Origin of the sequence: Pseudarthrobacter sp. Y6, assembly GCF_050156205.1 — a bacterium.
In the GTDB taxonomy this organism is placed as follows: Bacteria; Actinomycetota; Actinomycetes; order Actinomycetales; family Micrococcaceae; genus Arthrobacter.
This window is the reverse complement of sequence record NZ_CP189574.1, coordinates 4,078,484-4,187,689: the sequence shown is the minus strand read 5'-3', so window position 1 is coordinate 4,187,689 and position 109,206 is coordinate 4,078,484. Positions and strand designations below refer to the sequence as shown.

Here is a 109,206-nt window from a genome sequence, read left to right as displayed (position 1 = left end):
ACACCACAAACACGGACCACGCCCGGCACCCACTAGGCCGGGACGCTCTCTCACTTAATGCAGTGAATTTGGCCACGCTCTCCCACCACCCGCAGCAATGTCGCATGCGCGTGGATCGACTTCATGTCCGCGTTCCAGCCCGAATCCAACAGGGTCGTATCGTACGGGCCGACATCCCTCGGCCGGATGTAGGAAGAGCGCTGCTCCGACAGCTCCCAACTCAGCTCGAGACAGCTGGGCCGCTGGTGCACACCGGAGGCCGACCGGCCCCGATCGACCAGTTGGCCGGCGAGCTGCCGTCCGTCGAGATCACCCGCCCTATGCGCTGCTGCACGCCTTTCATAATGGGCGCGCGACGCACGACCGGCTCTGGCTGAGGTTGCTCTCGTCAGCTTGCCGGGTCGTACTGGAACTGCCGGACCTCTTGCGAGCAGCGGCAGGCGACGGCGATCTTCGTGGCCCACTCGAGTGCCGCCTCCCGCGAGGGCAGCTCGAGAACGGTGTAGCCGCCGTTGGGTACTTTATGGCCTGGGTACGTGCCCTCGGTGACGGTGCCGTCACCGGCCACTAGCACCGGGTCTACGTCCTCATCGATCCCGCCACCGAAGACGTACACGCCCGCCGCCTTGGCCTCGTCGATGACGGCATGCGAGGCTTCGACCACCGCCTCGAAGTCCTCCTTGGGGAACACCATGGCCTCACCGGGGAACGAGATCAGGTATTTTGTCATTCGAGGACTCCTCTGCGCCGGCGGCGCCATCCGTCGGCTCTTCTCTGCGGCACCGCTTTGGTGCCCAGACCGATTATGGCTCCACCGCCCGACATGTGGTCAAGATAGAGCGTCGCGGCCGACCCGCAGAACTTGCTCGAGCTGTCGCGGTAGCTGCGGTCCTGGTTCGAGACACCACAAAGTTCCGAATCAAACTCAGATTTTTGCCGGACCGGGCTACATAACGTTTCGCGGTGCGAAGAGAGGACTCCCGAGGACTGTGCAGGTAGGCACTGACCGGTTCCGACGAGCCATAGGATGTCTTGAACGGCAGCCCCCCTCGGGAAGCTGGGCGAGCCCCATGGAAGGGAAGGAGACAAGGGATGTTCTCACTCGGAATAGAAATAGAACCTGAACTGGTAGCCCGGCAGGCTGACTGGTTTGCACCGACGCGCCAGCCGTTTCTCGTCCCGAAGCACAGCGCGGACTCGATCGGCAGGGCACCGTTGAGTGGAGGACTCCCCCGCCGAACTCCGGGATACCTTCGAAATTTACAACGTTCCGGACGAGCTGGTCTGCGTCCTTGTTGGCGAAGAAGAGTTCAACGATCTGGGGCGCACGGCCCGGTCGGACCTGGCGCGAAGTCAGATCAGGCTAGGGCGGGAAGTCATCCCCTCCGTTCGCAGTGCCCCGGCGAACGTGCGGGCACTGGCGGGCACCTTTCCCCACGCCAGCGGCCCGAACTGCTTCGGGACCGTGATGGCGGCAGCTGATCGATCGGAAGCTGCTGACGTTTGGATGCTGCAGGAGCCTTTCGAGGAGTGGCTTTCCGCGGCCGCTGTCCCAGGCGGAAAAGACAACGACCCGGGTACCGTGCTCGTCTGGTGCTCTCCTAGCGGCTTGGCGCAGCATGCCGCTGTCACTATCGGGGGCGGATACGCGCTCCACAAACCCTCGCAAGGCTGGATGAGTCCGAGGAAAGTCCACACCGTTCAGGAAGTCATCGCAAGCGCTAGGCAGCCCGGTCGTCGACTAACCCGATACGCACTGACCGTCTCATGGGACCGCCTAGTCCGGGTGGCTGCATGACGGACGCAGAGGTCGAGACCGCCTACTCAAAGAGAGCTGCCGAGTACATCGCCAGCTTTGGGTCGGTCGAGTCCACGCATCCAGCGGATCGGAAGCTCGTGGCCGAGTGGGTCGCACCTCTGGTGGGGCCAGTGCTGGACGTAGGATGCGGGCCCGGCCATTGGACCAAGTTCCTCGCGGACCAAGGTGCCGCGGTCGAAGGAATCGATTTGGTGCCGGCGTTCATTGAGCAAGCAGAAGCATCCTTCCCCGGCATCCCATTCCGCGTCGCTTCCCTCACGAGTCTCGGAGTTCCCGAGGGATATGCATCCGGCATCCTGGCTTGGTACTCGCTAATCCACTTTGAACCCGACCAGGTTCCCTCCGTTCTCCGGGAACTGGCACGGCGCCTGACTCCTGGCGGACTTCTCCTGCTAGGTCTGTTTGAAGGAGACGAAATCGCGAGATTTCCACATGCGGTGACGCCTGCGTACTCCTGGCCCGTGGGAGACCTCAGCAGGATCCTTAGTGCAGCCGGCTTCGAAACCATCTCCTATCAGCGACGAACTGATCCTGGTCATCGGCCGCACGCCGCTATCAGTGCACGCCTGAGCCATTCATAAGAGACAGCAACCGGAGGAATGCGGGCAGGCGAAAGGTAAACCGAAACTACAACAGGGCTTGGGCTAACCTGTAACCGGAAAGGCGCTGGCCTGGGTCGAATCGGCCGTGGGCCAATCCTCGCGTGATGTGATCCAGTCAACAGAAACCCGTTCTGGCCGAATACTGCACCGGGACTCCGGTGGGCCCCTCAGATTCCCCGCCACGACGCGGATCCTGGGGGCATAGGGCCCCTTGTGGGGGTGGATTTGCGGTGGGGGTTGGGTGGGTGTATTGTTTTCTAAGTCGCCGCGAGGGGAACAGCGAAGAGCTGGTTACCGCGGGCGGCCAAACCCCCTAATTCAAGACCAAATGTTGGTTGTTCTTTTGAGCGCCTCGGTTTGGTGGGGATGTGTTTTCTGCTGGTGCGGGTCCTGGAATATGGATTTGCATCGGGGCGGGAAACCGGGTAAGTTTGAAAAGTTGCTCCGGAGCGATCCACGGCCGATGAATGGTTGTGGTGGTGCCGGGTGTGTCTGTTGTTTGAGAACTCAATAGTGTGCCAAGTTTGTTGATACCAATTGTTTTATTGATTGGTTGTTTTGGCCAGGTCCGCCACCCCGTGGTTGGGTCTGGTTTTTACAGCTGGTTTCAAATTTTGCAGCCATTTTATCCTGTTATTTCCGGGGTTGGTGGTTGTGTTCGTTTTTGTTTTACTTCAACGGAGAGTTTGATCCTGGCTCAGGATGAACGCTGGCGGCGTGCTTTAACACATGCAAGTCGAACGATGATGCCAGCTTGCTGGTGGATTAGTGGCGAACGGGTGAGTAACACGTGAGTAACCTGCCCTTTAACTCTGGGATAAGCCTGGGAAACTGGGTCTAATACCGGATATGACTCCTCATCGCATGGTGGGGGTGGAAAGCTTTATTGTGGTTTTGGATGGACTCGCGGCCTATCAGCTTGTTGGTGAGGTAATGGCTCACCAAGGCGACGACGGGTAGCCGGCCTGAGAGGGTGACCGGCCACACTGGGACTGAGACACGGCCCAGACTCCTACGGGAGGCAGCAGTGGGGAATATTGCACAATGGGCGAAAGCCTGATGCAGCGACGCCGCGTGAGGGATGACGGCCTTCGGGTTGTAAACCTCTTTCAGTAGGGAAGAAGCGAAAGTGACGGTACCTGCAGAAGAAGCGCCGGCTAACTACGTGCCAGCAGCCGCGGTAATACGTAGGGCGCAAGCGTTATCCGGAATTATTGGGCGTAAAGAGCTCGTAGGCGGTTTGTCGCGTCTGCCGTGAAAGTCCGGGGCTCAACTCCGGATCTGCGGTGGGTACGGGCAGACTAGAGTGATGTAGGGGAGACTGGAATTCCTGGTGTAGCGGTGAAATGCGCAGATATCAGGAGGAACACCGATGGCGAAGGCAGGTCTCTGGGCATTAACTGACGCTGAGGAGCGAAAGCATGGGGAGCGAACAGGATTAGATACCCTGGTAGTCCATGCCGTAAACGTTGGGCACTAGGTGTGGGGGACATTCCACGTTTTCCGCGCCGTAGCTAACGCATTAAGTGCCCCGCCTGGGGAGTACGGCCGCAAGGCTAAAACTCAAAGGAATTGACGGGGGCCCGCACAAGCGGCGGAGCATGCGGATTAATTCGATGCAACGCGAAGAACCTTACCAAGGCTTGACATGAACCGGAAATACCTGGAAACAGGTGCCCCGCTTGCGGTCGGTTTACAGGTGGTGCATGGTTGTCGTCAGCTCGTGTCGTGAGATGTTGGGTTAAGTCCCGCAACGAGCGCAACCCTCGTTCTATGTTGCCAGCGCGTTATGGCGGGGACTCATAGGAGACTGCCGGGGTCAACTCGGAGGAAGGTGGGGACGACGTCAAATCATCATGCCCCTTATGTCTTGGGCTTCACGCATGCTACAATGGCCGGTACAAAGGGTTGCGATACTGTGAGGTGGAGCTAATCCCAAAAAGCCGGTCTCAGTTCGGATTGGGGTCTGCAACTCGACCCCATGAAGTCGGAGTCGCTAGTAATCGCAGATCAGCAACGCTGCGGTGAATACGTTCCCGGGCCTTGTACACACCGCCCGTCAAGTCACGAAAGTTGGTAACACCCGAAGCCGGTGGCCTAACCCCTTGTGGGAGGGAGCTGTCGAAGGTGGGACTGGCGATTGGGACTAAGTCGTAACAAGGTAGCCGTACCGGAAGGTGCGGCTGGATCACCTCCTTTCTAAGGAGCACCTACAGATCAGCTGCCTCATGTATGTGGGGTGGGGGGTTTGTCAGGAGTATATGCCCGTTGCGCAGACGCTAGTTCTGCGGCGGGTGCTCAAGGGTGGAATATCAATGAATAGCGGCCGCTTGTTTTGCTCCTTGCCCAGTACGGATCCCCTCTTGAGGGTGTCCTGGAACGGTGTGGGTGTGGGGTGGGTGGTTTAGTGTTTGGCACACTGTTGGGTCCTGAGGCAACAGGGCCGGGGGATGGGGTCGTGGCTTTCGGGTTGCGGTTGTGTCTGTCGGGTTTGTTTGTTTCTGGTTTCCTGGCTGCATCGATCATGCGCGTTTGGCTCTTTTTGGGGCCTGTGTGTGGGGTGTGTGGTATGGGGTTGTTGTTTGAGAACTACATAGTGGACGCGAGCATCTTTTATAAGAAGCAATTTCCAAGAATATGAACCTGGATCTGTCTGCACCTTTGGGTGTGGGTGGTTTCCGTGGTTCTCTCGAAAATTAGCGTTTTTGATCTTTTGTGGTCAAGTTTTTAAGAGCACACGGTGGATGCCTTGGCATTAGGAGCCGAAGAAGGACGTAGGAATCTGCGATAAGCCTGGGGGAGTCGATAACCGGACTGTGATCCCAGGGTGTCCGAATGGGGAAACCCCGCCAGGGGCGCGAGCTGCCTGGTGACCCGCATCTGAACACATAGGGTGCGTGGAGGGAACGCGGGGAAGTGAAACATCTCAGTACCCGCAGGAAGAGAAAACAATAGTGATTCCGTCAGTAGTGGCGAGCGAACGCGGATCAGGCTAAACCGTTCCATGTGTGATAGCCGGCGGGCGTTGCATGGTCGGGGTTGTGGGACTTTCCGTACCAGTTCTGCCGGACTGGTGAGGTGTGATGTGCAGGCATAGGTGAACGGTCTTGAAAGGCCGGCCAGAGAGGGTGTGAGCCCCGTAACCGAAATGTTTTGTGCCGCCTGGAGAGTATCCCAAGTAGCACGGGGCCCGAGAAATCCCGTGTGAATCTGTCAGGACCACCTGATAAGCCTAAATACTCCCTAATGACCGATAGCGGACCAGTACCGTGAGGGAAAGGTGAAAAGTACCCCGGGAGGGGAGTGAAACAGTACCTGAAACCGTGTGCTTACAATCCGTCGGAGCATCTGCAGCTTGTCTGTATGGGTGTGACGGCGTGCCTTTTGAAGAATGAGCCTGCGAGTTAGTGTTACGTCGCGAGGTTAACCCGTGTGGGGAAGCCGTAGCGAAAGCGAGTCTGAATAGGGCGTTGCAGTGGCGTGATCTAGACCCGAAGCGAAGTGATCTACCCATGGCCAGGTTGAAGCGACGGTAAGACGTCGTGGAGGACCGAACCCACTTCAGTTGAAAATGGAGGGGATGAGCTGTGGGTAGGGGTGAAAGGCCAATCAAACTTCGTGATAGCTGGTTCTCCCCGAAATGCATTTAGGTGCAGCGTTGCGTGTTTCTTACCGGAGGTAGAGCTACTGGATGGCTAATGGGCCCTACAAGGTTACTGACGTCAGCCAAACTCCGAATGCCGGTAAGTGAGAGCGCAGCAGTGAGACTGTGGGGGATAAGCTTCATAGTCGAGAGGGAAACAGCCCAGACCACCAACTAAGGCCCCTAAGCGTGTGCTAAGTGGGAAAGGATGTGGAGTTGCGAAGACAACCAGGAGGTTGGCTTAGAAGCAGCCATCCTTAAAAGAGTGCGTAATAGCTCACTGGTCAAGTGATTCCGCGCCGACAATGTAGCGGGGCTCAAGTACACCGCCGAAGTTGTGGATTTCAGATAATTAGCTAAGCCGCCCCCTTTGTGGGGTTGGTTCAGGCGTCTGGAGTGGTAGGGGAGCGTCGTGTGGGCAGTGAAGTCGCGGTGTAAACCAGCGGTGGAGCCTACACGAGTGAGAATGCAGGCATGAGTAGCGAAAGACGGGTGAGAAACCCGTCCGCCGAATGATCAAGGGTTCCAGGGTCAAGCTAATCTGCCCTGGGTAAGTCGGGACCTAAGGCGAGGCCGACAGGCGTAGTCGATGGACAACGGGTTGATATTCCCGTACCGGCGAAAAACCGTCCATGTTGAACAGGGGATACTAACCGCCCGATACCTGCCCGATCGCCCTTGTGGTGTGAGGGTTTTGGTGGAGCGCGGGACCTGATCCTGGGAGGCAAGCGTATTAACAGGTGTGACGCAGGAAGGTAGCCAAGCCGGGCGATGGTTGTCCCGGTCTAAGGATGTAGGGCGAACGGTAGGCAAATCCGCCGTTCATGATGCCTGAGATCTGATGGGACCCCCTCACGGGGGGATTTGGTGATCCTATGCTGCCGAGAAAAGCATCGACGCGAGGTTTTAGCCGCCCGTACCCCAAACCGACACAGGTGATCAGGTAGAGAATACTAAGGCGATCGAGAGAATTATGGTTAAAGGAACTCGGCAAAATGCCCCCGTAACTTCGGGAGAAGGGGGGCCCCAACCTTGATGGACACTTGCTGTCCGGAGGGGATCGGGGCCGCAGAGACCAGGGGGAAGCGACTGTTTACTAAAAACACAGGTCCGTGCGAAGTCGCAAGACGATGTATACGGACTGACTCCTGCCCGGTGCTGGAAGGTTAAGAGGACCGGTTAGCCTTACGGCGAAGCTGAGAATTCAAGCCCCAGTAAACGGCGGTGGTAACTATAACCATCCTAAGGTAGCGAAATTCCTTGTCGGGTAAGTTCCGACCTGCACGAATGGAGTAACGACTTCCCCGCTGTCTCAACCATAAACTCGGCGAAATTGCAGTACGAGTAAAGATGCTCGTTACGCGCAGCAGGACGGAAAGACCCCGAGACCTTTACTATAGTTTGGTATTGGTGTTCGGAGTGGCTTGTGTAGGATAGGTGGGAGACGTTGAAGCCCGGACGCCAGTTCGGGTGGAGTCATCGTTGAAATACCACTCTGGTCACTTTGGACATCTAACTTCGGCCCGTAATCCGGGTCAGGGACAGTGCCTGATGGGTAGTTTAACTGGGGCGGTTGCCTCCTAAAAAGTAACGGAGGCGCCCAAAGGTTCCCTCAGCCTGGTTGGCAATCAGGTGTCGAGTGTAAGTGCACAAGGGAGCTTGACTGTGAGAGAGACATCTCGAGCAGGGACGAAAGTCGGGACTAGTGATCCGGCGGTACATTGTGGAATGGCCGTCGCTCAACGGATAAAAGGTACCTCGGGGATAACAGGCTGATCTTGCCCAAGAGTCCATATCGACGGCATGGTTTGGCACCTCGATGTCGGCTCGTCGCATCCTGGGGCTGGAGTAGGTCCCAAGGGTTGGGCTGTTCGCCCATTAAAGCGGTACGCGAGCTGGGTTTAGAACGTCGTGAGACAGTTCGGTCCCTATCCGCTGCGCGCGCAGGAAATTTGAGAAGGGCTGTCCTTAGTACGAGAGGACCGGGACGGACGAACCTCTGGTGTGTCAGTTGTACTGCCAAGTGCACCGCTGATTAGCTACGTTCGGATGGGATAACCGCTGAAAGCATCTAAGCGGGAAGCTCGCTTCGAGATGAGATTTCCATACACCTTGTGTGTGAGAGGCCCCCAGCCAGACCACTGGGTTGATAGGCCGGATGTGGAAGCGAGGACTAACGACTCGTGAAGCTGACCGGTACTAATAGGCCGATAACTTACACCACACACCACCCCCGTAAACCCATTTCAAAAGGGGTTTACACCACGGGGCGGTAAAAAGAAAACAAGACTGCTTGCGTCCACTATGTGGTTCCCAGACAACAAACCCGTCCACGGACGGCACGTTGCACAGGGAACAAAAACACAACACAATAACAACACCACACCTGCAACAACAATTGCAGGGCATGTTGTAACCAGATTTCCCACACACCCCCTTTTCGGGTGTGACGGGTCGAAGGGTTACGGCGGTCATAGCGTGGGGGAAACGCCCGGTCCCATTCCGAACCCGGAAGCTAAGACCCACAGCGCCGATGGTACTGCACCCGGGAGGGTGTGGGAGAGTAGGTCACCGCCGGAACATCATTACGGTCGAGAGCCTCCAGACACACGTCTGGAGGCTCTCCCACTTTAACCACCACACCACACCAAAAACACAGGACCAGGCCCGCACCCAACCGAAGACGCGGCACCCAACACACCCGCCGCTGTCGCACCCACCACACGCTCCGCCGTCGTGCACCACACAACCCGGCACCCGAAGTGACAGAGCGTCCGGCTGAACGTCGCACGAAGTGATAGAGCGTCCGCCGGAACACTACAGGAACTGCGAGAGCGTCCGCTGTGGGCGCAATTCCCCCGTAAATCCCCGGAAAACCGGTGATTTTGGTCAAAAAGTCGCGGAAACACGCGGAATTTGCGGTCCTCGCGGGCCCAAGCTGGTAAGTTTTCGAAGAGTGGCTTGCACGCATGCCGCGTTCAGGCTCCAGAAATCGTGACCGTCCAGGAGGACATCAATGGCTAAGAACCGTAGTGAACTTGTTTCAGAGGTAGCAGGTAAGGCAGGCACCAGCCAGGCAGCCGTCAACTCCGTCCTCGATGCGCTGTTCGAGGTTTTCGAGACTTCCGTCGCCGCCGGCGAGAAGATCACCATCCCGGGCTGGCTCGCAGTTGAGCGCACCGACCGTGCAGCCCGCACCGGCCGCAACCCGCAGACCGGCGAGACCATCCAGATCGCAGCAGGCCACAGCGTCAAGCTGACCGCCGGCTCCAAGCTGAAGGCTGCAGTCGCCAAGAAGAAGTAGTCTTCTTCAGCAACAGCAGCAAAGGAGCGGCAACCTCAGGGTTGCCGCTCCTTTGCTTTAATCCGATTCGCCGCGTGGGCGCCCGTAGCGGACAATGAATAGGTGCCTTCTGCAGCAAAATCCCGTCCCACAGCACCCCAGCCAGGCCCCGACAGGGGCGCCCCGGCCCGGGCTGGCGGCGCAGCCTTGGGGATTTCCCGGCCGTGGCAGCTCGCGGGCCTTGCAGCCCTCTTCCTGGGACTGACGGCGGCGCTCCTTTTCTCCGGCGCCTCTGCGGCTCGTGAGGTCTCTGACCCGGGAGCCCTGGTCCGCTGGGGGCTTCCCGTCAGCAAGGCCATCCACAACGTGGCACTGGCCACGGTGATCGGCGGACTGATCTTCGCCGTCGGCATCCTCCCTAGAACTGCTGGTCCCCGGTCCCGGACCCACAACGGCGACGCTCCGGAACATCCGGCGTTCGCCCGGGCCCTAGCCATTGCTGCCGCTGCGGGGGCTGCCTGGACGCTGTCAGCGGTGGCCGTACTGGTCCTCACCTACTCAGACGTTGCGGGCCAGGCCATCGGTGGGGACGCCGAGTTCACCCGCGCCCTGGTGTACTTTATGACGGACATCGAGACCGGCCGGGCATGGCTGACGGTGACCATCATCGCGGCCGTGGTGACCACCGCGCTGTTCGGCGTCAGATCCCTTGGTGGCCTTGCGCTCACGCTGTTCCTGGCGCTGGCGGGGCTGGTTCCCGCCGCGCTCATCGGCCACTCCTCAAGCTCGTCGGACCACGAAGGCGCCATCAACTCCCTGGCCCTGCACCTTGTGGGCGTCAGTGCGTGGGTTGGCGGCATCATCGTCCTGGCACTGCTGTCCGGAATCCTGACCGGCTCGAAGCCAGCGGCCGGGGCCGACATCACGGAGCCGACGCTGCGGCGGTTCTCCGCGCTGGCCGGCTTTGCGTTTGCGCTCGTCTTTGCCTCCGGCGTCATCAACGCCAGCATCCGCATCACCAACTGGGGTGACCTCCTTGGTTCCCCCTACGGCCAACTGATCCTTGCGAAGTCGGCGGCAACCCTGGTCCTTGGCGGGATCGGGTTGATGCACCGGCAATGGGTCATCCCCCAGCTCGGCCGCAAAGGCTCGGCGATATCTGCACGCCGCGTGCTGTGGCAGCTGGTGCTCGTGGAACTCCTCGTTATGGGAGCCACCTCGGGCGTTGCCGTGGCCCTGAGCCGGTCGGCACCGCCGCAGCCCACCACGTTTGCGCCGGACGCGTCTCCAGCGTTCATTCTTACCGGCTACGAGCTGCCGCCCGAACTGATTTCGGAGCGCTGGCTGACGGAGTGGCGCTTTGACTGGCTCTGGGTGGCCGTGGTGCTCTTCGGTCTGGTGGCCTACTTCCTGGGCGTCGCCAAGGTGCTTCGACGCGGCGACAAGTGGCAGTGGTTCCGCGCCGTGAACTGGGTGATCGGCCTCCTGGTGCTGACCTACATCACGTCAGGGCCGCCGTCGGTCTATGGCAGGATCCTCTTCTCCGCGCACATGGTGGACCACATGGCGCTGACCATGGTGGCACCCATCTTCCTGGTACTCGGCGCCCCGGTGACGCTGGCCCTGCGGGCGTTGCCTGCCCGCGGCGACGGCTCCCGTGGGACGCGCGAGTGGCTGCTCGTGTTGATCCACTCCAAGTTCTCCCAACTGGTCACGCACCCCCTCTTCGCGGCGGCCAATTTCGCGGGCTCCATCGTGCTGTTCTACTACTCGGACGCGTTCGGCTTTGCCATGCGGGACCACGTAGGCCACGAGCTCATGATCCTGCACTTCTCGCTCACGGGCTACATCTTCATCCTGAGCATGATCGGCACGGACCCGTTGCCACGCCGCGCACCGTATCCCATGCGCCTGCTCCTGCTGCTGGCAACCATGGGCTTCCACGCGTTCTTCGGCGTCGCGATCATGGGCGGCACCAGCCTGCTGTCGGCCGACTACTTCGGCAACCTTGGCCGCGCCTGGGGGCCATCCGCTCTCCTGGACCAGCAAATGGGCGGCGCGGTGGCCTGGGGCATCGGCGAAGTGCCCACCCTGCTGGTGGCTCTTGGCGTGGCCATCATGTGGTCCCGGTCCGATCAACGGGAGACCAAGCGCGTGGATCGGGCGGCGGACAGGAATAACGACGCCGATCTCACTGCTTACAACGATATGTTTGCCAAATTGGCTGAACGCGATGCCCGATTGGCTGAACGCAACTCAAAGCTGGAAGGACGCTGATGAGCGAAACCGTACGCACCCAACTCCGGGTCCGCGCCTCCGAACTGGTGGGCCGCAACTGGCTCAACACCGGCGGCAAATCGCTGGACCTCGAAGCCCTGCGCGGCAAAATCGTGCTGCTCGACTTCTGGACTTTCTGCTGCATCAACTGCCTGCACGTCCTCGATGAGCTGCGCCCGCTCGAGGAACAGTACTCCGACGTCCTGGTCACCGTGGGTGTCCACTCGCCCAAGTTTGAACACGAAGCAGATCCCGTGGCCCTGGCCGCCGCCGTGGAACGCTACGAGATCCACCACCCCGTCCTGGACGATCCCGAGCTGGACACATGGAAGGCTTACACGGCGCGCGCCTGGCCCACGCTGGTGGTCATCGACCCCGAGGGCTACATCGTGGCGCACCTGTCCGGCGAAGGCCACGCTGACGGCCTGGCCGTACTCATCCCCGAGCTGATCGCCGAGCACGAGGCCAAGGGCACGCTGCACCGTGGCTCCGGCCCGTACGTGGCGCCGGAAGCCACCTCGGGCACACTGCGCTTCCCCGGCAAGGCGCTGTTCCTGCCGGCCGGGCGAGGCTCCGCCGGACGCGGTTCAGGCGCGCAGGGAACGTCCGACGGCGGGACTTCCGCCGCCGCTGATACCGCCACCGACGGTTCCTGGCTGGTAACCGACACCGGCCATCACCGCTTGGTGGAACTGGGCACCGACTTCGATACCGTCCTGGCGACCTTCGGCTCCGGGACCAAGGGCCACGCTGACGGCCCGGCCGCCGCCGTCGACTCCGTGGAGCCGACCGCACGGTTCAACGAGCCGCAGGGCCTTGTGCTGCTTCCGGAAGAGGTGGCAGCGAAGGCGGGCTACGGCGTCGTCATTGCCGATTCAGTCAACCACCGCCTCAGGGGACTCTCGCTCACGGACGGCAAGGCCACGACGATTGTTGGCAACGGCGTGCAGCGCCTGCTGGAAACCGGCCCCGCGCGGGTGGACGAGGACGCTGCCGGTTTCACGGGCCAGCTCAGCGAACACCCGCTGGAAGTGTCCCTCAGCTCGCCGTGGGACGTCGTCTGGTCCGCCAAGCTCAACGCTGTGGTGATCGCCATGGCCGGCACGCATCAGATCTTCAGCTTCGACCCCCTCACCGGCGCCGTGGCAATTATTGCCGGCAACGGCCTGGAGGGCTTGCTGGACGGCCCCGCCCACGAAGCCTGGTTCGCGCAGCCCTCCGGCCTGGCCGAGGACGCCGACGGCAACATCTGGGTGGCGGACTCCGAAACCTCCGCCCTCCGCAAGCTGATCATTGACGACGTCGGCACGGTCACCCTGGAGACTGCCGTGGGCAAGGGCCTGTTCGACTTCGGTTTCCGCGACGGCCCCGCATCCGAGGCCCGCCTCCAGCACCCCCTCGGCGTCACCGTCCTGCCTGACGGCTCCATTGCCATCGCCGACACCTACAACGGTGCCGTGCGGCGCTACGACCCCGCCGCAGGGACCGTGTCCACGCTGGCCCGCGGACTCTCGGAACCCTCCGACGTGATTGTGGACCACACGCACGCCACGGGCTCCGAGCCGCTGCTGGTAGTGGTGGAGGCCAACAAGCACCAGCTGGTCTACGTGCCCATCCCCAAGGAAGCCCAGCAGGTGGACGAAGGCGCCTCGCAAACCCACCGGCCGAAGAGCCCGGTAGCCCCCGGGCTGCTCGAGCTGACCGTGCGTTTCACCGCGCCTACCGGGCAGAAGCTGGACGACCGCTGGGGCGATCCCACGCAGCTGAAGATCTCCTCCACCCCGCCGGAGCTGCTCGTGGCCGGCGGAGGAACCTCGGTGGGGCTGCTCCGCACGTTGGAGCTGGCTTCCGACATTCCGGAGGGCGTCCTGCACATCACCGCCCGCGCCGCGGCCTGTGACGGACCGGAGGATGCGGACGGCGAGATCCCGGACCACGCCGCCTGCCACCTGTACCAGCAGGACTGGGGCATCCCGGTTCTCCTGACGGACGACGGCGACACCGAGTTGGTCCTGGACCTGCGCGGAATGGACTGATCACCGCCGCCGCTACGGCTTTTGCCGCGCCGGCTTGCTGAGCCGGTGTGAGGAGGCTGCCTTCTGTGACCTGATGTCACGGGAGGCAGCCTTTTGCGCGCCGCGGAGCCGGCGGGGCCGGGGCTGGCGCTAGTAGCTCAGGAGCGGGGTGACTCTGATGGTGTCGCCGGCGACGTCCAGGCGGGTGGTGAAGCTGAAGTCCACCTCTTCGTTGAGCGGGAACCAGGCGCCGGTGAAGGAACTCTGCTGGACCGCCTCCACCTTGGCCTTCCCGTCGAGGGGAGCAACCACCCAGCGGCCGTCAAAGGGCTCGATTGATATCTCCGGGTACTCGGTGATGGTCCACTTGATGGTGCCGTCGTCCACGTTGTTCGTGCTGGCGAAGTAGAAGGGGCAGTCCGGCTGCAGCTTTTGCTGCTTCACGGCTTCGGCGGCGCAGGTGTCCAGAAACTCGTGTACTTTCGCGCCCACATCCTTCCGCAGCTGTTCGGTGGCCTCGGTCAGCAGGTTCAACGGAGCCGCCGGGACATCGCGGGATGTCACCGTGGCGCGTGTGGCGGGAGCAGCGAAGTATTCACCGTTCAGGGAGGCTTCGTATTCACCCGGATAGAACACGGCGAACGAATTTCTGCCTTGGGGCAAGTTCACCGGGACGCCGTTGAGGTTGGCTTCGCTGGCGTTCACCACCGTCAGGCCCACCGTGGGCAGCCGCGACGGCACAAACGCCCACGTATTAAAGAACAGCCATTCCGAGCCGGTCTTCTCCAGCAGGAACTCGGTGCGAAGCCTGCTGCCATCGATCGTGTACTGCACGGGCACCATGACCTGGTTGCCTGAGCGTTCCTCGGCATCGCCGATCGTGACGTTCGCCAGCCGGGAAGAGGCCGTCTGCAGCGCTGTGCCGTCGAGCAGGGCCGCGTTGCTGGGCGGCACCGTGGCCCGCAGCAGGCCCAGCGCCTTGCCGCCGTCGCCCTCGCGGAGGGCGTCCAGATATTCCCGGACAGGCTGCTGTGGACTTGCCACCGTATTGTTCACCACGTTGACCCCAACGATGGCCGCGGCCACGGCAAGCATGAGGCCAAGCAGCCACCCTGCTGCCATCCTCACCAACGCCTGACTCATCTGCACTTCCCTTACGTTACCCGCAAGCCCGCTGAACACAGGGGTTGGCGCCGCCCCGAGTAGCTGAGTGCGGCGGCTTTCCTGATGCCCGACGGCGGGAAGTCCCGGGCGGGACATCGTCCGGTTTTGCCTACCGGCGGCGCCGGGACGAGGTGCCGAAGACGCCGCGGAGCAGTTCCCGGCCGAGCTGGGTGCCCAGGGAACGGACCATGCTCTTCAGCCCGCCGCCCAGTGCCCCGCTGAGTGCTCCGGCAAGGTCGCCCACTATGCCGCCGCCGGCAGGGGCCGCAGGCTCCGGTGCACGCCGCGAGGGCGCATCAGTGCCCGCACCACGATCCGGCACCGGCGCGGGACGGCTGCTGGGGCGGCCCAGGATTTCCTCCTCGATCCTGCGGGCCTCGGCGTCGACGTCGGCCTGCCCCGAACCTGGCTGCCCGGAAGTCCCCGGAACCGGGGGCTGACCCGGCGCGGCTCCGCCGGTGGGCGCAGCGGCCTTGCCGGTGAGTTTCTCGTACGCGGAGACATTGTCCACTGCGGTCCCGTACTTGGCGAGCAAGGCGGACCCGCCCACGGTGCTCTTGATGAGCTCCTCGGCGCTGGGGCCCATGACGGATTCCGGGGCGCGCAGGCGGGTGTGGGCAACCGGCGTCGGGGCGCCTTTCTCATTCATGACGGTGATGACGGCCTCGCCGATCCCCGCGGACGTGAGGGTTTCCTCGAGGTCGTAGTCGCTGACCGGGAACGTGGATACGGTGGCTTTCAGGGACTTGGCGTCCTCGGGTGTGAAGGCGCGGAGGGCGTGCTGGATGCGGTTGGCCAGCTGGCCCAGGACATCGGCCGGAACGTCTTTGGGGGTCTGGGTGACGAAGAAGATCCCCACACCCTTGGAACGGATCAGCCGGACAGTGGTGGTGATGGCGTTCAGGAAAGCCTTGGATGCGCCGTTGAACAGCAGGTGGGCCTCATCAAGGAAGAACACCAGTTTGGGCTTGTCCAGGTCGCCGGCCTCGGGGAGGTCCTCGAACAGGTCCGCCAGCAGCCACATCAGGAAGGTCGAGAACAGCATCGGCTTGGTCTGCAGCGTGGGCAGCTCCAGGCAGGTGATAACGCCGCGCCCGTCCGGGGCGGTCCGGAGCAGCTCGGCCGTGTCGAACTCCGGCTCGCCGAAGAACCTTTCCAAGCCCTGCGCTTCCAGGTTCACCAATTCGCGCAGGATGACGCCGGCGGTGGCCTTGGACAGGCCGCCCAGTTCCTCCAGCTTGTCCTTGCCCTCGTCCGAGGTGAGGAACTGGATGACAGCACGGAGGTCCTTGAGGTCGATCAGCTCAAGGTTGTTTTTGTCCGCAAAGTGGAAGACCAGCTGCAGGCTGGATTCCTGGGTGTCGTTGAGCTCCATTACGCGCGAGAGCAGGATGGGGCCAAACGACGTGATGGTGGCACGGACGGGAATGCCGTTGCCGTCGCCGCCCAGGGCCAGAAACTCCACCGGGAACGTCTTGCCGGCCCAGGCCTGGCCGATGCTGTCGGTGCGCGCCTTCAGCTTCTCGCTGCCGGCGGCCGCCGTGGCCAGGCCGGAAAGATCGCCCTTGATGTCCGCGAGGAACACGGGAACTCCGGCAGCGGATAGCTGCTCGGCCATCATGTGCAGCGTGACGGTCTTGCCGGTGCCGGTGGCGCCGGCTACCAGGCCGTGCCTGTTCATCATGGCCAGCGGCAGGCGGACCCGGGCCTCCTTGTGGAGTTCGCCGTCGACAATGGCGGCACCCAGCTCGATGGTGGCGCCTTCCAGGGTGTAGCCCTTCTGGATGGTGGCGAGTTTTTCTGCAGTGGTTTTGGTGGCCATGCGGCTAGCTTAGCGGGGCCGCCGGGAGATTCTTGGTGAACTCGAGCGACCCGATGACCCCGCGTTGATGGCGTCGGTGACCAGCGCTGCGTCAGCTTCCGCATCTAACGCCAGTTTAATGCGGTTTGGTCCGGCACCAGGTTCTACGACTTGCTTGCTGCGCTCGCGGTAGAGCCCGACGACGGTGACTGCTGCGAGTGGGGTAACGAGGGTTAAAGGGGCGTCCTCGGCGGTCACAAAGCCGAGTAGTGGCCCGGCGGTTCCCCGGAAAAACGAGTACTCGGGCCAAAAAGACAGGTGCCCAGTACGCGTGTACAGGGGAAGGTGCCCAAAATACGGTTGAACTACGTTGCGACCACGGCTGGCCGCAGTGCCATGAGGGAGGGCATGACATGACATTTTCAGACGTCAGTAAAGACACGAGGCCGCGGAGGAAATCGCCTAAGCGGAGAGCCTTCAGGGCCGTAGCCGCCCTGGCCGCAGGAACCCTGCTGCTGGCAAGTGCAGGCGTGGCCTACGCGGATACCATCTACAACAATATTGATACAAGCATTGATTCGGTTTCGGAGGTCATGCCCCTGAACGTTGGAGGGGCCGTCGGAACTACAACGCTGGCGGTGGCACCCGCCAAGAATGACGGCAAGCCGGGCTGCAACCTGACAGGGTCGACTACCCTGACTTTGAACTTCCATTCCACCAACGCGAGCGTGGCCACCGTCTCACCAAGCATCGCAACGTTCACCTCGTGCGGCGATGAACACCTCCTGACCATCACCCCGGTAGGAGCAGGGTCGACCAGCGTCACGGCAACCCAGGTAACTAACGATACGGGCGGTACTTTCGATCTCGGCCCGGCGACGTTCACCGTGAACGTCGCGGCCCCCGCGCCGTCCAACACCGCCCCTGTCCTCACCATCAAGGGCACGGCAACCGGCGCCTCGTACGCCAAGGGGGCGGTCCCGGCGACACTCTGCAACGTGACGGACACCGAGGACGGGCCCAGCTCCTTCGCTGCCACCCTCAGCGGCATCACCGGCACTGATTCTGCGGGGGGCATCGGATCCCAGACCGCCACCTGCAGCTACACCGACAAGGGCGGTCTGACAGCCACAAGTTCCGTGACTTACAGCATCGTCGATGCCACGGCCCCGGAGATCAGCTACACACTCAGCCCCGCCACTCCGGATGGGCTCGCAGGCTGGTACCGGACGTCGGTGGATCTGACATGGACCGTCACCGAATCTGACTCGCCGTCCACTCTTGTCCTGCAGGGCTGTGAGAACACGACCATCACGCTGGACCAACTGCCAGGAGACTACAGCTGCTCCGCCACGAGCAGCGGCGGCCGCGCCGGCCCGGTCACGGTGTCCATCAAGAAGGACGGAATCGCGCCCTTGGTCGGCTACACCAGTGCATCCGGTACCTCGGGCAACAACGGCTGGTACACCTCCGACGTCAACGCCACGTTCACCGCAACGGATGCCACCTCCGGCCCTGCGTCGGCCACGCAGACGGTGACCTCCAGCGGCGAGGGGTCCGCCGTCGTCGTCCTGAGCCCGGAATTCACGGACAACGCGGGCAACACCACCGCTGCCGGCTCCGCGAGCCAGCCGTTCAAGATCGACAAGACGGCCCCCGCCGTCTCCTACACCGGTGCCAACCCGGCCGCTCCCAACGCCAATGGCTGGTACAACACCGACGTCGTGGCCACCTTCACCGGAACCGATGACACATCCGGCCCGCTGAGTGCAACGAAGACCGTGACCTCGTCAGGCGAGGGCGCGTCTGTGGTCGTGCAGAGCCCGGAATTCGAGGACGTAGCTGGCAACGTGACCCCTGCTGGAGCGGACCAGGGCACCTTCCAGATCGACAAGACTGCTCCGACGGCCAATTTCAGTGCAGTGGTGCCCACTGGCTACTTCGGCTCCACGGCGCCGGCGCCGACGTGCACCGCATCTGACAGCCTTTCCGGGCTTGACGGAACCTGCGTTGTCAGCGGCTACTCCGCAGGGGTGGGAAGCCACACCTTGACCGCCACCGCGACTGACAAAGCAGGCAACACAACTACGATCACCCAGAGTTACGACGTTCTCGCGTGGACGCTCAAAGGCTTCTACCAGCCGATCGACATGGGCGGCGTGATGAACACCGTCAAGGGCGGCAGCACTGTCCCGGCGAAGTTCGAGGTGTTCGCCGGCACCACCGAGATCACCGACCCCAGCCTCATGGCGTTCTCGATGGCAACGACCACGTGCTCGTTGCTTTCCCCTACCGATGACATCGAAACGACGGCAACCGGCAGCACGTCCCTGCGCTATGACACCACCGGCGGCCAGTTCATCTATAACTGGAAGACGCCCACCGGAGCGGGCACCTGCTACCAGCTCACCATGAAGGCGGCCGACGGCAGCACTATCAGTGCCAACTTCAAGCTGAAGTAGCCCGCACAGCAGCAACAACAGCAACCAGGTAAGGGTCCGGCCGCAAGGCCGGGCCCTTACCTGGTTGGGCGCGGCAGTCTCCCGGCGCCTCCTGTGGTGCAGTCCACCGCAGCCCGCAGAAATATCCCGGGCGCCGCCGTCGTTGTCCGAAGTGTGCCCGCCGCGACCCGGCAGGCCACCCTACGCAACGCATTGAAAGGCCGGCACCGACGTGACGCTTCCCCTCTCCATCCTTGATCTGGCGACCATCGGCAAAGGCCAGACGGCGGCGGAGAGTTTCGCAGGCAGTGTGGCCATGGCACAGCGGGCCGAGGAGCTGGGCTACCGGCGGATCTGGTACGCCGAGCACCACAACATGTCCGCCATCGCGTCGTCGGCCACCAGCGTGCTGATTGCCCACGTGGCCGCCCACACGAAGACCATCAGGCTGGGCGCCGGCGGAATCATGCTGCCCAACCACTCGCCGCTGACCATCGCCGAGCAGTTCGGCACCCTGGAGACGCTGCACCCGGGCCGGATCGACCTCGGCCTGGGCCGCGCCCCCGGCAGCGACCAGAACACCATGCACGCGCTGCGCCGGGACCCCATGTCCGCGGACACTTTCCCGCAGGATGTCCTGGAGCTGCAGGGCTACCTCACCGGTCCTACGCGGATCCAGGGCGTGGAGGCCACCCCCGGCAAGGGCACCAACGTCCCGCTGTACATCCTGGGTTCCTCGCTGTTCGGCGCCCGCCTTGCCGCTCAGTTGGGCCTGCCGTACGCCTTCGCGTCGCATTTCGCCCCCAACGCCCTGCAGGACGCCGTTGCCGTCTACCGCCGTGAATTCAAGTCCTCGGCCCAGCTGGACGCACCGCACGTGATCGCCGGCGTCAACGTCATTGCCGCCGATTCTGCTGCCGAAGCGCAGGCGGCTTTCCGGGCCACCCTGCGCGCCCGCGTCTCGCTGTTCTTCGGCGGCGGGCGCGAGGTCTCGGACGATGAAGCGGACACGATCCTGGACTCCCCACAGGGCCAGCACGTCTCGCAGATGATGACGTACTCGGCCATCGGAACCCCGGACGTGGTGCTCGACTACCTGGACGGGTTCGCCAAGCACGCCGACGCCGACGAACTTATCGTCGCGCACCAGAGCACCGGCACCGAGTCCAGGATCCGCTCCGTGGAGCTGCTGGCGGAGGTAGCCGGGCTGGCCCGGGTCTAGTCTCGACGCGACAACAAATGATACGAGCCCCCGCATACCCTTGACTTCGCTCAACTGAACCGGTTAAGTAGAGTCCACTGAACCGGTTCAGTGGCGTGAGTCACGGAACCCGAAACGTAAAGGGCCCCACATCATGGCAGTAACCATCAGCGACGTCGCCCACGCGGCCGGCGTCAGCAAAGGTGCTGTCTCTTATGCGCTCAACGGCCAGCCCGGCGTCAGCGACGCCACCCGGGGCCGGATCCTGCAGGTCGCGAAAGAGCTTGGCTGGAAGCCGAGCCTCCGCGCCAAGGGCCTGTCCTCCGCGAAGGCCTACGCCTTGGGACTGGTGGTGGCCCGCGATCCCAAGCTCCTCGGCACGGACCCCTTCTTCCCGGCCTTTATTGCGGGCATCGAAACCACCCTCGCCGAGCACGACTACACGCTGGTCCTGAGCGTTGCCACCGCCCCCGGCGCCGAGGAGCGGGCTTACCGCAAACTGGCCGACGGCGGCCGCGTGGACGGCGTGATCCTGACGGACGTGCGGCACAACGATTCGAGGATCGGCTTGCTGCGGGAGCTCAAGCTGCCGGCGGTGACGCTCAACAGGCCGGATTCGGACTCACCCTTCCCGGCGGTGTCCATGGATGACACGGACGGCATCACGGCCGCCGTCGAACATCTCCTCGCCCTGGGGCACGTCCGGATCGGCCATGTGGGCGGCGCCCAGGAATACATTCACGGCCGCAGCCGCCGCCAGGCCTGGGAGTCGGCCATGGCCGCTGCTGGCCTGGCAGCGGATCTGTTCGCAGAGGCTGATTTCACGGCTCCCGGGGGAGTGGCCGCCACCGCGGACCTGCTCCGCCGGCCGGACCGCCCTACCGCGATTGTCTACGCGAACGACCTGATGGCGACGTCCGGCCAGTCCTTCGCCCAGTCTCAGGGCCTGAGCGTTCCGGGAGATCTGTCCATCACCGGCTACGACAATGCAGAGTTCACCCAGTACCTCAACCCGCCCCTCACCACTATCGCCACTGACCCCATGCGCTGGGGCAGAGTTGCCGCGCAGGCCCTCCTGGACCAGCTCAACGGCACGCACTCCGGCCAGGATACGGACCTGCAGGCACCTTCCCTGCTGGTCCGCGCCTCCACCGGCCCCGCCCCATCCACAGCCACCAAGCACGCCACAAAGCAAGCAAAAAAGCACACGAACCAGTCGCAGATCCCCACCGGGACCAGTACCAAGGAGTCGCAATGAAGCGCTTTACCAAAGCCACGCGAATATTGTCAGTGGCCGCCCTGACCGTAATGGGGGCAGGCCTGGCTGCCTGCGGCAGCAGCGGAGGGGGCGGCGACGGCGGCTCCGCCACATCCGCCAAGGGCCCCATCAAGATCTGGTACTCCAACAACGAGTTCGAGGTTAAGTGGGGCAAGGCCATGGTGGAATCCTGGAACGCCGCGCACCCGGACGAGAAGATCGATGCGCAGGAGATCCCAGCCGGCAAGAGCTCCGAGGAGGTCATCGGCGCCGCCATTACGGCCGGAAACGCGCCCTGCCTGGTCTTTAACACCGCGCCGGTGGCCGTTCCCCAGTTCCAGAAGCAGGGCGGTTTGGTGGCCCTGGACGAATTCCCGGACGGGCTCCAGTACATCAAGGACCGCACCGGTGACCTGGCGGACCAGTACAAGTCCGCGGACGGCAAAATGTACCAGCTGCCCTGGAAGTCCAACCCCGTAGTCCTCTTCTACAACAAGGACACGTTTGCCAAGGCAGGGCTGGATCCGGCGAACCCGAAGCTGGGGACCCACCAGGAACTGCTGGACACCTCGCGGGCCCTGGTGTCCTCAGGTGCTGCCACCACTGCCATCTGGCCATCGCCGGCCAGTGACTTCTTCCAGGCCTGGTTCGACTTCTACTCCTTCTACGCAGCCAACTCGGACGGCACCCCGCTGGTGAAGGACGGCAAGGCCACGTTCGACAGTGAGCAGGCAAGCAGGTAGCCGCCATGTTCGAGACCCTCTACAAGGAGAACCTCGCCTCCAAGGAGGTCTACCAGGGCGATTCGTTCCTGGAGGGCAAGGCCGCCATGTCCCTGGCCGGTCCCTGGGCCATCGCGGCCTACAAGGACAAGGTGAACTGGGGTGCGGTCCCGGTCCCCGCTGCCGCGGCAAAGACTGATACCTCAACCTTCTCCGACGCCAAGAACGTGGCCATGTACTCCGCGTGCGAGAACCAGGGCACGGCCTGGGAAGTCCTGAAGTTTGCCACCAGCGAGGAGCAGGACGGCAAGCTGCTGACCGACACCGGCCAGATGCCCATGCGCAAGGATCTCCCCACGGTCTATGCGGACTACTTCGCCAAGAACCCGGCGTACACCCAGTTCGCCGAGCAGGCCTCTCGGACCGTGGAGGTCCCCAACGTCTCCAACTCGGTTGAAGTCTGGCAGACCTTCCGCACCGCCTACGCCAAGGCCGTGATCTTCGGGAACGAAAGCATCGGCACCGCGTTCAAGGGCGCGGCGGACAAGATCAACCAACTGGTAGCCCAGAAGTAGCGGTGACCCCCCAATGTCAGTCCGCTCTTCTGGTGGGAACCCCGTCACGGGGAAACCGGCTGGTGGAACGGCGGACCGGCGGCTGGTGCCCAGGAAGCGTAAGAACTTCCTGGGCCCCCAGCCGCTGGGCCTGCTGTTCAGCGCCCCCTATGTCATCTACATCCTGGCGGTCCTGGCGTTTCCCCTCGGTTACGCCGTCTACATTTCCTTCCACGATTTCTTCTTCACAGCACCACGGGTCAAGGTGGAGCGGCCTTTCGTGGGGTTCGAAAACTACATCACCGTCCTGTCCGACCCCGCAGTCCAGCGCTCCTTCCTGAACATCGGCGTCTTCCTTATCATCAACGTCCCGCTCACGGTGGGCCTTTCCCTGCTGCTGGCCAACGCCCTGAACCGCGTGACCCGGCTCAAGACGTTCTTCCGCCTCAGCTACTACGTCCCGTACGTGACGGCAAGTGTCGCCGTCGTGGGTGTCTGGCTGTTCCTGTTCCAGGGAAACGGGCTGTTGAACACGCTGCTGGGCCCCCTGGCCCCAGCCCCCTCCTGGCTGGTGAATTCGTGGCTGGCCATGCCCACCGTGGCACTGTACGTGACGTGGAAACAGTTGGGATTCTTTATCCTGCTGTATCTCGCTGCGCTGCAGAACATTCCCGATGAGCTGTACGAATCAGCGGCCGTGGACGGCGGCAACAAATGGGTCCAGTTCTGGAACATCACCGTGCCCGGCGTCCGGCCCGCCAGCGTCCTGGTCACGCTGCTGGCCACCATCACCGGCGCGAACCTCTTCACCGAGCCGTACCTGCTCACCGGCGGCGGCGGTCCGGACGGGGCATCGGCCTCCCCGGTGTTCATCATGTACCAACGGGGCATCCTGCAGGGGAACCCCGACGTCGCAGCCGCGCTGGGCGTGGTGCTGGTGATCGGCGTCCTGCTGATCGCCCTGATCCAGAAACGCCTGGTGGGCGGGAAGGAGGACTGAGAATGTCCGTCACCAACGCACAAAACGCCAAGAACGACGACGACGCCAGCCGGCTCCCGGAACAAGCGGAACCCGTCCTTCGTCCCGACTCGGGCGTCGAAAAGCGCCGCAACCTGGGCGTGGGCAGCTTCATCCTGCTGGGCGTGGGCGCCTTCGTTTTCCTCTTCCCGTTCTATTACATGCTCATCGGTTCGTTGCAGACTTCCCCGGACACGTCGATTTTCGGCGCGTTTCCCAATCCGGCCAACATCACCGGCGCGAACTATGTACAAATCAACGAGTCCATCAACCTGTTCCGCGGCCTCCTTAACTCCGGCATCTTCACCGGCGGTGTCATCCTCTTCACGGTGATTTTCGGGCTGCTGGTGGGCTATGCCCTGGCGCAGATGCAGTTCCGCGGCCGCGGGGTGGTGTTCGGCATGATGCTGCTGGTGCAGATGATCCCGTTCCAGTTGCTGCTCATCCCGCTCTACGTCATGATTGTCCGCGATTACGGCCTGGCGGACAGCTACCTGGGCATGATCCTGCCGTTCGCCATCAACTCCACGGCGGTGTTTGTGTTCCGCCAGTACTTCCTCCAGTTGCCCTCAACCCTGTTTGAGGCGGCCCGGATCGATGGCGCCTCGGAGTTGCGGATCCTGTGGCAGATCGCCATCCCGCTGGTCCGTCCTGCCATCGTCACCGCCGTTCTCCTGACCTTCATCGGCCCGTGGAACGAGTTCCTGTGGCCGTTCCTGGTCACCAAGGAGCAGTCCCTGCAGCCGCTCGCCGTGTCACTGGCCAACTTCATCTCCAACATCGCCGGCCAGGCCGGCAACCCGTTCGGCGCCATCCTTGCCGGTGCCTGCGTACTGGCGGCCCCCGCCGTCGCGCTGTTCATTTTCTTCCAGCGCCAGTTCATCTCGACCAACATCGGTTCCAGCGTAAAGGGCTAATCCATGACTTCCCCTCACACTTCCGCCATGCCCACCGTCCCCTTCACCCTCACCCGCGCAGGGGTCATCATGACTCCCGAGCCCGGCAACGACTTCGAAGCCGAGGGCGTCCTCAATCCCGCCAGCGGCCGCGGCCCCGACGGCGAGCTGTACCTGCTCCCGCGGCTTGTGGCCAAGGGCAACGTGTCCCGCGTGGGGCTCGCCAAGGTGATCATCAACGACGATGGCGTGCCCACCGGAGTGGAACGCGAGGGCGTTGTCCTGTCCCCGGACGAGGGCTGGGAACGCGGTCTGAACAACGCCGGCACCGAGGACCCGCGCACCACCTGGGTGCCCGCCCTGGGCAAGCACCTGATGACCTACGTGGCCTACGGCCCGCTGGGTCCCCGCCTCGCGTTCGCGCACTCCGAGGACCTCCGGAGCTGGGAACGCCTTGGCCCGTGCTTCTTTGAGTACCAGGCCGATCTCTCCATGGACCTGAACCTGTTTCCGAACAAGGATGCGGTGTTCTTCCCGGAACCGGTGAACGATCCCGACGGCGTGCCCGCCTACGCCATGCTGCACCGCCCCATGTGGGACCTGGGCTGGATCCGCCCCGGCGAAGGCGAGCACCTGCCCGCCGGCATCACGGACAACCGCCCCGGCATCTGGATCTCCTACGTGGCCGTGGCCGACGTCCAGCGCGACCTGCGCAACCTGGTCCACATGGGCAAGCACCGCCTGGTGGCCCTCAGCGAGTTCCCCTTCGAGGAAGTGAAGATCGGCGGCGGCCCGCCCCCCATCCGCGTGGACGAAGGCTGGCTCCTGATCCACCACGGCGTGGCCGGAAAGATGGCCGCGTCTGCGTTCGAGCAGCAGCAGAACGTCAACTACACCGCCGCGGCCATGATCCTGTCCGCGGACGACCCGTCCACGGTGATCGCCCGCAGCGACAAGCCTTTGTTGGCACCGGAAACCGAGGATGAGATATCCGGGATCGTGCCCAACGTGGTGTTCCCCACCGCGATCGAAAAAATCGGCGACCAGCTGTTTGTGTTCTACGGGATGGCGGACTCCAAAATCGGTGTGGCCACACTGGACCGGATCTGACGGTTATGGCTTCACCGAAGGCCACGCGGCCGGTGGTGACGGCGGTGGCCGTTTCCCTGCTGGCTGTTTCGCTCCAAGCCAGTGCCGTCACGGCGGCCCCTTCCGCGCCGCCGTCGTCCGCCAGTACTGTCACCGCACCCGCGGCGCCTGTCCTGGCACCCGCATTGGCCGACGGCGGGAGCCTGACCAACCTGGACCACCTGGACTTCCTGCTGGACACGGTTCCGTTGGCGCCGGTGGCCGGGCACACCACCTACCAGCTGGAGCAGGACCCCGAGGCCGAAGCGCCGTGGACCTACGCCGACAAGAACGACGACGGGAGCTATGACAGGGTGGGCGGCGGGAACCTGGACCCGGCCACGGGCGACTGGTCCCAGGGCGCCTACAACGCCGACGATATTGCCCGCACCGCCGTTGTGTACCTGCGGCACTGGAAGCAGACCGGGGACCTGGCGAGCAAGGAGCACGCGCTACAGAATCTTCGCGCGCTCACCTACCTGCAGACAGTGGACGGCCCGGACGCCGGCAACGTCATCCTCTGGCAGCAGACGGACGGCAGCCTGAACCCCAGCGCCATCCCGGTGGAACTGCCGGATCCGTCCGACTCCGCGGAATCCTACTGGCTGGCCCGCACGGTGTGGGCCCTGGGCGAAGGCTTCGCAGGGTTTGCCGAGTCCGATCCGGAGTTCGCCGCGTTTCTGCAGGACCGGCTGCACCTTTCCCTGGCTGCCCTGAACCGCCAGTCTCTAGCCAAGTACCGCACGTTCGACACCGCCGACGGCGTCCAGGTTCCGGCCTGGCTCATCGCCGGCGGCGCGGACGCCTCGGCCGAGGCCGTGCTGGGCCTGGCCGCCTATGTGCAGACCGTTCCGTCCGATGCCGTGGCCACTACGGCGCTGTCCCAGCTGAGCGAGGGTGTGGCCGCGATGTCATCCGGCTCGGCCACGCAATGGCCGTTCGGCGCCATCATGCCGTGGAACAAGTCCCAGAGCCTCTGGCATGCATGGGGTGGCATGGCTCCGGCCGCTGTTGCCACCGCGTCCACCGTCCTGGACCGGCCCGACCTGTTGACGGCAGCGGTGAAGGACACCGCCCAGTTCACCCCGCAGCTGCTCGCAGCGGGTGGTCCGGACAACGCCTGGAGCCCCGCTCCCGGCGAGGCGCAGATCGCGTATGGCGTGGACTCCCGCGTCCAAAGCCTGGTGGCGACGGCGGAAGCCGCTGACGCTCCGGGCCTCCTGGACGTGGCAGCCATCGCTGCCGGCTGGTTCTTCGGCGCCAACCCCAACGGCGCCCCCGCCTACAACCCCGCCACCGGCACGGCCATCGACGGGATCGAAACGGACGGCCGGATCAACCCCAACTCCGGCGCCGAGTCCACCATCCATGCCCTGCTCACCATGCTGGCCCTCGACGCCGACCCGGAACTCCGGGCCAAGGCCTTGGGGATCAGCGTGACCGAAGGGACCAACGGGCTCAACGTGGTGGAAGCCGAAGCCGGCACCATCACGGGCAACGGCACAGTGGTGCGGCCGCCCTCGTCCTGGACCGGCGAAGCGAACATCTCCGGCGGGGCATATGTCGACCTGAACGCTGGCGGCAGCCTTTCCATCCCGTTGCCGGCAGCGGACCAGCCCAGCAACATCTTCCCCATCGTGAACCAGGCAATTGCGCCCGCGGGCACCACCACCTGGACCTCGGCCAAGGGCCCGCTGGGCACCACGGCAAACGGCGGGACAGGGGCGCAGGGCATCACCGACGCCCCCGGCATCCTCATCCCGCTCACGCTGAGGCGCGCCCTAGCTGCCGGACTGACTTCGGTCACCGCCACCACCGACGGCCACGCGGCACTGGACGCACTCCTGGTCCAGCCGCTGATCTCCACGGTGCGGGTCTCCGGTTCCGGCGGCGAGTCCACGCTGTACGTCAGCGCGGCCAAGTCCACAACGGTCCAGCAAGTGAGCGTGCCGGAAGGGTTTGTGCTGGTCCAGCGCCAGTACGACTCCGCCGGCCAGCCTGTGAAGGGCCCCACGGACAACGCCGGCAGCACGTCCGGACGCGTCACCGTGGCCCCGGGCGGCTTCACGATGGTGACGCTGACCGCCGGCTGACCGACGGCAGCCGGTGAACCGCGGCGGGTTCCGTTCCTTACCGGGGGGGTAACGGGGCGGCCCGCCGTCGGACTTTCACCCAGCTGCAAGGCTTTACACAGCGGCAATAAGGGGGACATTCAGGCGAAACCGCCCGGCGGGAACATGGATTGCGGCCCCTCCGGCCTTTTCTGGCCAGGCTCTGCTGAAGGAGTGCACGCATGGTTACGCCGTTGAACCAGAGTGTGGCGGATTCCGCCCTGCTGACCAGATCGCTGCCGCTGGGCCTGCTGCGGACCTTCATCCAGTCGGACCTGGCGGACGAAGGTTTCACCGCCACCCTCCTCGCCGAACTGAAGGTCCTCGCCCGTGTCCCCGGGCTGCTGGTAGCCTGCAACTACGGCGGAACACTGTGCGACGCTGAGGGAATCTCCACCGAGACCCTTCCCCTGGGGAGCGCTGCGATCGCGCTCCGCGCCCTGGCCGCCCTGCCCAACACGCATGCCGCCGTCATCTCCGGGCGCTCGCTGCGTGACCTCGCCGCAGTGTCACGACTGCCCGCGGAGGTGCATCTCATCGGATCGCACGGCACGGAGTCGGACATGGCCTTTGCCCACGTCCAGACCCTCGCCACCGAAGCCACGCTCCACAAGGTAAGCACCGCACTTTCTGAGGCCGTGGGTTTCCAGGAGGGCATCTGGATCGAACGGAAGCCAGTGGCCGTGTCAGTGCACACCCGGCCGGCCTCGCCGGAAGTCGTGCAGGTGGTGACGGAAACGGCGCGGGAGATCGCCAAGGCACATGGGCTGTTCTTCATCGTGGACGGTTCGGTCCTGGACCTCTCGGTCGTGGAACCGGGCAAGGCGGACGCCCTGGAAAACCTCCGGTCCCGGCTGGGCGCCAGTGCGGCGCTGTACGCCGGGGACGCCTACAGCGACGAACTGGCCATAGCCACGCTCCGGGGTCCGGACCTGGGGTTGCGCGTGGGCCCGGGGGAGACCCGGGCTTCCCACCGGCTGCGGGACCCGGAATCCTTCGCCCGCATCCTGGCCCTCCTGTTCGAGCTGCGGCGGGCCTGGCTTTTCGGCGAGGACGCAGTAGGGCTCGAGCGGCACACGATGCTCGGCAACGGATCCTCCACCGCTTTGGTCACGCCGGATGCCAAGGTCTGCTGGATGAGCCACCCGCTCCCGGATTCAGGGTCGCTGTTCGCCCACATCCTGGGCGGCGACGCCGCCGGGCACTTCTCCGTTGAACCGGTCAAGGCCTCGCAGGTTCTGGGCCAGCGCTACGTGGACAGCACCATGATCGTGGAGACGCGCTGGGCGGACGTCACCGTCACGGACTACCTGGAGCCGGCACCGGAAGGTATCACCAGCCTGGTCCGGGTGCTCTCCGGCACCGGCGGCGCCAAGATCGTCTTCGCACCCCGGCCGGACTACGCCAACGCGCCGTTCAGCATGGAAGCCCGCGGCGACGAACTCCATGTGGTGGGAACCTCCGATCCCATCATCCTTTTTGCTCCGGGCGTCAGCTTCACCATCACTTCGGACGGCCGCCATGCCACCGCCATTGCTTCGGTCAACCTCCAGGACGGACCCGTGGTCCTCAACCTGCGCTGCGGCGACACGGAGCCTGCGTTGGCGGACCCCGCCGGGGAAACCGACCGGCGGGCGGGGGTGGCACTCCACTCCCGCCGCTGGGTGCAGGAACTGGAACTGCCAGCCGTGAAGCCATCGCTGGTCCGCCGCTCAGCGCTGGTCCTCCGCGCCCTGGTGCACGAGCCCACGGGTGCCGTGCTGGCCGCGCCCACCACGTCCCTGCCCGAAGGAATCGGCGGCACCCGGAACTGGGACTACCGCTATTGCTGGCTGCGGGACGGGTCCATGACGGTGAACGCGCTGGTGGACCTGGGCTCCACTGCCGAGGCGGCGGGGTTCCTCAGCTGGCTGGGCCGGATCCTTGAACATGCGCCGGGCCCGGAATGGCTCCATCCCCTGTACTCGGTGACGGGGGCGCCGCTGTCCACGGAAGCCGTCATCGACAGTCTGCCCGGGTATGCGGGGTCCCGGCCGGTCCGGATCGGCAACGCCGCGGACCACCAGGTCCAGCTGGATGTCTTCGGTCCGGTGGCTGAACTGATCCACGGCGTCAGCTCACGGAATGGTGGCCTCGAGGATGCCCACTGGGACCTGTTGGTGCAGATGGCGGCCGCCGTCCTGGCCCGGTGGCACGAGCCTGACCATGGCATCTGGGAAGCCCGGCGTCCGCCGCGGCACCACGTCTACACCAAGGTGATGTGCTGGGTGACGCTGGACCGTGCACTCCGGACCGCCGCCCGGCACGGCAGGACGCCGGATCCGTCGTGGGAACCTACGGCCCGGACCATCCGGGAGGAAGTCCTGCGCGAAGGCTGGGATGACTCGGCCGCGTCCTACACGGTGGCCTACGACAGCCCCGACCTGGATGCAGCCGTCCTGCACATCGGGCTCTCCGGCCTGCTGGATGTCACTGACCAGCGGTTCCTGGACACCGTCACCGCCGTGGAACGGGAACTGCGGGTGGGTTCCACCGTGTTCCGGTACAGGTACGACGACGGCCTGCCGGGTTTGGAGGGCGGCTTCCACATCTGCACTACCTGGCTGATTGAGGCTTACGTTGCGGTGGGCAGGATCGAGGAGGCCTGGGACCTGTTCGACCAGCTGGTGAACCTCTTCGGCCCCACCGGCCTGCTGCCCGAAGAATACGATCCCAGCACGGAGACGCACCTGGGGAACCACCCGCAGGCCTACTCGCATCTGGGGTTCATCCGCTGCGCCCGGATCCTGGACCGGCACAAGCCAGAGGCCAAAAGGCCGTAACCCCGCGGTCGCTGACGCGGCTCGTTCACGGCGGGGCGGCCTGCCCTGCGTCAGCGGGCCGCGGAGAAGACCTGCGGGGCGGGCCGGGTCCCGGTGGCCAGGTCCGCGAGGATCCGTCCCACCACGGGAGTGAACTTGAAGCCGTGCCCGGAGAATCCGGCGCCGATGACCACTGGACCGATCCGGTCGAGGATGAAGTCCTCGTCCGGCGTGGTGGTGTACGTGCAGCTGATGGCCTCGAATGAATCGGCGTCCACGCACGGCAGCCAGGTCCGGGCGTAATCCTGCAGGGCCGCGAGCTGGACCGGTTCGGGGAGGAAGGACCGCCTGTCCGGATCCACCACGGGACCGACGCCGTGCCAGCCGGCTTTGATGCCTTCGCCCGGCGTCTGCATCCCATAGACGGGCGAATACCAGTCCTTGTAGGCAGGTCCGGGTCCAGGGGTGTGGTTGGAGCCGGGCCACACGGCGCCTTGATCGGCAACGCGGAAGTGTGCCGGCTGCTCCTGGGTGACCGTGAGCCGGGGAATCCTGAGCTTCCCGCTCACGGCCGCGCCGGACAGCAGCTTCTCCGTCCAGCCCCCGGCCGTTACCACGGCCTGCGCGGCGGTGACCACCTCTGTCCGCCCCGATGCGCCAGGGCCTCGTTCCGCCAAAGTGAGCCGGACGCCGTCGTCCATGATTTTCAGCTCCACCACCTTGGTGTGGTGCCGGATCTCGGCGCCGCGGGCCGCGGCGAGCCGCTGGAAGACGGGGAGCGCCGCCTCGGGGTTCAGCTGGCCGCCGTCGGGCATGTGAAGGACCTGCTGGTCGAAACGGATGCCGCGCCACCGCTCGGCGGCCTCCTCCGGCCCGAGGGACTCTGCCCGGATGCCTGCCTCGGTGAGCGCCGCCTGCACCAGCGCGAGCCGCGGATCAGGGCCATGGTTGACGATCCCCGTGCGCGTGAGCAGCAGTTCGCCGCTGTCCAGCTCGAGTTCCTCCCAGAGCGCCAGCCCCTCGGCCAGCATGGCCACGTACTCCGGCCGGTGGTAGCCCGGGTTCAGGTTGCGGGTGCTGCCGTGCGACGCCCCGTTGTGGTGGCCGGGGCCGAACTGTTCCAGCAGCGTGACCTGGCGGCCACGGCGGGCCAAAGCCCAGGCAGCCGCAGAGCCCATTGCTCCGCCGCCGATCACAACAGTGTCCAGGTTTGTTCCCATTTGGCTCCTCAGGTCAGGTCAGTTCAGCAGCAGGGCGACGCCGATCATGGCGGGTACCGCCACCACCGTGGTGATCAGGACGGTGTCCTTGGCCACGGTGAGGCCGGTCTGGTATCGGCTGGCGGCAACAAAGACGTTCTGCGCCGTGGGGAGGGACGCAACCACCACGGCCGCGAACAGGGCCGGGCCGTTGATACCCAGGGCAAAGCGGGCGAAAACGTAGGCAATGGCAGGGTGGACCACAAGTTTGAAGGCGCTGGCCAGGAGGGTGTCCACGCGCCTGCCGGCGGCCGCCTGCAATGGCCGGCTGCCGCTCAGGCTCATGCCGAAGGCGATCAGCATGGCCGGAATCGCCGCCCCGCCAATGAGGTGGATGGGCTCAAGGAGCAGCGGCGGAACCTGCCAGCCAGTCCCCGCCACCTGCAGGCCCAGGCCGGAGCCAACAATCATCGGGTTCCGCAGGATCATCAGAATGAATCCCCAAGGCGTGGTGCGGTGCGAGCTGGTGCAGGCGTCAAGGATCATCAGGAAAACCGGAGTGAAGAACGCCAGCTGGAAGATCAGCAGCGGCGCCACATAGCTGGCGTCGCCCAGGACGTAGACCGCGATGGGGATGCCAAGGTTCGCGGAGTTGGCCAGGGAAGCGGCCATCGAGGACATCAGTGCTTCCGGCAACGCGCGCTTCAGGACGAACTTCACGATGCTGAAGAAGACAATGGCGGTGCAGAGCGCGGACACCGCCGTGACCAGCAGCGGTTCCGCGAAGACTTCCCCCAGCTGCGCCTTACTGAGCGTCTCGAAGAGCAGGGCAGGGCTGGCCACGAAGAAGGTCAGGCCACTGAGGACCTGGCGGGCGTTGTCGCCGAGGATCCGTTGCCGGCCGACGAACCAGCCCACCATGATGATGAACCAGACAACAAAGAAGCCCTGCAGTACACCTACCAAGAAAAGCCTCCGAAGCTGCGGCGGCGGTGTCTGCCCGGACTCACCCTCCGGCTACAGGGCGGCGTTGTTAAGGGCGAACGGCGGCCGCATCAGGCCCGGCGTGAGGCCCTCGGCCGGATCGTTTCCGATCCGGACAATCTTGTTGTGCTTGTCCACATGGATAACCTTCGGGGTGTAGGCCTTGGCCTCTTCCGTGGTCATCTGGGCATACGTGATCAGGATGACAATGTCGTTCTCGTGCATCAGGTGCGCGGCTGCCCCGTTGATACCAATGACACCGGAGCCGCGCTCGCCGGCGATGGTATAGGTCTCCAGGCGCGCACCGTTGGTCACGTCCACGATGGCCACGAGCTCGCCGGGAAGGATATCGGCAGCATCCAGCAGGTCCAGGTCAACGGTGACCGATCCTACGTAGTGCAGGTCGGCGTGCGTGACGGTGGCCCGGTGGATTTTGGACTTGAACATTGTGCGATTCATAACCCGCCCAGTCTAGCGTCGGCGCCCGGATCGCGCTGTGACGCACTGAACATCGCGCCGGAGGCTGTTCCCCACCTGCCCGGCAAGTGACCGGGCGGTTAGGCACCTAGCCGGACGCGCCGCCGTCGTCCGTCCTTGCTACTGAAATGGCGGTGGCTGCCAGCGTCTCGCGGGCGGCGAGGATGGCGGGCCGCTGCGCGCTGGAGCGGCGCACCGACGTGAACACGGTCCTGCGCGGATGCCCCGGCAGATCCAGCAACTGGGCGGTGGTGCCCCGCCCCGTCCAGACGAGGTCCGGCATGAGCCCCACGGCATTTCCGGACTCGATAAGCCTGATCTGTGCCTGGAGATCGGCTGTTTCGAAGCGGACATCGGGCTCGAACCCGGCGCTCCGGCAGGCCTGCTCCGCCCAGTGCCGGGAGGCCGCGCCGCGCGGCTCCATAACCCAGGGCAGCGCGGCAGTATCTTCCAGCGACGTGATGGACGGCCGGCCGGGAGCGGCTGGCGGAACGGCCAGCCGGATCGCGTCAGTGGTCAGCTTGATGCGGTCCAGCTCCGGGTACCGCGGGGCGGCGTGGCCCGGATACTGCTCGGCGATGACCAGGTCAAAATCGCGTGCCCACGTCTCATGAAGTGCCGTTTCGGGTTCGCGCTGGATCATTTCGATCCGGACTTCCGGGTACTCCGCCGTCATCCGCGAAAGCGTGTCGGGCATCAGCGCCAGGGCCGCGGACTGGAACACCGCAATCCGCACGGTTCCCGTGACAGTGGTCAGCGACGCCGCCAGATCCGCTTCCGCCTGCTCCATGGTTTCGAGCAGCTGGGCGGTGTGGGCCACCAGGACTTCGGCCTGCGGCGTCAGCTGGACGCGCCGCCCCGTTTTCCGGAGCAGCTCCACGCCCACTTCCTTTTCCAGCAGGGCAAGCTGCTGGGAGACCGACGACGGGCTGTACTGCAGTGCCTCCGCCACCTCCGCCAGCGTGCCCCGGATCTTCAGTTCGCGGAGGAGCCGCAGGCGCCGAACATCGAGCATGGCCACATTCCTTGATGAATCTAATGGATATTGGTTAGAAGTAGTCACTTTATCTAACGCAATTGCGCTTGCATACTGGTGTACCTGAGTTACCCCCGTCACAGCCCCATGCCGGGGCGCCGCGATGGGGCCGCACCCCACGCAGGAGTTCCTGATGAGCCCTAAAGATATGTCCCAGTCGATCATGCGGCGCAAGCCGCTCGACGACATCGAAGAAGAAAACAAACACAGCGGTCTGCTCAAGTCCCTTGGGCTGTGGCAGCTCACGGCCATCGGCGTCGGCGGCATTATCGGCGTCGGAATCTTCTCCCTCGCGGGCCTGGTGGCGGCGGGCAGCGAAGGAAACCCGGGTGTGGGGCCCGCTGTTCTGTTCTCCTTCCTGATCGCCGGCCTGGCCTCAGCAGCTGCCGCTCTCTCCTACGCAGAGTTTGCCGGCATGATCCCCCGGGCCGGCTCGGCCTACACCTACGGCTATGTTGCGCTGGGCGAGGTGATCGGCTGGTTCATCGGCTGGGACCTGCTGCTGGAATACATAGCGATCGTTGCCGTGGTGGCCATTGGCATCTCCGGTTACCTTGAGGCGTTCCTGTCCGGCATCGGCATCCATTTGCCTGTGTGGATGACCTCGACGGCGGATGAGGGCAAGGGCGGCATCGTCAACATTCCCGCCATCCTGGTCTGCTTGCTGGTGACCTGGATTCTGTCCCGTGGGACCAAAGCATTCGGCCGGTTTGAACTCTTTGCAGTAGCCATCAAGGTTGTCCTGATCCTTTTCATCATCGGGCTCGGCATTTTCTACATCGACACCAACAACTACAACCCGTTTATGCCCAGCGGATTTGGGCCGGTCCTGGCGGGATCGGCAACAGTGTTCTTCGCTGTGTTCGGCTACGACGCCATGAGCACCGCGGCGGAAGAGGCCAAGGACGGCAAGAAGCACATGCCCAAGGCCATTGTCCTGTCCCTTATCATCGCGATGCTGCTCTATGTCGCGGCCACCCTGGTCCTGACCGGCATGCAGAACTACAAGGACATCGACCCCAAGGCCGGCTTCGCCTCCGCGTTCACGGGGGTGGGCCTGCCCGTCATTGCCACCATCATTTCCGTCTTCGCCGTGCTGTCCATCCTCACGGTGATGCTGACATTCCTCCTGGGCGTCACCCGTGTCTGGTTCTCCATGAGCCGCGATGGCCTGCTGCCCGGTTGGTTCGCCAAAACAGACCGGCATGGAACGCCGCAGCGCGTCACCTGGATTGCCGGCGTCGCCTCCGCCCTGCTGGCCGGCGTTTTCCCCATCAAGGCCGTTGCTGACCTCACAAACATCGGCATCCTGGCCGCCTTCGTCGTGGTCTGCTTCTCTGTGATCGTGTTCCGCTACAAGAAGCCGGACGCCCCGCGCACCTTCCGCCTGCCGCTGATGCCGGTCATTCCCGCGTTCGGTGTGCTCGCCTCCGCGTTCCTCATGTTCCAGCTGCACTGGGAGACCTGGGTGCGGTTCGGCGTGTGGCTCGTCATCGGCCTGGCCATCTACTTCTTCTACGGCCGCAAGCACTCCCTGATGAACCCGGACAGCCCGCGCCACCAGGAAGCCGTGGAGATGCACCGCCCCCTCAGCTAGCCCTCACTTTCCCGACCTGACCCCCGCAGCCCTCTCGGCAGGCCCGGCCCCCACACCCCCACACGTTGCGCTATCACTTTTGGTCCCCAAACCCCGGTTTTGGGAACCAAAAGTGATAGCGCATCCGGGGGAGGGGGCCGGGCCTGCCGTTGGTGGTTTAAGGGCTGTTCGGGCCGCGCCGGAAGCGTTGGGTTTTCTAACCTGTATTGCTTAGAAAACATCGCTTTATCTTATGTGATTGCAAGCTCATACTGATGAATAAGACCCCTTCCAGACCACGGAAAGAACGAGCAAACCATGACTCACACTGCAACGGAAGCCACCGGACAGACAGACGTCCCGCAGGCCCGTGCCCTCGCGGCGGACACCATCACGCTGGTGCGCCGCTGGCTGACCGAGGCTTCGAAAGTTCCTGTTGATGCCTCGGCTGAGCAGCTCGCCGGTGTGCTGAAGGATCCCAACGGCCTGGACTTTACGGTCGGCTTCGTGGACGGCGTGGTCCGCCCCGAAGACCTCCACGTTGCCGCCCGAAACCTCGCAGCCCTGGCGCCGAAGGTCCCGGCGTTCCTGCCGTGGTACATGCGCAGCGCCGTCCGCCTCGGCGGCACCATGGCGCCGGTCCTGCCGCAGGTGGTCATCCCGATCGCCCGCCGTGTGCTCCGCGAAATGGTGGGCCACCTGATCGTTGACGCCACCGACGCCAAGCTGGGCCCGGCCATCGCCAAGATCCGCAAGGACGGCATCAAGCTCAACGTGAACCTCCTCGGCGAAGCCGTCCTGGGCGAGCACGAGGCTTCCCGCCGGCTCTCGGGAACCCACACGCTCCTGTCCCGCCCGGACGTGGACTACGTCTCCATCAAGGTTTCCTCCACCGTGGCTCCGCACTCCGCGTGGGCGTTCGACGAGGCCGTGGAGCACGTTGTCGAGAAGCTCACGCCGCTGTTCACCCGCGCCGCTTCCTTTGCCGCCGCCGCGTCCGGCGCGGGACAGAAGGCCAAGTTCATCAACCTGGACATGGAGGAATACAAGGACCTGGACATGACCATCGCGGTCTTCACCAGGATCCTGGACAAGCTCGAGTTCAAGAACCTCGAGGCCGGCATCGTGCTGCAGGCCTACCTCCCGGATGCACTCGCCGCCATGATCCGCCTCCAGGATTGGGCCGCCGAACGCCGCGCCAACGGCGGCGCCGCCATCAAGGTCCGCGTGGTCAAGGGCGCCAACCTGCCCATGGAACAGGTGGAGGCCTCGCTGCACGACTGGCCGCTGGCCACCTGGCACACCAAGCAGGACTCGGACACCAACTACAAGCGCGTCATCAACTACTCGCTGCACCCGGACCGGATCCAGAACGTCCGGATCGGCGTGGCCGGCCACAACCTCTTCGACATCGCCTTCGCCTGGCTCCTTGCCAAGCAGCGCGGCGTGGAATCCGGCATCGAATTCGAGATGCTGCTGGGCATGGCGCAGGGCCAGGCCGAAGCCGTCAAGAAGGACGTCGGCTCGCTCCTGCTCTACACCCCGGTGGTGCACCCCGCAGAGTTCGACGTCGCCATCGCCTACCTGATCCGCCGCCTCGAAGAGGGAGCCAGTCAGGACAACTTTATGTCCGCCGTGTTCGAACTCAGCGAAAACGAAGTTCTGTTCGAGCGCGAGAAGCAGCGCTTCCTCGCCTCCCTGGACACGCTCGACGACGAAGTTCCCCCGGCCAACCGGCAGCAGAACCGGAGCCTCCCGCCGCAGCCCCTGCCGCGTGACTCGTTCGCGAGCACTCCGGATACTGACCCGGCCTTGCCTGCCAACCGCACCTGGGGCCGGGCCATCCTAGGCCGCGTCACCACGTCCACGCTGGGCAACGCCGCCGTCGAGGCCGCCACCATCAACGACGCCGCAACCCTCAACTCAGTGATCGACACGGCCGTGGAAAAGGGGAAGGCCTGGGGCGCGCTGACCGGCGACGAGCGCGCCGAGATCCTGCACCGCGCCGGTGACGTCCTCGAGGCCCGCCGCGCCGACCTCCTGGAGGTCATGGCCAGCGAAACGGGCAAAACCATCGACCAGGGCGATCCCGAGGTCAGCGAAGCCGTGGACTTCGCCCACTACTACGCCGAGTCCGCCCGCAAGCTGGAAATGGTCGACGGCGCCACGTTCGTGCCCGCAAAGCTCACCGTGGTGACCCCGCCGTGGAACTTCCCGGTCGCCATCCCGGCAGGGTCCACCCTCGCGGCACTCGCCGCCGGCTCCGCCGTCGTGATCAAACCCGCCAAGCAGGCCCGCCGCAGCGGTGCCGTGATGATCGAGGCACTCTGGGAAGCCGGCGTCCCGAAAGGCGTGCTGACCATGGTCCAGCTCGGCGAGCGGGAACTCGGCCAGCAGCTGATCTCCCACCCCGCCGTGGACCGTGTGATCCTGACCGGCGGCTACGAAACCGCCGAGCTGTTCAGAACCTTCCGCAAGGACCTGCCGCTGCTTGCAGAGACCAGCGGCAAGAACGCCATCATCGTCACGCCGAGTGCGGACCTGGACCTGGCCGCCAAGGACGTGGTGTACTCCGCGTTCGGGCACGCGGGGCAGAAGTGCTCTGCCGCGTCCCTAGTGATCCTGGTGGGCACTGCTGCTAAATCTAGGCGCTTCCACAACCAGCTCATAGACGCCGTGACCTCGCTGAAGGTGGGCTACCCGCAGGACCCCACCAGCCAGATGGGCCCGATCATCGAGCCCGCAAACGGCAAGCTGCTCAACGCCCTCACCACCCTCGGCGAGGGCGAGACCTGGGCCGTGGAACCGCGCAAGCTCGACGGGACCGGCCGCCTCTGGAGCCCGGGCGTGCGCTACGGCGTCCGCCGCGGGTCCTACGTCCACCTCACCGAATTCTTCGGACCGGTCCTGGGCGTGATGACCGCGGCGACACTCGAGGATGCCATCGCCATCCAGAACCAGGTCGAATACGGCCTCACCGCCGGCCTGCACTCCCTGAACCCGGACGAGCTCGGCACCTGGCTGGACTCCGTCCAGGCCGGAAACCTCTACGTGAACCGCGGCATCACCGGCGCCATCGTGCAGCGCCAGCCGTTCGGCGGCTGGAAGAAGTCCGCCGTCGGTGCGGGCACCAAAGCCGGCGGTCCCAACTACCTCGCCGGCCTCGGCAACTGGGTCAACGCGGAAGCCTCAGCCACGGCAACCGTCACCAACGCGGGCGTCGGCCGCATCCTGAACGCCGCCGCGGGCTCCCTGCAGCCAGCCGAGCTGGAATCCCTGCAGCGTGCCCTGGCCTCCGACGCCCAGGCCTGGACTGACGAGTTCGGCACCGCCAAGGACGTTTCCGGACTTAGCGCGGAGCGGAACATCTTCCGCTACCGTGCGCTGCCGGTCACCGTGCGGCTCTCCGAACGGGGCGCGCTGGCCCACCTGGTGCGGACTGTGGCGGCCGGCGTCCTGGCGGGTTCGGTACTGACCGTGTCCACCGCCGTCGACCTTCCCGCCCAGCTGCGCGCCGTGCTCACCGGGCTGGACGTCAACGTCACGGTAGAGTCCGACGCCGGCTGGCTGGCTTCGGCGGCACACCTCGCCGCGGCGGGCAAACTGTCCGGTGCACGGATCCGCCTGATCGGCGGCGACGCCACCGCCCTCGCCGAGGCAACGGACGGGCGTCCGGACCTGGCCATCTACGCCCACGCGGTCACCGAGGCCGGACGGGTGGAGCTGCTGCCGTTCCTGCACGAGCAGGCCATCAGCATCACGGCCCACCGCTTCGGCACCCCGAACCACCTCTCGGATGCGCTGATCTAGGGCGGATCTATGGCGCTTTAGATCACTGTTGCGAGACACGCGTTGTGCCGCCGAACGTGGCCAAGCCAGGGCCTGCGCAGGCTGCCTGCAGGATAGGTTGGCGGTTCAGGCGCCCGCAGTCGGAACCCCGACCGGGCATCCGCCGGTGCACCGAATGGGCACAGCTGGGTACACCCTGGATCGTGGCGTTATCCGGGCACCACGCGACCGTGAGGATCCGGACGGCGTCCCTGCCCCTCCACTCGGAGACGTTGTCCGCCTCGCGCCCAACCATGTGTGCTGGGCCGTCAACCTTGCCGACGACCTGGTCGTGACACAGAACGGCATCATCGACCACTGGGTGGTGGCGGCGCGGGGAGCCAACACCTGACAGGACGAGCGGTCGCCAGCAGCGATGACATCAGCCCGACGGCACACGGATCAGCCAGGGCGTTTGGGGGCTTGACGGGAGCTCCGAACTGATCATGCATCGGTCGCAATAGCTATTTTTCGTCCCGACAAATGCGCCGTTATCGCCCCATTCCAGGTGCATCCTGAAACGGCGGCTAGGATCGAACTGACCCCTGTTTTCCATCCAAGGACCGCTGTCATCGACGTCGCAGACACTCGCCAGGCCGCCCATGAAACCGAATCCGCGCAGGCGCAGGCGCGTTCGGGAGAGGCCAGCCGCGTGGAACCCCCCGCCGTGAAATCTCTGCAAGACGATATTGTCCGGCGCGCCCGCGGATTGGCTTTCCCTGCCCGACGCACTGCCCATGGTGTCATCCGCGGCTGGCTGTCGGACCTGATCACCAACGGCGATCTGCCCAAGGGAACCAGACTCCCTGCCGAGCGTGAGCTCAGCCAGGCTTTGGGCGTCAGCCGCATGACTCTGCGCCAGGCCATGGACAGGCTGCAATCGTCCGGTTACATCGAACGGGTGGTGGGCCGCGGCGGGGGGTCGTTTGTGGCCCTGCAGCGGCCCACCGTGGATATTTCCAATTTGATGGGGCTCAGCCCGCAACTAATGAGGACGGCAGGCACGGCTTCCTCCACGGTGCTGGCTGCTGAGACTGTCGCCGTGCCTGAGCGGGTGGCTGAGGCCCTGGAGCTAGAAGCCGGTGCCCAGGTGCACTGGATCAGGCGCATCCGCTTTGCCGACGGGGTACCCGTCGTGCTGGAGAATTCGTTCTTCCCCCGTGATCTCTTTCCCGACCTGTTGGAGCGGAACCTGACCGGGTCTCTCTACAAGCTTATGGACAGTGAGTACGGGAATGCGCCTGCCAGTGCGGAGGAGGAGTTGCGTCCGGCGATTGTGGCGGTGGACGACGCGGCCCTGCTGCACGTGCCGCGGGATACGCTGGTTCTGGGCACCGTCCGCACAGCCCGGTCTGCGGAGGGGGTCCCGGTTGAGTATTCAGAGGACGTTTTCCGTACCGACAGGATCCGCATCATGGTCTCCGGCCGCGTGCAGGCAGAACAGCCCGGGCCAGTGGAATAGAGGCAGGGTTACCGTGACAGGATCCGCGTGGGCCTCAGGGGAATCCGCAGACAGTCCGGCGCCAGCCGTTCCACTACCACTGCGGCCAGCGGCAAAATGACCTCCCGCGGCGGGATCCCGGCAACGGCCACCGGCACCATTCCAGCGGCAGCGGCGGCGCGAAGGCCGGGTACGGAGTCCTCGAAGACGACCACACGGCCTGGTCCGGCCAGCCCGAGCGCCTGAGCCGCCTTGCGCAGCCCCTCGGGGTCCGGCTTGCCGTCCCTGACGTCGTCCTGAGTAACGATGACGCCGAATAAGTCCAGCAGCCCGGCCCTCTCCAGTGCCGGCAGGACGGTGGCCCTGCCAGCTCCTGTGACTACCCCGAGGCGGATCCCTGCTGTGTGCAGGGCACCGACCAATTCGCGTGCTCCCCGGGAGATGGGGCCGTGTTGGGCCACCGCTTCGTTGTAGCGCCCGTCCAACAGGTTCAGGAACTTCTCCACCGGCGCCGCCGGGGTCCCGGCCAACGCCATGATGGCTTCGGTGATTTCGCGGTCGCTGTGGCCGTGAAGGTCTGACCGGTACTGCATCCTTGTCAGGTCCAGCCCGCATTCCCGGGCTGCCAGTTCGATGAACAGTTCCTCGTAGATTCCTTCGTCGTCGGACAGCGTGCCGTTGAAATCGAACAGCACGCCGCTGCATTCCAGCAGGGTGCCGACCGTCGAGGCCAGGTGTCCGAATTCGGCGGTGGTCGCCGCCGTCGTTTCCGGTGCGGGGTTCATGGAAGTTCCTTTGATTGTCAGACTTGTTGTCTTATAAACCATGCCCCGGAAAGAGCCGGCATCTCGTCGGAATTATAAGGTCTAGACCGTTATTCATGTGGTGTTCACGTTGCGTCCGTCGACTGTCAACCGGTGGCCCGCACGCTGGTATCGGAATAGTTCCTGACCAACCCATGGAGATCCTCATGTCTGAGTTCCGCCTGTCCGCCGCTGTGTCTCGCCGCAACATTCTGCGCGGCCTCATTGGCACCGCCGGGCTGGTCGCGGCCGGTGGCAGCCTCGCCGCTTGCGGCGGTTCGGCTGCGTCCTCCGCCGCGGGGACCGTCGGCGCCAACCTTGAGGAGATCATCAAGCTGGCCAAGCAGGAAGGCCGGGTCCAGTTGATTGCCTGCCCTGAATCATGGGCCAACTACAAGGGCCATTTCCAGGCGTTCAAGGCCAAATATGGAGTGGATACCCCTGTGGACAGCCCGGATGCCTCCAGCGCCGAGGAACTGCAGGCGGTGAAGAACTCCAAGGGCCAGTCCTCGCAGCCGGACGTCATTGACGTCGGCTACTCCTTCACCCAGCCGGCCGTCGATCAGGGCCTTATCGAGGCTTACAAGCCCACTACATTCGAGCAGACCCCGGCGGAACTGAGGGACTCGAACGGTATGTGGGTCGGCGCGTATTACGGCGTGCTGAGCATCGGCGTCAACACCAACAACGTAGAAATGCCGAGGTCGTTCAAAGACCTGCTGGATCCGAAGTATAAAGGCAAGATCGCCTTGCCCGGAGACCCGCGCAAGGGTGCCACCTCCATGGCGACGGTCTTCGCCGCCACCCTGGCCAATGGCGGTTCGCTGGACGACGTCACAGCAGGCATCGAATTCTTCGCGCGGCTGGCCAAGTCAGGCAATCTGGTCAGCGTCACCTCAGTCGCGTCGGCCCTGAGCACCGGCCAGGCCTCCGTGCTCTTCGACTGGAACTACAATTTCCTGGGCATCGAAGAGGAAATGAAGCGCAGCGGCGTCGCGCTCCAGACCGCCATCCTGCCGGACGGGGTGTTCGGCAACTACTATGCCCAGCCCGTTACCATCCAGTCTCCGCGGCCCAACGCTGCGCGGCTGTGGATAGAGTGGCTGAACAGCGATGAGGGTGCAGAACAGTTCGCCTTGGGCGGCGCGGTTCCGGCACGCTATGCCCAGCTGAAGAAGGACGGAAAGCTGTCCCAGCAGGCCCTGAGTAAGCTGCCGCCCGCCGATGTCCTGGCAGGCATCAGGTTCCCCAGCATCGAGCAGGGCGCCAAGGCCGGCAAGACCATCACGGATCAGTGGAGCCAGAAGGTCGGAGCCTGATGGGCCAGGCGGACACCAAAACTGCTGCGCGTCCGGACCATGACGCCGCTGCCGCCGGCCCGACGGGCGGCGGTGAGACTCTGGCTACTGCGCCGTTGAATCATTGCTTCGTGCCCGGCAGTGCGGGTCGACGTCGGAGACCAGCCATCTCGGGGGCCTGGCTCGGACTCCTGCCGTATCTCGGCTTCCTCGTCCTATTCCTGATCATCCCGGTGGTGGCGAATCTTTGGAACACCTTCGTCTCGCACGGAAGGTTCTCCCTCGATTCGATTTCCAGGTTGCTGGAGCCGCAGTACCGTGATGCGTTCCTGACAACCATCAGTCTCTCGCTCGTGACGGCGGCGCTTGGCGGCGCCGGAGGCCTCATACTGGCTTGGGCCTTGAACGCCGCAGAAAAGCCGCGTTGGCTCAGGAACCTGGTGCTCTCCTATTCGGCGGTCGCGTCCCAGCTCGGCGGCGTCCCGCTGGCATTCGCCTTCATTGCCGCCATGGGTGTGCAGGGTGTGGTCACCCGCAGCGTCCTGGACATCACTGGCTGGGACTTGAGCCAGACATTCCCGCTGGCCTCCTTCGCCGGGCTGGTGGTCGTCTATCTCTATTTTCAGGTTCCCCTGATGGCCATTCTTATGTTGCCGGCCTTCGGCGCCCTGAAGAAACAGTGGGCCGAGGCCGCGGCCAGTCTGGGCGCGTCCCCGTGGCAGTACCTGCGCGACGTAGCGTTTCCCATCCTGTGGCCCCCGGTACTGGGAGCGTTGCTGCTGCTGTTCGCGAATTCCTTCAGCGCCTATGCCACGGCCTACGCGCTGGCGGGCGGCCGCGTGAATCTGGTCCCCATCCTGATTGGCTTCTTCATCTCCGGCGACGTCCTCATGGATGAGAGCTTCGCCGCCGCGCTGGTGACGGGGATGATCGTCATCATCGTGGTCACCATGGCCCTGCGATCCATCCTCGAAAGGAGGGCCGGGAAGTGGCTTCGCTGAGCCCTGCGGCGCGCCGCCGCGGTCTGCAGCTCACAGTGAGCCTCATCTTCGCGGTTGCCCTGATCCTGTTCTTCACCCCGATCCTCGCCGCGGCCGTCTTCGGGTTCACGCTCCCGGGACGGGGAGTCAGTTTCGAGTCCATCGCACTGGCCCTGCGCAACGCCAACTTCGTGCCGCAGCTACTGCTCACCCTGCAACTCGCGGTGTTGAGCACCCTGGCCTCGCTGGCATTGCTGGTGCCCACGCTCCTGTGGCTTCATCTCAAACAGCCCGGACTGCTGCGCTTCGCGGAATGGCTCTCGGTCATCCCGTATGTGGTGCCGGCCATCGCCCTGGTCAGCGGGGCCAGCCTGTTCTTCCGGGCTGTCCTGCCCGGTTTCCTGGCCAGTTCATATTCGCTAGTTCCGTTCTACATGGTGCTGAGCCTGCCGCTGGTGTACCGGACACTGGACGCAGGCATCCGTGCCCTGGATGTGAAGACATTGTTTGCCGCCAGCGCCAGCCTCGGCGCCAACCCGGCCCAGACGCTGTTCACCGTGATCCTGCCGAACCTGCAGCCGGCCCTGTTGGGCGCCTCCCTCCTGTCGGTGGCTCTGGTGCTGGGCGAGTACGCTCTGGCAGCCCTGCTGCTGCACAACACGTTCCCGGTTTTTCTGCTGCAAATCGGCAACAATCAGCCCCGCGCGGCCGCTGCGCTGTCCTTCATCGTCATCATCACCACCTGGCTGCTGCTCATGACCCTCTCCGCCGCAGGGTCTGCCCGGGCCGCTTCCCCATCCACCTCCCGCAAGGCGCGCCGGTCCGCGCGCGCCGCGGCATCCCCGAAAGGAGACCGTTGATGTCCCGCACGGCCGCCGAAGTCCAGCTGTCCAACATCACCATGGCCTACGGCCGCAAAACGGTGCTCAAGAACCTTGACCTGAAGCTAGAGGGCGGGGAGCTGCTGGCGCTGCTGGGCCCCTCCGGGTGCGGAAAGACCACCATCCTGCGGGTGCTGGCCGGTTTCGAAAGCCCGCAGGAGGGCGCGGTATCCATAGCCGGCCGGGACGTCACCATGGATGCGGTGCGCACCCGGGGCATCGGCGTCGTCTTTCAGGCTTACAGCCTGTTTCCCCACATGACGGCGAGGGATAACGTGGCCTACGGCCTGCGGATCCGCGGCACCAGCATCAGCAGGCGCACGGCGCGCGCCGCGGAACTGCTGGAGACCGTGGGCCTTGCCGAGCATGCGGAGAAGTTCCCGCACCAGCTCTCCGGCGGCCAACAGCAACGTGTGGCGCTGGCCCGGGCGCTGGCGATTGAACCGCGGGTGCTGCTGCTGGACGAGCCACTCTCCGCCCTCGATGCGAAGGTCCGGGTCCATCTGCGCGAGGAAATTCGGCGGGTCCAGACCCAGGCAGGGACCACCACCCTCCTGGTCACCCATGACCAGGAAGAAGCACTGACCACCGCGGACCGAATCGGCGTGATGTACGATGGCCGGATCGAACAGCTTGACGCTCCGGAGGTCATTTACCGGCGTCCCGCAACCGCGTTCGTCTCCGAATTCGTCGGTGTGACCAACCGCATTCCGGCAGTCCCGGACGGCAGACGTGTCCTGGTTCTCGGGCGGCAACTCAGCATCACCAATCCGGAAACGGCCGGAGGCAGTGCCGCGCTGGTGGCGCTGATCCGGCCCGAGGACCTCGCCGTCAGCGACGATTCCACCGGCGCAAGCCTGGTCACCTCCCTGGTACTGCGCGGGGCCATAACCAGTGTGAACGTCCAATCGCAGGACGACGTGGGCCAGACCCTGCGGATCGACGTGCCGGCCCACGAAGCCATGAAATTCACTGCCGGCCAGCGCGTTGCTGTCTCCGCCCTCAGGGACACCACGCTGGTGGGGCACGCACGGACCGCACTGAAGGAAGAGGACGCCGCATGAAAACCAAGATTCTCCTCGTCGGGATAGACGGGTTGATCCTGGACACCGCGCTGGACGCTGGCTGCGCGCCAACGCTGGCAGGTCTCAAGACAGCCGGGTGCTTCGCTGAACTGACCATGGAGGTCCCCACCCTCTCCGGCCCGGGATGGTCCACACTGCTGACAGGGTCCACCCACGCCGAACACGGCGTGCGGGACAACCTGTTCGCGGGGCACGATCTCCTCACCCGCCCGGACCTGCTCAGCCGCGCCTACTACCAGGACCAAACCACCAGCACCTTCGCCGCGGCAGGATGGCCGCCGCTGGTGGATCCAACCGGCATCGGCCCGGTAATACACGAGCGCAGGGAACAGCAGCGCGCGGGCCGGCACCGCATCATCGCCCTCGACGGCGAGACGTACGGATACCAAAAGATCGACGCCGAGATCGCGGACTTCTCTGTTTATACCCTCACGAAGTCCGGTCCGGACGTCAGCTTCGTGTACTTCTGCGACGCGGATGACGCAGGACACCTCAACGGGGTGGTCGGCGGACACTATCTGCAAGCAATCGCCCGCATAGACGCCCATCTTGCCAGGCTTCACGCCGCGCTGGAGGAGCGCGCCGTAACCCGCGGCGAGGAATGGCTGATGGTACTCACCACCGATCACGGCCACGTGGATGAGGGCGGCCACGGCCACGACAGCCCGCAGGAACGCGCGTCCTTTGTGATCGCCGCTGGGATCGGCAGGGGCAACCCGGATTGGCCCACCATGTTCACGCCGGATCGACTCGTGCCAATGCTCCTGGCCGAAAGGGCGTAGGGCTGACCGCCGCTCGATGACAGCGCCTTCGCGACCCAAGCCGACCAGCGCCTGGCGGATGGCCGGCCCGGACCGCATCGCGGTCTACTCCGTCACCGGGCCCTTCGTGCCCGGCAGCGGCTTCCGCGAACCCGTCCGCGCGATCACCCGATCCACCACATCCGGCGGAAACACCGCGTCAAAAAGCCGATCGAGACATGATCACTCAACCGTTCAGGACCTTCGGGTGACACCCATCCACTACCCAACAGACACGAAAGGCCCGGTGGCCGCCTTCGGGGCGGTTGCCGGGCCTTTCGCTATTGAATGGTTGCGTAGTGATCAGGGGCTGCGCTTGGCGAGCCTGGAGACGGTTGGTAATTAGCCCAGATACCAGCCTGGGGGAGCCCACGATGCAGGAACATTGTGGGCGGAGAAATTTTCGCAACGGGTGCAGGTGTAGGCGACTTCGCCCAGCGTCCTGACCGCCCCGTCACGCCGGTACACCGGTGGAATGTAGGACTCCAGGTAAATGAATTCATCCGTGCCGCACTTGTCGCACGTGGGCTTGCCGATGTACTCGGCCGCCCGCGAAATGCCGGCGTTGTGGCTGGAATGATGCGTGACCAGCGGCCGTACAGTGCTATGTCGCTGGGCATATACGGTGTGTAAATGGGTGTTCTCGGCTGTCGTCATTGGCTGCCTATCCCGAGTGCGGCCGCATCATGGGCTGCATGGCGCACTCGTAGTGTTGAACCGGCCACTGCTTGACCCATGGATATTCCAGCATAGGCGAGGCGGGCTTTTACTTCAATGGTTCGTTGCCAGCGCTGATTCCTGCGGCAAATTCGGTTAAACCGACTTCTTGAGCGTCCGCCCGACGATGGCCTGGGTCAGCGCATCGATCACTTCGGCGTTGGCCAGCGGGTTACGGATCAGGGTGAAATCGACGTCGCCCACCGGAGGCAGGTTAAACCGGCGGGTGATGATCAACAGGTCCTCGGGAACCAACGACGTCGGCATCACGGCAACGCCGATGCCTGCCCGGAGTGCCGCCAGGACGCCACTGATCTGCCGGGTAGTGCACGTGATCCGCCACGTCCGCCCGCTTGATTCCAGCGCATCGATGGCCAATTTCCGGCTGAGGCTGGGGGACGGGTAGGCGATCAGGGGTACGGGATCCCCGGGCTCCAGGGACGTCTGCTCCAGTCCTACCCAGGAAAAGGTGTCGTGCTGGACCACGGTGCCGTCTTTGACGCCGGCCACCCACTTCACAAACACCAGGTCCAGCTGGCCGGCGTTGAGTTTCTTGTACAGCTGGTCGCTCTGGCCAACGGTGAGCTCGAGGTTGATCTGTGGATAGACCTGGCGGAACTCACGAAGGATCCGGGGGAGGCCGGTGATGGCCAGGTCATCGGCCGTGCCAAAACGCAGCCGGCCCCGCATGGCCGAGCCCGAGAAATATCGGGTGGCGGCATCGTGGGCCGAAAGGATGGTGCGCGCGAAGCCGGCCATCGCGTCCCCGTTGTCCGTCAGGCGGACATCGCGGGTGTCCCTGCTGACGAGGTTGCGCTTGGCAGCCGTCTCCAGCTTGCGGACGTGCTGGCTAACGGTCGGCTGTGCCAGGCCCAGGCGTTCCGCTGCCTTGGTGAAGCTGAGCGTCTCGGCCACGGCCAGGAACGAACGGAGCTGGGCGGGTTCGAACACGGTGGACTCCTCTTGCTGCCGGGCCGGCTGTTCACCCACGTCAGAGTGGATGTTATTACACTTCGTAATGGTAGTTATAGACGCGATAGGGCTACATAATCACCTGGAACCAGCCTAGCGTGGGAAGCATCCCAGTCCGCCCGCTTCCCTGAGGACACCCCTGTGGCACCCCCACCGCCAACGTCGGCAACCATCAGCCAGCCCGTCATCGATTCCGCGTCCGCTTCAACTGCCTCCGCCCAGACCCAACCCATCGCCGTCGTCAGTGAACACCTTCCGTGGCGGCACACGTTTATCTCCCTGAGAGTCCCCAATTTCCGCATCTTCGCGATCGGGCACTTTGTCGCGGTCGTCGCAATCTGGATGCAGCGGATCGCCCAGGACTGGCTGGTGTTGGAACTGTCCGGTTCCGTCACCGCCGTTGGCATCACCGTGGCGCTGCAGTTCATGCCGTCGCTGCTTCTGGGGCCGTGGGGCGGCATGATGGCGGACCGGTTCGCCAAACGCAGGATCCTCATCCTGTGCCAGAGCCTCGCCGCGGTCCTCGCGGCAGCACTCGCGGTGCTTGCCCTGACCGGCGCCATCGAAGTGTGGCACGTCTACGCCATTGCTCTGCTGCTGGGCCTGGTCACAGTGCTGGATCAGCCCGCACGGCAGGTGTTCGTCAACGAACTGGTGGGACCCAGATACCTCCGGAACGCCATCAGCGTCAACTCCACCACGTTCCAGCTGGGCGGCCTGATCGGTCCGGCACTGGCGGGACTGCTGCTCACTGCCGTCGGCGCCGGCTGGGCCTTCGCCGCGAATGCGCTGGCGTGCTGCTCCACGGTGACCATGCTGCTGCTCCTGCGCAAGGACCAGCTGTTCGTCAGCGCTCCCGCCCCCAAGAAGAAGGGCATGCTGCGGGAAGGACTGCAGTACGCGCTCAGCAAGCCCACCATCTACTGGCCGTGGCTGATGGCCGGCTTCATCTCCGTCTTCGCCATGAGCCTTCCCGTGCTGCTCGCCGCGTTCGCGGACCGCGTGTTCGACGTCGGCGCCGGCGGCTATGGACTGTTGAACGCCCTGGTGGCACTGGGTGCGTTGGCCGGTGCCGTCGCGTCCACCCGGCGGCGCCAGTTGCGGCTCCGCTCCGTGGTGTTCTGCGCCGGAATGTATGGCCTGATGCTGTGCCTGGCCGCGCTGACGCCGTCCATGGTGTGGTTCAGCGTGGTGATGGTCCTGTCCGGATTCTGGTGCCTGATGTTCCTCACCGGCTCCAACCAGCTGGTCCAGATCAGCTCCAACATGGGCATCCGGGGCCGGGTCATGAGCCTGTACATCATGGTGCTGATCGGCGGCCAGGCCATCGGCGGGCCCATGCTCGGCTGGATCGCCGAGCACGTGGACCCGCACGTGGCACTCGTGGTGTCCGGCGGGGTGCCGGCGCTCGCCGCGGTGACTGTCGCCGTCGTCCTCGCCCGAAAGGGCGCGCTGGCGCTCAGGGTTGATCTCAAGGACCGCCGCCACCCGCTGCGGATCGTCAGCCGGGTGGCCGCGGCAGCCTAAGCTGACCGGTCCTGACTGGACAGTGCCTCCCGGACCGGTGTGTACGGAACCCCCGGCAGCTTGGTGCGTTCGATGGCGGCATCGAAGGACATCTCGGCGGCACCCAGGTGGACGGCTCCGCCCAGAACACGGCCCCACTGCGGTGCCACAAGCCGGGCCCCTGCCGCGGCGGCGCGAAGCAGTGGGAGCGGAAGCCGGACTGTCCGTCCGCCCCCGTTGCCTTCGATCAGCAGGGCCGCCAGCGCGTTCAATGTCAGGTTGTCTGGCCCGCCGACGTCCACAGCCTGACCGTTCAGCCTGCCTTCGAGGGCGAAACGGCCTGCGGCGGCCAAATCCCGGGCGCTGACAAAGTTGACTGGATTGTCCCCGCGCCCGAACACCACGGCAACGCCACTCTTCCGCAGCGATTCACCCATGATCGCCGTGTACGTTTCCAGGATGGTGGTGGGCCGCAAAATGGTCCACTCAAGGCTGCTGCCCACCAACTGCCGCTCGGCCGCGAACTTCATCCGTGCCAGCTCCAGTGGGTGTGATGCCGACGCTCCGCGCATCGAGAAGAGCACAAACTGACGGACGCCAGCCGCCTCTGCGGCCTTCATCAGGTTGATATTGCCGCCGCGGTCCACGGCCGACGGAGTGCTGCCGGATTGCGGGCCGAAGCCACTGACGGCGGAGACGACGGCGGTGCAACCGCTAAGTGCGCTGGCCAGATCCGCCGGGTTCTCCGCGTCCCCGATGACGGCGTTCAGGCCTGCTTCCTTGAGCGCGGACGCCTTGTCGCTGCTCCGCGTGAGGATCCGGAACGGCATTCTGGCGTCCTGCAAAACGTGAGCGAGAACGCTCCCAAGGGTGCCGGTTCCGCCGGCCAGCAGGATCATGACTGCACGCTTTCCGAGATGGTCGCTGTGATAAGAACAATAGTACTTCGGCGGAAGGTAGCCGAGCCTAAGCGGGCAGGTGCGGGTACTCGGCCTCGCGCCGCTGGAACTCCAGCACATCCTTGTTGAGGACCACGCCGTCGCGGATTTCGATGGCGCGGGAAATGGTTTCGTTCCCGTCCCACTCCGCGGGGCCGCCGATGACCGTCTCAAGGAACGGCAGCAGGGCCTGGCTGATCTCCCAGCTGGAGGAATTCCAGAGGTAGGACGGGCTGTGGTCCACCGCGTAATAGTTGATGTGGTCGCCGATGGTGAACATCGGTTCGGCGAACGTGGTGGAGCGCGCCCAGCTGAAGCCCATTCCCTCGTCGCATGACACGTCGACCACCAGGCTGCCCGGGCTGAACGCCGCGAGGTCCTCAGTCCGCAAGTACGTCAGTGGATTGTTTGGATCCTGCAGCGTGCAGTTGACCACGATGTCGCTCTCGGCCAGGAACGGCGCCAGCGGAACCCTGCCCCGCTCGGTGATGACCTGGCTCAGGAAGGGGGCCTTGTCGTCGTGATCAAACTGGACGATGTTGACCGAGTGGATCGGGGCGCCAACGGCGGCGACTCCCCGGTTGGTCAGCACCTGGACGTCGTGGATGCCATGCGCGTTCAGCGCGGTCACGGCGCCGCGGGCAGTAGCGCCGAAGCCGATCACCACGGCACTGAGCCGGCGGCCGTAGTCACCCGTGGATCCGGTGAGCGAGAGCGCATGAAGCACCGAGCAGTACCCGGCAAGCTCGTTGTTTTTGTGGAAAACGTGAAGCCCGAAGCCGCCGTCGCTCGCCCAGTGGTTCATTGCTTCGAAGGCAATGAGCGTGAGCTTCTTGTCGATGGCCAGCTGCGTGATGGCACGGTCCTGGACGCAGTGCGGCCAGCCCCAGAGGATCTGGCCGTCGCGCAGTTCCGCGAGGTCCTCGGGCTGCGGTTTCGGCAGGAGGACGACGTCGGCCTCCGCCAGCAGCGCTCCCTTGGTGGCCATTTTGCCCACGAGGGTTGCGAGGTGGTCATCCGAAACGCCGAAACGCTCGCCGTAGCCCTGCTCCAGGATGATGCGCTGGCGCAGTTCCGGAACGATCCGCTCAAAATGCAGGGGGTGGATGGGGAGGCGTTGTTCGTCCGGTTTCCGGGTGGATGCCAGGACGCCCAGGGTCAGGTGGCTCTGTTGGCCACTCACTTCTTTTTGGCGGCCTTGGACGTGATGTCCAGGGAGGTGGCCGGCGCTCCGGCGGCCCGCTTGTCGGCGCGCTTTTCCTTGATGGACTTGCCGGCTTTTTTGGATGCTGCTTGACGCGGGGACTTGTCGGCCATGATTGCTCCTGTAGCGGAACCGAAGAGGTTCCTGACTTCTGACGATACACGGCGGGACCTAACAGGCCGCCGGGAAATGGCCGAAGGGAGCCGGTTCCGATGCGTCGGCGCGGCGGCCATTGTGCCCGCGGGTTCCCGGTGTGAAAATGGCGCTCTGGGCACTGTGCCGGGCAGGCCTGCGGAAGTACGGGAACAGCATCATGGGAACCATCACGATTGAAAGCACAGTCCTTATCCCCTGTGGACGGCCGGAGGTCTACGCATTTTGCGTGGATGCCCAGGCCCGCTCGGCAGTTCCAGGCCAGGAGGGTGCGGTGCTCCATGTCGAGGACCAGGTGGCGGACCGGTCCTGGACCGAAACACACGAAACCCGCACCGAAACCATCACCTGTTCCTGCGTGGTGTATCCCGTGGCGGACAGTACCCGGCTGACCGTGACTGCGCAGTACATTCCCAAGGGAATCGGGCGCATGTTTTCCGGAGCCAAGGAGGGCGCCTGCCGGAAACAGGAGGCGGCCCGGCTGGCGGCGCTGAAGAAGGCCGTGGAACGGGAGATCAGGAAGGCCAGGAGCAGCCAGGAGCAGCTAGGAATCGCTGCGGCGGTGCGAAAACGGTGGAGCGGCTGACGGGAATCGGACCCGCGTATCAAGCTTGGGAAGCTAGCGCTCTACCATTGAGCTACAGCCGCATCGCCCCAATTTGAGCGGGGCAGAACTTAGCTTAGCGCAGATGCGATCCCGCGCCCGCAACCGTGACCACGCACTGGACCCGTGTCCGCCGGTCTGGCCCGGACCCGCGGCGTCATCCAGTAACTCTTCAATAACGGCGGCGTCGGTGGCTAGGTCCGGGGCGGGCCAAGTGGCTACTCTGAACGCGTTAGCTGCGGTGTCATGGGGGTGGGGCGGGGCTACCACCTGACCAGCGCTAACTAAGGACTCCCATGGCATTTGCAGAGCACGAGGTGCTTATCCGGTGCGACGCAATGACCGTGTACACATTCCTGGTGGACGGAATGAACCTTCCCCAATGGCGCAAGGGTATCCGCAGCATCGGCCTGATGTCCGGTGCCGCCGGAACCAAGGGCGCCGTCTACCGGCAGACAACCACGGGCCGGTCAGGACGGACCATCCCCGCCGATTTCGAAATAACCCAGGCAAGGCCCGGCGCCGAGATCCAGTTCCGCGTGATCTCGGGACCGTCACAGCCCACCGGCGGCTACTACCTCAGCACCGAACCGGCCGGCACCCGGGTCAGGTTCGCCCTCGAATACCAGCCCAAAGGCCTCCTGGGCCTGATGAACACCGGCATCCAGCGCACCATCAAGGCCGAAGTGTCCCAGCTCGCGCGGCTCAAAGATGTCCTGGAAGTGCGGACGGCGGCCTGAGGGCTACTGCGCCAGCCGCTGGCCCGCCCAGCTTCCGGTGAAGTTCGACGGCGACGCCAGGGTTCCGGCGCTCAGGTCCCAGTACTGCACCACATCATTGGCCCGGCGCAGTGCCACTCCCGTGGAGTTCAGGGCTGTCACGTCGCGCAGCGGACGGATCCCGGTGACATCAGTCCAGCCGGTGGCGACGGTGGGCCGCACTTCGACGCGTGGCGCCGGAGTGCCTGCTCCGCGGTAAAGCTGCACGCCGCCGTCGACCTTTATCGCCAGGAGATCCTGGAAACCGTCGGCGTCATAATCCGCCATGCTCAGCTTCCGGGCCGTCACTCCGGTCGCCATGGTTGTGCGCGAGGACATGTCGGCGAGGCCCACATTCGGGTAGAGGAACAGGTTGCCGGCGGTATCCAACGCGACGAGTTGGGGCAGGCGGTTGTTGGCACACCAGCCGCCCACAGCCAGCGTCAAAGTCTCCCAGCCGCCCGTGCCCAGAGTGACCGACGACTGGAACCCGCCGGTGGCGATGCCTCGGTGGAGGGTCAGCCGGCCGTCGTTCCATTGGGTCAGGAGGTCATAGGCGCCGTCGCGGTCCCAGTCCGTGGAGAAGACTTCCTTGGCCGTTCCGAAACCGGAGCCGATGACCGTCGCGGCCCCGTAGGTCCGGTTCCCTGTGGCGGGGCGGTTGATGAGCTGGCCTGACGCGTTGATGGTCACCAGGTCGGCGGCACTGGTGATGGCCGCGCTGGCCAGATTCAGGGTGGGCGGCATGTGCTTGAACGCCGGATCGCACACGGTTGGCGCCGGGCCGGGGAAAGCGCCACCGCCGGCGGGGCTGCCCCCGGGGGACGTGACAGTGCCGGCGGGGAGGGTGGTGTAGCCGAAGAAGTTCACCACGCCCCAGATGGTGTACAGACTGTTCGTGTAGGAGATCCCGGCGCCCATGACGTTGAAGCGCGGATCGAGCAGCATGGCGTTGTGCCCGGGAGAGCCTTTCCACCACTCCACCAGCTTCGCCGCGTCGCGGTCTGTACGGATGGCGATGACTTCGCCGGCACCATTGTTCGGGTTCAAGGCGCGGGGATCCGTCCAGAAACTGGCCCGATGCTCGATCACTTCCCGGGTGGCAATACTGTCGGACCATTCCTGCGCCATGCCGGCCACCGTGGGGTGGTACTTGACCGGTGGCAGGCCATTGGCCACCCGGTATTCGTTGATCTTGGTGAATACCGTAAGGATGGCGGCCGCGTTGTTGTCCGGGACGAGGGCTTCGGTGCCAAGAGATTCGGTAGTGAGCGATTCCGTGGCGGGGGCTGGCGCGGCGGGAGCCGCGGTTTTGTTGGGGGCCAGTTCAGATTCTGGGGCCCAGAGCGGCGGCACGGAGGGCGGCTCGGGCGCGACTGGTTCGGCGATGGTGGTCACGGGTGCAGTCACCGCCGCCGCCGGCGGCTCCGTTGCGGTGCCTGGCGTGCCTTCGTCACCGGTGGGCGACGCCGGTGTGATCACCGGATCCACTGCTGGGGCGAGCGGAGACCCGGTGCCGGTGTCCGCGTCGGCCGCACCGCCGTCGTCGTCCGCTGTTCCCGCCGGGCCCAACGTGACCGCGCGGGGCCCCAGGGCACCCGCCTGGACTGACGGCTGATCCACCGGCGGACCGGAATACATGCCGGCGGCCGGGGACACGAGTGCGAGCGCGCATAACATCGCCACGACGGCGGGCGCCGCAAATTTATTCAAAACCAACCCCAGATCAGTTCAGTTGTACCAACCGGGAGACCATCCGGCGGCGGTCATTCTGAGGCAACATTAGCCCCACGCCGCGACAGCAACAATGCATGCGGTATTTTGGGAGGCGTGCTGATCTCTGACCGCGACATTCGTGCCGAACTAGACTCCCAACGGATCGTCCTCGAACCGTACGATCCCGAGATGGTCCAGCCGTCGTCGGTGGACGTGCGGATCGACCGGTTTTTCCGACTTTTCGACAACCATAAGTACGCGCATATCGACCCCGCGGAAGAGCAGCCCGAGCTGACGCGGCTGGTGGAAGTGGAGAGCGGCGAGCCGTTCATCCTGCACCCCGGCGAGTTTGTGCTGGGCTCCACTTACGAGACCGTCACGCTGCCGGACGATATTGCTGCGCGGTTGGAAGGCAAGTCCTCGCTGGGCCGTCTGGGCTTGCTGACGCACTCGACGGCCGGGTTTATTGATCCGGGATTTTCCGGCCACGTCACGCTGGAGCTCTCCAATATGGCCACGCTGCCTATCAAGCTCTGGCCTGGCATGAAGATCGGCCAGCTGTGCTTCTTCCGGCTGACCTCTGCTGCTGAGTTTCCTTACGGCTCCGGCGAATACGGCAACCGCTACCAGGGCCAGCGCGGGCCGACAGCCAGCCGCAGCCACCTGAACTTCCACCGCACCGAGGTCTGACCCTCTTCCATCGAGGGACCACGTCTCGGCGCTAACCTCCGTCGAAGAGTCGAAGAGATGGCGACAAAGGGTCATGGGGCAGTCGGGCTGGCAGCCGTCCCTCGGACGCGTCGCCTAAAATGCCGTCAGTCCGCGTCGTTGTCGCCGCTGGTGTTGATGGAGCCGTTAACGCCTGCCGGGAAGAATCCTCCGGAGGTGACCTGCTCGGGATTCAGGTACGCGATGTTCAGCACCTGGGCAGCGGTGCCGCTGAAACCCACACCATCACCGCTGACACCGGCACCGCGTTCGACGCCATCCTCAAACCCGGAACCGGCAACATGCATGGCATCCTCACCGTGAAATGACTCGTCACGAGACGTGCCTAGGTTCCTGCCAGAACCGTGTTAGTAAGTCCATCCAGCGCCCGCGTTCGAAATACGTAAGGATTCCACCCGCACCGGCCACGGCCCGGGTTGGCATGATGGGGTCATGGCCTACCCCTCGGAATCCTTCCCCCGCATCGGCATTATTGGCGGCACTGGCCTGTATGGGCTGCCCGGCGCGGACGTGCTGGAGACGCTGGATGCCGCGACGCCGTTCGGCCCGCCCTCCAGTCCCGTCACCCTTGCCCGGATTGGCGGACGGGACGGCCCGGGAGGCGCGGACGGCCCGGTGGTCGCGTTCCTGAGCCGGCACGCCCGGGGGCACCGCATCGCCCCGCAGCAGATCAACCACCGTGCCAACCTCTGGGCCCTCAAGAGTGTGGGCGTGGAGGCTGTCATCTCCTGCGCGGCAGTGGGCGGGCTGGTTCCCAGCCACGGAACCGGCACCTTTGCCGTACCTGACCAGTTTCTGGACAGGACCTGGGGCCGGGCAGACACCTTTTACGATGGCTCGCTGGCTACCGGAGTGCAGCACCTGCCCGCAGCCGAGCCCTACAGCGCTCCGCTGCGCGCGGCACTCATCGCCGCGCTGGAGCTGGAGGGCGAAGACTTCGCACCGGCAGCCGCCGTGGCCGTCATCAACGGGCCCCGCTTTTCCACCAGGGCCGAGTCCGCGGCCCTGGTCCAGGCCGGTGCGCATCTGGTCAGCATGACCCAATACCCCGAGCCGGTGCTGGCGGCGGAGCTAAACATGCACTTCGCCGCGCTGGCGTTCATCACGGACGCCGACACCGGCCACGACGGATCCGAGCCCGTGACCGCCGAGCTGGTGCTCGGCCGCTTGGCGGCAGCGCAGCCGCGGCTACTGGCTGTGCTGTCCGCCGCAGTGCTGAAGGTGTCCGCCGGGCTGGCCGGGACGGAGCCGGCGGCCGACGGCGGATTCCCGCCGATGGCCCTCATGCCGGCCGACGCTGTGGCCACCGTGATGGGCGCCTCCGGCGAGGCCCACCCTGTCCCGGCCCGCTCCGGCCAGGTCCGGGGCGCGCCGTGAGGATTCTGGTCACGGGCGGAGCCGGTTTCATTGGCAGCCATATTGTCGATGCCGCCCTGGCCCGAGGATGGGAGGTCCGGGTCCTGGATTCGCTGGATCCGGCGGTGCATCCGGACCGGCCGCCAGGAAATCCCGCCGCGCCGTTGCTGGTTGGTGATGTTGGCGATGCGTCCACCGTGGCTGCGGCGCTGGAGGGGATCGACATCGTGGTCCACCAGAGCGCCAAGGTGGGCCTCGGCGTGGACTTCTCCGATGCGCCGGACTACATCCGCAACAATGATCTGGCCACGGCCGTGCTCCTGGCAGGCATGGCCTCGGCCGGCACGGACAAGCTGGTGCTGGCCTCCTCCATGGTGGTCTATGGCGAGGGCGCCTACACCGACTCCGCCGGCCGGCCGGTGCGGCCCGGCCCGCGACGGGTGGAGGATCTGGACCACGGAATCTTTGATCCGCGGGACCCTGCCACCGGCGAGCTCCTGCTGCCCGCATTGGTCTCCGAGGACTCGGCGCTTGACCCGCGGAACGTCTATGCTGCCTCCAAACTGTCCCAGGAAAACCTCGCGTCGGCGTGGGCCCGATCAACCGGAGGCACCGCCGCGGCCCTGCGGTACCACAACGTCTATGGCCCCCGGATGCCCAAAGACACCCCCTATGCGGGCGTGGCCAGCCTGTTCCGCTCCGCCCTGGCCCGGGGGGAGGCGCCGCGGGTGTTCGAGGACGGCGGCCAGCGCCGCAGCTTCATCCACGTGGCGGATGTGGCGGAGGCAAACCTCTACGCCCTTGAGGCGTTGGCGGCGGGCGGTGTCATGGCACCGGGCAGTATGAGGGCATACAACGTGGGAGCCTCGGAGGTCCACACCATTGGCGCGATGGCCGGCGTCCTGAGCGCTGTTGGCGGCGGACCGGTCCCCGTGATCACAGGGGACTTCCGGCTGGGCGACGTCCGGCACATCACCGCCAGTTCGGCACGGGCCAAGGCTGAACTGGGCTGGGCTCCGCGGCACGGGTTTGAGGACGGCATGCGCGAGTTCGCCACCGCTCCGCTGCGTGGGGACCGGACCTAGACGGCCAGTCCCCGGCTCTCCTGCCCGGCTGGTATCCGCAACAGAAACCGGCACCCACCTTCAACGTTGGCAACCTCCAGGGCGCCACGGTGGGCCTGGATGATGCCGTGGACCACGCTCAGGCCCACCCCTGCACCGCTGTAGCGCGATTTGGTGCGTCCGGTGTCCTTCTGCCAGCCTGCGGTGAGCATCCGGGGCAGGTCCTCAGCCGGGATCCCGCCGCAGCCGTCGCGCACCTCCACCGTCGCCTCGGCGGTCGTGGAGGTCACGGCAACAGACACCGTGCTGCCAGGGACGCTGTACAGAATGCCGTTGAGGACCACATTGCGGATGGCCCGGGACAACGACGCCCCATCAGCGGACACCATGGTGGGGGCGACGGCGTCGCCGTTGATGGCAATGGCCCTGCTGGCCGCGACAGGGGCGAGGTCGGCGATGACGTCGCTCACGACGTCGTACAGGTTCAACTGCTGGTAGTCCAGCACCAAGGTCCCGGCCTGGATCTTGGAGAGCTGGAGCAGATCATTGACCAGCACGGCCATCTGATCTGCCTGGCAAATGATTCTTTGGTGGTAGCCGGAAACATCCTCGGCAACGCCATCCTCCAGCGCCTCGGCCATGGCGCGCATGCTGGCCAGAGGGGTGCGAAGGTCGTGGGAAACCCACGCCACCATTTCGCGCCGTGCAGCCTCCACCGCCTGCTCCCGTTGTCTGGATTCTTCGAGTTTGTGGCTGGTGGCGGCCAGCTCGGCGGCCAACGCGGACAGTTCCGAGGTCATCTTCCGTTGCGGTGCCACGGGCTCGCCGCGGCCGATTCTGGCCGCGTCCCCGGCCAGGCGGTTGGTGTGCCTTGCCAGCCCTACTCCCAGGAGCACTGCGACGACGGCGGCAACGACCGAGGCGATCGCCAGGATGAACCACATCACCTGAAGATCCGCCTCCGAGATGAACATGGCGTTGAAGGCGCTCACCATCCCGGCCACCAGGATGGCCACAGTGGCCAGGACCACCAGCAGGATCTGGACCACAATGGAGGTCCTGCGGAGCAGCCGCTGCAGCACCACTGTCACGGCGCCGATGGCCAATGCCCATGACAGCACAACGGCGACGATGGTGACCAGATCGGCGCTAGTCATGGCTGGCCGGCTCGGTGCCGTCGTCAAACCGATAGCCCACGCCCCACACCGTTTTCAACAACACGGGCAAGGTGGGGTTGGCCTCGATTTTTTCGCGCAGCCGGCGGACGTGCACGGTGACTGTGGAGAGATCGCCAAAGTCCCATCCCCAGACGGCCTTGATGAGGACGTCGCGGCTGAAGACCTGGTTGGGGCGGCGCAGAAAGAACGCCAGAAGATCGAATTCCCTTGCCGTCAGGGTGAGGTTCTCATTGCGGTATCTGACGATGCGCGAAGCCGGGTTGAGGACAAAGCCGGCCAGCTCCACGGGCGGCTCAGGAGTGAACTCCTTGATGCTGCGGCGAAGCACGGACTTCACCCGCAGCACCAGCTCACGGGGTGAGAAGGGCTTGGTGACGTAGTCGTCGGCACCCATTTCAAAGCCCAGGATGCGGTCGTCCTCGGTGCCAAGCGCGGTAAGCATGATGATGGGCATGGACTGGGTGCGGCGGATCCTCCGGCACACCTCCACGCCGTCCAGACCGGGCAGCATGCGGTCCAGGATGATCAGGTCCGGGTTGTGCGTCCGGGCCAGATGCAGGGCGCTGAATCCGTCGCCTGCCACATCCACCTGGAAACCGGCCAGCACCAGATAGTCGTGCACCACCTGGGCGATGGTGGCCTCGTCTTCAACGAGCAGGATGCGCCGGTTGCCAACGTCCGCGGCGTCAGCGTCAGGCTGGACACTATTCACGTTCCCAGCATAGGTTCGTGCGCGCCGCTGTGGGTATTTTCGGGGCGGCCGGAAGGTAAGCGTCCCGGTTCTGTAAGAATTGCCGCCTGCCGCGCCGGGCCCCCGGATTCTACGGTAGAAGGATGGAGAAAGAGCAGAGCACGTCGCACGATGGAACCGGTGCGGCCAGCGGCCCGGGCGCATCGGACGACGACGCCGGGGGCACGCCCGCCGTGCTGGTGGATGTCGTGCTGCCGTGCCTCAACGAGCTTTCGGCCCTTCCCCAAGTGCTGGGGGCCCTGCCACCGGGATACCGGGCCATAGTGGTGGACAACGGCTCCACCGATGGCTCCGGAACGCTCGCCGCAAGTCTGGGGGCCGTCGTCGTTCATGAACCGAGGCGCGGCTTTGGCGCGGCAGCCCATGCTGGCCTGGTGGCTGCCACGGCGGAGTTTGTGGCCTTCTGCGATTGCGATGGTTCGCTGGACCCTGCCGAGCTGGCCCCGATGCTGGAGCTGGTGCGCACCGGGCGTGCCGATCTGGTCCTGGGTGCCCGGCGGCCGGCCCGCGGCGCCTGGCCGGTCCATGCCCGGCTGGCCAACATCGTCCTGAGCCGGCTGCTGCGCCGGATGACGGGAATCCCCGTCACGGACTTGGGCCCGCTTCGCCTGGCCCGGCGCAGCGCGTTGCTGGGGTTGGACCTCACCGACCGGCGCAGCGGCTTTCCGCTGGAAATGTTCCTCAAAGCCCACCGCGACGGCTGGCGCGTGGCCGAGGTCCCGGTCACGTATGCGCCGCGCCTGGGCAAGTCCAAGGTAACCGGCACCGTCCGTGGAACCCTGACGGCACTGAAGGACATGAGGGCGCAGCTGGCCGCCGCCTCGCGGTGGGCGCCAGGGACGGGCGCCGGCGGACCGTCTGCGGGCGGACCACCAGCCGCAGCCCGGGCAGCCAGGCCATGAACTTCACCATCGCGGTCATCGCCAAAGAGTGCATCCCAGGCAAGGCCAAGACGCGCCTCACCCCTCCGCTCACGCCAGCGCAGGCCGCAGCCCTTGCCCAAACCAGCCTCAGCCAGACGTTGGAGACGGTGCGGTCCTTCCCCGCGGCCAGGCGGGTGCTGGTGTTTGAGGGGACGCCGCTCCGCAGGGACGCTGCGGGTTTTGAAGTGGTGGCCCAGAGCACAGGCCGGCTGGACGAACGGCTGGCGGCCATCTGTTCGCTGGTCACCGGCCCGCTGCTGATTCTGGGTATGGACACGCCCCAGCTTTCGCTTGCACCACTCGCCGGGCTGGTGGCGGACTGGTCCGCCCCGACGCCCCGCCACGACGCCTGGATCGGACCTGCATCAGACGGCGGCTTTTGGGCCCTGGGCCTGCACCGGCCCGACGGCGGCCTGGTCCGGGGTGTGGAAATGTCCACCCCGCGGACCGGGGCCCAGCAGTTGGCCCGGCTTGCCAGCGCCGGCCTGGCCGTGGGTATGCTGCCCACATTGACGGACGTGGATCACTTCGCCGATGCCTTGGCCGCCGCCCGCGATTGCTCCGGCACACCGTTTGCCCGCGCGGTTGACCGTCTGGCCCTGGGGTTGCCGACGGCGAAGGTGCCGGGTTCGGTGCCGGCCGAGGCATCAACCGGAGGGCGGGCCCGGACATGAGCACACCAAGAGCCGCAAGCGATGCCGGAATCCGGGCCGGCGGGGCACCTGCAGGCGGTACCATCCAAGTTGCCTTCTTCGGCCAAGGAGGACACGAGCCCTACGCCGGTAGCCTGTCCGTCGGCATGGGGCGCCTGACCCTTCGTCCGGAACCCATCGGGCCGGAACCCATCGGGCCGGTCCACTTCAGTATGCTCGGCTGGTCCGCCCCGGCCACCGCCTGCGAACGCGAGCTGCTGCGCACACTCCGCGGGCCGGTTCTTGATGTGGGCTGCGGCCCTGGCCGGATGCTGGCCGCTGCAGGGGAACTGGGATTGATGGCAATGGGTGTTGACACGAGCGCTCCCGCGGTGCGGTTGGCTACCAGCCGCGGCGCCGCCGCCATCCATGGCTCCATCTTTGACCCGGTCCCGCACGAGGGAGGTTGGGCTTCGGTACTGCTGCTGGACGGCAACATCGGCATCGGCGGGAACATACGGGTGCTGCTGGAGCGTATCGCCTCACTGCTGGCACCGGGCGGGCAGGCGCTGGCAGAGGCCGAAACGCCCGATTCCCTCGACATGGCCTACCTGGCCGTGCTGGAGGATTCGGCCGGACGGGCCAGCGCTGCTTTTCCCTGGGCCCGCGCCGGTGCGAAAGCGCTAGCCGCCCATGCGGCCCGGGCGGGGTTGGCGTCCGTCGCCACCAGGACAGTTCAGGGCCGGGTCTTTCTGACGCTGGAACGTCGGGTGTAAAGTCCGACGGCGGTCATGACGCCCGCCGCGACCACCACCAGAACGAGCCAGAAGATGCCCAAGGCCTGCGCATAGTCCCCCCGCAAGACTGTATCGTTGGCTCCGCTTCCAGGGCCGCTTGGCTGCAGCACCTGCTGGGCGCGAATCAGCGGGGCTGCCAGCAAGGTCACCACCGCCCCTACCAGCAGGGCGCCCCGCACTATCCCCTGTTGGACGGGGCGCAGCCCATACGTCAGCCGCGACAGTCCGCCGCCGGCCAGGGTTGTCAAGGGGACCAGCACGCCGTCGTGCACCACCAATGCTGCGGCAAGCCAGGCTGCCACGCCGATCAACTGGAGAAGCGGCACATTGGCCAGGAATCCGAAGATGGCATAGCCGAGGGCGGCCACGCCCAGTGCGGCCAGAGCTGCCCTCACCCACCAAAACGTTCCACGCTCCACCGTCACCGGCGGACCCATCAATGGCAGTCGCATCAGATCACCTCCACCTTGCGCACCCATTTGGTCTGCAGCACCCCAGGCCGGCCGGGGGCGATGATCCGTGCCGGATAACCGTGGTCAAGGTCCAGCGGCGCGCCATTGAGCTCCAGCGCCAGCAGCGTCTGATCGTCCTGGCTGTACGCAGCGGGCATGAAGGAACGGCCGTACACGCCACCCTTCTCCATACTGGAAATCTGCAGTCCGGCGTCCGCCGGCGCGCCCACCATGGCCATCAGGTCCCGGATCCGGACACCGCGCCATTGGGCGCCCTGGCTCCAACCCTCCACGCAGGCGATGGGCAGCCCGTAGCTGTACTGGGGCAGGGCGGCCAGCTGGGCCAGCGTCAACGTCTTCTGCACCGATCCCGAGGACACAGTCAGCACCCAGTCGGGAGCCAGCGCAGCGCCCTCGACACCGGCCTGGGCTGCGGTTCTGTTGATCGGTACCGCTTGCGGACCCGTATCCATTCGGCGCGGCGCAAAGAGGTTCAGGCCCGCCAGCCACGGGAAGGACTGGCCCGCCGTCGTCAGAACGACGACGCCGGTGCTGGCGGTGATTGCCGCCAGGAAACCCCTGCGGCTCCACCCGGGCCCGGTGGCAGGCGCCATGGCAGCCGGAACCGCTTCGCGCTCCGGCGCTGCTTCGGCGGCCGCATCCGATCGACGGCTCCAGTGCGCGCGGATGAGGGGCAGCTTGACGGCAATGTGCAACGCCAGCGACCCAATGATCACCCAGCCCAGCCAATAGTGGACGTCCTTGAAGGAGAACGGCCAGGGATACCACTGGAATGTGTTGAGCAATCCGATGGTGACTTCCACCAGCGAGGCGGACACAAAGAGGGCAATCGAGGCCCGCTCCAGGCCGTGCACCACGGATTTCAGCGGCGGACACCGCAACAGTTCAGGGAACACGGACCAAAGCTTGGCAGCCAGCAGCGGGATGGAAGCTATCCCGGTGGTGACGTGGATGCCCTGCGTGGCCGCATACAGCCACACCGGACGGGTCGGGAAAAACATCCAGCCGGGCGGATCCTGCAGGAGGTTACTGAAGAGCCCGGTCAAGAAGCAGACGGCGAACGTCATGCCGAGCCAGCGGCCCAGTACCACCGTCAGCCGTTTGCTCCGCAAGCGGGACGAAAACCGTCCGTTCACCGAATCCATCCGTTGCTGGAGGAGGGTGGTCAATCTGTCCATACCCAGATCAAATCACCGCGCCGCGCGCGCCGTCCCGCGCCAGACCTTACGAAAGGCGAACAGTCCGTTGCTTACCTGGTCCACTGGCGTGAACGTGGTGCAGGATCAAGGGGTGAGCGAACCAATACCCCACCGTGCACATGGGCGCCAGGCGCCCGGGCAGGCGGGGGACAGCCCGGCGGCAAGCGGTCCGCCGCGCGCCGGCGCCACAGTGGCGGCGCTGGCGCTGGCGGCACTGTTGGCCGGTGCCGTCTGGTGGACCGTCACCACCGATCCGTCAGCGGAGTGGGTGTCCCCCCTTGGCACGCTGGCGGCCTGGGCACTCTTTCTCCCGGCCGCACTGATGGCACGCCGGATCCCTGCCCGGCATGCGGCCGCCGTCGTGCTGCTGGGCTCCGTGCTGATGGGGATCGCGGCGATTTCTGCCCCGCCCGCCACGAGCAATGACTCCGCCCGCTACGCCTGGGACGGCATCGTCCAGAAGGCAGGAATTTCCCCCTACCAATATGTGCCGGCCGATGAGGCCCTGCGGCCGCTGCGACCGGAATGGCTGTTCCAGGATGCCGGACCGGACGGAACCTGCCACACCAACCCCTTTCCCTCCGGCACGGAGACCACCACCAGCGTTCCCGGCGGCAGCACCCTGTGCACGGCCATCAACCGGCCCGCAGTGCCCACTGTCTATCCGGCCGTGGCGGAGCTGTATTTCCTCGCTGTCCGGCTCATCCCCGGTGCCGAGGCAGGGTTCGGTGCCTTCCAACTGGCCGGCCTGCTGCTGAGCCTGGCCGTGACAGTGCTGCTCCTGTCGTTCCTTCGCCGCACAGGCCGTCCGGCACACCAGGCAGTGTGGTGGGGGTGGTCACCGCTGGTGGCCTTTGAAGCCATCAACGGCGCCCACGTGGACACACTCGGCGCCGCACTCGCCCTGGCCGCTGCGCTGCTGCTGGTGGGCCAGCGCACCCTGGGTTCCGGAGTGGCCTTCGGGGCGGCGGTAGCCACCAAGCTTATTCCCGCCATCAGCGCCCCGGCGCTGCTCTACCGCCGGCCGGTTCGCTTTGTCGCCGCGGCTGCGGCCACCTTCGCCGTGGCGTACGTTCCGTATGTCCTCGCCAGCGGCTGGACGGTGCTGGGCTACCTGCCCGAATACCTTCGCTCGGAGGGGTATGACGGGCAGGACAGCCCGCGCTTCACGCTGTTGAAGCTGGTGCTCCCGGCGAGCTGGTCGGCGCCGGTGGTACTGCTGCTGCTGCTGGGTCTGGCCGTGTATGTCTGGCGGACCACCGACGCCGCCCGGCCTTGGGACGGGCAGGTTTTCATGGTCGGAGGGACGTTTCTGCTCGTCTCGCCCAGCTACCCCTGGTACGCCCTGCTGCTCCTGCCGTTCGTGGTGCTCAGCCGGCGCTACGAGTTCGCCGCCATCGCCCCCGTGCTGGCGATGATGTACTTCACCGGCGCCGAACCGGACGGCCCGCTTGTGGCCCGGCTGGGCCTGGGCGCCGCCGCCGCGCTTATTGCGGTTGCCACGGTGGTGAGGCATCGGGCAGGACGGCGGATCGAGGGGCGGGGTCGCGGCGCGGAGGCATAGGCCCGGCGCGATGCCGATGCCTACGCGGCCACCCGGGCGGGCCGGCGGAACGCCTTCAGCGCCGGCTCCACATAGCGCGCGGCCAGTGGGCCGAGGATGGCCATGATCAGCACGTACGCGGTTGCCAGGGCTGCGAGCTCGTCCGGGACCACGCCAGACGCCACGGCCAGCCCGGCGATGACGATGGAGAACTCGCCGCGGGCTATCAGTGCGGCGCCTGCACGGAAGCGTCCGGGGCGGGCGATACCGGCCCGCTTGGCGGCCCAGATGCCTGTGAGCATCTTCGTGGCGGCGGTGATGACGGCCAGGACCAGCGCCCAGCCGAGCACGGGCGGGATGGACGACGGGTCCGTGTTGAGTCCAAAGGCCACAAAGAAGATGGCCGCGAAGAGGTCCCGCAGCGGTTCCAGGATCCGGGTGGCGTTATGCGCAGTGGCGCCCGAGATGGCGATGCCCAGCATAAACGCGCCCACCGCAGCCGAAACCTGCATGGCGGACGCTGCACCGGCCACCAGCAGCGCGGCACCGAGCAGGTTGAGCAGGAATACTTCGGAGTTCTCGCTGTGCACCGCTTGGGACACCCGGTGGCCGTGCCGCAGGGCCACCATCAGCACCACAGTGACCACTGCCAGGGAGATCGCCACGGTGGTGAGCCCGCCCAGGAAGCTCACGCCGGCGAGCGTTGCGGTGAGGATGGGGAGGTACACGGCCATGGCCAGGTCCTCGAACACCAGTATGGACAGCACCACGGGGGTCTCGCGGTTACCGATCCGGCCCAGGTCCGTGATGACCTTGGCGGCGATCCCTGAGGACGATATATACGTAACACCGCCCATGACCATCGCCCCAACGGCTCCCCAACCCAGCAGGAGTGCCAGCGCCGCACCCGGCAGGAAGTTCAGGACCAGGTCCAGAACACCGGCCTGCCAGGACCTGCGCAGACCGGTGAAAAGCTCGGCAGCCGTATATTCCAATCCGAGCATAAGCAGCAGGAGGATCACGCCGATTTCGCCGGAGAGATGTGCGAATTCCTGCATACCTTCGAGCTTGACCACGCCCCCTGCGCTGAAGGCAAGTCCGCCGACGAGGTAGAGGGGGATGGGCGACATTCCGATCCGTCCGGCCAGCCTGGCCAGCAGGCCAAGGCAGAACACAACTGCCCCCAGTTCAATGAGGGTCAGGGCCAACGGGTCCATGACGCTCAGCCGTTGCGCAGGATGTCGGCCGCCGAATCGAGGCCTTCTTGCGTTCCCACTGCGACGAGGAGGTCACCGGGGTGAAGTACGACGTCGGGTCCCGGCGACGGGAGCACCTCGCCTTCACGCATGATCGCCACGATCGAGACTCCGCAGCGTGTGCGGATGCATGCCTTCCCCATGGGTTGGTTCTGGAACGGGGAATCAGGGGCGATGGAGAACTGCCGGGTCACGATGCCCGGGATCTCCCTGTGCTCTTCGCTCAGCTTCATGGCAAGGTGCTGCCCGCCCAGGAGGTTGCCGAGCGTTGAGGCCTCATCTCCGGTCAGGGGAACCGAAGCCTGGCAGGTGTCGGGATCGTCCCAGGTGGAAACGATGAGTTCCATCGTGCCCTCCCGCAGCTCCACGACGCCGATGCGGCGGCCGGAAGCCGTCATGAAGTCCTTCCGCCGGCCCAGGCCGGGCAGGTCAGTCTCGTCCACGTTCATGCTTCCAGCCTAGTCTCCGCAGGCCCGTTTCGGGTGGCTGCGCGCCGGGGGCAAGCCGGGGCGCAGGCCTAAGCATTCGTTCGCGCTAGAAGGCGGGGACAATGGCGATTGCGGTTTTGTCCGGCGACTTCACCGGCAGCAGGACCAGCAGGCCGGCAAGCAGCACCAGCATGATGCCGAGGATTCCCCAGCGCTGGGCCTCGCCGGGCGCAACCAGCGGTGTGGCCACGGCGATGCACAGGGTGAACAGGGCCGGGGCAAGGAAGCTGACGGCACGGCCGGTGGTGGCGTAGAGGCCGAACAGTTCGCCGGACTCGCCGTGGGGTGCCAGCCGGGCGAGGTAGGCCCGCGACGAGGACTGGGCGGGGCCCACGAACAGGCTCAGGAACAGCCCGAAGACCCAGAAGGTGGTGCTACCGGCCCACGCCATTCCGAAGAAGATGTAGTCTCCGTTGCCCAGGATCAGGATCATGGTGCCGGCGATCAACAGCCCCACGAGGGAACCCACGATCACCGCCTTGGGCCCCACCCTGTCATCAAGGAAGCCGCCGATCACGGCGCCCACGGCCGCCACTACGTTGCCGAAGATGGCGAAGAAGATGACCTGGGACAATTCGAAGCCGAACGTGCCGGCCGCGATGATCCCGCCGAACGTGAACACTGCCGCGAGGCCGTCGCGGAAGACGGCGCTGGCGAGGAGGAAGTAGATGGTGTGCGGGCTGGTGGCGTAGATTGCCTTGATTCGGCGGATCAGCAGGCCATAGGAGGCCAGGAAACCCAGCGGTTTGGCCTGCGCCGGCCGCGGGAGTTCCGGCACCGCGAACAGCACCGGCAAGGCGAAGATGAAGAACCACAGGGCTGAGAACACAGCCACCAGCCGGATGTTCAGGCTGTCCTCGGTGGAGGCCCCGAACCAGTCGAAGCTCGGCTGCACAAAGAGCTGCAGCACAATCAGCAGGGCCACAATGCCGCCCAGGTAGCCCATGCCCCAGCCGAATCCGCTGACCTTGCCGATGTTCGTCGGTGTGGAGATCTGCGCCAGCATGGCGTTGTAGTTGACGCCGGCGAACTCAAAGAACACATTCCCCAGTGCGATCAGCGAAACGCCCAGCAGCAGAAACTCCGGCCGCGGGAACACAAAGAAGCACAGGCCCGTCAGGATGGCGACTGCGGCCGTATTGACGCCCAGCCACAGCTTGCGGCGTCCGCCGCTGTCAGAGCGCTGCCCGGTCACGGGAGCCAGCAGCGCGATGGCGATCCCCGCAATGGCCAGTGCACCGCCAAGAACGGCCGAGGCCTGGTCTTTGCCGCCGAAGGCGTTGGAGGTGAGGTAGACGGTGAAGACGAAGGTGGTCATGACCGCGTTGAAGGCCGCCGAACCCCAGTCCCAGGCAGCCCAGGCGAGCACACGGCCCTTGCCGGTGGCCTGGGTTCCGGACGCGAGTTCCGATGGCGGCTGCATGGCCTCAGGAGCGCTGGCGGTGTTCATAGGCTGAATCGTATCCGCCCCTGGCGAACATGGCGGCGATGATACGCCGGACGCCCGGGAAATTCCAGGGACGCACGGTCCCGTGCGGGAAACGTGCCAGTGCCGCCTTGATAAACTCTGGCCACCGAACCTTACGGATGACCGCCTGCCCTAACTTTTTGACAATCGAATCCCTGACGTTGCGGAGATACCAGTGATCACAGTCCTTGCCGTGCACTTTGCGGTGGCTGCTGTGGCGCCATTTCTGTTCAGGGCGTGGGGCCGCAACGCCTTCTACGCGCTGGCGGCTGTGCCCGCTGCTTCGTTCGTCTGGCTGCTGCTCCAGCACGGCGCCGTGTACTCGGACGCCGGGGCGGTCACGGAGGTCTTCCCTTGGATTCCGGGGCTGGAACTGGAGTTCGCCTTCCGCCTGGACCCCTTAGCCTGGGTAATGTCTCTCCTCGTCCTGGGGGTTGGCGCCTTGGTGCTCGTCTATTGCGCCCGGTACTTCAGCCTCAAGGACCAGGACCTCGGCGGCTTCGGTGCCCAGTTCCTCGCCTTCGCGGGAGTGATGTTCGGCCTGGTGGTAGCTGACGATCTTCTTCTGCTGTTCATCTTCTGGGAACTCACCACCATCCTGTCCTACCTGCTGATCGGGTTCGCCCGCACCAGGCTGGCGGCACGGCGCTCCGCGCTGCAGGCCTTGATGGTCACCACCGCGGGCGGGCTGGCCATGCTGGTAGGCCTGATTATGCTTGGCCAGAGCGCGGGCACGTACCGGATCTCGGCAATCCTGGCGCAGGCGTCCACGCTGATTAATGGACCTACCGGCGCAATCGTCGCTGCCGCCGTCGTACTTATCCTGGTGGGTGCCATCAGCAAGTCCGCGCTGGTTCCCTTCCACTTCTGGCTGCCGGGAGCCATGGCGGCCCCCACGCCGGTGAGCGCATACCTCCACGCCGCGGCGATGGTGAAGGCCGGGGTCTACCTCGTGGCAAGACTTGCGCCGGGCTTCTCCGAGACTGCGTACTGGCAGGTCATCGTGCTGGGGCTGGGCCTGGCCACCATGCTTGTGGGCGGCTACCGGGCGCTCCGGCAAACCGACATCAAACTCATCCTGGCCTACGGCACCGTCAGCCAGTTGGGCTTCCTGGTCATGGTGGTGGGGCTGGGCACGCCGGATGCGGCCCTCGCCGGGCTCGCGATGCTCCTGGCCCACGGACTGTTCAAGGCCACGTTGTTCCTGGTGGTGGGCATCATCGACCACCAGTCCGGTACCCGCGATGTCCGCCAGCTGTCCGGTGTGTTCCGGTCGTCCCGGGCCCTCGGAATTGTGGCCGGGATCGGTGCCGCATCGATGGCCGGCGTTCCGTTACTCGCCGGGTTCGTGGCCAAGGAATCAGTCCTGGAAGCCTTTGTCCACCACGCTTCCGACGGCGAGGCTTGGAGCATGGTGGTGCTCGTGGGCCTCGTCATCGGGTCCATTCTCACGTTCGCCTACACTGCCCGCTTTATGTGGGGAGCTTTCGCGGTGAAGCCCGGGATTGAGCGGACAGCGTTCAAGGCGGTCAGGCCATCGTTCCTGGCTGCCCCGGCCCTCCTCAGCCTCCTCACCATCGTCTACGGCCTCTGGCCGGCGCCGGTGGACGCCTGGGTCCAGCCCTACGCCGCGCTGTTCGCCTCCACCGCCCCCGACGCCGGCACGCCGGCAGAGCAGGCCGGCCACCTTGCGCTGTGGCACGGTTTCACCCCCGCCCTGGGGCTGACGGCCCTCACGTTCACGCTGGGCCTGGCGATGTACTTCGGACGAACCTTGGTGGCCCGCGCGCAGTCCCGAGTGCCTGGCTGGATCGACGGCGATCGCATCTACCAGCTCACCATCGGCGCGCTGGACGACACCGCGGTCTGGATCACGGGCCGCACGCAGCGTGGTTCCCTGTACTTCTACCTCGCCGTCATCCTCACCATGGCGTTCGTCCTGCCGCTGACGGCTATGCTGCTGGCGGGCAAGCCGCTGCCCGAGAACCTGTACTTCATCGATCCCTACTCGCCGCTGCAGCCCGTGGTCGGGGCAGGAATTGTCATCGGCGCGCTGGCTGCGGTCAAAGCCAACAAAAGGTTCCTCGCCGTGCTGATGGTGTCCGTGACCGGATACGGGATCGCCCTGATGTTCGCGCTCCAGGGCGCACCTGACCTGGCCCTCACGCAGATGCTTGTGGAAACCATCATCCTGGTGGCCTTTGTCCTGGCCATGCGCAGCCTGCCCGCGGAACTCCGCGACCGCACCGGCGGCAAGTACCGGGTGATCCGCGTGATCATCGGGGCGGCGTTCGGCGTCACCATGGTCTTCGCCGCCATCCACGCCATGGGCGCCCGGGTGGCTATCCCCGTGTCCCTGGAATTCCCGCGCCTTGCCTATGAAGGCGGCGGCGGGCTGAACATCGTCAACGTCACCCTGGTGGACATCCGCGCCTGGGACACGTTCGGTGAAATATCCGTCCTTGCCCTGGCAGCCACAGGTGTTGCCAGCCTCATCTTCGTCCGCGGGCGCGGCGACCGGAGCAGGGTCTCTGAAACCATTGACGAGGGCAGCGTAGGCCGTCAGGTTGCGGTGGATCCCGGGTCGCGGGAGGCCGCCGCGCTGGCCATCAGCCGCAAATTCGCAGCTTCCGCCCGGGATGCCTGGATTGTGGCGGGGCGGACCCTGGCACCGGAACGGCGCTCCATCATTTTCGAAGTGGTCACCCGGCTGATCTTTCACTCCCTGATCATCTTCTCCCTCTACCTCCTCCTGGCCGGCCACAACCTGCCCGGCGGCGGCTTCGCCGGCGGCCTGACTGCCGGGCTGGCGCTGGCCATCCGCTACATGGCAGGCGGCCGTTTCGAACTGCGCGAGGCCACCCCCGTGGGCGCCGGCACCCTGCTGGGGATCGGGCTCGCCACTGCGGCAGCGTCCGGCGTGGTGCCGCTGCTGCTGGGCGGCCAGGTATTCCAGACCGCCATCATTGAACTTTGGCTTCCGGTATTCGGGGACATCAAGTTCGTCACGTCCACCATTTTCGACATCGGCGTGTACAGCGTGGTGATCGGCCTGGTGCTGGACGTCCTGCGCAGCCTGGGCTCCGAGATCGACGAACACTTTGAAGAGCAGAGAACTGCGCCTGCCGAGGACTCGCCGACCGACGACGCCCCTCCGCAGGAGCAGCAGCACGAGCCCGCGGGTGTCCACGCCGAAACCACCGCGAAGGGCCAAGGATGAGCGTCAACCTGACCCTGCTGACCATCATGGGTGCCCTGTATGCGTGCGGCATATACCTGATCCTGGAACGCAGCCTCACCCGGGTGCTGCTCGGGCTGATGCTGCTGGCCAACGCCACCAACCTGCTGATCCTGGCCACCGGCGGCTATGCCGGGCTGGCGCCGCTGTACGACAAGGACACCGGCGCCCAGGAGTACTCGGACCCGCTTCCGCAGGCTCTGATCCTCACGTCGATCGTGATCTCCTTCGCCGTGACGGCCTTTATGCTCGGCATCATTTACCGCACGTGGGTCCTGGCGCGCCAGGATGAGATCCAGGACGACATTGAGGACCTCCGCGTCGCCGAGACGCCCAGGTTCGACGCCGAGGACGACGCTCCGATCCCGGCCGAAACTTCCGAGTTTCCCCTGACCATGCTTGGCAGCGACGGGAGCTCCGTCTCAGACCACGCCACGGTGGCGGACGGTCCGGAAGCGGCCGGGGATTCCATCACGGCCGGTGCCAAGACGATTCCCGCCGAGGATGCCGCCGCTGAAGAGCAACCCGGCTCGCAGAACGTAACCCCTGGTCCCGAAGGAGGTGTGAAGTGAACATCGCAAGCTTTGCCCCGCTCGCCGTCGTACTTCCCATCCTCGGTGCCGCACTGGCCTTCCTGCTGATCCGGCACTCCCGCGCCCAGCGCGCCGTGAGCATCGCTGTGCTGTCCCTGACGCTCCTGCTCGAGTGCGCACTGCTGGCTTCGGTCTGGGACGGCGGAACCGCCGCTGTGCACATCGGTGGCTGGTTGCCGCCGTGGGGCATCACGATGGTGGTGGACCAGTTCTCGTCGCTCATGCTGGTGGTGTCGTCCGCCGTCAGCCTCGCTGTGCTGGTCTACGCCACCGGTCAGGGCATGGCCGACGGCGACCAGGACGCTCCGGTGTCGATCTTCCACCCGACCTACCTGATCCTGGTGGCGGGTGTGTCCAACGCGTTCCTGTCCGGGGACCTCTTCAACCTGTACGTCGGCTTCGAGATCCTGCTGACGGCAAGCTATGTGCTGATGACACTGGGTGGAACCGGCCCCCGAATCCGCGCCGGAGTTACGTACGTGGTGGTCTCCGTGGTGTCCTCGGTGCTGTTCCTGATCTCCATCGCCATGGTCTACGGCGCCACCGGAACCGTCAACATGGCCGACCTCGCCATCAAGCTAGCGGACCTGGACGACGGAACCCAGACCCTGCTGCACGTGATGCTCCTGGTGGCATTCGGGATCAAGGCGGCCGTGTTCCCACTGTCGTTCTGGCTGCCTGACTCCTACCCCACGGCACCGGCGCCGGTCACGGCCGTGTTCGCCGGCCTGTTGACTAAAGTCGGTGTCTACGCCATGGTGCGCACGGAAACCCTGCTCTTCCCCGGGGACAGCCTGAACACTCCGCTGATGGTGGCGGCGCTGCTGACCATGGTGGTCGGAATCCTAGGCGCCTTGGCCCAGAGCGACATCAAACGTCTGTTGTCCTTCACCCTGGTGAGCCACATCGGCTACATGGTGTTCGGCCTGGCGATGTCCTCGGTGGCGGGTCTGGGCGCCGCCGTGTTCTACGTGGCCCACCACATCACCATCCAGACCAGTCTCTTCCTGGTCACAGGCCTGATCGAACGCCGCGGCGGCAGTTCCTCCGTGGACCGGCTGGCAGGCCTCGCCAAGCTGTCACCCATCCTGGCACTGCTGTTCTTCATCCCCGCCATGAACCTGGCCGGGATCCCGCCGTTCTCCGGGTTCCTGGGGAAAGTGGGGCTCATCCAGGCGGGCATCGAACTGGGTACGCCCCTGGCCTACGCCCTGGTGATCGGCGGCGTGGTCACCAGCCTCCTGACCCTGTTGGCCGTTGCGAGGGTCTGGAACCGCGCGTTCTGGCGCAAGCCCTCGGACGCCGAGCACCCGGACCCCGTCCTGCTGGCTGAGCCCGAGGATTCGGGTACCGGCAGCCGGGCTGGCCGCAAAAACGTCACCTTGCTGCCCCGCACCATGGTGGGCTCAACCCTGGGCCTGGTGGTTCTGGGCGTCTCACTCACTGTTTTCGCGGGCCCGCTGTTCAAAGTCTCGGACCAGGCAGCCCACGAAATGCTGGACAGGTCCGCCTACATCCAGGCCGTACTGGGTGAGGACACGCCCGTTCCCCCGCTGGCCCTGAAAGACGGAGGGGGCAAATGAGCCGCCGCCGGATTTCCCTGCGCCAAGAGGTGCCCCTGCTGGTGTGGCTGGTGATTGTCTGGGGTGCCTTGTGGCAGGACTTCAGCCCCGGCAACCTGCTCTTTGGCGCGTTGTTGGCCGTGCTCGTGGCCCGGATGTTCTACCTGCCGCCCGTAGAGCTCAGCGGCCGCTTCAGCATTCTTCACGCCGTGCCTTTTGCCCTGCGTTTTCTAAGCAGGGTGGCGGCGGCAAGCGTTGAGGTCATGTATCTGGCTGTCGTCCGCGGCCCGCGGGTCATCAACGCCGTCGTCGCGGTGCCGTTGCGGAGCCACCAGGACCTGGTGGTCACCGCCACCGGGCACGTGATTTCGCTGATCCCGGGCTCCCTGGTGGTGGAAGTGGACCGGTCAACGTCCACCCTGTACCTCCACGCGCTCAACGTCAGCAGCCCGGAAGAGGTGGAGAGACTGCGCAAGGAAGTCCGCTCCATCGAAGCGGCCCTGATCAGAATCATGGGCACCCGCGAAGAACTCGAAGCAATCCGGCAGGAGGCCGCAGCATGATGCAGACCGTCCTGGCTGTCACGGCAGTCATTCTTTCGCTGGCAGCGGCAGGAGCCATCATCAGGATCTCCCGCGGCCCGTCACTACTGGACAGGGTGCTGGCCTCCGACGTCCTGCTCGCGATCCTCGGCGCGGCCCTGTGCATTGACATGGCCGTCAACCGGCACCTCAACAACCTGATGCTGCTGGTGGCGCTGTCCATCGTCGGCTTCATCGGTTCGGTGACCGTTGCGCGCTTCGTGGCCGACCGGCGGGAGCAAGCCAATGAATCCTGAGGCCAGCGTGGTTGATAACGTCATCGATACTGTATCGGCGGTGTTCCTGGTGGTGGGTGCCCTCATGTCGCTCGCCGCCGCCGTCGGACTGCTCCGCTTCCCGGACCTGCTGAGCCGCATGCACGCGGCCACCAAGCCCCAGGTGCTGGGGCTGTTCCTGCTCCTGGCGGCCATCGGCCTGCAGCTACGCACCTGGTGGGTGTGGCCGGTGCTGCTGGTGGCCTGGATTTTCCAGCTGCTGACCGTGCCGGTTTCCGCCCATATGGTGGGCCGCGCCGGTTATCGTACCAAACACCTGCACCGCGAGCTGCTCAGCTCCGATGAACTCGATGCCGTGGTTCAGAAGGCCGCCCAATCGTCCCGGGACGAGTCATCCCGGGATGAAGTGTCCGACGGCGGCCGCCCCTAACGTCCCGCCCCGCCACCCCTAACGTCCGCCCCCGCGTGAGTTTTTGTCCAGATAACACGGGTTGCCGTCGGTTAGAGGCCTTTATCTGGACAAAAACTCAAGGGTGATGCGGTTAGACGATGTCCTGGGACTTGGCGAAGCGGCTGATGGCCCGCTGCGTGCCGCGGTTGGCGAGCACCTGGATGATGGTGCTGACCGAGGCCGAAATGAGCGCGAAGGTCAGCGCCGAGCGGAGGCTCGTGGGGGTGTCTTCGCCCTTGCCGGTGGGAGGCTTCCTGCCGGTGGACTTTTCCCATACGGTATTGACCATCTTGGTGCCGACCAATCCGGCGCCGATGCTGATTCCAGTGCCGAGCAGCTTGATGAACAGGTTCATTCGTTGAACTCCTTGTGAGCGGATCCGGGACTGTCTTTAGCCTAACCCGGCTGCATGGACTCCAGAATCTCCCGCAGGGCTTCCACCACGAGGTCGTGGTCCTGCTGCTGGGGCAGGCCCGAGACCGTTACGGTGGCCACTGCGCCCACGCCGGCGACGTAGACGGGGAAGGAACCGCCGTGCGGGGCGTAGGCGGACTCGTCAAACCAGCCATGTTCCTCGATCCGGCCTCCGTGCAGCCTGCCGCGGAGTCCCACCAGCAACGACGGGACCTCGTACCTGGCGGCGGTGCGCTGCTTGGCCCGGATCCAGTGCTCGTTGTCAGGGGTGGCGCCGTCCAAGGCCACGTGGAACAGGACCTGGTCACCCTTGGTGATGTCGATCGCGATGGGCAGTCTTCGGCTCTTGCCGAGTTCCACCAGCAGCAGCCCCAGATTGAGGGAATCATCCTTGGTGAATCGGGAGAACTGCAGCTCGCTGATCTCGCCCTCGATCCGGGCGATCAGGGCCTCAAGCAGCCCCGCCGGCTGGGGCACCGTCGAATCGGGATTGAACGCAGTCACAGTCTGATTGTTGGCAGTCATGGCCCACAATCTACCCCGCCTGCGGTGTAAACTGAGTACGCCCATCAGGGCAGATTTATTACGACAGGGGAGCGCCGCCGTCGGACATCACTGGCATTGCCAGGGAACCGCAGGCGGGCGCTGAGAGTGCGGACAGCCGCAGACCCTCGAACCTGATCCGGTTAGTACCGGCGCAAGGGAGTCGAGTTCTCGAAGTGTCCGGAAACGGCGGCAGCGCCGCACGCCGGGGCGCTTTCCCCTCCTGTTCCTCAGGAGGACAAAATGACAACTGGAGCAATCAAAAAGACCGGCAATACCTGGCGCGTTGTGGACATCGTGGTGGCGGCGCTCATCGCCATCACCGGCGGCGTGATCTTCTGGGCCTGGTCCCAGGGCGCCGGGATCATTTCCGCCCCCATGAACGCCGTTTACCCCCCGCTGACCGGCCTGATCGCCGGCGGCTGGATGATCCCGGCTGTGCTGGGCATGCTCATCATCCGCAAGCCCGGCGCGGCGCTCTTCTGCGAAGCGGTGGCCGCCACCGGCGAACTCATCATGGGCTCGCAGTACGGCGCCACGGTGCTGATCTCCGGAATCCTGCAGGGCCTGGGCGCCGAACTGGTGTTCTTCCTGCTGGTGTACGGCAACTTCCGGTTCAAGTCCTTCCTGCACCAGAAGTACAACCTCATCGCCGCGCTGCTGGCCGGTGCCGGCGCCGGACTGTTCTGCGGCCTCAATGATTCCTTCCTGCCGTGGGGCTGGAACATCGCCTACGAGCCCGGCGACAAGCTCGCGTACATCGTGTTCTGCACCATCTCCGGCGCCGTGATTGCGGGCGCTTTGTCCTGGATCGCCACCCGCGGCCTGGCCAGGACCGGTGTACTGAGCTCGTTCGCGTCCCGGAAGGCAGCTTCGGAGCCCGTCTTCAACTGATGACCGCTTCCGACGCCGGCGCTTCCGGCGTGCGCCCCGCCGCAGTGTCCGCCCGTGGCTGGGGCTGGCGGCATGCCGGACGTTCCGCCCCCGCCGTCCATGGGCTCGACCTTGACATCGCTCCTGGCGAGCGGGTGCTGCTGCTGGGCCCTTCGGGCGCGGGCAAGTCAACCCTGCTGCACGCGCTCGCGGGGGTCCTTGGAGATGAAGGGGACGACGCCGACGAAACCGGTTCGCTGCTGATCGACGGTGTGGTGCCACGCGGGCAGCGCGGCCGTTCGGGCCTAATGCAGCAGGATCCGGAAACGCAGGTGGTTCTTTCCCGCCTGGGTGACGACGTCGCCTTCGGCGCCGAGAACCTCGCCGTTCCGCGGGACGAGATCTGGCGGCGGGTCCATGAAGCGCTCGACGACGTCGGGCTGCGAAGTGCGGGCGGCGGCGGTTTGAACGCCGACGGCGGCACTGGTGGCGGCGCCGACGGCGGGCCAGATGCCGCCGGGCTCCCGCTGGACCACCCGACGTCGGTCCTGTCCGGCGGGCAGAAGCAGCGCCTGGCTCTGGCCGGCATCCTCGCGATGCGGCCCGGGCTGATCCTGCTGGACGAGCCCACCGCAAACCTCGATCCCGCCGGTGTGCTGGAAGTCCGCGACGCCGTGGGCCGCTGCCTGGACAAAACCGGCGCCACCCTCGTTGTGGTGGAACACCGCGTGTCGGTCTGGAAGGACCTGGTGGACCGGATTGTGGTGCTCCAGCCGGGCTCTGCAGCGGGCTCCGCTGGAAGTTCCGTCGGTACTTCCGCAGTCCTGCTGGACGGGCCGCCGGACCAGGTGCTCGCGGAGGCACGGGACATGCTGATCGGCGCGGGCGTCTGGGTGCCGGGGTATGTCCCGGCAACCCGGCGCCGCACGTCCGCAGGCTCCGGTGACCTGCTGCTGGCCGCCGAGGACCTGGCCGTCTCCCGCGAGCGTCCGCGGCGCCGCGGCTTCCGGACCGTCTTGCCCGTGCCGGTGCAGTCGGGCATCACCGCCCAGGTCCGTTCCGGCCATGCCCTCGCCGTTACGGGGCCCAATGGCGCCGGCAAGTCAACGTTTGCGCTGACGATCGCCGGACTTTTGGCGCCGGTGGCGGGAAAAGTGTCCGCCGCCGTCGAGCTTTCCGAGGGTGCCGGGATCGATCCCATCAAATGGAAAGCCAACCAGCTGATTTCCCGCATCGGAACCGTGTTCCAGGAACCCGAGCACCAGTTCGTTACCGGCCGCGTGCTGGACGAACTGATGTTCGGTCCGCGGCATCTGGGGCATGGCGAGGAGCGGGTTGACGAACTGCTGGAACGGCTGCGCCTGACGCACCTTGTGGACGCCAATCCGTACACGCTGTCCGGCGGCGAAAAGCGGCGCCTGTCGGTGGCCACGGTCTTGGCCGCCCACCCGCGTGTGCTGGTGCTCGACGAGCCGACTTTCGGCCAGGACGCCAACACCTGGGCCGAGCTCGCGTCGTTCCTCTCGGAATTGCTCGACGCCGGGACCTCCGTGGTTTCCGTGACCCACGACCAGGCGTTCAGCGCCGTACTGGGCGGGGCCGAACTGCGGCTTGGCCCGGCCTCACGCGGCGGCGCCCGCCAGGAAGCGGGTGCGGCATGAGGGATGCCCTGATCCTCCGCGGCAACCACGCACTGCTGACGCGCGCCAACCCGCTGGCCAAGTTCGCCGCCGTCTTCCTCATCACCCTGGTGCTGGCGCTCTCCATCGACTGGGTGTCTGCCACCACCGCGCTCGTGGCGGAACTGGCGCTCTTTCCGCTGGCCGGCCTCACCCTGCGACTGTTGTGGCAGCGCGGCTGGCCGCTCATGATCGCGGCAGCCCTGGGCGGCTGGAGCACGGCGATCGTCGCGGCGGACAGCGGCGCTGTCCTGCTCGACGTCGGGATCTGGTCCATCAGCGAAGGTTCCCTCCAGCTGGGAATCGGTTTTATGCTGCGCGGACTCGCGATTGCCCTGCCGGCGATCCTGCTCATGACCTGCACAGACCCCACCGACCTCGCCGATGCGCTGGCCCAGAAGGCCCGGCTGCCGCACCGGTTTGTCCTTGGCACGCTGGCCGCGATGCGGCTGGTGGGACTTATGGCCGAGGAGTGGCAGACCATCGGCATGGCTCGGCGGGCCCGCGGAGTCGGCTCGCAAGGCAGCCCGCTGCAACGGCTGCGGGCCACACTCGGGCAGAGCTTTGGGCTCCTGGTCCAGGCCATCCGCCGCGCATCCCGGCTGGCCATCACCATGGAAGCACGCGGTTTTGGCGCCGGTCAGCGGACGTGGGCCCGGGAATCAACGTATTCGCCGCTGGACGCCTGGGTGCTGGTGGGCGGCGTGCTGATCGCGGCGACTGCTGTGGTTGCCGCGGCCGGGATGGGAACCTGGAACTTCGTCTGGCGTTAGTTCTATTTTGCGGGGCCAGCGCTGGTCAACACTTTCAGCCCGGCCTGGTCAGCCTGCTCAGGGGGAACATAGGCCTGGTCAGGGGGAACATAGGCCCGGTCAGCGGGACCGCAGTGGTGCGGCCCGATCGAACCTCTCACGCGTCAGGAACGCCAGCTGGGCTTCCTTTTCAGCCAGCTGGATGACGGGTCCCAGCTCGAAGCACGTGGCGTCGAGCCGGCGCAGGGCTTTGGTGTTGCGGGCATCCGGCTCCACCACGATCCTGTCCTTTCCCGGCACGGAGAACATGTAATGGATCAGGGACGTGGCGAGCCGCGGCGTGAAGTGCGGGACGGGCCGGATGGCCGGAGCCAGCAACAGGTGCACGGCATCGCCGCCAAATGGGCGCGCGGCGCGCAGCCCGGCGACACCATCGAAGCCACGGTCCAGGGCAGTGCTTTCGACTTCCCGAAACCGCATCCGCGCCGCGTGTGGATCGTGGGCGATCCGGCATCCGTGCCGGCCAGCAACGCGCTGCTGGACGAGCTGCGGATGGTGGACGCCGCCGCCGGCCGAACCACGCCGGTGACCGCCTGGCTTGAATACCAGCACGACACCGATCCGTCGCTCGAGCTGCGGACCGGGGAGTCCGATGTCGTCTGCTGGAGGACTGCTTCTGGGTGGCCTGCGAGGCGTCCAGTACGCGCGCCATCGTCAAGCACCTGCGCAAGGTCCTTGGTGCGGACAAGCAGCGGATCAACGCGTTGGGGTACTGGCTGGTGGCGTATCTCCCCGCCACGGGGCGTGTCGAATATCGCATGGAGTGGGTATTATTCCCGCCACGCAGCGCCATTGGGGCAAATCTCCCTTCCAGTAGCTCATCTGTGATATTTTTTTCTTATGATTCAGGAAACTGCCGAGCACATCGCCGCCACCCTTCGCGACGCCCGCAGCGAGAAGGGCTGGACCCAGGGCCAGCTGGCTACCGCGCTGGGAACCAGCCAAAGCGCCGTCGCCCGGATGGAGCAGGGCAAGCAGAACCTCAGCCTCAAGATGATCCAGCGGCTCGAAACGATTCTCGACCGCAGCATCGTCAAAGTGGGCAAACCACAGATGACGCACCTGCGCATTGAAGGCGGCCGCACCCTGTCCGGGGCAGTGGATGTCAACAGCAGCAAAAATGCCGGTGTGGCGCTGCTGTGCGCCAGCCTGATCAACCGCGGCACCACCGTCCTGCGCCGCCTCGCCCGGATCGAAGAAGTCAACCGGATCGTGGAGGTCCTGACCAGCATCGGTGTCGAATGCACGTGGCTTAACGACACCGACCTCCAGCTCCGCCGCCCCGCCGTCCTGAATCTTGAAGCCATGGACGTGGACGCGGCGCGCCGCACGCGCAGCGTGATCATGCTCCTGGGCCCGCTCCTGGACGAATCCGAGGAATACCGCCTGCCGTATGCCGGCGGTTGCGATCTGGGCACCCGCACCGTGGAGCCGCACATGCAGGCGTTGCGCCAGTTCGGGCTCTCGGTGGAAGCGACTGCCGGTTTCTACGCCGTCCAGGCTCCGCGGCCGGACAATCACGACCGGTCCTTTGTGCTGACGGAGCGCGGGGACACCGTCACCGAGAACGCGATCATGGCTGCGGCGCACCGCCGCGGCACCACGGTCATCCGCAACGCCAGCCCCAACTACATGGTCCAGGACCTCTGTTTCTACCTCGAGATGCTGGGCGTGAAGATCGACGGCGTGGGCACCACCACGCTGAAGATCACCGGGCAGCCGCTTATCGACGTCGACATTGAGTATTTCCCGTCGGAGGACCCCATTGAGGCCATGAGCCTCATCACCGCCGGGATCGTCACCAACTCAGAGGTGACCATCCGCCGCGTCCCCATCGAATTCATGGAGATCGAGCTGGCCACGCTGGAGCAGATGGGCCAGAAGCTGGAGATTTCCGGCGAGTACGTGGCGCGCAACGGACGCACCCGGCTGGTGGATGTGACCACCAAGCCGTCCGAACTGCAGGCGCCCGAGGACAAGATCCACCCCATGCCGTTCCCCGGACTGAACATCGACAACCTGCCGTTCTTCGCGGTGATCGCCGCCAACGCCCATGGCCAGACCTTGATCCACGACTGGGTCTATGAGAACCGGGCCATCTACCTCACGGAACTCAACCGGCTCGGCGCCCAGGTGCAGCTGCTGGACCCGCACCGGATCTACGTCAACGGCCCCACGAAATGGCGAGCCGCCGAGGTGGGCTGCCCGCCGGCGCTCCGCCCGGCCGCCTGCCTGCTGCTGGCCATGCTTGCGGCGCGGGGAGTGTCGGAGCTGCGGAACATCTACGTGATCGAGCGCGGCTACGAGGACCTGGCGGAACGGCTCAACACCATCGGCGCCAAGGTGGAGTACTTCCAGGACTAGGCTTCGGCTTCGTGCTGGGGTTCGGCGACGTCGGATTCCGCACCATCATTCGCGCTAGCCGGGCTTCAGGCCGCGGCATTCCGGGCCTCGCCGCCCGGTCCAAGCCGGATGATTGAGCAGAATCCTTCACCCGCGCGGCCTGCCATGTTCCAGGACGGCACGGATTTCCTGCAGAACCACGTCCGGGCTGTTCCAAATCTGTTCGGGGGCATAGCTCAGGACTGCATAACCCTGGGTCTGCGCCGTGTTGGACCGGGTCATGTCCTTGCGCCAGGCAGCGCGCGAGCTGTGGAACTGGAAACCGTTGACTTCCACAATGAGCCAGTCCTCGATCAGGATGTCCACGCGCCCGACGCCGGGGATCTGCACTTGCCTGCGGAACTGGAACCCCGCCGATTCGAACAGCAGGCGTGCGCTGACTTCCGGTACCGACTCGGACAGCCCATCTGCTTTCGCCAGCCTCTTCCGGGCTGTTCCGTAGTACTTGGCTGTCAGCTCGGCCTCGAGGATTGCCCGGGTCACCCCGTGTTGCTGCATGGCCGACTGTGCCAAGGCCACGGCGTCGACTTCGTTCAGGCAGGTCAAACCGTGCATAACGGTGTCTTCAAGGCTCGCGATCGGCAGGCGCTGGTGAGGTTCGAAACGGAGGCGGCCGTGCCTGGGTGAATGCCCGCCGCGTCTGTGTTTGCTGGCCAGGTGGAGGCAACCGGGTTTGTCTTTGAGCCACAGCCCGTAGCGGGACGCGCTGGATGCGCAGGTCACCAGCGAATCGTCGACGATGGCTTGCAGGAATTCGGCGTCGGCGCCAGGTAACGCCCAGACGCCCTTCCGGGGTTGGACGGCTCCGGCCGCTGCCAGACTCCGCACGGCGCGCTCGGAATAGCCTTCCCGGCGAAGCGTGCCAACCCTGGCCACGCCGCCCAGGGATTTCAGAAAGTCCAAGGGATCCATGGATCGAGCTAGCCACGATTCTGGCCCCGTTTGGAGAGTCAATTGGTGCCATGTGGATATCCCACGTCGGATTCTGCGCCATCATTCGCGTTGGCCCGGCTTCAGGACGCGGCATTCCGGGCCTTACCGCCCGGTCCAGGCCCGATGATTGAGCAGAATCCGCCGACCCCGCGGGCTGCCACGTCCTTGCCCGTTGCAGCACAATATAAGCATGCGTACATTCGGCGTCGAGGAAGAGCTCCTGATCGTTGATCCGGACACGGGGGAGCCGCTTGCCCTCGCAGATGCGATGCTGTCCGGCCGCCGGCTGGCAGCCGACGACGCCCCGGAACGTCGCTATGTGATGGCAGCCAAGGACAAAACCGCTCACGACGACGGGACGGGCCTGACTGCCGAGCTGAAGCTTGAGCAGATCGAGACCCAGACCCGTCCCTGCCTCGAGTACGCAGAATTGCTGCCGCAGATCCGGGCAGGCCGGCTGCTGGCCGACCAGGCGGCGACCAAAAACGGGGCAAGGGTGGCCGCGCTGGCCACGTCTCCGTTTGGCCTCGCCAGCCACACCACCCCGGACCCCCGCTATGCCCGGATGCTGGAACGCTTCGGCCTGACCGCGCAGGAGCAGCTGACCTGCGGCTTCCACGTCCATACCTACATCGAATCCAACGACGAGGGCGTGGCCGCGCTGGACAGGATCCGGGACAAGCTGGCGGTCCTCACGGCCCTGAGCGCCAACTCGCCGTTCTGGAACGGGATGCACACGGGATTCGAGAGTTACCGCACCCAGGCATGGAACCGCTGGCCCACGTCCGGCCCCTCGGCTATTTTCAGCACCTACTCCGCGTATCGGCGGGTGGTAACGCGCCTGTTGGACAGTGGCGTGCTGTTGGACGAAGGCATGATCTACTTCGACGCCCGCCTGTCCCGGAACCACCCCACGGTTGAGGTCCGGGTGGCCGACGTCTGCCTCCGCGCCGAGGACGCTGCGCTGATCGCGGTGCTGGTGCGGGCCTTGGTCGAATCGGCCAGCCGTGAATGGCGCGACGGCGTGGAGCCGGCCCCGGTGCCCACTGTGCTGCTGCGGATGGCGGCATGGCAGGCGAGCAGCAGTGGCCTGAGCGGTGAGTTGCTAGATTTTGGCACGTTCAGGCCGGCGCCCGCCGTCGACGTCGTGCGGTCCTTTGTGGACTACCTGGCGCCGGTCCTTGCCGAGCAGGACGAACTTTCCCTTGCCCGGCAGGGCGTGGAGGACATCATTGCCCGCGGCACCGGCTCCACCGAACAGCGCAGGGTGCGGGACGCGGTGATGGAAGAATCAGCGCCCGACGACGGCGGGCTGGGGGCCGTGGTTGCCCACGCCGTGGGTGTCACGATGCGCGGCACCTCCGGGTTGCTTGAGGCGGACGAAGCCCCGGAGCTGCTGCGGGTGCGCCAGTCCTGAGTTCCCCTGAACGTTTGCGCGAACTGGCAGGTAATGCCCTGTTTTTCGTGTTTTGGGGTCGTTATCTGCCAGTTGGCGCCAGCTCCAGCGTCAACGCCGGGGAGCGTACGTGTGGTCCTCGGAGGGAGCCAGGGGTTCTTCGTAGCGCATCAGCTGGACACCCACGGCGGTTTCTACCAGGTAGAAAACGAACGGCGGAATATCCTTGGTGCCGGCCAGAATGGCACCGAAGAGGGGAGCGCTGGCGGCTGCCGTGATGCCGGTCCAGGGTTTCAACGGAGTCAGCAGCAGCCCCGCCCCCAAGGCTGCGAGCCCAGCGATATGCAGCCCTGAATACGTAAGGTACGGCCAGTTGGAACCCCGCCGATGGGCGAACCCCTCCAGGTCCGAGGCGCGGTCCGCGAGTGCCACCACGAACAGGGGCGCGCCCGCGAGCAGGGCGGCTGCTGCGCCGGCGGCCAGGGACTTGGCGGGGCCGGAACGGATGGCGTGGGCGAACCGGACGAATCCGACGGGAACGGCCATGGTCCCGGCGGCCGCCAGGAATTGTCCGGCAACCCAGAGGCCTCGGTGGCGCTCCAGCATGGCCAGCCTGGTGGCCGGGTCACGGGTGGCGTGCACGTTCCCCACGAAGGAAATTCCGAGTCCCCAGCAAGCGCCCGCCGCGACGATGACTGCTCCGGCCTTTTGATACGGCTTGTTGCCCTGCAATGGCTGGTTTCCGTTCATGGCTGGCTCCCGGTGCGGCGGATGCGTTGGCCCAGCAACATCGCAGTGGTGACCATGAAGCTACGCCGCACGGCCGCCCAGGTCAACGGCGGTGCTCGAACGGGCAGATACGGCCCTGGTTTTCGCTGTGTGAGGGCCCCAAATGTCCGTTCGCGCCGAGAAGCGACGACGTCACGCACCGATCGCCAGGCGAATACCCAGCGTGAGCATGACCGCAGCGACGAGCCCGTCCAGGATGCGCCATGAGGAGGGTCGCGCAAAGGAGGGCCGGAGGACCCTCGCCCCGAAACCGAGCGCGCTGAACCAGGCAATGCTGGCGGCGATGGCTCCGGCTCCGAACCACCATCGCAAATCCTGCGCCTGCTGGTTGGCCACCGACCCGAGCAGCAGCACGGTGTCCAGGTAGACGTGCGGGTTGAGCCACGTCAGGGCCAGTACTGTGCTGAGGGCGGCGCCGAGGCCGACGGCGGGCTGCCGCCCCGATGCCGTCAATGTCCCCGGACACACCGCCCGGCGCGCCGCCAGGACGCCGTAGGCCACCAGGAAGGCGGCTCCGGCAAACCGGACCACGTCCACGATCACGGGACTCGCCTGGAGCAGCGCCCCCACTCCGGCGATGCCCGCTGCGATGAGCAGCGCATCGGAGAGGCTGCAGACCAGGACGACGGCGGCCACATGCTCACCGCGGATGCCCTGCCGGAGGACAAAGGCGTTTTGGCTGCCGATGGCCACGATGAGGGCGAGGCCCGTGCCGAAGCCCAGCGCACTGGGGCCTAGAAATGCAGTCAGATCCATATCCTCCAACGTACAGTCGGACTTATGATTACTCCAGCTAAATATTCTTAGCTCTATTAAGGAAAGCTAATGAAGATGTTCCAGTTTGAGCAGCTCCGTACCTTCGCTGCAGTCGTTGACGAGGGGACGCTGGAGGCGGCGGCGCGGAGCCTGTACGTCACGCCGTCGGCCATTTCCCAGCGTCTCAAGGCGATGGAGGACGCGGCTGGCCAGATCCTGTTGCAGCGCACCAACCCCGTCCGGCCCACAACAGCCGGGGAAGCCATCCTGCGGTTCGCCAGGCAGGTCCGGCAGCTTGAGTGGGACGCCCAGCAGGAGCTCGGCGAGAGCCGGGACCGGCCGACGGCGCCCATCCCCCTGGTGGTGAACGCGGACTCACTCTCCACCTGGTTCATGCCTGCACTGGCAAGTCTTCCGCCGGACCTCGGCGCTTGCTTTGAACTACGCAGGGAGGATGAGCAGCATTCCACCCAGCTCCTGCGGACGGGATCGGTGATGGCCGCGGTAACCGCAACGCCGGAACCGGTCCAGGGCTGCAGCGTGGAACCGCTGGGTTCCCTGCGGTACCGTGGGGTGGCAAGCCCCGCGTACGTCCTGCGCTGGTGGCCCGACGGGCCGGAACTTGTTGCAGGGACCCAAGCTCCGGTGGTGGACTTTGACCGCAAGGATGACCTGCAGGACGCGTTCTTCCGCACGATCACCGGCGCGGAACTGACCGCGCCGCGGCACTATGTGCCGTCGTCGGCCGAATTCGCCCAGGCTATCCGGCTGGGACTGGGATGGGGGCTGCTCCCGGAGCAACAGTGCCTGCCAGATCTCCGCAGTGGTGCCCTTGTGGAGTTGGCCCCCGGAAGCCCTGTTGACGTGTCCTTGTACTGGCAACGCTGGAAAATCGACTCCCCGGTGCTCAACCAGCTGACCGCCGCGGTCCGGGAGACGGCCTCCCGGCAGCTGCGCCGGCCAGGCGCCTGACCCGGCGATCGCCTGTCCCGTCCATGACAGGGGATGCGTCCGGCAACGCGGCGTGCCATACTTCTCTGCACTTTGCAAGTGCGGACGGATAGCGGGAGCCATGCTCGGCGTCGGCGAGGCTTCCGATGGTCTCGCCGCTCCGGCCATGGCTGGTTAGAGGGATTATTGGCCGTCGCGTGGAAGAATCACTGCGTGGATGCCCCGGACCCCCCGACAGTGAACTGGCCCTCATTCCTCTTCGCGTTTCTTGTCGACTCATTCCTCGTGTGGGTCCCGGCCGTCTCTGTATTCTTTCTCGCTCCCGGACACCAGCTTCCGCTCGCCGCGGGGACCGTACTGGCCACAGTGGCAGCCAACTGGTCGCTCTTTGCCCACGGAACCACCCTCGGAACCCATCTGTGCGGCTTTCGGATCCGGACCCGCAACGGACAGGCACCAGGGCGCACTAACGGGCTGATCCTCTCCTTGTTCACGTTCGCATCAGCGCCGGCAATAGTGCTTCTCTTAGCAATCACCTTCGCTCCAGGCATTGAAGCTTCCGGCCCCTGGGGAAGTCCAGCCAGCTACCCACTGCTCGGGGAGCGGACCAGCAGACGTAGATTTCTTCAAGCCGCAGACAACTGCTGGGAGCGGTGGTCCTGATCCGTCCGTCGCATTACGCGGCCGGGACCCGACACCTCAAACATCAATGCGGCAGGCTAAGTCTCATGTCCATCCGCCACTTCAGACGCAACGCCCGTCCTGATACACCAGACGGTGAAACGGCCGACGGAGAACAGCGTGACGGTCCACTGCCCATTAGGTGTCATCAAAGCCATTCCAGCACCTTGGTTTCGGATCAACTCTGACTGTCTTTGTCCGACTGATATCCCGAGAACCGGGCCCGACTAGTGCTGGATTCTTTCCAAATGTTCGAAAGATTAAGCCCAGCAGCATGGTTTCGATCCAAACGCTTTACTAAGTCCAGAAATCGTGTGAAGCTGCATCAGCATTCCGCTGGGGGGAATGAAAATACGAGCAATCACCATGGCCACGGTTATAGCCATTTCTTCCGAGCCCGTGGCATCCACCGGGGATGAAGTGGCCGTCCGGATCGCCATCCAAGGCGAAGGCGAGGCACGTACCGGGGCACGGACAAGCAGTACTGGCTGAACTCCGCCGGGAACCACGCCGCCAGGACCTCTTCTTCTCGAAGCACCCCGCGGTGCACTGCGCCGGAAGCCACCGGGAGGGCCGCAACCATCCAGGCATCATCGCGCAGCAGCCCCACTCCCAGGTGCGCCAGGGCCCAGCCCACGTACATTGGGTTCCGCGAGAGCGCATAGGGCCCGGCGGTCACCAACGCATCGGGCCGGGCCAATCGTGTGTTCCGGGCAGCTAACCACGCCCCCGTGACTGTTGCGCCACCCGCCGCCAGCGACGCCGCGCCGATGGTCCGTACCAAAAAGTGCGGCCCGCCGAGCCGGAGCGGCATCAGGCGCTGAAGGACCACGCCGGCCGCGATACCCGCGAGGTTCTGCTCCGGCAGCGGGATGTTGGACAGCAGCCGGCCCCAGTCCGGGGGTGAATTCATACGGTCCTCCCAGCGCGAACGTGCAGATAAGCCCCTCAAAACGCCTGGAACAGGGCATTATCTGCCAGTTCGCGACACCAGTCGCGACACCGGTTCGCGACACCCGTTCGCGCCAATCAGAACTAGATGTGCTTGAGGGCCTGCTCCAGGTCACCGATGAGGTCGTCCACGTCCTCCAGGCCCACGGACAGCCGCACCACGCCGTCGCTGAGCCCGATGGCGGCGCGGCCCTCGGGTCCCATGGCGCGGTGCGTGGTGGTGGCCGGATGGGTGATGAGTGACTTCGTGTCGCCCAGGTTGTTGGAGATGTCGATGATCCGCAAGGCGTCCAGCAGCGCAAAAGCGGCGTCCTTGCCGGAGCGGTTGGCCGTCGTCGCAAGTTCCAACGTGAGGACGGTGCCGCCGGCCTTCATCTGCTTGGCGGCGAGCTCGTACTGCGGGTGCGACTTGAGGAGCGGATACTTGACCCAGCTGACAGCCGGCCGCTGTTCGAGCCATTCGGCCAGCCGCAGCGCGGACGCGGAGGAGTGGTTCACGCGCAGGGCCATGGTCTCCAGGCCCTTGGTAAGCACCCAGGCGTTGAAAGCGGAGAGGGCCGGGCCGGTGTGCCGCATGAGCTGCTTGACCGGGCCGTCGATGAACTCCTTGGTGCCCAGGATGGCGCCGCCCAGGACGCGTCCCTGCCCGTCGATGTGTTTTGTGCCGGAGTACACAATCACGTCCGCGCCCAGCTGGCCGCAGCGCTGCAGCAGGGGAGTGGCAAAGACATTGTCGACGACGACAGTGGCCCCGGCGGCGTGCGCCAGCTCGCTGACCGCGGCGATGTCCACGATTTCCTGCATCGGATTGGACGGCGATTCGAAGAACACTGCGGTGGTGGGCTCCGACAGGGCGGCGCGCCACTGCTCGAGGTCCGGGCCGTCAACAAACACGGTTTCCACGCCCCAGCGCGGCAGGATCTCGTTCAGAATCACAAAGCAGGACCCGAACAGAGAACGCGCAGCAACCACCCGGTCCCCGGCCGCCAGCAAGGCACCCAGGGCGGTGAACACAGCTGACATGCCCGACGCCGTCGCAAAGCACGCTTCGGTGCCTTCGAGCAGGCGGAGTCGTTCCTGGAAAGTGGCCACGGACGGGTTGCCGTACCGGGAGTAGACGAAGCGTTCGTCCTCGCCGGTGAAGGCACGCTCGGCGGCGGCAGCGGACTCGTAGACGAAGCCCGAGTTCAGGAAGACCGGCTCAGTGGTCTCCTGGAAGTTGGTGCGGTCCAGCCCGCCGCGGACCGCCTGCGTCTCGGCGCTCCAGCCGGCGGCGTCTTCGTTGAAGGTCACTTGGCGATTCCCAGGTTGGTGGGGAGGCCGCGGTTCTTCCAGCCGTTGACGGTGCGCTCGCCGTAGCGGTCCGGCTCGCCTTCGAAACCCTCCAGGACGTTGTAGCAGGTGAAGCCGGCCTGCGTCGCAGCGATGGCGGCGGCGATGGAGCGCTGGCCCGAGCGGCAGAGGAATACCAGCTCCGCATCGTCGTCCTCCGGTGCCTGCTGTGTCAGGTCGGTGATGAAAGCCGGGTTGGGGATGCCGCCGGGGAACGTCCACGGGATGAACAGGGGATCGTTGTCCGTGGCCTTGGTGTCGGGGATGCCGATGTGGGCCCATTCGCCTTCGGTGCGGACGTCCACCAGGATGGCGCCCTGTTCGAGTTTGGCCCAAGCCTGCTGCGGGGTGAGGTCTCCGGCGTAGCTCACGCGTGGCCCTCGCCGTCGAAGTCGAGGTCTTCCACGGCGGTGGCGACGGCGGCATCCGCGCTGGCGATCGCAGCCGGGAGTATCAGTGCCTGCGCCACAATCACGCCGGTGCCATTGAACGTCGCCGAGGGGCTGCCGTGCAACACGTAGCCCTCAGCCAGGGCGGCAGAAATCCGTTCGCAAAAGGCCCGGTCATCAGGTCCCGTGATGAGCCGGTAGGACAGTTTTTCTTCAGGGGCAGGTGCGTCAGACACGACGGATCTCCTTTTCTCACGCTTGCAGCTCGAATGGGTCGATATGCCGAGTATTCACCTGAGGCACCCCGCCGCGAAAGGGAGGGTTGCCGACCGGCCAGTCAGGGCTTGGCGCCGGTTCTCATTACTCCCCAAAAACGTAGCACCCGCCCCGCCCGGCCGCACGGCCGCCGTCGTCATCTTCCGTAATCAACGCAACTTTCCGTGACCCCACCGTGCTTCCGCAACACCAGCGAACGGCGGGACAATCGGGTCATGGGGAACAGCCGGGGCAAATCACTGACGGGCGCCTGGGCGGCGCGTGCTTTGGCCGTGACGCTGTGCGCCGTGCCGGTGCTGGCGGGAGCGACAAGCTGCCGGAACATCTTCGCGCCACCGCCGTGCATGCCGCCGGAGTTCTCCGTCTCACCGGCCACGGCGAAACCCGGTGAGCAGGTCACCGTCAGCGCACCGGACACCACCTGCGACGCCCGCTACGGCGCGGACGCCCGGATCCAGGTGACGGTCAAGGACGCGGCCGGGACTGCGGTGCTCGAGGAACTGGCGCCCATGTCCGACGACGGCGCCTTCAATGTTGTGTTCACCGTCCCGGCGGCCATGGCGGCCGGGACAGCCGCTGTCACCGCATATCCCTCCGGCGTGGACTGGTGTGACGACACCGGGGTCAACAACCGGGCCGCGCAGGGGCCGCCGGAACTGGTCCGGGTTTCGTGTGCGGAACGCGTGGTGCCGCTGGTGGTGCTTGCTCCCGGAGGTTGATCCGGATCAGGGTGATCTGAACCAACAGGGCGATCTGAACCAAAGGCCGGGACCGATAGAGTTTGGCTGGGGCACCGGTCACCATTACTGAAGCAGCCGTCCTTGGGGGTTTTCACCAGCATGCCAACAGCCACCGCATCCCGGCGCGTGACCAGACCGGCGGCCACAACGCGTCTTCACCCACTGCCGGCCGCGCTCCTGCCGGCCGGGCTCCTGGCGGCACTGCTCCTGGTGCTCACCGTGATGCCTGCGGGTACCGCCCGCGCCGCTGCGCCTGCCCCCGGGGAAGGCAAGCCCCTTCTGGGCGCTGTCCTGGAGTGGGGAGAGGACTCGGCGCAGGGCTTCGCCGAACGGTTGGGGGCTTCGCCCGCGCTGCTGGGCCACGATATCTCCCTCCCGGTCCGGTCCGGCGAGGAACAGGACATCCGGGAATTCCTGGGCCAGGCCGGCGGCCTGGGGTCCCACGCGATGCTCACTGTGCGCCCCGCCGTGGCGTTGGACCAGGTGGATTCCGCCGCCGCCGAAGCCTTCGCAGGTAAAGTCCAGGATTTGGCGGCCCGTTTCCAGGGCACGCTCCTGATCAGGTTCGCTCCGGACATGAACTCAAGCTGGCTGGGATGGGGACAGCAGCCAGCCGCCTACAAGTCGGCGTTCCGGAACGTGGCCGCAGAGTTCAAAGCTGCCGACGACGCCGGCACCGTCATGGTGTGGCAGCCCTACCTGGGGCGGGACTACCCGTTCGACCGCCACCCCAACGCGCCGGCCCCGGGATCTGAAGGCTTTGCTGCGCTGGACACCAACGGTGACGGCAGCTGGAACGGATCTGATGCCGCCTATGCGCCCTACTACCCGGGCGACGACGCCGCGGAATGGGTGGGGCTGACCGCCTATCACGACGACACCGGCGGCAATTCCGCGGTCAACACCCTGCCCGCTGACGGCGAGCTCTCCGCGATGCTGACCCAGTCCGGTAACGAGGACTTCTACGAAGCATACGTCGACCGACAGAACAAGCCGTAGCTCCTCCAGACCTCGGCCTTCTACAGTCCGGCCGCCGGTGGTGTTCCGGAGCGGGACATCAAGACCTCCTGGTGGGACCAGGTGCTTGACACAAGTACTTCCGGACGTTTTGACCGCGTTACCGCCGTCGTCTGGGATGAGCGGACGAGCACGCGGGACACCGGTGTGGCCAGCATCGACTGGAGGCTGACCGGCAACGCAGGGATTGCTGAAGCCGCCAGCAAAGCGCTGGCAGATTCCGCCCTGACCACGGGTCCGGTGACGGCCGTCAGTGCGGGCCAACAGGCCACCCGGGCCAACTCCCTGGCCGGTGCCGCCGCCTGGAGCGTGGCCGCGGCCCTGGTCATTCTCCTGGTTGCCTTGTGGCAGCTACCGCGCCGCGTCAGGGCTGTCGCCCGCTGGGGATATGGCGATCCCTCCAAGCGTGATTCCCGGGTGGATCTCCTGCGGGGGCTGGCCATCGTGTTTGTGGTTGTCAACCACTTGGGCATGACGTCACTGTTCCAGTTGCTCACGCAGGAAGCGGTGGGATTCGTCTCCGGCGCGGAGCTGTTCGTCCTGTTCTCGGGCCTGGTGGTGGGTATGGTTTACGGCCCCCGGGTCAAGGAAGACTTCGGCAAAGTGGTGGACCTGACGTCCCGGCGGGCGGGCAAGCTTTACGTTACGGCGCTGGTGGTGCTCGTTGGTGTTTTCCTGCTGTCCCTGCTGCCCCTCTTGCAAACTGACGCCCTGACGACCTACATCGACCAAGGGACCGGAGGTTCCGGGCACAACGCGGTGGGCCGGACGTATGACCTGTACGCCGGAATGGAATTGCTCCTGCAGTTCCCGGTGCCCGCCCAGATCCTTCCCGCCATCCTGCTTCTGCAGTTCGGCCCGTGGCAGTTCAACGTCATGGGCCTCTATGTGGTGCTGCTGCTTGTCAGCCCCCTGATCCTTGCGGCGCTCAACCGCGGCAAGGCCCTGTGGGTGCTCGCGGCGACGCTGGGCATCTATTCCGTGGGCGCGGCCACACGGTTCCGGCTGTTACCGTCCCAGTTCGAGGACTCCTTCCCGCTGCTGGTGTGGCAGGTCCTTTTTGTCATCGGCCTGGTGGCGGGCTTTCACCGCCACCGGCTCGTCGCCTGGCTCTCAGCCCGCACCTGGGTGGTGGCCGCGTGCACCGTGTTGGCGCTGGCGTTCGCCTTCCTGTCCTGGTGCAACCCCCACTTGGCGAACGGTTTCGACGTCCGCCTGGCCATCATCCCCGACACTGCTTACCGGTCCATCTACGACGCCTTCTTTGCGCGCACGTACCTGGCCCCGGGCCGCCTGCTCAACGTCCTGGTCCTGGTGGTGGCGGCCTACGCGTTCCTCACGGCGTACTGGAAGCCTGCCGAGCGTGCCGTGGGTTGGTTCCTGATTCCGCTGGGCCGGGCCACGCTGTACGTCTTCATCCTCCATGTGGTGCTCATCGCCGTCGTCGGTAACATCCCGGCGCTGCGGCAGGGCGACATGCTCGTTAACACCGCCGCCTACGTCGTGATCCTCGGGCTCCTGTGGGTGATGGTCCGGACACGCTTCTTGTTCAGGATCATCCCCACGTGATCACCCTGTTGAAGTATCGGCAGCACTGTACCGGGCGGTGAGTTCCCTCTTGAGGACCTTGCCACTGGGACCGGTGGGGAATTCGGTGACCAGGGTAATGATCCGTGGGTACTTGTAAGCGGCCAGTTCCGCCGCGGCGAAGTCCTTCAGCTGATCTATGGTTGCGCTGCTGCCCGGATTGAGGACGACGGCGGCCGCCACCTCCTGCCCGTGCGTTACGTCCGGGACGCCATAGACGGCAACGCTCAGCACGGCCTCGTGCCGGCTGAGGACTTCCTCCACCTCGCGCGGGTAGACGTTGTAGCCGTTCCGGATGATCATCTCCTTCTTCCGGTCCAGGATCCGGAGGTAGCCGTCCCCGTCCTTGGTGCCCAGGTCGCCGGTCCGGAACCAGCCGTCCACCACAGCCTCGGCGGTGGCTTCGGGTCGGTTGAGATAGCCCGTGAAGAGGTTGTGCCCCCGGACCACCAGCTCGCCTAACTCGCCCGCGGGCAGCAGTTCGATGGCATCTTGGACGTCAGCCCGGGCGATCTCCACCTGGACTCCCCAAATGGCCTGGCCCACCGTTCCTGGCCGCGGCGCTTTGCCAACATGGTTGAAGGTCGCAACCGGGGACGTCTCGGTCAGGCCGTAGCCTTCGTAAATGTCCGAGCCGAATTCCGCCTTGAACCTGTCCATCACCGCCCCCGGCAGGGACGCGCCGCCCGAGATGCAGTATCGCAGGGCGTTGGACCGGCCGGTATTGGTGCGGGCGGCTTCGAGCATGGCGATGTACATGGTGGGCACGCCGAAGAAGACGTTGATGTTGTGCCGGGCGAGGGCATCCAGGGCTGCGTCCCCGCTGAACTTGGGCAGCATCACGATGGTGGCCCCCGCCCGCAGCCCGGTGTTGAGAACGCACGTCTGGCCGAAGGTGTGGAACATCGGCAGCCCGCCGAAGATGACGTCACCGCGGCGGAGGTCGAACGTGCTGGTCAGCAGCGTATTGGTCTGTTCCACGAGGGCGAAGTGGCTGCCCAAGGCACCCTTGGGCTGCCCGGTGGTCCCGGATGTGTACAGAACCGTGGCCGTCTCGGACGGCCGCAGCGGGAGCCAGGTGCTGATGGGTTCGGCCCCTGCCGCTTCGGTCTCCAGCCGAGCGGCGCCTTGGGTCCCCTCCGGCACCAGGACGGTGACGACGTCGATGCCCGCGGCTGCGGCGCCTTTGGCACCTTCCTCAAGGAGCGGTCCGGCGCAGACGAGCAGTTGCGCGCCGCTGTCGCGCAACATGTACTCGATCTCCCTGCCCTTCAGCAGCGCATGCAATGGCACCACCACGCCGCCCAGCGCGAGGACCGCGTAGTAGACGCGAGCGAAATCAGCCACATTGGGCATCAGCAGGGCCACACGGCTGGCGTGCCCCACTCCACGGTCCCGCAACGCACCGGCGTACGCGCGCGTCTGTTCCCAGAGTTCGCTGTAGGTCACCCGCTCCTCACCCACCACCAGGGCCGCGGAGTCCGGGAAGCGGGCGGCTGATTCAGCCAGGATTGCAGCAACGGAGATGGTCCCGAAACCCTCTTCGGCGGTGGGTGAAGCGTTCATGGTGTCCTATCTGGCTGGTGGAGTTGCTGTGGAGGAGCGGTGGTCAGGCTTTCAGGATCAGGGCGTCGCCCTGGCCGCCGCCGCCGCACAGGGCAACCACGCCTGTCCCGCCGCCGCGCCGCTTCAGGGCGAGTGCCTGGTGCAGGACCAGGCGGGCCCCCGATGCGCCCACCGGGTGGCCCAGGGCGATGGCGCCGCCGTCGGCGTTGATCCTGTCAGAGTTGATCCCCAGGTCCTTGGCGGACTGCAGCACCACCGAGGCGAAAGCTTCGTTGACTTCAATAAGGTCTACGTCGTCAATGGTCAGCCCTTCCAGTTTCAGGGCTCGCTCAATGGCGCGGGACGGCTGGGAATGCAGGGAACCGTCCGGGCCGGCCGTCTGGCCGTGGCTGCCGATCTCCGCGATCCAGCTCAGGCCTGCCGCTTCCGCCGCTGCCTTGCTGGCGACCACCACGGCGGCTGCGCCGTCGGACAGCGGGGAGGCCGAGCCGGCGGTGATGGTGGCGGCCGGGTCCTTGGAGAAGGCGGGCTTCAACGCCGCCAGCGTCTCGACGGTGGTGCCGGCGCGGATGCCCTCGTCGGCATCAATCACGACGGCGGGTCCCCGGCGCTGCGGGACCTCCACCGGAGCGATCTCCTCGGCCAGGATGCCGGCCGCCCGGGCGGCCTCCGCCCGCTGGTGCGAAAGGGCGGCGACGGCGTCCTGCTCCTCGCGGCTAATGCCCAGACGGGAGTTCCCGGCGTCGGTCGCGGAGCCCATCAGTTCGCCTGAGACGGGGTCCTGCAGGCCGTCAAAGTTCAGTGAATCCAGCAGCGGAGCATCGCCGATTGCCACACCGCCGCGAAGCCGGGGCAGCAGGTGCGGGGCGTTGGTCATGGATTCCTGGCCCGCAGCCACAATGAAATCAGCCTCGCCGGCGCGGATCATCCGGGCGGCATCGATCACGGCGGTCAGGCCGGACAGGCACAGTTTGTTGATGGTCACGGTGGGCACATCCCAGCCGATGCCGGCGGCAAGGCTGGCCTGCCGGGCGGGTCCCTGGCCAGCGCCTGCCTGGATGACCTGGCCCACGATGACGGCCTGGATCTGTGCCGGCGCCACCCCGGACCGTTCCAGTGCGTTCCGGATGGCGTGGGCACCCAGTTCGCTGGAGGTGAGCCCGGAGAGGCCGCCGCGGAACTTCCCGAAGGGGGTGCGTGCGCCGCCGAGGATGACGGGGATGTGAGCGTCGTTGCTCATGGGGTGCCTTTCGATTGCGGATTCAAGAGTGCTTGGGGCCAGCTTAGGCGAACCCTGAGCCCCGGCGAGGTGCCCCAAGCGCTGTGGATTCGGCTGCGATCGCTTCAGCTGTGGAGGCCCAGTTCTGACCGGGCATGGTCCGTGGCGAAGCGGACCGCCGCAGATCCGGCGGATCCGGACTCCTGGACGAGCGAAGCGGGGGCTTCGCTGTCCATAAGGTCTCCCGGGCTACTCGAAGGAAGCACGACGGCGGTCCGACAACCGGGTGTTCCAGACGTCCGGTTTGGTGACCTGGAAGTGGCGGCCGGTCAGTGCAAGTGGGGTTAGCCGGATGTAGTAGTCCTTGGGTCCAGGCTGCCAGGGCTCCAGATGCAGGGCGTCGACGGCGTCCTTGTCAGCCTGGGCCTCGATCACTTCGGTTTCTCCGCGCACCACCACACTCCAGGCCGCCTCGGTGCGGGGATCGTATCCATCGATCTCCATCGCCGCGGGACGGTCCGCCTGGGCGCCCCACAGTTTGGAGCCGCCGGCGCTGCGGAAGACGATGCTCCTGCGGTCCAGGACGTAGTTGACCGGAAAGATCTCCGGATGGCCGTCCACTACAAGGGCCAGGCGCCCCAGGGTGTCGTCGGCCAGCAATTCCCAGCATTCGTCAAACGTCAATTTGTTGGTCGGCTGCGCGTGAGAGTTCATGCACCAAACCATACGGATCTCGGCCGCGGACCAACAGGGTAGTGACACACCGCAATCCCAGGCCCGGGCCTGGGTAGTTCAACTTAGGGCAGCCTAACATGCTCCCTGAGGGCGTCCAGGATCGGAAGCTGGCCCTTGACAAGCTTGCCGCGGGCATCGGTTTCCGTCACCCAGCGGGCATCGTCCACCTCGGGAAAGTCCTGGATGATGCCGGATCCTTTGGGCCACTCCAGCGGAAACGTGTTGCTCACAATCCGTTCGGGCTGGAAATCGGACTCCGCTGCGAACACAGTGATGATCTTTCCAGATGGTTGCCTGAAGACACCCAACTCGAAGTAGTCAACGGCTGGCGGCGGCGTGCCGATCTCTTCGGCAAACTCGCGCCGGGCGGCCAGCAGGGGTTCCTCGTCGGGAAGGTACTCGCCCTTGGGAACCGACCAGGACTGGGTCTGTTTGCGCGCCCAGAACGGTCCGCCCATGTGCGCTATCCACACTTCCAGCACCCCTGCTCCCCGCCGGTACAGCAGGATCCCTGCACTGCGAACCACCATGGCGTAAGGCCTCCCTGCTGAATCCCGGAGAACTACTGAATCCCGGCAAGCAATGCGTTGAGTTCGGCCGTCAGCTGCTTCTGCACGGCAGGCGTCCCGACTTCCTTCCCGTCGATGTGGTTCACCGGCGCGAGCTGCCTGATGCTGGAAATCAGCCACACGGCGTCGGCGTCCAGCAGGTCCTGCGGTTCCAGCGGCCCATAGCCGAGCTCCCAGCCGGCTGCCTTGGCCGCCGCGAACAGGGCACCCTGGGAGGTCCCTGGGAGAATCCCGCTGTCCAGCTGCGGGGTGATGAGCCGGCGCACCGCGCGGGTGGCGCCGGCGCCGTCGTCGGAGGTTTCCAGGTGTGCCAGCAGCACAGTGGACGTGGGGCCTTCCAGGACCCGGCCGTCTGAGGATGTGAAGATGACGTCGTCGGCGCCCTGTTTGTGGGCGTACCGCAGGGCGGCCATGTTCGTGGCATAGGACAGGGTCTTGGCGCCGAGCAGCAGCCAGGGGGCACGCTCAGCCACGTCGCTGTCGTAGCCGCGGTCCAGGAGGATGACATCGATCCCTGTTTCGCGCTGGCGGCGGCCGAGGGCGCCTACCAAGGAGACCTGAAGCCAGCACGTGGGGGACTGTGCGCCTTCCGGGCCGCGGGTGACCACGAGTTTCACCACCAGCTCGTCCTCGGCGGGCGACGGAGCGGGATGCTCGTTACGGTGCTCCGCGACGCCCGTGGCGATGGCCGCCCGCCACGCATCCTGCGCCGGGATCACCAAGTCAAGGGCCTGGGCCGACCCGACCAGCCGGTCCAGATGCGCCTGCTGTTTCCGGACCGCGCCGCGCACCGCGAGCATGGACTCGAACACGCCGTCGCCACGCGTGGCGCCCTGGTCCGTGGCCATCAGCTGGGGCCGCGAAGCGTCGGCCAGCCGGCCGGCCGGGAACGCGGGGTCAAGGAAAACGAGCACCACGGGCGCAGGAGAAGTCATGGCTCCAGCTTAGTAGGGCCAGCCGCGGCTAAGCTGTGGTCATTGCCCCGCCGGAACCCGTCCGCCGGTGCGCACAACCCGGGGGTTATTCCAGTGCTGTGGCCAATTTCGCTTGCCGGTACCGCGCCGACGTGGGTGGTGGTGGTGCTCAGCATTGCGGACCTGGTGATCCGGGTCCTGGCCGTGGGCATCATCCCCGGCAACCGGCGGCCCACCACTGCCATGGCCTGGCTGCTGGGCATCTTCTTCATCCCGTTCCTGGGCCTTGTGCTCTTCCTGTTGTTCGGCAACTTCAAGCTCTCGAGCCGCCGACGCCAGCAACAGGAGCAGGTCAATGACAGGGTGCGGTCCGGCATCTCGGCGCTCGCCGACGTCGTCAGTGAATACGCAGGACCCGAATGGGTGAAGTCCGCCGGCGAATTGAACCGACGGCTCGGCTCCCTCCCCATGGTGGACGGCAATTCAGTGGACCTCATTCCCGGCTACCCGGACTCGATCTTGGCCATGACCGAGGCCGTGCGCAAGGCCAAGAACTTCGTCAACGCCGAGTTCTACATCATGAGCACGGACCACATCACCAATGATCTGCTGACCGCCCTCGAGGAGGCGGCCGAGCGCGGCGTGGAAGTCAGGGTGCTGTTCGACCACATCGGCACGCTCCGGGTCAAGGGTTACCGCAACTTCCTCAAACGCCTGCGGGCCGGGAAGATCCAGTGGAAGCGCATGCTCCCGCTGTTGCCGACCCACGGCCAGTGGCGACGCCCGGACCTCCGCAACCACCGCAAGATCATGGTGATCGACGGCGAACTCGCCTTTACGGGCTCGCAGAACCTGATCGAGCCTTCCTACAACAACCCCAAACACCGCAAGGCGGGCCGCGAGTGGGTGGAGCTGATGGCCTGCCTGCGCGGACCGATCGTCACTACGCTCAACGTTGTGTTCGCCACGGACTGGCTGAGCGAAACCGACGAGTCCCTGGAACACCAGCTGCAGCTCCCGGCCAACCCTGAACCGGGCAACGTCACGGCCCAGGTGGTGCCCAGCGGCCCCGGGTTCATCACGGAAAACAACCTGCGCCTCTTCAATACCCTGATTTACTCCGCGCAGCACCGGATTTCCATCTGCAGCCCGTATTTCGTGCCCGATGATTCCCTGCTCTACGCCATCACCACAGCGGCCCAGCGGGGCGTGGACGTGGAGCTGTTCGTCTCCAAAAAGGGCGATCAGTTCCTGGTCCACCACGCCCAGCGCTCCTATTACGAGGCGCTGCTGGAGGCCGGCGTCCGGATCTACCTCTACAAAGCGCCCTTTGTGCTCCACGCCAAGCACTTCACCATCGACGACGAAGTGGCCGTCCTGGGCTCCAGCAACATGGACATGCGCTCCTTCTCGCTGAACATGGAGGTCTCGGTGATGCTGCTGGGCGCCGAAATCGTGAACAACATGCGCGCGGTCGAAGACACGTACCGCGACATTTCCAACGAACTCATGCTTGAGGACTGGCTGCAGCGCCCCCTCGCGGCCCGGTACATCGACAACGTGGCCCGGCTGACAGCTACTGTCCAGTAGCTCTTGGAGTTTTTGCCCAGATAATGCCGCTTTTGAGGCGTTTATCCTGCAGTATCTGGACAAAAACTCCGGGGGCGGGGGGCAATCGGGGTCAGGTCGGAGGGTCAGGCGGTGGGGAACTCCGCGCCCAGCGCGGAAAGCACACCGTGCGCCTTCACACGGATTTCGTCGTACTCCTCGTCAGGTACCGAGTCGGCAGTGATGGCGCCGCCGACGCCGAGGGTGAGTTCCGCCGTCGCCGCTTGTTCGCTGCCGCCACCCGCCTCCGCCGTGGTTACCAGGGTGCGGATCGCTACCGCCAGGTCCGTGGCCCCGTTGAGGGAAAAGTAGCCGATCGCGCCGGAATACAGGCCGCGCGGGCCTTCCTCCAGCCGGTCCAGGATTGCCATGGTGCTGATTTTCGGGGCGCCGGTCATGGAACCGGCCGGGAAGCATACAGCCACTGCCTCGGCCCGCGGCGAGCCGGGCAGGAGCCGCGCGTCGATCGTGCTGACCATCTGGTGCACCGTGGCGTAGCTTTCTATCTCACACAGCCTGCTGACCGTCACCGATCCGGGCTCCGCGAAGTGGCTGAGGTCGTTCCGCAGCAGGTCCACAATCATGATGTTTTCCGCACGGTCCTTCAGCGACGTCGCCAGTTCCTCCCGCAGTTGCATGTCACGCTCCGGATCAGCACCCCGGCGGCGGGTGCCCTTGATCGGTTCGGCGCGCATACCGCCGTCGGACGTTATCCTCAGGAACCGCTCCGGCGACGTGCTGGCCACCGTCAGCCCGCCAAACCGCAGGTAGCTGGCGAACGGCGCGGGATTCTTCCGCCGCAGCGCGAGGTACGTGGGCCAGGGGGCCGCCGCAGCAGCAGGCAGACGGGCCGTGAGCGTGGTGGTCAGGCACACCTCGTACGAGTTCCCTTCACGGATTTCGTGCTGGGCGGCAGCGATTTTGGCCAGGTAGGACGGCTCCGTGTCGCGGCTGCTGAACGCGGGCCCCACGGGACGTACGACGCCGTTGCTGCCGCCGGCGTGCGTGGTTGCCGCACCGAAGGTTTGTGAGCCGAAGCTTGGCGTGCTGTGGGTTGCCGCGGTGACGGCGGCGCGGGCGTCGGTCAGCCATCTGTCTGCGTCGGGCGCTTCCAGGGCAAGGAGCCAGGCCGTTCCTTCAACGTGGTCCAAAACGACGGCCCGGCCCGCGAAGATCAGGGCCGCGTCGGGAGTCGGCGCCGCCACGTCCGTTCCGCCGGTTTCGCGCTTCAGCTCATAGCCCAGGCAGCCCAGCCAGCCCAAGGTGAAGTCGGCCGGATAGCCGTCCGGTGTGCGGACCGCCCTGCGTCCCCAGACTGTGTCCAGCCAGCGGAAAAACGGTCCCGGCACGCGCGCCGTGGCGGAGCCTGCCGTGATGACGCTTTCGCCGGATCGGTGCGTGACCGCCTGGCCGTAGGTCCCGCCGTCGTCCGCGAGGATGCTGAAGCGGCTGCGCTCGGTGGCGGGGGACTGTTTCGGTGGCGGCCCGGCGGGTGTCGGCTCCCGAGGTGGCCCGTCGAGTGCGCCGGCGGACGCGTTGGAGGAGTCTGAGTTGGCGATGTCCGCGTTGGAGGAGTCCAGCCAGACGGCGTTCGCAGAGCCGCCGTAAAGGTTCTCGAAGAGGCTGGCGGCGTCCGGCCTGACGCCCAGCCGTTCTGCGCGTAGCCTGAGGCCGCGGCGGGCGGCAAGCTCGGGAACAAGCGCCGGTCCGAGAGCGGGCAGGTACGCGAGGGCCTGCAGCACGTCCGCGGTCGCGGAACCGTCGGCATTGTTGAGAACACGGATATCGGCTTCGTGGGGGACATCGTCGGCGGCGAGCCACGCGTCTTCCTGCTCAGCCCACTGGTCCCAAAACGGTTCATAGGTGCCGCCGTCGCGGTCCAAGGCCCGCTTCCGGCGGATGTCGTCTGGCGAGTCGGCCCAGATGACAGCGCTGAGCAGGGGCCTGGCGTCGGCGGCGGCCGCCCCCACTCCCTCTATGATCACGATCTCGGCGGGCAGCGTGACCCGGGTGTCGCCGTCGTAATGCCTGTCCCAGTCCCAGCTGGTCCAGGTGGCGGGCTCGGCGCGGCTCAACGGCGTGAGCACAGTGGAAACGTAGCGCTCGATGCCCGCGGTGAGGCCGTTCCAGCCCGGGTAGATGTCCTCAAGGTGGAAGAGCGCGACTTTGTGATGGTTTCGTAGCTGCGCGGCGACTTCGATGGCCAGAGTGGTCTTGCCTGCGCCGGATCGCCCGTCAATGGCAATGATCACAGGTGCGGGGGTCATGAAATAGAGCGTACCTGCTGACGCATCAGCTGCTGTCGCGGCGCCGCCTGGTCGAGGACCGTGCGGACATGCGCGACGATGCCTGGCACAGCGCCGCGGATCTGCTCCCAGGCGGCGTCAAAATCGGTATGGCCTCCGTACCAGGGATCCTCGATGCCCTGGTCCAGCAGGTCGCTGCCTGCACCAGCGCGGTCGAAGCTGCGGAGCATACGGGCCTTTTTCATGGAGGCCGCGTCCGGCGCGGCGTCGCGCAGCCAGGCGTAGTGGTCAACGTCCAGGGCCAGGATGAGATCGCGCTCGCGGAACCACGCGGCCTGCCAGACGCGGGCAACATGGTGCTCTGAGCTCAGGTGCGTTGCCGCAAGCCGGCGGGCGGCGCGCGGATCGAGGGGTCGTCCTGCCTCATAGCTGGTAGTTCCCGCCGAGCCCACTGTCAAATCAGAGCCCAGGCCTTCGGCTTGGAAGGCCGCAGCCAGCATCATCTCTGCCATCGGTGACCGATACATGTTTCCCGTGCACACAGTGATGATCCGGTATGGGCTCGACGATGAGTTCATGCGGCGAAGCATGCGCGATCGGCGGCATTATTGGCTAGCCGGAATTCACATAGCGTGACAGATCCGTAAGAAAATTGACCGGGCCAGTTAGAAAATGCGTAGGTCCGGCTGCCTTTAGGTTTAAGGCCCTAGGGCGTGTTGCTAAACCCTTTGAAGGTTGATTTCCGTCAGGCTTGATTCATGGCAGCTAGGCAGGAAATTTCTGGCAAGGCATGGGCTGTGATGGCACCGCATTTCCCGGTTTGGAAGGGGAACGGGCGCCCGATCATGGACTTGCGGCGGACGGTCGAGGGCATCGTCTGGCGGTTCCGCACCGGGGCGCCCTGGCGTGATGTGTCCGAGAGGTTCGGGAACTGGAACTCGGTCTACGGGCGCTTCGCGGACTGGTCCAGAGACGGTACCTGGGCCAGTATCCTCGCGGCGGTGCAGGCAGCCGGCCAGCGCGCCGGTGATATTGACTGGACCGTGTCGGTGGACGCGACGATCACCCGGGTGCATCAGCATGGCGCCACTCTTCCCCGGGTCACAGGGGGCCCCGCAGAATTACAAGAAACTCGGCGCTGAGGAGCCGGGCGACCACGCGATCGGCAAGTCCAGGGGCGGAATGACGTGCAAAATCCACCTTGCCACGGACGGCAAGGGACGGCCGCTGGGCCTGGTCCTCACCGCCGGCCAGGCCGCCGACACCTCATTCTTCCAAACGGTGCTGGAGACCATCTCGGTCGCCGGCAGCTCCCGGGGACGGCCGCGCGTCCGGCCCGACCGGGTGCTGGCAGAGAAGGCGTACACCTCCAGCGCCAACCGCGGCTACCTGGCCGGCAGGGGAATCAAAATCACGATACCCGAGCGGTCAGATCAGATCGCAGGGCGGGCTCGGCGCGGTTCCAAAGGCGGACGCCCCCGATCCTTCGACAGGGAAGCCTACAAAGGCCGAAATGTGGTTGAACGCAGCTACCTCGCTGGCGTCACCCTCGCCTCGGCCCTCATCTGGATCAAATCAGGGGTTTAGCAACACACCCTAGTGGATCAGCGCGAGGAGAATGCCCACTGCCACAAAGAGCACCCCGAAGATCCGACCGAGGATCTTCTGGCCGCGGGCGTTGTGCGTGAAGCGCTGGAAGGATTTGGCGGCAAAGGCGAAAAAGAACCACATGACCAGGATATCGATCACCACCACGGTGGCCGTGAGCACAAGGTACTGCTGCAGGAGCGGCTGTTCGGGGCGGATGAACTGTGGCATAAACGCGAGGAAGAAAACGATGGCCTTCGGGTTGAGCAGGTTGACCCAGAGGCCGCGCCGGAACATTGACCAGGCGGGCTGGTTCCGGAGGGCGGCGGCCTGTTCCTGGTCCACCTCCGGCTTGCTCAGGAACTGACGGATGCCCAAGTACACCAGATAGGCGGCCCCGGCGTAGCGGATCACGTTGAAGGCCACCGGTGAGCTTGCCACCAGCACGCCAACGCCCAATGCCACGATCACCACGTGGACAACCAAGGCTGCCTGCTGTCCAAGGATGCCCCAGATGGAGCGTCGGAAACCGGACGTCAGCGAGTTGCTTATGGTGTTGATGGCACCGGCGCCCGGCGTGAAGCTGATCAGGACGCCGGCGCCCGCGAGGGCGAGCCAAAGGGAGAATTGCACCTGCCAAGTTTAGTGCCGCCCTCACCACAAGAGTGCCGCCCTCACCACAAGAGTGCCGCCCTCACCACAGGGTGGTCACGGGCTCAAATGCGTGAAGTTCCAGATCTGCCGTCACCAGCGTCAGCCCTTCCACCATGGCTTGCGCTGCCAGGATCCGGTCAAAGGGGTCCTTATGTTCCCAGTCCAGCTGACCGGCGGCCAACGCATGCGGAGCGGAGATGGCCAGCTCTGAGGCGTACAGGTGGGCCACCTGTCGTCCGAAGCTTGCCACGATCGCGGCGCCTGACGGCAGCTTGCCTTGATGGTGTTTGTACGACAGCTCGTATGCGGTCATGGGCGACACGTAGACCGAGTTCTCGAGCTTGGTGATGGCGTTCTTGGCTTTGGTGGACAGTTTCTTGGGTTCGGCGAGGGCCCACAGGAAAACATGGGTGTCCAGGAGCAGGCGCATCAATGATCGCCACCCGTCACTTCACCCATTTCCTCGTCGGTCCACGGTTCGTAGAACCCGTCAGGGATCTGGAGGGGCGCCAGGAAGCCCAGTTCGCGTTTGTGGGGGCGCTCGATTTTCACCAGCCGGGCCACCGGGCGGCCTGCCTTGGCAATGACCACATCCTCGCCGTTTTCAACTAGGTTCAACAGCTCGGACAGTCGGGTTTTTGCCTCTTGGACGTTGTATTGCCCCATATTGACCAAGTCTAGTTGGTCAACCTCAGCTGTGTAAGGCTCAGCCCAGTATTCGTTCTCTCCGTAATAGCTCATATTCCGACGCTAGTGCCGCTAGGGCGGAGCGGGTAGGCGCTGTTATGCCTATGTGGAAATCACGCCCGGGCGATGACCTCACCGTTCGGGATCAGGAACCAGCCGTCGTCGGTGGATCCCCAGCGGTGCCAGCCAGCCGAAATCCGGGCCAGGTCCGCTGGATTTGCGAAGCCGTATTCAAGGGCCTGCTCCGCGAAGGCCGAATGTAGCACTCGTTCGCCCCAGACCCGGGCCTGCCATCTCCGCTGTTGCCCGGTGGCATACAGCCAGTTGCTGCTGGTGGGCGCCACGTCGCTGAAGCCTGCGGACTGGACCCAGGACACGAGCCGGCGGCCGGCGTCGGGCTCGGCTCCGTTGCGGCGGGCGATCCGCTGGTACAGGTCCATCCATTCGTCCAGCTCAGGGATGGCGGGGTACCAGCTCATGCCGTGGAAGTCGGCGTCGCGCACTGCCACAATGCCGCCCGGCTTCGCCACCCGGCGCATCTCGCGCAACGCCTCCACCGGGTCGGTGAGGTGCTGGAGCACTTGGTGGGCATGGACGACGTCGAACGTTTCGTCTTCGAAGTCGAGATCATAGATGTTGCCGGCCAGGAACTCCGCATTGGCCACGCCGCGCTCGGCGGCCGCTGCCGTGGCCTGGGCGATGATGTCCGGTGACCGGTCCAGGCCGGTGACCTTTCCGGGCGACACCAGCCCCGCGAAATCACAGGTGATGCTCCCAGGGCCGCAGCCGACGTCGAGTACTGAAACCCCGGGCGTGAGGTGGGGAATGACAAAGGCCGCGGAGTTCTCCGCGGTCCTGGAGGCGTGGGCGCGGACCACCGACTCGTGGTGGCCGTGCGTGTACACATCGTCGTCGTCAGGCTGCTGCGTACTCATAATGAAACGCTACCCCTCCGCAGTGAAAAACGGACGGAACCCTCCCCCAAAGTAGGTCGCATTTAATGTCGTTATGGACGTCCATAACGACATTAAATGCGACCTACTTGGGCGGGGCGGGGGAGGCGGGGCCGCCGGCGGCCGTTTCCTCACGGGCAACGACGGTGGCGTCCACCATGGCGGTCATAAACCGCGTGACGAGCTCCAGCTCGGCGGGGGAGAAGTCCGCCATGGCGGTACCCATATGGTGGGAAAGCGGCATGAACATGGCACTGCCGTCCTGGAACGCCTTGGGTGTCATGCGGAGCTGGACCTGTCGCCGGTCCGGTCCGAGGCGTTCCCTGACTACGTGGCCGGACTGGTCCAGCCGGTCGATGAGGGCGGTGGTGGCGGGCGAACTGAGGTTCAGTTCCTTGCGCAGGATGCCCGGCGTGACCACCTGGCCCTTGGCGGTGTGCCGCATGATCACCGCGAGCGCATTGAGGTCTGTACGGTGCATGTTGTTGCGGCCGCCGGCGGTGTCCACGTAGCGGTTGGCCTCCAGGGTGAAGTCCTGCAGCAGACGGACCAGGGCAAAGGGTGCGGAGTCCGGTGGGCGCTGGAACGCTTCGTCTGTCATGTTCCGCCTCCTCCGCTGGTGCCTGGTGCCCTGTCGGATATTACTGCAGCGCAGCCGGCTGGACGGATTCCGCACCTGAAATTATGGTTCGCCACTTATCTCTATGGTGGAGATACTCTAGGATGGAATAAAGTGTACCGTGGCCACCCCGAGCGAAGCAGGAAGCATGAAATCCAGTCCCCAACACAGCGCGAGGGTTCCGTTCTGGCTTCGCTGGCTCCTTCCCGTTTTGTTGGTGCTCACGTGGCTGGCCATCGCCGGGGTGGGCGGACCCACGTTCGGCCGGCTCGACGAGGTCTCCTCGAATGACCAGGCTTCCTTCCTTCCGGCCAGCGCCGAAGCCACCGCAGCGCAGGACTGGCAGGCGAAGTTCCGCGATTCAGACGAAGTGCCGGCCGTCATCGTCATCGAGAACCACGACGCCATCAGCCCCGCGGAGCTTGGCGAACTGGCATCTTTGAAGACCGGACTGGAGGGCCTGGAGCTGGGCAGCGCCGTGATCGGCCCCATCCCGTCCGAGGATGGGAAAGCGGTCCAATTCATCGCCCCGATCGGGTCCTCCGACGAGCTGAAGGAATCCGTCCAGAGGTTGCGGGACTTCCTGGCGGATTCCGCGCCTGAAGGCATGCAGACCTTCGTCACCGGACCTGCGGGTCTGACCGCAGACCTGGTCAGCGCCTTCGCCGGCATAGACGGCATCCTGCTCCTGATGGCACTCGGTGCGGTCTTCCTGATCCTGCTGATCGTCTACCGTTCACTCCTCCTGCCCATCGCCGTGCTGCTCACCTCCGTCTTTGCGCTCTGCGCCGCCATCCTGCTGGTGTTCGGCATGGCCAAGCTCGGCTGGATCCAGCTGAGCGGCCAGAGCCAGGGCATCCTGTCCATCCTGGTGATCGGCGCGGCAACGGACTATGCCCTGCTGTACGTGGCGCGGTTCCGAGAAGCCCTGGCGCACACGCGAAACCGTACCGCCGCCGTGCTGACCGCGTGGAAAGCGTCGTTCGAACCCATCCTGGCTTCCGGCGCCACCGTCATCATCGCCTTGCTCTGCCTGCTGTTCTCCGACCTGAACTCCAACAAGGCGTTGGGCCCTGTTGCGGCGGCGGGCATTCTTTGCTCGCTGTTCGCTGCCCTGAC

The 109,206-nt window shown here is 65.5% G+C and carries 96 protein-coding genes, 1 tRNA gene, 3 rRNA genes, 1 pseudogene and 2 riboswitches (1 of these 103 running past the window's edge); of the genes and pseudogenes, 56 read left to right on the top strand and 45 right to left on the bottom strand.

Going from position 1 to position 109,206, the window contains the following annotated elements; all coding sequences use genetic code 11:
- Window positions 1–388 precede the first annotated feature (388 nt).
- Entirely contained in the window at window positions 389–730 is a 342-nt protein-coding gene (locus ACQCSW_RS20215) for a YciI family protein (protein WP_426988803.1), read from the bottom strand.
- Between the two features lie 1,064 nt (window positions 731–1,794).
- On the opposite strand from ACQCSW_RS20215, the gene ACQCSW_RS20210 reads away from it, so the two are divergent.
- The 7 genes from ACQCSW_RS20210 (at window position 1,795) to ACQCSW_RS20180 (ending at window position 13,660) form a co-directional block, all read left to right on the top strand.
- Window positions 1,795–2,400: a class I SAM-dependent methyltransferase gene (locus ACQCSW_RS20210; protein ID WP_426988801.1), complete on the top strand. Its 606-nt coding sequence runs from the start codon at window positions 1,795–1,797 to the stop codon at window positions 2,398–2,400.
- Between the two features lie 695 nt (window positions 2,401–3,095).
- Window positions 3,096–4,620: ribosomal RNA gene (locus tag ACQCSW_RS20205) — 16S ribosomal RNA — on the top strand.
- Between the two features lie 518 nt (window positions 4,621–5,138).
- Window positions 5,139–8,288 (top strand): 23S ribosomal RNA (locus ACQCSW_RS20200).
- A gap of 239 nt (window positions 8,289–8,527) precedes the next feature.
- Window positions 8,528–8,644: ribosomal RNA gene (gene rrf / locus ACQCSW_RS20195) — 5S ribosomal RNA — on the top strand.
- Together the 16S, 23S and 5S rRNA genes form the textbook arrangement of a ribosomal RNA operon.
- A 436-nt stretch (window positions 8,645–9,080) precedes the next feature.
- Window positions 9,081–9,368, top strand: coding sequence for an HU family DNA-binding protein (locus tag ACQCSW_RS20190; RefSeq protein ID WP_056341443.1), 288 nt, complete (start codon window positions 9,081–9,083; stop codon window positions 9,366–9,368).
- Between the two features lie 102 nt (window positions 9,369–9,470).
- Window positions 9,471–11,624, top strand: coding sequence for a cytochrome c oxidase assembly protein (locus tag ACQCSW_RS20185; RefSeq protein ID WP_426988799.1), 2,154 nt, complete (start codon window positions 9,471–9,473; stop codon window positions 11,622–11,624).
- Entirely contained in the window at window positions 11,624–13,660 is a 2,037-nt protein-coding gene (locus tag ACQCSW_RS20180; RefSeq protein WP_426988797.1) for an NHL domain-containing thioredoxin family protein, read from the top strand. The genes ACQCSW_RS20185 and ACQCSW_RS20180 overlap by 1 nt, the downstream gene beginning before the upstream one ends.
- A gap of 129 nt (window positions 13,661–13,789) precedes the next feature.
- Here ACQCSW_RS20180 and ACQCSW_RS20175 read toward each other — a convergent pair whose 3' ends face one another.
- Together ACQCSW_RS20175 and ACQCSW_RS20170 are read right to left on the bottom strand one after the other, a co-directional pair.
- The gene (locus tag ACQCSW_RS20175; protein ID WP_426988795.1) at window positions 13,790–14,782 is read right to left on the bottom strand and encodes a hypothetical protein; all 993 of its coding nucleotides are present in this window, start codon (window positions 14,780–14,782) and stop codon (window positions 13,790–13,792) included.
- 130 nt (window positions 14,783–14,912) lie between these two features.
- Window positions 14,913–16,625: a helicase HerA-like domain-containing protein gene (locus ACQCSW_RS20170; protein ID WP_426988793.1), complete on the bottom strand. Its 1,713-nt coding sequence runs from the start codon at window positions 16,623–16,625 to the stop codon at window positions 14,913–14,915.
- 392 nt (window positions 16,626–17,017) lie between these two features.
- On the opposite strand from ACQCSW_RS20170, the gene ACQCSW_RS20165 reads away from it, so the two are divergent.
- From ACQCSW_RS20165 to ACQCSW_RS20120, 10 genes are all read left to right on the top strand, one after another.
- Window positions 17,018–19,066 (top strand): PxKF domain-containing protein, encoded by a 2,049-nt coding sequence (locus ACQCSW_RS20165; RefSeq protein WP_426988791.1) that lies wholly within the window; start codon window positions 17,018–17,020, stop codon window positions 19,064–19,066.
- A gap of 211 nt (window positions 19,067–19,277) precedes the next feature.
- Window positions 19,278–20,267, top strand: coding sequence for an LLM class flavin-dependent oxidoreductase (locus ACQCSW_RS20160; protein ID WP_426988789.1), 990 nt, complete (start codon window positions 19,278–19,280; stop codon window positions 20,265–20,267).
- Window positions 20,268–20,400: 133 nt separating this feature from the next.
- Window positions 20,401–21,504 carry a LacI family DNA-binding transcriptional regulator gene (locus ACQCSW_RS20155; RefSeq protein ID WP_426988787.1) on the top strand — a complete coding sequence of 368 codons (1,104 nt, stop codon included), beginning with the start codon at window positions 20,401–20,403 and terminating at the stop codon, window positions 21,502–21,504.
- Complete coding sequence (locus ACQCSW_RS20150; RefSeq protein WP_426988785.1) at window positions 21,501–22,247, top strand: ABC transporter substrate-binding protein; 747 nt, start codon at window positions 21,501–21,503, stop codon at window positions 22,245–22,247. The genes ACQCSW_RS20155 and ACQCSW_RS20150 overlap by 4 nt, the downstream gene beginning before the upstream one ends.
- Window positions 22,248–22,252: 5 nt before the next feature.
- A complete protein-coding gene (locus tag ACQCSW_RS20145) occupies window positions 22,253–22,801 on the top strand; it encodes an extracellular solute-binding protein (protein ID WP_426988783.1) in 549 nt (182 codons plus the stop codon).
- Window positions 22,802–22,814: 13 nt separating this feature from the next.
- On the top strand, window positions 22,815–23,780 hold the full coding sequence (locus ACQCSW_RS20140) for a carbohydrate ABC transporter permease (protein WP_426988781.1): 966 nt from the start codon (window positions 22,815–22,817) through the stop codon (window positions 23,778–23,780).
- Window positions 23,781–23,782: 2 nt separating this feature from the next.
- Window positions 23,783–24,715, top strand: coding sequence for a carbohydrate ABC transporter permease (locus tag ACQCSW_RS20135; RefSeq protein ID WP_426988779.1), 933 nt, complete (start codon window positions 23,783–23,785; stop codon window positions 24,713–24,715).
- Window positions 24,716–24,742: 27 nt separating this feature from the next.
- Window positions 24,743–25,804: a glycoside hydrolase family 130 protein gene (locus ACQCSW_RS20130; protein ID WP_426988777.1), complete on the top strand. Its 1,062-nt coding sequence runs from the start codon at window positions 24,743–24,745 to the stop codon at window positions 25,802–25,804.
- 5 nt (window positions 25,805–25,809) lie between these two features.
- Window positions 25,810–27,915: a hypothetical protein gene (locus ACQCSW_RS20125; RefSeq protein ID WP_426988775.1), complete on the top strand. Its 2,106-nt coding sequence runs from the start codon at window positions 25,810–25,812 to the stop codon at window positions 27,913–27,915.
- 200 nt (window positions 27,916–28,115) lie between these two features.
- Window positions 28,116–30,755 (top strand): trehalase-like domain-containing protein, encoded by a 2,640-nt coding sequence (locus ACQCSW_RS20120; RefSeq protein WP_426988773.1) that lies wholly within the window; start codon window positions 28,116–28,118, stop codon window positions 30,753–30,755.
- A 50-nt stretch (window positions 30,756–30,805) separates the two neighbouring features.
- On the opposite strand, the gene ACQCSW_RS20115 is transcribed toward ACQCSW_RS20120, so the two are convergent.
- The 4 genes from ACQCSW_RS20115 to ACQCSW_RS20100 all read right to left on the bottom strand — a co-directional run bounded on the left by ACQCSW_RS20115 (window position 30,806) and on the right by ACQCSW_RS20100 (window position 34,409).
- Window positions 30,806–31,954 (bottom strand): FAD-dependent oxidoreductase, encoded by a 1,149-nt coding sequence (locus ACQCSW_RS20115; RefSeq protein ID WP_426988771.1) that lies wholly within the window; start codon window positions 31,952–31,954, stop codon window positions 30,806–30,808.
- Between the two features lie 18 nt (window positions 31,955–31,972).
- Window positions 31,973–32,899 (bottom strand): AEC family transporter, encoded by a 927-nt coding sequence (locus tag ACQCSW_RS20110; RefSeq protein WP_426988769.1) that lies wholly within the window; start codon window positions 32,897–32,899, stop codon window positions 31,973–31,975.
- Between the two features lie 51 nt (window positions 32,900–32,950).
- Window positions 32,951–33,376 (bottom strand): aspartate 1-decarboxylase, encoded by a 426-nt coding sequence (panD, locus tag ACQCSW_RS20105; RefSeq protein ID WP_426988767.1) that lies wholly within the window; start codon window positions 33,374–33,376, stop codon window positions 32,951–32,953.
- A 106-nt stretch (window positions 33,377–33,482) separates the two neighbouring features.
- The gene (locus ACQCSW_RS20100) at window positions 33,483–34,409 is read right to left on the bottom strand and encodes a LysR substrate-binding domain-containing protein (RefSeq protein WP_426988765.1); all 927 of its coding nucleotides are present in this window, start codon (window positions 34,407–34,409) and stop codon (window positions 33,483–33,485) included.
- 154 nt (window positions 34,410–34,563) lie between these two features.
- Between ACQCSW_RS20100 and ACQCSW_RS20095 the strand changes: the two genes are divergently transcribed.
- The 4 genes from ACQCSW_RS20095 to ACQCSW_RS20080 all read left to right on the top strand — a co-directional run bounded on the left by ACQCSW_RS20095 (window position 34,564) and on the right by ACQCSW_RS20080 (window position 41,296).
- Window positions 34,564–36,027, top strand: a complete 1,464-nt coding sequence (locus ACQCSW_RS20095) for an amino acid permease (RefSeq protein WP_426988763.1) — start codon at window positions 34,564–34,566, stop codon at window positions 36,025–36,027.
- 297 nt (window positions 36,028–36,324) lie between these two features.
- Window positions 36,325–39,816, top strand: a complete 3,492-nt coding sequence (locus ACQCSW_RS20090) for a proline dehydrogenase family protein (RefSeq protein WP_426988761.1) — start codon at window positions 36,325–36,327, stop codon at window positions 39,814–39,816.
- Window positions 39,817–39,970: 154 nt separating this feature from the next.
- On the top strand, window positions 39,971–40,186 hold the full coding sequence (locus ACQCSW_RS20085) for a hypothetical protein (RefSeq protein WP_426988759.1): 216 nt from the start codon (window positions 39,971–39,973) through the stop codon (window positions 40,184–40,186).
- A gap of 315 nt (window positions 40,187–40,501) precedes the next feature.
- Window positions 40,502–41,296 carry a GntR family transcriptional regulator gene (locus ACQCSW_RS20080; RefSeq protein WP_426988757.1) on the top strand — a complete coding sequence of 265 codons (795 nt, stop codon included), beginning with the start codon at window positions 40,502–40,504 and terminating at the stop codon, window positions 41,294–41,296.
- A gap of 8 nt (window positions 41,297–41,304) precedes the next feature.
- Here ACQCSW_RS20080 and ACQCSW_RS20075 read toward each other — a convergent pair whose 3' ends face one another.
- Entirely contained in the window at window positions 41,305–42,060 is a 756-nt protein-coding gene (locus tag ACQCSW_RS20075) for an HAD family hydrolase (protein WP_426988755.1), read from the bottom strand.
- Window positions 42,061–42,245: 185 nt separating this feature from the next.
- Between ACQCSW_RS20075 and ACQCSW_RS20070 the strand changes: the two genes are divergently transcribed.
- Genes ACQCSW_RS20070 through ACQCSW_RS20050 form a run of 5 tightly spaced genes read left to right on the top strand, consistent with a single transcriptional unit; the run spans window position 42,246 to window position 47,104 of the window.
- A complete protein-coding gene (locus tag ACQCSW_RS20070; RefSeq protein WP_426988753.1) occupies window positions 42,246–43,397 on the top strand; it encodes an ABC transporter substrate-binding protein in 1,152 nt (383 codons plus the stop codon).
- Window positions 43,397–44,377 (top strand): ABC transporter permease, encoded by a 981-nt coding sequence (locus ACQCSW_RS20065; RefSeq protein ID WP_426988751.1) that lies wholly within the window; start codon window positions 43,397–43,399, stop codon window positions 44,375–44,377. The genes ACQCSW_RS20070 and ACQCSW_RS20065 overlap by 1 nt, the downstream gene beginning before the upstream one ends.
- A complete protein-coding gene (locus ACQCSW_RS20060) occupies window positions 44,365–45,216 on the top strand; it encodes an ABC transporter permease (protein ID WP_426988749.1) in 852 nt (283 codons plus the stop codon). The genes ACQCSW_RS20065 and ACQCSW_RS20060 overlap by 13 nt, the downstream gene beginning before the upstream one ends.
- Window positions 45,216–46,301, top strand: a complete 1,086-nt coding sequence (locus tag ACQCSW_RS20055) for an ABC transporter ATP-binding protein (RefSeq protein ID WP_426988747.1) — start codon at window positions 45,216–45,218, stop codon at window positions 46,299–46,301. Before ACQCSW_RS20060 ends, ACQCSW_RS20055 begins: the two co-directional genes overlap by 1 nt.
- Window positions 46,298–47,104: an alkaline phosphatase family protein gene (locus tag ACQCSW_RS20050; protein ID WP_426988745.1), complete on the top strand. Its 807-nt coding sequence runs from the start codon at window positions 46,298–46,300 to the stop codon at window positions 47,102–47,104. The genes ACQCSW_RS20055 and ACQCSW_RS20050 overlap by 4 nt, the downstream gene beginning before the upstream one ends.
- Window positions 47,105–47,464: 360 nt before the next feature.
- Here the strand turns inward: ACQCSW_RS20050 and ACQCSW_RS20045 are convergent, their stop codons facing one another.
- Together ACQCSW_RS20045 and ACQCSW_RS20040 are read right to left on the bottom strand one after the other, a co-directional pair.
- Window positions 47,465–47,779, bottom strand: a complete 315-nt coding sequence (locus tag ACQCSW_RS20045) for a hypothetical protein (RefSeq protein WP_426988743.1) — start codon at window positions 47,777–47,779, stop codon at window positions 47,465–47,467.
- A 156-nt stretch (window positions 47,780–47,935) separates the two neighbouring features.
- Window positions 47,936–48,790: a LysR substrate-binding domain-containing protein gene (locus ACQCSW_RS20040; RefSeq protein WP_426988741.1), complete on the bottom strand. Its 855-nt coding sequence runs from the start codon at window positions 48,788–48,790 to the stop codon at window positions 47,936–47,938.
- Between the two features lie 162 nt (window positions 48,791–48,952).
- Here ACQCSW_RS20040 and ACQCSW_RS20035 point away from each other — a divergent pair, with 162 nt between their 5' ends.
- Window positions 48,953–50,338, top strand: coding sequence for an MFS transporter (locus tag ACQCSW_RS20035; protein WP_426988739.1), 1,386 nt, complete (start codon window positions 48,953–48,955; stop codon window positions 50,336–50,338).
- Here ACQCSW_RS20035 and ACQCSW_RS20030 read toward each other — a convergent pair.
- From ACQCSW_RS20030 to ACQCSW_RS20020, 3 genes are all read right to left on the bottom strand, one after another.
- On the bottom strand, window positions 50,335–51,216 hold the full coding sequence (locus ACQCSW_RS20030; RefSeq protein ID WP_426988737.1) for an SDR family oxidoreductase: 882 nt from the start codon (window positions 51,214–51,216) through the stop codon (window positions 50,335–50,337). The genes ACQCSW_RS20035 and ACQCSW_RS20030 overlap by 4 nt on opposite strands.
- 67 nt (window positions 51,217–51,283) lie before the next feature.
- On the bottom strand, window positions 51,284–52,438 hold the full coding sequence (locus ACQCSW_RS20025) for a N(5)-(carboxyethyl)ornithine synthase (protein ID WP_426988735.1): 1,155 nt from the start codon (window positions 52,436–52,438) through the stop codon (window positions 51,284–51,286).
- Complete coding sequence (locus ACQCSW_RS20020) at window positions 52,435–52,572, bottom strand: hypothetical protein (protein WP_167349828.1); 138 nt, start codon at window positions 52,570–52,572, stop codon at window positions 52,435–52,437. The genes ACQCSW_RS20025 and ACQCSW_RS20020 overlap by 4 nt, the downstream gene beginning before the upstream one ends.
- 146 nt (window positions 52,573–52,718) lie before the next feature.
- Here ACQCSW_RS20020 and ACQCSW_RS20015 point away from each other — a divergent pair, with 146 nt between their 5' ends.
- The gene (locus ACQCSW_RS20015) at window positions 52,719–53,198 is read left to right on the top strand and encodes a hypothetical protein (RefSeq protein WP_426988733.1); all 480 of its coding nucleotides are present in this window, start codon (window positions 52,719–52,721) and stop codon (window positions 53,196–53,198) included.
- Here ACQCSW_RS20015 and ACQCSW_RS20010 read toward each other — a convergent pair.
- A tRNA-Gly gene (locus ACQCSW_RS20010) sits at window positions 53,187–53,260 on the bottom strand. The two genes, ACQCSW_RS20015 and ACQCSW_RS20010, sit on opposite strands and share 12 nt — an antisense overlap.
- Before the next feature lie 252 nt (window positions 53,261–53,512).
- Here ACQCSW_RS20010 and ACQCSW_RS20005 point away from each other — a divergent pair.
- Complete coding sequence (locus tag ACQCSW_RS20005) at window positions 53,513–53,956, top strand: SRPBCC family protein (RefSeq protein ID WP_426988731.1); 444 nt, start codon at window positions 53,513–53,515, stop codon at window positions 53,954–53,956.
- Window positions 53,957–53,959: 3 nt separating this feature from the next.
- On the opposite strand, the gene ACQCSW_RS20000 is transcribed toward ACQCSW_RS20005, so the two are convergent.
- A complete protein-coding gene (locus ACQCSW_RS20000; RefSeq protein ID WP_426988729.1) occupies window positions 53,960–55,687 on the bottom strand; it encodes a CAP domain-containing protein in 1,728 nt (575 codons plus the stop codon).
- A gap of 117 nt (window positions 55,688–55,804) precedes the next feature.
- On the opposite strand from ACQCSW_RS20000, the gene dcd reads away from it, so the two are divergent.
- Window positions 55,805–56,380, top strand: coding sequence for a dCTP deaminase (dcd, locus tag ACQCSW_RS19995; protein ID WP_111908135.1), 576 nt, complete (start codon window positions 55,805–55,807; stop codon window positions 56,378–56,380).
- Window positions 56,381–56,505: 125 nt separating this feature from the next.
- Here dcd and ACQCSW_RS19990 read toward each other — a convergent pair whose 3' ends face one another.
- A complete protein-coding gene (locus ACQCSW_RS19990) occupies window positions 56,506–56,706 on the bottom strand; it encodes a hypothetical protein (RefSeq protein WP_426988726.1) in 201 nt (66 codons plus the stop codon).
- A 145-nt stretch (window positions 56,707–56,851) separates the two neighbouring features.
- Here ACQCSW_RS19990 and ACQCSW_RS19985 point away from each other — a divergent pair, with 145 nt between their 5' ends.
- Window positions 56,852–57,796 (top strand): MTAP family purine nucleoside phosphorylase, encoded by a 945-nt coding sequence (locus ACQCSW_RS19985; protein WP_426988724.1) that lies wholly within the window; start codon window positions 56,852–56,854, stop codon window positions 57,794–57,796.
- Window positions 57,793–58,860 carry an NAD-dependent epimerase/dehydratase family protein gene (locus ACQCSW_RS19980; RefSeq protein WP_426988722.1) on the top strand — a complete coding sequence of 356 codons (1,068 nt, stop codon included), beginning with the start codon at window positions 57,793–57,795 and terminating at the stop codon, window positions 58,858–58,860. The genes ACQCSW_RS19985 and ACQCSW_RS19980 overlap by 4 nt, the downstream gene beginning before the upstream one ends.
- On the opposite strand, the gene ACQCSW_RS19975 is transcribed toward ACQCSW_RS19980, so the two are convergent.
- Both ACQCSW_RS19975 and ACQCSW_RS19970 read right to left on the bottom strand, forming a co-directional pair.
- Window positions 58,857–59,996: a sensor histidine kinase gene (locus tag ACQCSW_RS19975; RefSeq protein WP_426988720.1), complete on the bottom strand. Its 1,140-nt coding sequence runs from the start codon at window positions 59,994–59,996 to the stop codon at window positions 58,857–58,859. The two genes, ACQCSW_RS19980 and ACQCSW_RS19975, sit on opposite strands and share 4 nt — an antisense overlap.
- Window positions 59,989–60,729, bottom strand: a complete 741-nt coding sequence (locus ACQCSW_RS19970; protein ID WP_426988718.1) for a response regulator transcription factor — start codon at window positions 60,727–60,729, stop codon at window positions 59,989–59,991. The genes ACQCSW_RS19975 and ACQCSW_RS19970 overlap by 8 nt, the downstream gene beginning before the upstream one ends.
- 122 nt (window positions 60,730–60,851) lie before the next feature.
- On the opposite strand from ACQCSW_RS19970, the gene ACQCSW_RS19965 reads away from it, so the two are divergent.
- From ACQCSW_RS19965 to ACQCSW_RS19955, 3 genes are read left to right on the top strand one after another with little or no spacing between them, the layout of a single operon-like run.
- The gene (locus ACQCSW_RS19965) at window positions 60,852–61,670 is read left to right on the top strand and encodes a glycosyltransferase family 2 protein (RefSeq protein ID WP_426988716.1); all 819 of its coding nucleotides are present in this window, start codon (window positions 60,852–60,854) and stop codon (window positions 61,668–61,670) included.
- Window positions 61,667–62,365 (top strand): TIGR04282 family arsenosugar biosynthesis glycosyltransferase, encoded by a 699-nt coding sequence (locus ACQCSW_RS19960; protein WP_426988714.1) that lies wholly within the window; start codon window positions 61,667–61,669, stop codon window positions 62,363–62,365. The genes ACQCSW_RS19965 and ACQCSW_RS19960 overlap by 4 nt, the downstream gene beginning before the upstream one ends.
- Window positions 62,362–63,099 (top strand): SAM-dependent methyltransferase, encoded by a 738-nt coding sequence (locus ACQCSW_RS19955; protein ID WP_426988712.1) that lies wholly within the window; start codon window positions 62,362–62,364, stop codon window positions 63,097–63,099. Before ACQCSW_RS19960 ends, ACQCSW_RS19955 begins: the two co-directional genes overlap by 4 nt.
- Here the strand turns inward: ACQCSW_RS19955 and ACQCSW_RS19950 are convergent.
- Window positions 63,060–63,572, bottom strand: a complete 513-nt coding sequence (locus tag ACQCSW_RS19950) for a hypothetical protein (RefSeq protein WP_426988710.1) — start codon at window positions 63,570–63,572, stop codon at window positions 63,060–63,062. The genes ACQCSW_RS19955 and ACQCSW_RS19950 overlap by 40 nt on opposite strands.
- Window positions 63,572–64,771, bottom strand: coding sequence for a molybdopterin-dependent oxidoreductase (locus ACQCSW_RS19945; protein WP_426988708.1), 1,200 nt, complete (start codon window positions 64,769–64,771; stop codon window positions 63,572–63,574). The genes ACQCSW_RS19950 and ACQCSW_RS19945 overlap by 1 nt, the downstream gene beginning before the upstream one ends.
- Before the next feature lie 112 nt (window positions 64,772–64,883).
- Here ACQCSW_RS19945 and ACQCSW_RS19940 point away from each other — a divergent pair, with 112 nt between their 5' ends.
- Window positions 64,884–66,356 carry a glycosyltransferase 87 family protein gene (locus ACQCSW_RS19940; protein WP_426988706.1) on the top strand — a complete coding sequence of 491 codons (1,473 nt, stop codon included), beginning with the start codon at window positions 64,884–64,886 and terminating at the stop codon, window positions 66,354–66,356.
- Window positions 66,357–66,376: 20 nt separating this feature from the next.
- On the opposite strand, the gene ACQCSW_RS19935 is transcribed toward ACQCSW_RS19940, so the two are convergent.
- The 3 genes from ACQCSW_RS19935 to ACQCSW_RS19925 all read right to left on the bottom strand — a co-directional run bounded on the left by ACQCSW_RS19935 (window position 66,377) and on the right by ACQCSW_RS19925 (window position 69,529).
- Complete coding sequence (locus ACQCSW_RS19935; RefSeq protein ID WP_426988704.1) at window positions 66,377–67,552, bottom strand: cation:proton antiporter; 1,176 nt, start codon at window positions 67,550–67,552, stop codon at window positions 66,377–66,379.
- Window positions 67,553–67,557: 5 nt separating this feature from the next.
- Window positions 67,558–68,040: a cation:proton antiporter regulatory subunit gene (locus ACQCSW_RS19930; RefSeq protein ID WP_426988702.1), complete on the bottom strand. Its 483-nt coding sequence runs from the start codon at window positions 68,038–68,040 to the stop codon at window positions 67,558–67,560.
- Between the two features lie 85 nt (window positions 68,041–68,125).
- Window positions 68,126–69,529 (bottom strand): MFS transporter, encoded by a 1,404-nt coding sequence (locus ACQCSW_RS19925; RefSeq protein WP_426988700.1) that lies wholly within the window; start codon window positions 69,527–69,529, stop codon window positions 68,126–68,128.
- Window positions 69,530–69,722: 193 nt separating this feature from the next.
- On the opposite strand from ACQCSW_RS19925, the gene ACQCSW_RS19920 reads away from it, so the two are divergent.
- The 6 genes from ACQCSW_RS19920 to mnhG are packed head-to-tail and all read left to right on the top strand — an operon-like array spanning window position 69,723 to window position 76,187.
- A complete protein-coding gene (locus tag ACQCSW_RS19920; RefSeq protein ID WP_426988698.1) occupies window positions 69,723–72,767 on the top strand; it encodes a Na+/H+ antiporter subunit A in 3,045 nt (1,014 codons plus the stop codon).
- Window positions 72,764–73,357 carry a Na(+)/H(+) antiporter subunit C gene (locus tag ACQCSW_RS19915; protein WP_426988696.1) on the top strand — a complete coding sequence of 198 codons (594 nt, stop codon included), beginning with the start codon at window positions 72,764–72,766 and terminating at the stop codon, window positions 73,355–73,357. The genes ACQCSW_RS19920 and ACQCSW_RS19915 overlap by 4 nt, the downstream gene beginning before the upstream one ends.
- Window positions 73,354–74,961: a Na+/H+ antiporter subunit D gene (locus ACQCSW_RS19910; RefSeq protein ID WP_426988694.1), complete on the top strand. Its 1,608-nt coding sequence runs from the start codon at window positions 73,354–73,356 to the stop codon at window positions 74,959–74,961. The genes ACQCSW_RS19915 and ACQCSW_RS19910 overlap by 4 nt, the downstream gene beginning before the upstream one ends.
- Complete coding sequence (locus ACQCSW_RS19905; RefSeq protein WP_426988692.1) at window positions 74,958–75,503, top strand: Na+/H+ antiporter subunit E; 546 nt, start codon at window positions 74,958–74,960, stop codon at window positions 75,501–75,503. The genes ACQCSW_RS19910 and ACQCSW_RS19905 overlap by 4 nt, the downstream gene beginning before the upstream one ends.
- Window positions 75,500–75,778, top strand: coding sequence for a monovalent cation/H+ antiporter complex subunit F (locus tag ACQCSW_RS19900; protein ID WP_111908152.1), 279 nt, complete (start codon window positions 75,500–75,502; stop codon window positions 75,776–75,778). The genes ACQCSW_RS19905 and ACQCSW_RS19900 overlap by 4 nt, the downstream gene beginning before the upstream one ends.
- On the top strand, window positions 75,768–76,187 hold the full coding sequence (mnhG, locus tag ACQCSW_RS19895; protein WP_426988690.1) for a monovalent cation/H(+) antiporter subunit G: 420 nt from the start codon (window positions 75,768–75,770) through the stop codon (window positions 76,185–76,187). Before ACQCSW_RS19900 ends, mnhG begins: the two co-directional genes overlap by 11 nt.
- Window positions 76,188–76,299: 112 nt before the next feature.
- Here mnhG and ACQCSW_RS19890 read toward each other — a convergent pair whose 3' ends face one another.
- Together ACQCSW_RS19890 and ACQCSW_RS19885 are read right to left on the bottom strand one after the other, a co-directional pair.
- Entirely contained in the window at window positions 76,300–76,563 is a 264-nt protein-coding gene (locus ACQCSW_RS19890; protein WP_426988688.1) for a DUF4235 domain-containing protein, read from the bottom strand.
- Between the two features lie 41 nt (window positions 76,564–76,604).
- Window positions 76,605–77,147, bottom strand: coding sequence for a heme-degrading domain-containing protein (locus ACQCSW_RS19885; protein ID WP_426988686.1), 543 nt, complete (start codon window positions 77,145–77,147; stop codon window positions 76,605–76,607).
- A gap of 55 nt (window positions 77,148–77,202) precedes the next feature.
- A riboswitch (TPP riboswitch) is annotated at window positions 77,203–77,344 on the top strand.
- Between the two features lie 64 nt (window positions 77,345–77,408).
- Here ACQCSW_RS19885 and ACQCSW_RS19880 point away from each other — a divergent pair.
- The 3 genes from ACQCSW_RS19880 to ACQCSW_RS19870 are packed head-to-tail and all read left to right on the top strand — an operon-like array spanning window position 77,409 to window position 80,490.
- Window positions 77,409–78,059 (top strand): ECF transporter S component, encoded by a 651-nt coding sequence (locus ACQCSW_RS19880; protein ID WP_426988684.1) that lies wholly within the window; start codon window positions 77,409–77,411, stop codon window positions 78,057–78,059.
- Window positions 78,059–79,699 (top strand): ABC transporter ATP-binding protein, encoded by a 1,641-nt coding sequence (locus tag ACQCSW_RS19875; RefSeq protein WP_426988682.1) that lies wholly within the window; start codon window positions 78,059–78,061, stop codon window positions 79,697–79,699. Before ACQCSW_RS19880 ends, ACQCSW_RS19875 begins: the two co-directional genes overlap by 1 nt.
- On the top strand, window positions 79,696–80,490 hold the full coding sequence (locus ACQCSW_RS19870; protein ID WP_426988680.1) for an energy-coupling factor transporter transmembrane component T family protein: 795 nt from the start codon (window positions 79,696–79,698) through the stop codon (window positions 80,488–80,490). The genes ACQCSW_RS19875 and ACQCSW_RS19870 overlap by 4 nt, the downstream gene beginning before the upstream one ends.
- A 99-nt stretch (window positions 80,491–80,589) precedes the next feature.
- Here ACQCSW_RS19870 and ACQCSW_RS19865 read toward each other — a convergent pair whose 3' ends face one another.
- On the bottom strand, window positions 80,590–81,081 hold the full coding sequence (locus ACQCSW_RS19865; protein WP_426988678.1) for a GNAT family N-acetyltransferase: 492 nt from the start codon (window positions 81,079–81,081) through the stop codon (window positions 80,590–80,592).
- A gap of 68 nt (window positions 81,082–81,149) precedes the next feature.
- Between ACQCSW_RS19865 and ACQCSW_RS19860 the strand changes: the two are divergent.
- Both ACQCSW_RS19860 and ACQCSW_RS19855 read left to right on the top strand, forming a co-directional pair.
- A pseudogene (locus ACQCSW_RS19860) lies at window positions 81,150–81,194 on the top strand (hypothetical protein); the annotation flags it as partial.
- Between the two features lie 175 nt (window positions 81,195–81,369).
- Entirely contained in the window at window positions 81,370–82,893 is a 1,524-nt protein-coding gene (locus ACQCSW_RS19855; RefSeq protein WP_426988676.1) for a UDP-N-acetylglucosamine 1-carboxyvinyltransferase, read from the top strand.
- A 126-nt stretch (window positions 82,894–83,019) separates the two neighbouring features.
- Here the strand turns inward: ACQCSW_RS19855 and ACQCSW_RS19850 are convergent, their stop codons facing one another.
- Entirely contained in the window at window positions 83,020–83,835 is an 816-nt protein-coding gene (locus ACQCSW_RS19850) for an endonuclease domain-containing protein (protein WP_426988674.1), read from the bottom strand.
- 220 nt (window positions 83,836–84,055) lie between these two features.
- On the opposite strand from ACQCSW_RS19850, the gene ACQCSW_RS19845 reads away from it, so the two are divergent.
- A complete protein-coding gene (locus ACQCSW_RS19845; RefSeq protein WP_426988672.1) occupies window positions 84,056–85,282 on the top strand; it encodes a glutamate--cysteine ligase 2 in 1,227 nt (408 codons plus the stop codon).
- Between the two features lie 90 nt (window positions 85,283–85,372).
- Here the strand turns inward: ACQCSW_RS19845 and ACQCSW_RS19840 are convergent, their stop codons facing one another.
- On the bottom strand, window positions 85,373–86,011 hold the full coding sequence (locus ACQCSW_RS19840) for a hypothetical protein (RefSeq protein WP_426988670.1): 639 nt from the start codon (window positions 86,009–86,011) through the stop codon (window positions 85,373–85,375).
- A gap of 171 nt (window positions 86,012–86,182) precedes the next feature.
- Window positions 86,183–86,806 carry a LysE/ArgO family amino acid transporter gene (locus tag ACQCSW_RS19835; protein ID WP_426988668.1) on the bottom strand — a complete coding sequence of 208 codons (624 nt, stop codon included), beginning with the start codon at window positions 86,804–86,806 and terminating at the stop codon, window positions 86,183–86,185.
- 69 nt (window positions 86,807–86,875) lie between these two features.
- Between ACQCSW_RS19835 and ACQCSW_RS19830 the strand changes: the two genes are divergently transcribed.
- Window positions 86,876–87,778 (top strand): LysR family transcriptional regulator ArgP, encoded by a 903-nt coding sequence (locus tag ACQCSW_RS19830; RefSeq protein WP_426988666.1) that lies wholly within the window; start codon window positions 86,876–86,878, stop codon window positions 87,776–87,778.
- 1,036 nt (window positions 87,779–88,814) lie between these two features.
- Here the strand turns inward: ACQCSW_RS19830 and ACQCSW_RS19825 are convergent.
- The 4 genes from ACQCSW_RS19825 to ACQCSW_RS19810 form a co-directional block, all read right to left on the bottom strand.
- Entirely contained in the window at window positions 88,815–89,351 is a 537-nt protein-coding gene (locus ACQCSW_RS19825) for a methyltransferase family protein (RefSeq protein WP_426988664.1), read from the bottom strand.
- Window positions 89,352–89,473: 122 nt separating this feature from the next.
- Entirely contained in the window at window positions 89,474–90,682 is a 1,209-nt protein-coding gene (locus tag ACQCSW_RS19820; RefSeq protein ID WP_426988662.1) for an O-succinylhomoserine sulfhydrylase, read from the bottom strand.
- The gene (locus tag ACQCSW_RS19815; protein ID WP_426988660.1) at window positions 90,679–91,092 is read right to left on the bottom strand and encodes a rhodanese-like domain-containing protein; all 414 of its coding nucleotides are present in this window, start codon (window positions 91,090–91,092) and stop codon (window positions 90,679–90,681) included. Before ACQCSW_RS19815 ends, ACQCSW_RS19820 begins: the two co-directional genes overlap by 4 nt.
- The gene (locus ACQCSW_RS19810) at window positions 91,089–91,346 is read right to left on the bottom strand and encodes a DUF1737 domain-containing protein (protein ID WP_111908166.1); all 258 of its coding nucleotides are present in this window, start codon (window positions 91,344–91,346) and stop codon (window positions 91,089–91,091) included. Before ACQCSW_RS19810 ends, ACQCSW_RS19815 begins: the two co-directional genes overlap by 4 nt.
- A 13-nt stretch (window positions 91,347–91,359) precedes the next feature.
- A riboswitch (SAM riboswitch) is annotated at window positions 91,360–91,475 on the bottom strand.
- A 126-nt stretch (window positions 91,476–91,601) separates the two neighbouring features.
- On the opposite strand from ACQCSW_RS19810, the gene ACQCSW_RS19805 reads away from it, so the two are divergent.
- From ACQCSW_RS19805 to ACQCSW_RS19795, 3 genes are all read left to right on the top strand, one after another.
- On the top strand, window positions 91,602–92,105 hold the full coding sequence (locus ACQCSW_RS19805) for a hypothetical protein (RefSeq protein WP_426988658.1): 504 nt from the start codon (window positions 91,602–91,604) through the stop codon (window positions 92,103–92,105).
- A gap of 120 nt (window positions 92,106–92,225) precedes the next feature.
- Window positions 92,226–93,125, top strand: a complete 900-nt coding sequence (locus ACQCSW_RS19800; RefSeq protein WP_426988656.1) for a hypothetical protein — start codon at window positions 92,226–92,228, stop codon at window positions 93,123–93,125.
- 81 nt (window positions 93,126–93,206) lie between these two features.
- On the top strand, window positions 93,207–94,712 hold the full coding sequence (locus ACQCSW_RS19795) for an OpgC family protein (RefSeq protein WP_426988654.1): 1,506 nt from the start codon (window positions 93,207–93,209) through the stop codon (window positions 94,710–94,712).
- Here the strand turns inward: ACQCSW_RS19795 and ACQCSW_RS19790 are convergent, their stop codons facing one another.
- The 5 genes from ACQCSW_RS19790 to ACQCSW_RS19770 form a co-directional block, all read right to left on the bottom strand.
- On the bottom strand, window positions 94,713–96,296 hold the full coding sequence (locus ACQCSW_RS19790) for a long-chain-fatty-acid--CoA ligase (protein ID WP_426988652.1): 1,584 nt from the start codon (window positions 96,294–96,296) through the stop codon (window positions 94,713–94,715).
- 43 nt (window positions 96,297–96,339) lie between these two features.
- Complete coding sequence (locus tag ACQCSW_RS19785) at window positions 96,340–97,536, bottom strand: acetyl-CoA C-acetyltransferase (protein ID WP_426988650.1); 1,197 nt, start codon at window positions 97,534–97,536, stop codon at window positions 96,340–96,342.
- Window positions 97,537–97,764: 228 nt separating this feature from the next.
- Window positions 97,765–98,229 (bottom strand): pyridoxamine 5'-phosphate oxidase family protein, encoded by a 465-nt coding sequence (locus ACQCSW_RS19780; RefSeq protein ID WP_426988648.1) that lies wholly within the window; start codon window positions 98,227–98,229, stop codon window positions 97,765–97,767.
- An 83-nt stretch (window positions 98,230–98,312) separates the two neighbouring features.
- Window positions 98,313–98,780, bottom strand: coding sequence for an NUDIX domain-containing protein (locus tag ACQCSW_RS19775; protein WP_426988646.1), 468 nt, complete (start codon window positions 98,778–98,780; stop codon window positions 98,313–98,315).
- Between the two features lie 32 nt (window positions 98,781–98,812).
- On the bottom strand, window positions 98,813–99,754 hold the full coding sequence (locus tag ACQCSW_RS19770; protein WP_426988644.1) for an aminodeoxychorismate lyase: 942 nt from the start codon (window positions 99,752–99,754) through the stop codon (window positions 98,813–98,815).
- A gap of 96 nt (window positions 99,755–99,850) precedes the next feature.
- Between ACQCSW_RS19770 and cls the strand changes: the two genes are divergently transcribed.
- Window positions 99,851–101,323, top strand: a complete 1,473-nt coding sequence (gene cls, locus ACQCSW_RS19765; protein ID WP_426990741.1) for a cardiolipin synthase — start codon at window positions 99,851–99,853, stop codon at window positions 101,321–101,323.
- A 104-nt stretch (window positions 101,324–101,427) separates the two neighbouring features.
- On the opposite strand, the gene ACQCSW_RS19760 is transcribed toward cls, so the two are convergent.
- Complete coding sequence (locus ACQCSW_RS19760) at window positions 101,428–103,608, bottom strand: chorismate-binding protein (protein ID WP_426988642.1); 2,181 nt, start codon at window positions 103,606–103,608, stop codon at window positions 101,428–101,430.
- Window positions 103,605–104,165 carry a low molecular weight protein-tyrosine-phosphatase gene (locus ACQCSW_RS19755; protein ID WP_426988640.1) on the bottom strand — a complete coding sequence of 187 codons (561 nt, stop codon included), beginning with the start codon at window positions 104,163–104,165 and terminating at the stop codon, window positions 103,605–103,607. The genes ACQCSW_RS19760 and ACQCSW_RS19755 overlap by 4 nt, the downstream gene beginning before the upstream one ends.
- A 180-nt stretch (window positions 104,166–104,345) precedes the next feature.
- Between ACQCSW_RS19755 and ACQCSW_RS19750 the strand changes: the two genes are divergently transcribed.
- Both ACQCSW_RS19750 and ACQCSW_RS19745 read left to right on the top strand, forming a co-directional pair.
- Window positions 104,346–104,729, top strand: coding sequence for a transposase (locus tag ACQCSW_RS19750; RefSeq protein ID WP_426988638.1), 384 nt, complete (start codon window positions 104,346–104,348; stop codon window positions 104,727–104,729).
- Window positions 104,668–105,174, top strand: coding sequence for a transposase (locus ACQCSW_RS19745; protein ID WP_426988636.1), 507 nt, complete (start codon window positions 104,668–104,670; stop codon window positions 105,172–105,174). The genes ACQCSW_RS19750 and ACQCSW_RS19745 overlap by 62 nt, the downstream gene beginning before the upstream one ends.
- Before the next feature lie 9 nt (window positions 105,175–105,183).
- Here ACQCSW_RS19745 and ACQCSW_RS19740 read toward each other — a convergent pair whose 3' ends face one another.
- The 5 genes from ACQCSW_RS19740 to ACQCSW_RS19720 form a co-directional block, all read right to left on the bottom strand.
- On the bottom strand, window positions 105,184–105,807 hold the full coding sequence (locus ACQCSW_RS19740; protein ID WP_426988634.1) for a LysE family transporter: 624 nt from the start codon (window positions 105,805–105,807) through the stop codon (window positions 105,184–105,186).
- Between the two features lie 61 nt (window positions 105,808–105,868).
- Complete coding sequence (locus ACQCSW_RS19735) at window positions 105,869–106,258, bottom strand: type II toxin-antitoxin system VapC family toxin (protein ID WP_426988632.1); 390 nt, start codon at window positions 106,256–106,258, stop codon at window positions 105,869–105,871.
- Window positions 106,258–106,569 carry a type II toxin-antitoxin system Phd/YefM family antitoxin gene (locus ACQCSW_RS19730; protein WP_426988630.1) on the bottom strand — a complete coding sequence of 104 codons (312 nt, stop codon included), beginning with the start codon at window positions 106,567–106,569 and terminating at the stop codon, window positions 106,258–106,260. The genes ACQCSW_RS19735 and ACQCSW_RS19730 overlap by 1 nt, the downstream gene beginning before the upstream one ends.
- Window positions 106,570–106,628: 59 nt before the next feature.
- Window positions 106,629–107,450, bottom strand: coding sequence for a methyltransferase domain-containing protein (locus ACQCSW_RS19725; protein WP_426988628.1), 822 nt, complete (start codon window positions 107,448–107,450; stop codon window positions 106,629–106,631).
- Window positions 107,451–107,553: 103 nt separating this feature from the next.
- Window positions 107,554–108,069 (bottom strand): MarR family winged helix-turn-helix transcriptional regulator, encoded by a 516-nt coding sequence (locus ACQCSW_RS19720; protein ID WP_426988626.1) that lies wholly within the window; start codon window positions 108,067–108,069, stop codon window positions 107,554–107,556.
- A 166-nt stretch (window positions 108,070–108,235) separates the two neighbouring features.
- Here ACQCSW_RS19720 and ACQCSW_RS19715 point away from each other — a divergent pair, with 166 nt between their 5' ends.
- Window positions 108,236–109,206 carry the 5' portion of an MMPL family transporter gene (locus ACQCSW_RS19715; RefSeq protein WP_426988624.1) on the top strand. Its footprint extends 1,267 nt past the window's final position, so only the first 971 of its 2,238 coding nucleotides appear in the window; it begins with the start codon at window positions 108,236–108,238; the stop codon falls past the right edge of the window.

What these genes read in the sequence shown, in the direction of transcription:
- ACQCSW_RS20215 (WP_426988803.1), bottom strand. Translation starts at nt 730, where the DNA reads ATGACAAAATACCTGATCTCGTTCCCCGGTGAGGCCATGGTGTTCCCC.
- ACQCSW_RS20210 (WP_426988801.1), top strand. Translation starts at nt 1,795, where the DNA reads ATGACGGACGCAGAGGTCGAGACCGCCTACTCAAAGAGAGCTGCCGAG.
- ACQCSW_RS20190 (WP_056341443.1), top strand. Translation starts at nt 9,081, where the DNA reads ATGGCTAAGAACCGTAGTGAACTTGTTTCAGAGGTAGCAGGTAAGGCA.
- ACQCSW_RS20180 (WP_426988797.1), top strand. Translation starts at nt 11,624, where the DNA reads ATGAGCGAAACCGTACGCACCCAACTCCGGGTCCGCGCCTCCGAACTG.
- ACQCSW_RS20175 (WP_426988795.1), bottom strand. Translation starts at nt 14,782, where the DNA reads ATGAGTCAGGCGTTGGTGAGGATGGCAGCAGGGTGGCTGCTTGGCCTC.
- ACQCSW_RS20170 (WP_426988793.1), bottom strand. Translation starts at nt 16,625, where the DNA reads ATGGCCACCAAAACCACTGCAGAAAAACTCGCCACCATCCAGAAGGGC.
- ACQCSW_RS20165 (WP_426988791.1), top strand. Translation starts at nt 17,018, where the DNA reads ATGACATTTTCAGACGTCAGTAAAGACACGAGGCCGCGGAGGAAATCG.
- ACQCSW_RS20155 (WP_426988787.1), top strand. Translation starts at nt 20,401, where the DNA reads ATGGCAGTAACCATCAGCGACGTCGCCCACGCGGCCGGCGTCAGCAAA.
- ACQCSW_RS20150 (WP_426988785.1), top strand. Translation starts at nt 21,501, where the DNA reads ATGAAGCGCTTTACCAAAGCCACGCGAATATTGTCAGTGGCCGCCCTG.
- ACQCSW_RS20145 (WP_426988783.1), top strand. Translation starts at nt 22,253, where the DNA reads ATGTTCGAGACCCTCTACAAGGAGAACCTCGCCTCCAAGGAGGTCTAC.
- ACQCSW_RS20140 (WP_426988781.1), top strand. Translation starts at nt 22,815, where the DNA reads ATGTCAGTCCGCTCTTCTGGTGGGAACCCCGTCACGGGGAAACCGGCT.
- ACQCSW_RS20135 (WP_426988779.1), top strand. Translation starts at nt 23,783, where the DNA reads ATGTCCGTCACCAACGCACAAAACGCCAAGAACGACGACGACGCCAGC.
- ACQCSW_RS20130 (WP_426988777.1), top strand. Translation starts at nt 24,743, where the DNA reads ATGCCCACCGTCCCCTTCACCCTCACCCGCGCAGGGGTCATCATGACT.
- ACQCSW_RS20125 (WP_426988775.1), top strand. Translation starts at nt 25,810, where the DNA reads ATGGCTTCACCGAAGGCCACGCGGCCGGTGGTGACGGCGGTGGCCGTT.
- ACQCSW_RS20120 (WP_426988773.1), top strand. Translation starts at nt 28,116, where the DNA reads ATGGTTACGCCGTTGAACCAGAGTGTGGCGGATTCCGCCCTGCTGACC.
- ACQCSW_RS20115 (WP_426988771.1), bottom strand. Translation starts at nt 31,954, where the DNA reads ATGGGAACAAACCTGGACACTGTTGTGATCGGCGGCGGAGCAATGGGC.
- panD (WP_426988767.1), bottom strand. Translation starts at nt 33,376, where the DNA reads ATGAATCGCACAATGTTCAAGTCCAAAATCCACCGGGCCACCGTCACG.
- ACQCSW_RS20100 (WP_426988765.1), bottom strand. Translation starts at nt 34,409, where the DNA reads ATGCTCGATGTTCGGCGCCTGCGGCTCCTCCGCGAACTGAAGATCCGG.
- ACQCSW_RS20095 (WP_426988763.1), top strand. Translation starts at nt 34,564, where the DNA reads ATGAGCCCTAAAGATATGTCCCAGTCGATCATGCGGCGCAAGCCGCTC.
- ACQCSW_RS20090 (WP_426988761.1), top strand. Translation starts at nt 36,325, where the DNA reads ATGACTCACACTGCAACGGAAGCCACCGGACAGACAGACGTCCCGCAG.
- ACQCSW_RS20085 (WP_426988759.1), top strand. Translation starts at nt 39,971, where the DNA reads ATGGGCACAGCTGGGTACACCCTGGATCGTGGCGTTATCCGGGCACCA.
- ACQCSW_RS20075 (WP_426988755.1), bottom strand. Translation starts at nt 42,060, where the DNA reads ATGAACCCCGCACCGGAAACGACGGCGGCGACCACCGCCGAATTCGGA.
- ACQCSW_RS20070 (WP_426988753.1), top strand. Translation starts at nt 42,246, where the DNA reads ATGTCTGAGTTCCGCCTGTCCGCCGCTGTGTCTCGCCGCAACATTCTG.
- ACQCSW_RS20065 (WP_426988751.1), top strand. Translation starts at nt 43,397, where the DNA reads ATGGGCCAGGCGGACACCAAAACTGCTGCGCGTCCGGACCATGACGCC.
- ACQCSW_RS20055 (WP_426988747.1), top strand. Translation starts at nt 45,216, where the DNA reads ATGTCCCGCACGGCCGCCGAAGTCCAGCTGTCCAACATCACCATGGCC.
- ACQCSW_RS20050 (WP_426988745.1), top strand. Translation starts at nt 46,298, where the DNA reads ATGAAAACCAAGATTCTCCTCGTCGGGATAGACGGGTTGATCCTGGAC.
- ACQCSW_RS20045 (WP_426988743.1), bottom strand. Translation starts at nt 47,779, where the DNA reads ATGACGACAGCCGAGAACACCCATTTACACACCGTATATGCCCAGCGA.
- ACQCSW_RS20030 (WP_426988737.1), bottom strand. Translation starts at nt 51,216, where the DNA reads ATGATCCTGCTGGCCGGCGGAACCGGCACCCTTGGGAGCGTTCTCGCT.
- ACQCSW_RS20020 (WP_167349828.1), bottom strand. Translation starts at nt 52,572, where the DNA reads ATGGCCGACAAGTCCCCGCGTCAAGCAGCATCCAAAAAAGCCGGCAAG.
- ACQCSW_RS20015 (WP_426988733.1), top strand. Translation starts at nt 52,719, where the DNA reads ATGGCGCTCTGGGCACTGTGCCGGGCAGGCCTGCGGAAGTACGGGAAC.
- ACQCSW_RS20005 (WP_426988731.1), top strand. Translation starts at nt 53,513, where the DNA reads ATGGCATTTGCAGAGCACGAGGTGCTTATCCGGTGCGACGCAATGACC.
- ACQCSW_RS19990 (WP_426988726.1), bottom strand. Translation starts at nt 56,706, where the DNA reads ATGCATGTTGCCGGTTCCGGGTTTGAGGATGGCGTCGAACGCGGTGCC.
- ACQCSW_RS19985 (WP_426988724.1), top strand. Translation starts at nt 56,852, where the DNA reads ATGGCCTACCCCTCGGAATCCTTCCCCCGCATCGGCATTATTGGCGGC.
- ACQCSW_RS19975 (WP_426988720.1), bottom strand. Translation starts at nt 59,996, where the DNA reads ATGACTAGCGCCGATCTGGTCACCATCGTCGCCGTTGTGCTGTCATGG.
- ACQCSW_RS19965 (WP_426988716.1), top strand. Translation starts at nt 60,852, where the DNA reads ATGGAGAAAGAGCAGAGCACGTCGCACGATGGAACCGGTGCGGCCAGC.
- ACQCSW_RS19960 (WP_426988714.1), top strand. Translation starts at nt 61,667, where the DNA reads ATGAACTTCACCATCGCGGTCATCGCCAAAGAGTGCATCCCAGGCAAG.
- ACQCSW_RS19955 (WP_426988712.1), top strand. Translation starts at nt 62,362, where the DNA reads ATGAGCACACCAAGAGCCGCAAGCGATGCCGGAATCCGGGCCGGCGGG.
- ACQCSW_RS19950 (WP_426988710.1), bottom strand. Translation starts at nt 63,572, where the DNA reads ATGCGACTGCCATTGATGGGTCCGCCGGTGACGGTGGAGCGTGGAACG.
- ACQCSW_RS19945 (WP_426988708.1), bottom strand. Translation starts at nt 64,771, where the DNA reads ATGGACAGATTGACCACCCTCCTCCAGCAACGGATGGATTCGGTGAAC.
- ACQCSW_RS19935 (WP_426988704.1), bottom strand. Translation starts at nt 67,552, where the DNA reads ATGGACCCGTTGGCCCTGACCCTCATTGAACTGGGGGCAGTTGTGTTC.
- ACQCSW_RS19930 (WP_426988702.1), bottom strand. Translation starts at nt 68,040, where the DNA reads ATGAACGTGGACGAGACTGACCTGCCCGGCCTGGGCCGGCGGAAGGAC.
- ACQCSW_RS19925 (WP_426988700.1), bottom strand. Translation starts at nt 69,529, where the DNA reads ATGAACACCGCCAGCGCTCCTGAGGCCATGCAGCCGCCATCGGAACTC.
- ACQCSW_RS19915 (WP_426988696.1), top strand. Translation starts at nt 72,764, where the DNA reads ATGAGCGTCAACCTGACCCTGCTGACCATCATGGGTGCCCTGTATGCG.
- ACQCSW_RS19905 (WP_426988692.1), top strand. Translation starts at nt 74,958, where the DNA reads ATGAGCCGCCGCCGGATTTCCCTGCGCCAAGAGGTGCCCCTGCTGGTG.
- ACQCSW_RS19900 (WP_111908152.1), top strand. Translation starts at nt 75,500, where the DNA reads ATGATGCAGACCGTCCTGGCTGTCACGGCAGTCATTCTTTCGCTGGCA.
- mnhG (WP_426988690.1), top strand. Translation starts at nt 75,768, where the DNA reads ATGAATCCTGAGGCCAGCGTGGTTGATAACGTCATCGATACTGTATCG.
- ACQCSW_RS19890 (WP_426988688.1), bottom strand. Translation starts at nt 76,563, where the DNA reads ATGAACCTGTTCATCAAGCTGCTCGGCACTGGAATCAGCATCGGCGCC.
- ACQCSW_RS19885 (WP_426988686.1), bottom strand. Translation starts at nt 77,147, where the DNA reads ATGACTGCCAACAATCAGACTGTGACTGCGTTCAATCCCGATTCGACG.
- ACQCSW_RS19880 (WP_426988684.1), top strand. Translation starts at nt 77,409, where the DNA reads ATGACAACTGGAGCAATCAAAAAGACCGGCAATACCTGGCGCGTTGTG.
- ACQCSW_RS19875 (WP_426988682.1), top strand. Translation starts at nt 78,059, where the DNA reads ATGACCGCTTCCGACGCCGGCGCTTCCGGCGTGCGCCCCGCCGCAGTG.
- ACQCSW_RS19870 (WP_426988680.1), top strand. Translation starts at nt 79,696, where the DNA reads ATGAGGGATGCCCTGATCCTCCGCGGCAACCACGCACTGCTGACGCGC.
- ACQCSW_RS19855 (WP_426988676.1), top strand. Translation starts at nt 81,370, where the DNA reads ATGATTCAGGAAACTGCCGAGCACATCGCCGCCACCCTTCGCGACGCC.
- ACQCSW_RS19845 (WP_426988672.1), top strand. Translation starts at nt 84,056, where the DNA reads ATGCGTACATTCGGCGTCGAGGAAGAGCTCCTGATCGTTGATCCGGAC.
- ACQCSW_RS19840 (WP_426988670.1), bottom strand. Translation starts at nt 86,011, where the DNA reads ATGAACGGAAACCAGCCATTGCAGGGCAACAAGCCGTATCAAAAGGCC.
- ACQCSW_RS19835 (WP_426988668.1), bottom strand. Translation starts at nt 86,806, where the DNA reads ATGGATCTGACTGCATTTCTAGGCCCCAGTGCGCTGGGCTTCGGCACG.
- ACQCSW_RS19830 (WP_426988666.1), top strand. Translation starts at nt 86,876, where the DNA reads ATGAAGATGTTCCAGTTTGAGCAGCTCCGTACCTTCGCTGCAGTCGTT.
- ACQCSW_RS19825 (WP_426988664.1), bottom strand. Translation starts at nt 89,351, where the DNA reads ATGAATTCACCCCCGGACTGGGGCCGGCTGCTGTCCAACATCCCGCTG.
- ACQCSW_RS19805 (WP_426988658.1), top strand. Translation starts at nt 91,602, where the DNA reads ATGGGGAACAGCCGGGGCAAATCACTGACGGGCGCCTGGGCGGCGCGT.
- ACQCSW_RS19800 (WP_426988656.1), top strand. Translation starts at nt 92,226, where the DNA reads ATGCCAACAGCCACCGCATCCCGGCGCGTGACCAGACCGGCGGCCACA.
- ACQCSW_RS19790 (WP_426988652.1), bottom strand. Translation starts at nt 96,296, where the DNA reads ATGAACGCTTCACCCACCGCCGAAGAGGGTTTCGGGACCATCTCCGTT.
- ACQCSW_RS19785 (WP_426988650.1), bottom strand. Translation starts at nt 97,536, where the DNA reads ATGAGCAACGACGCTCACATCCCCGTCATCCTCGGCGGCGCACGCACC.
- ACQCSW_RS19780 (WP_426988648.1), bottom strand. Translation starts at nt 98,229, where the DNA reads ATGAACTCTCACGCGCAGCCGACCAACAAATTGACGTTTGACGAATGC.
- ACQCSW_RS19775 (WP_426988646.1), bottom strand. Translation starts at nt 98,780, where the DNA reads ATGGTGGTTCGCAGTGCAGGGATCCTGCTGTACCGGCGGGGAGCAGGG.
- ACQCSW_RS19770 (WP_426988644.1), bottom strand. Translation starts at nt 99,754, where the DNA reads ATGACTTCTCCTGCGCCCGTGGTGCTCGTTTTCCTTGACCCCGCGTTC.
- ACQCSW_RS19760 (WP_426988642.1), bottom strand. Translation starts at nt 103,608, where the DNA reads ATGACCCCCGCACCTGTGATCATTGCCATTGACGGGCGATCCGGCGCA.
- ACQCSW_RS19755 (WP_426988640.1), bottom strand. Translation starts at nt 104,165, where the DNA reads ATGAACTCATCGTCGAGCCCATACCGGATCATCACTGTGTGCACGGGA.
- ACQCSW_RS19750 (WP_426988638.1), top strand. Translation starts at nt 104,346, where the DNA reads ATGGCAGCTAGGCAGGAAATTTCTGGCAAGGCATGGGCTGTGATGGCA.
- ACQCSW_RS19745 (WP_426988636.1), top strand. Translation starts at nt 104,668, where the DNA reads ATGGCGCCACTCTTCCCCGGGTCACAGGGGGCCCCGCAGAATTACAAG.
- ACQCSW_RS19735 (WP_426988632.1), bottom strand. Translation starts at nt 106,258, where the DNA reads ATGCGCCTGCTCCTGGACACCCATGTTTTCCTGTGGGCCCTCGCCGAA.
- ACQCSW_RS19730 (WP_426988630.1), bottom strand. Translation starts at nt 106,569, where the DNA reads ATGAGCTATTACGGAGAGAACGAATACTGGGCTGAGCCTTACACAGCT.
- ACQCSW_RS19725 (WP_426988628.1), bottom strand. Translation starts at nt 107,450, where the DNA reads ATGAGTACGCAGCAGCCTGACGACGACGATGTGTACACGCACGGCCAC.
- ACQCSW_RS19720 (WP_426988626.1), bottom strand. Translation starts at nt 108,069, where the DNA reads ATGACAGACGAAGCGTTCCAGCGCCCACCGGACTCCGCACCCTTTGCC.